Here is a 115,343-nt window from a genome sequence, read left to right on the forward strand (position 1 = left end):
AATCATTGCCAACGGTAAATGCGATAATATCCTTGTCGATTTGATTCAACATCCCGAAAGCACTCTCTGCACCCGCTTTACGCCTTCTGCCGAACCTGTATCCAGTATAAAAAAATGGATTGCTCACAGTGAAGGGTTTGCCAAAGGTGAGTTGCACATCAACCAGTGTGCTACCGAAGTGCTGAATTCAGATAAAGCAATCAGCATCCTGCCCGTCGGTATAACTGCCATTGAAGGAGAATTTGAAAAAGATGACATCGTGCGGATCATTGACTTCGAAGGAAATCCGGTAGGAGTAGGCAAAGCAAACTGCAACTCTGTTCAAGCCAAGGAAGCGATGGGGAAGCACGGGAAGAAACCCGTTGTACACTATGATTATCTATATATAGAATAAACAAGTCAACCCATTAAATAGGAGATTCCCTATTCACATCATTGAATGTGAACAGGGAATCATCTTGTTTAGTGATTTGAGAAATTCTGATACTGAGTTGATGAGAGAAGAATCACTACCCAATTACACTTTTAGTTTCCTAATACGCTTATTTGATCATTCTCTGCAGGCAATTTATAATAAAAGCCTACACTAAAGTTATATAGTGGATATTTCTTTCCATAAATCACTCTTCCTTTTCGGTCTTTCGGCTCATAATCAGGACGAAGTCTTGTCTCAAAACTATCGCGTGGATGAATAAAAGTACCATCTTTCTGTACCTCATCCAAATCTTCATACTTAAAGAAAGCCTTGTACGGATCGCTATCACGCAAATTTCCATGCCCTTGTAATCCATCTTTTCCCTTCGGACGGTCTTCTATAAATGAACGGGTACCGGCATATACCACTATGACATCTCCAACTAAAGGTTGCTCACAGGTTAACACCACATCATCACCATCTATCTCTACCTGTTTAATGATTTGTTTGTTTTCTTGACGATAATCGCGCAAGTATACCTCAAAACCATAATCCTTGATCTTAGGTATCAAATATGTATCAAATACCAATGGACGAACCGGCACATGGTACTTGATACGTATTTGAGTAGGAAGTGTTTCTCTCGCAATTGCCGTAGGTTGCAACGGCTGAAAGGGTTTGCCCTGCACTTGAGATTGATAATACACTTTTCCCAACATCTCGCCAAACCAGCGATATCCATTGCCGTCAAGATGTCCACCTCGGTCAGTCATCGGATAAATGGGCCCCGCACAAATAATATCATCATATTCGTTAGCCGCTTCCAGTTGAGCCATCGAGATTGAAAGTGTATCACGCATATATTGCGCTCCCGTCTGATAAGTGATAAACACCGGCTTATGGGGCTGACTATACTGTTGCTGTATATCTTTTTGCATATTATTCTTTATATTCACAAGCAGTTCCTTATACTCCCGTTTATCAGTCGTATTAGGCACATTAGCGCGTAGTCCCTTTTCCGGATTCGGATCATAGTTGAACTCACCTTGCATCCAGAAAATTGCAGGACAACAGATTTTCGCATCTTCCCGGGCAGCTACCCGGGCTGCCGATTGTAATGATGTTACAAACTCTTTATACGCCGTACGTGTCTCCGACTCCTTGGAGAGTTCTTCTACACTTGCTCCGCTCACTCCTACCGAAGTAGCCAAAATACGGGGCATCTTGGGTTGTTTCAACCGAAGGTGATTGACAGCTCCCAGTAAAGGACATTCGGCTATAGTGCCGGCTCGCCTGCTTTTGAAGTGCTTTTCATGAGCGAAAGCTTCGGAAACGGTTCCCACCAATGGTTCAAACTTAAGTTCTCCGGTATTTCCATAGTTTATCCACACTTGGTTGCCCAGCATGTAATTACCTTTGAAATGTTCCGTTGAAATAACCGGATAGGACTGATGTCCCGTTGACAGGCTCTGTCCATTCATAATAAACTGTATAAATACTTTATCCTTATCCTTCCCGGAAGCAAACAGAGAAGTACAGCAAAATAATATACTGCACAGCTCAATTACAATTATTGCAGTTCTCATTTTTTTAATATATGTGATAAGAATAGATAATCTGTGGATTATCTATTCTTGTCGATCATTCATTTAAATATATCCACACTTTACTTAAAGAATATGCTTGCACGCTGGTCATTGAGTATATACAAGTTTTCTAAATGCTTGTTGATGATGGCTTCACCACCTCCTACTTGTATACGATTACCACCCTCGGCACCAAACCCTCCCAATGCCGCTGAACGTACATCGGCTACATAACCAGGTGAACGTCCTTTTACATACGTATAACCAAAGAAGAGAGGAGTCACATCGGCCAGTCTGGCTTTCGCCTTCCATTCCAATTGAAGTTGTACGAACATTTCACCGGGGCAAACGGCTATTGCAAAGTCATTAATGAGGAATGTAGCGATATGGACATTTACCTTACGGTTTTTGTCTCCACGAGTAGAGAATTGTAACGAGTCTGTACGCATTTTGAAAGAGGTGTTATCACTGGAGGCATGTAATGCGTTGGCCAGTTTAATCACTTCAATGCCAAGCAATTCTCCTGTACGCTGAATGGGTTTGTAATCTGTTTTGATAGGATCATCGGGCCCAGAACGCCGCCGGCTAATCATCAACCCTTCTACATTACCGCCACCACCGGCTACAAAGAGACAGATAGCTTTGTTATCAAACGCTTCTTCAACCTTCTTACAAGCAAATCCAGGATAGTCGGCCGAAATTTCATAACTAAAACAACCTAGGTCTGCATGCATAGCATAACTCATAACAATGGCACGGGCATTGCCTTGCATATCTTCTACTTTGATTACGCCTACTTCGGGGTCAACCGGGCCAAAAGGTATCCGTTCGGGGTTTTCTACATTATAATGTTCATCGCCCACCCACGATTCGCGAGCCTTCCCGTCTTTACGGATAATAAGGCGATTGAAACCCAATTGCGGAAACGTACGCGTACCAGCCGAGATACGTGCAGGGAACATATTACCGATTGCTTCACCCACCACCTTAATGATGCACTCTTCAAAGAATGGAGTGTTGTCAGGTTTCTTTTCACGAGGTCTGGCATCAGCCATGTTAGGATCTTCGTGAGTATGCGAAGCACAGATCAGCAATTGCGTGATACCATATTTTTCTTTGCAGATATTGGCCACTCGGTCGCTATAAAAATTGACCAAATCGACAGATACTTGCGCTACACGCATATCACCTATCTCCATCACAAGAGCACGCGCATACACAGAGTCGTGTAGAGGGATGTTTTGTTTCGGAGTAATGTTTATTTTAGCCGTTCCGGCCATTAGCTGTCCTTCGGCAGCTTTGAGTGTGCCCGATAGGAAAAGACATCCGCAGAGCAGAATGAAAAGGAATGCTTTTTTCATGATTAAAATGTTATTATTCGGTTAATATTTTAATGTCAAAGGCGCATAATCCACTTTATGATTATTTTCAAAGTTCAAAATTAAGAGTACCCTATTAACTGAAGCATTAAAAAAACATTAGCATCCAATTAAAATAGCGTTAATTACAGTCACCCCAAATGGTAACTTTGTTAACCCCACACAGTAACTCCATTTACATACTGAGGTAAAGGTCGTTACATACCGAGGTAAAGAGCGTTACAATAGGAGGTAAAGGTCGTTACATACTGAGGTAAATGCTTTTACATCACAAGGTGAACACACTGTAAATACTATCCATTGATAATCAGCCAACTATCCAATTACGTTCCTGATAAAATATACATTAAAACACAAGCCGTTCATAACAAGATGCTACCAACGGCTTGCAAATATTTCCGATTCCGACATCTCCTCTACCATCTCAACGATGACGAGAAGCCGCTACAGGCTCAGTTGTATATTCCGCTTTCACAGTTTCATGAGGCAAGGCACGTATCTCTGCCGCAGGCCTTGTGTCATCGTTCGAATTATCGGAAAGGGTTACTGCAAAAAGAGCTACTCCCGCATCCTTCGGTAAAATCAGAGTCCTGGCATCCGAAGTTATATCAAGGCAGATTTTATACAAATAAGTATAAATATAGGACTCATTACCAGCCGCCCGACTACTGTGGCGATGGGTTCCGACATAAGCTATCGAAGCATCCTTCATATAACCTTCACTTTCACCCTTCCAACCCCACTGACCTATAAATCCTGAATAAAAAGGTATATTGAAGCTGTAATCTTTTCCATCTACTTGAAACGAAGCCTTGCGGTCACCGTGTGACGAGGTCACCAGCAAGTAACATTTCGTATATCCGTGTTTCTCAGGAAGGGTTATCGTTTGCCCGTCGCAACGGATATAGTTATAGTCGGCAGGATTATTTTCCATTCGGAATGTTATTCCCCCGGCTTCCACCACATCCGGCATCAATTCGGCAGCAAAAGAATTACCTTCTCCGTCAAAATCTCCCGACATGCTGAACTCGTCCACTGTAAGAGCACTCGCATTACATTCAATATCTATAGAATGATTTTCAGGCATCTCAAGACTTGCATTTTCCTTAAGCCGCACGCTGAAAGTGCGTGGTTGGAAAGCTGTTCCGCTAAAAACGACTTTATTATCCTCATATTTTGTCTCACCGACATACTCCTCAATACCATTCACCTCGCATGCACTTTCCACTGTACTTGCGAAAATAATTTCCGCATTTTCAAAATCCTTTCCATAAATTTCGTTCACCCTTACAATGTAACTCTTACCGTCCTCCGCTTTCTTTACAGCCTTTATCGCTACACCGGGCATATTAGTCTTGACGAACGAGAACTTGCGTCCCAATGTTCCTGCATGTTTCGGAGTGGTGAAAGAAAGCAAGGACTGATTGAATGCTTCAGCTTTCCATGCAGTCCCCGCTTCTGTTATATCAGATTTATGTCCATATATGGAATAGCTAAAAGTATGATGGCCAATATCCAAATGTTCTTGATGAGCCATATTGGGATCCTTGCCTACTGCCGGAGTGTTCAAGAGAGTAAGCCTCAACGTATGGTTGTCCGGTTTGTCCCATCCGTATTTGCTGTCGTTCATCACAGAAATACCATAACTACCATCAGCAGACGTTATGTCGGCCCATTGCTGGGCTACCACTTCATATTTGTTATCAGTGTTGTTGTCGCGTTCGATATAGCCTATGCCAAGGTCGTATGTAGCCATTTCATTCGACACATTCATTGGAAACTCGGCTTTAAGAAGGGTATTCCTTTCGTTCCAGTCTATCTCGTTACGAATATCTATCCGGTCATCCTGTCCACCTTCCGTAAGACTTATATATTGTACGAAGCTGGAAGTGCCGTAAGTACGTTTCACTTTGAGCGAAGCACGTACCGGTCCGTTTTCCGCCACGGAAATCTCAACGTTACCATCTACCGGCAGCGGTGTCTGGTCAATCGTTTTCTTGAACAGTTCCCATGCCGGCCATGTGCGCGATTCGCTGGGGGTGAAAAGCGCAAGACGGAAAGCCTTACCAGATTCCACCAACTCACGCCCGTTGCGTTTATCTGTTATCGAAGCAATGTCTCCGTTCTTGTCCAGTACAACTTTATAAATCGAATTCTCCACCACATTGCCTTCGGCTTTCAACCGCTTAGTACCGGACATTTTTCCGTTACGCACATCGCAGACCGAAAAGCTTACCGGATCCATATCTACCGGGAAAAGCACGGTGGCTTTACCGTTCTCCCATAAAAGAAGTTGCCCGGAAACCTTTTTCCCATTGGGGGTACCAACTATGATGTCTTTCGGTCTCGAAGCCATGTCCACTGTGGCTGTAACTATATCGCAACGGCTTTGGGCAACAGGATTGTAAACCACAACCGAAGCACCTCTTGTCCGCGTATCAAGTGCCCTACTTACCGCACCGACCGCACCTGTAGTGATTTCCGCAAATTCCGACTGGGAAATAAGTTCATCATTCCATGAGAAAGTATAAACTGCCGGAATACTTGTACCCGTCAGGTCATCATGGAATTGATGCCACAAAAATCTCTGCCACGATTCACGCAACGACTCTTCGGGGTATGCCGCCCCTCCCAACCATTCAGCCACCACTGAGGCTCTTTCAGCAGCATCAGCCAACTGTTCGTTGCGACGGTTGAAAAGCTTCATGGCTGCTTGAGATGTATAACAGCCCGTCGCATGCACATCCATAAGTAACTCTCCCTTGAAAGCAGGCAGTTCCGGATGCTTCTCAAAAGGATAATAATCATCAAACAACTGTCCCGAACGTGCACTTATCACCTGCACCGGCCCCTCACCCTTCATTCCTGTTTCGACCGATCTTACGGAAGCGATTGTAGGCGAACCTCCACGGTCTCCGGCTCCATAATAATGGTAGACGGTATTATTAAGACCGTTTTTACCTAAATCTATCAGTTTACCATTGTTACTCAACTCTTGTCCATCAAATCTTGAAACGTAGTCTTGGGCATGCGGCACGGCCATTATGCGCGAACCGTCTATACCTTCCCACAACCCGAACATGAACGGCAGTTTGCGATCACCATAAAACGGCAGTTTACGATGCTGGAGCTTCTGCGTGGAAAAGCCAATGATACCGGAATGGGCAGCTATCGTTGGCAAGGTGTACCCGAAACCAAAACAATCGGGAAGAAAAATATCATTTGATTTTTTACCAAATTCCTTCTTGAAAAATTCTTGTCCGTAAAGAAGATTACGAAAGAATGATTCCGGTGAAGGTATATTAGGATCAGTAGAATCCCACGAACTCCCCGAAATATTCCAACGGCCTGCCTTTATATAATTTTTCAGCCGTTCATATTCAACCGGATAATACTCCTTAGTCCATTTGTAACGAACCGCTCCTTCGAAATTGAAAATATAACCGGGATAATGGTCGATTAACCAGAAATTCTGAGTGAGTGTACGGTATAAATAATGGTCAATGGTTGTCTGTACAGTCCACAACCACTGTGTATCAAGATGGGTGTTGGAAACCATGTAGGCCTTATACGTCTTCTGTGCATCAACATGGGTACTTATGCCCAACGCAAACAACAGGAAAAAAATCAGTTTTTTCATCATATTAAATTAATAGTACATGACAGTTTAACTCTCATAAACGAAACCAGCCATAAGCCGAGTGTTAATCGGACTTATGGCAGGAACTAATTAGAGATCTATGTTCTGTTGCTTTTTATCGCATCATTTTAATGGTCAGTGTAACATTTCCACCCACACCTGACGTTAATGATTCAACAAACATCATACCTCGAACAGAGTTATCTTCATTCTTAAACAGGTAAGCCATGCCCTCATTCACTGTAGCCGTACTAAAGGTAGCGTATTCAATCATATTGAGATTGCGCATCAACGCGTCATTCGTCATATTATCAAACACACTCTTAGTGATGGGTTTTCCCTTTACAGCCGGTACACTTACAAAACTGGTAATGTAGCCTGCTTTGTAATCGGGCAAAATATTCTGCAGAATCAAGTCAGACGGAGAAACGAACAGGATCTCTTTTTTACCTATGTTATAGCCGAAACAGAATCCTTGAGGGTTCTTCATTGCTTTCATTTCAGACACTGTATACACTTTTTTGTCCTCAAATGAGAAGAAAAAGCCTAAGTAAGGATTATATTGCGCCCCCAAAGTCACGGTATAGGTATCAATGGGCTTAGCTATAAGATAGTGAAACGGAGTAGACACTGTATTACCTACTTGGTCAGTCACCATAAAAGAAACGTCAAAATCCTCCGTTTTACCTTCAAGCGGCACAGCTAACTTGAATATCCGAGAGATACTATCTCCTAAAATATCAGATGTCATCACAGAATCTCCCATGGTAAAGGACCGGAATTTTTGCTGGGCATATATTCTACCAACAATGGTGTCCACCTTCGCTTCCGGATCATCGGTCAGAGAGAAATCACTCGGATCTATCACATACGTATTTACATCATTATTGAAAAAAATGTATGGAGGCATCGGTGGAAGCGGACCTTCTTCTTCGCATGCAATCAATAACAACGGCAAAAAGAATAGTGCTATAAAATATTTTTTCATATTGCTTACTCTTTAATAATTTACTGTAACTGTATAGACGTTGGTTGTCTCACCATTTGGAGACACAACTGTATATTCAACCGGATTGGTAAAATCTTGCATTGCGCCCGATGCCGGTGTTACTACCGCTCCTTCCGACACAATAATCTCGGGGCGAATAGTCGTTTTATCAATTCCTTCCGGAATGGTAAGTGACACTGTGTGAGCTTCCTGATCGATAGTCGCATCAAAATAAATATTCTGATTCTGATACACTCGGAAGCGGGTCAAATTGGCATTTATGCTGGGTGGAATCACTAATCCGTCTTCGGGTCTTGTGCAACTGCTCATTATGCATACAAGCATAATAAACAGATAGATATATTTTTTCATATTTCTCATTCTATTTATTAATTAGCTGCTGTTGATAACTTAGGCCAGTTCGGATTTTGCTGAAGTGCAGGGTTCATCAATATTTCTGATGTACCAAGCGGGAACAGATAATCCTTCTTCTGGAAGATTAACGGCCTTTTTACATTCACAATATTATAGAAACCTCCGTCTTGCGGTTTAGGAACATCATATCCTTGAATGTATTTACCATTCATCACTTCTTCTGCTATTCTCCAGCGACGGATGTCGAAGAATCGGAAATCTTCAAAAGCCAACTCTACACGACGCTCGTGCCAAATCTTCTGACGCATCTCAGCTTGAGTCAGCCCAGTAGGCAGATCAGGCATACCTACACGGTTGCGAATCCGGTTGACAGCATCATAAACTGCTTGAGAAGGAGTAGCATCAAGCTCATTCTGTGCTTCTGCAAAATTCAACAACAGTTCATTCAAGGCGAAAATACGAGTGAAGTTTCTGCGGCAATTACCACGACCGCCATTGTTTGGATCTGAATCCGAGAACATAGGATCGATGTACTTTTGTAAACAAATTCCAGTGAGAACAGCTTCCGCCCAACCGTGATTATTCGAATCCGAACCGCCAGCCCATGGCTGATAAGTATATTTATCATACTTGGCACCAGGGAATGCGAGGGTAGCCTTGAAACGAGGATCACGATCTTCGCCCTGCTTGGCGTTAGTAAAGTCGTAACCACTTTCCGGATCTGAAGGCATCAATCCGCTGGGATACATCTCAAATTCCATAGCCAACTGATAACTACCGTTCATCCAGTGGAAACCATTTTCCGTACGATTTCTCCACTGTGCATTGATACCTTCCCAGCGACCGTCAATAGTAGGATGAGAAAGCCAAATGATTTCCGGCGTATATTTAAACTGCCTATCAACAAATTTGCGATAATAATATTCCCAAGTACCCGGTTCCAACTCCGGATCGTCAGGTTCAGACTGTGGAGATTCCAAAGAGTAAGTGGGATCATCCATAACCTTTTTACAAGCCTCAACAACCTTTCTCCATCTTGATTTGTCATAATTCATATAACACTGGATATCAGTATACTCGGATGACACAGGAGAATCTGTATTAAATAACGGGCTGGCAGCCTGAAGACGTAAACGGGCTATACAAGCATAACAAGCTGCACTGGTAGCCATACCGACCTTATTAGGAGTGGCCGCAACATTCGAAGGAAGATCCCTGGCTGCCATTTCCAACTCGTTACATACCCATTCTACTGACTCTTCAAACGTGTTACGAGGCTGATTGGTCAGCTCTGTATAGTTGTTAGGATCCACAGAATGGTCTAAGATGATAACTCCTCCAAAACGTCTGATAAGCTCTTCATAGAAGAATGCGCGTAAAAATCTGACTTGCGCTTTCATCAGAACTTTATCCTCTTCTGATCCCTGCGCTCTATCTATGTTTTCCAAGAACAAATTAGCCTTACGAACTCTCGCATAGGTATTTTTCCAGAAACCGATAGTAGGGATGGAACCTTCCTCACCATCGCCACCACCGTCATCCGGCGTCCACATACCAAACTGGACTTTGTCCGTCCACAAGGGGGCGTAACCACCGATTCCATCATCTGCAGCACAGTCATATATCACTCCGCGAGCAGTCACATTATAAGCGTTACCATACATTTCAGAGTAGATATCATTCATCACTTTTTTCGCCTCTATCACTGTTGCAAAGGCTTTATCGATATCCATATCATTACTTGCAGGTTTATCCAGATAATCCTGACATGAACATAAGAGCATTGTAAGCCCTAACAATAAATAATTTTTCTTTTTCATTTCATCACTTTTTTAGAATGACACTTTAACTCCGACATTGACTACTTTCATCAAAGGATAGCTGGCATTTGTATTTTCCGGGTCATATACCGGAACTTTATCCCAAGTCACCAGGTTTATTCCATTGACATAAAGACGAGCATCAGTTCCTCTAATGGCTTTCATCCAACTATCAGGAAGTGTATAACCGATCTCTATATTCTTCAAACGGATGTAGTTACCGTTTTTCAACCAGAAGGTACTGCTTCTGTTTCCATCGTTACCTGTCGATCCTATCGCAGGGATAAGACGAGGCAAGCTCGCGTCACGATTCTCCGGTGTCCAGCGATCTAACCATTCAACAATAGGTGTACTGTTTTCGTTATTGAACGGCATATTGGCACCGGTTCTGAAATCATAGTTCACATTGGCTGCTCCCTGGAACAGACAGCTAAAGTCAAAATTCTTGTACTTGAAGCCCATTTTCACACTGTACATTATTTCAGGAACATTGGTAAATCCTATCGGATGCTGGTCATTATCGTCTATGACACCATCACCGTTGATATCCGCATACTTGATATTACCCGGATAAAGAGGTCCGAACTGAGCGGGACTTCTCAAAATTTCTTCTTCCGACTGGAACAATCCTTCAGCGATAAATCCTCTAGCCTGACCTACGCGGTAGCCTACCTGCTGCAAGTATGGATAAGCTCTCGGAGTTTCCGGTCTTTCGAGTATTTTATTGCGGGCAAAAGAGAACATACCACCTACAAAATAATCAAAGTTTTTGTTTAACCTTTCGTGCCATGTTCCGTCCAGCTCAATACCTTTATTTTCTACCTTTCCTGCATTGGCTGTAATCGCAGGTCCTCCATAGGTGGCCGGAACAATATCTATATTGGTAAGGATATTGGTTCTTTTTTCATAGAACACATCAGTGGTCCACTCGAAGCGATTATTAAACCAACGGGAGTCAAAGCCGAAATTGAACTTATGAGCGGTTTCCCACGTCAAGCCAGGATTTCCGTTACGGACTTCTTTCAATCCACCACCGTTTCCTGTTCCGCCTTTATTGATACCGAATTTAGCATCGCCACCGCCGCCCCAACGACTTTCGTAGAAGAAGCGTTCGCCACCAATATTATCATTACCTACCATACCATAACTGGCTCTCAGTTTCATGTAATCCAACACCTTGTTTGATTTGAACCAATCTTCTTCTGTAAATACCCATCCAACGGAAGCGGAAGGAAAGAAACCGAATCTATTGCCCGGAGCAAAGTTCTCGGAACCATTGTAACCGGCGTTCACCTCGGCCAAATATTTGTCTCTGTAACCATAAGTCACACGCCCTACTATTCCTAAACGGCGATAAGCAACTTCCTGATCGCGTACGGTATTCTCTTGTGCATTCATCAATATCAAACCGGAAACGGCATGCTGTTTATCACTACCAAACGTATTGTTATAGCGGATAGAGGGCTCAATTACGTATCTGGTATTGTAGGAATTAATATTTCCTCCAAATCCTAACGGACTGCCGATTACCATATGAGGATAGGTTTCAACATTAGGACCAAAAGTAAACATATCATCATCTTTTCTGTGATCGTATGTATATAAGTTGTCGAAGTCGAAAGAGAAATCAACATTCACACTCAATCCCTTTACCCATTCCGACAAGTCGGCGGAAGCACCCAATGTAGCAGTAATAGCCGATTCTGCTTCCTTAGAATATCCATGAGATACCAAATGGGCAAGCACATTGTGGTTAGTCGTAGGAGGAGCCCCCCATGTACCATCCGGATTGCGAATAGGCGTCACATTTGGACTGGCTACACGAGCACGTTCAAAGATGGAGTTCACTCCAGACGACGGGCGACGCTTATCGCCAATTACACCTGCCAAGGTCAATTTAGCTGAAATAACATTGTTCAACTGGAAGTCAAGGTTACTTCTGAAGTTATACTTGGTATAGCTTACATTAGTACTATAATTATCATTGTAAGCACCACGGCGGAATATACCTTCTTGTCTCAACACATTAGCAGACACAAAATATTGCATTTTCTCCGATCCACCGGTAATGCTGGCATTGTACTGTTGCATATAAGCATTTTTCTTCAACACTTCATCAAACCAATTAATATCAGGATACAAGAAAGGATTTCCTCCTCCACTTTTATATATGTTCAACTGATCCTGTGAATATTTGGGAGATTGACCATTGTTCACCAAAGCTTCATTTGTCAACACGGCCATATCATACGCACCTACCAGTTCGGGCATTGAAGAGGGCGATTGCAGACCAAAGTCGGCCGAGAAGGAAATGACAGGTTTACCCACTGTACCGCGCCTGGTAGTAACAAGTACCACACCATTCGCACCACGTACACCATATACAGCTGTAGCCGAGGCATCTTTCAAGATACTGATATTCTCAATTTCCGAAGATTCCATCATGGCAAGTCCTTCCTTACCACGATCAATACCATCAATCAAGATGAGCGGGTCTTGTCCAGAACCGAATGTACTGATACCGCGAATATACAAAGTCGCCTGATCCGCCCCTGGCTCACCGGAACGTTGTACAGTAATCAAACCTGGTAATCGCCCGGCTAAGGCATTGGATACATTGGATACAGGACTTTGCTTAAGCTCCTTTACCGAAACTGTTGCGATGGCACCCACCACCGAAGCTTTCTTCTGTTGGCCATATCCTACTACCACCACTTCCTCCAATTGTGTCTCATCCGGAGACAGGGAGATGCGGAAGAAATTATCGCTTGCTTTAACTACCTGCCGATAATCTTGATAACCGATATAAGATACTTTCAATGTATCTCCCGTTCGTACATTATCCAATTTGAATACCCCATCCACATCGGTGATTCCACCATTAACCGTACTGTTAGTTACTCGAACTGTGGCACCAATCAATGGTTGATTGGTTTCATCCAACACCAAACCTTGGATTGATTTGGTCTGCTGCGCATGGGCTACGCCAACTACAAGCAGCAATGCGCTTATGCCCACAAACCGTCCAATTTTTCTTTTTATATTTGTTAGTGCTCTCATAGCTTATTTCTTCTTAAAAATAATTTTCTGACAATTCCAACCACCAGGGGTGATATCCACACGTAATTCATGTTGTCCCTTTGTAAGAGAGAGAGTGACAGGGTCTGCCGGCGCATAGAAATCCCAGTTGCCTGTACCTACTCCACCTACTCCTGTTTTACCCTCTACTTTCTCACCTCCATCTACCGAAAGCCAGAAGGGTTTGTTTGCTTCATTAGAATAGAACATGAATGCGTCATAGTCACCGTCTTCCAGTACATTAATGGTATACGTACACCACACTTCAGGACCATCATTGTTACCAAGCAAACTGGTATAGAGATTACCATCATTGTTACGTCTAATAGCTCCACCATCACCGCGATTCTCATTATTGATAAAGTCTGCAGTAGTCAACTGTAACGTACCAGGTATATTGTTGTAAGTCAGATAGTCATATCTGGAGATTTCTTTGCCACCAGATATGATTCCAACCTGTACAGGCACAAGCCAATAACCGTCTGTTTTAGCATCATCTACCCAAAGACGTTTCCCTTGTTGCATAGGCATCGTCAACGTCTCCATTTCACCCGGTACTGCACTGGCAGTTTTAGCCATTTCAGTGCCCTCATAATAAAGCACATAACCATCAATACCTGTAATAACAGGATCTTTGTGAATTCGGATATATTCAGTAGTTTTATTCGGGATATCATTACTGTTGATAGCTGGATTCAATCCTACAAAGTCTGCTCCATCATCATAACCATCAATAGTCACTACAGGCGCATTAGCTAGTGTTTCTGCTGCTACAGAAATGTTACCGGAATAGTCAATGGCATACACTTTCAATGGTTGAGTGATATCACCCATGATAGAAGCAACAGTAGTTTCTGCATCTACAGTCATGGACGAAGTACCCAACTCAATTCTAAACTCTTTCACGTCATTGTCTTCAGGACTTTTCCATACAGCAAATGCTGTTTCATCTCCCATTTTATAACCGGTCAAATCAATTACCGCACCGGGACTCACATTATCGTGTACCCATGGTTTGGCACTAATCGTAACGCCATAAGCAAGTTGACCATTCTGATTTTCCGTCTTAACCATAAATGTGTACTTCTCATAGTTAGTCAAACCGGTAAAGACAACTTCCGTATCAGTACCTCCTACTACCTGTTCTTGACCAGTGTTCTGGTTAGTCACATGGATTGCTTTCAACGACTCTGATAAGGCTACATTCCATGTCAATTTGATTTGTCCATCAGCTCCCTCGGCAGCCAACTTGTCTACATCACTGGGCGGAATAAATTCAAACTGCCCCGGCACATCTGTCACTGGGAACTTGTATTCCTCACAGGCACAGAGACCAAATACAAGACATACCAGCGGCACAGCTATCCGATAGTGGCGCTGTTGCTTCTGAACACACGGAAAACTCCGAACCCGTTCTTTCTCGCTTTTGTTCTTCTTAAAAAGGTGCTTTTTCATAATACACTTTTCTTTTTTGTAATTTAATTAACAATTATCTTTGTTTTTGATATATTAAAAACGAAAGCAAAACTATAAGCAAACCATTAATAAATCATATAAAAATTACATAAAAACTAATTAATATTGCATTAATTTTAAGCTTTCTAGTAATTTTAGTATGAACTCCTATAGCTAAAAGCAATTGATTTATAAAATTGCTAAGAAACAGCTTACTTAATGCTTATGCTGTTGCCGATATGACAATATCGGATCGTGAAGATTGGGATATTCAATCTATGAAGACATTATATATCAGAAAGCCATTAATAAGCACTCTAAAATCGCCTGTATATACAGCATTCACAACAATGCGCATTATTACAGAAAACAAAAAACGAAATAAGCGAATAAAAGGAAACGAAATACAGCAAATATTTCTGCCATCTTATTCGCTTAGCTTCAATTTAATTAAAAGATTCTAGGGCTTCAAGGAAAGAACTACCAACAGGAAACTTTACAAAATAAAGAAAAGAAATTCGAAGGAGAATAAAATATTCTTCGCATTTAGCCCCGTATTTCTTTTATTGAAGCTATGCCATTCAAATAGAAGAAATACAAGGCTAAAAGATTCTTGATATACTAGTCGTATATTTGGGGGGCTTTTGAAGACTTAACTAAATAGTCCTCAATATTAATATTAAGATATGCCGTTCCATCACTAGGAACAGAATTTGAGGGATGAACATCATCCTTATGAGGATATGCAATAATATCAATCTTTTTCACATTTTTCCCTAATTTGGGGAACAACAGACTGACATAGATGGCTTTTCCATTACAATTTTGAATGATCATGAGTTTACCCAGTTCTCCTCCCCCATCATATCCACGTACTTTATACTTATCTCCTGTTACTCTATCTACAATGGTGTAACCTTTACCATAGTTGAGCCATTGCCAATCCCAGTATATAGGTTGCAGAAAGGTAACTTTTGTATCGTTTTCTCTTATTTCTATCGAATGTAAGGAGGTATTTGTACCAACAGCCCGATTATATGGCCATTCGGCTATTTCCAAACTATCCGTAGGAGCTATATAGGCTACTTTATACAGCTTTTGATTTACACTATCTTTACGGAATAAGATTTCTTCGGATAATACCTTATTCATGCTGTCTCTTATGGCTTCCAATTCATACAAACTCTTAGTTTTCAATGTGAGATTTTGACCAGAAACAATCAATGGAAACATTATAATACAGAGGGTAAGTGTGTAATTTTTCATGATATAATTTATTTTTAAGTACTTCTAAAAGACATTTCATTCTCTCTTTGTTGATTATTGACACCGATCCGAAATACATTAACACTCAATAAAGAATCATATCAAATTTCGATAATAGTATTCAGATTAATGATTTTTCCACCTGAAATACAGAACTATCTATTTTATTGTTTTAATATATTAAGGCAAGAGTAAAGCTAAGACTGAGTCCTTAACAGATCACATAATAACTACATAAAATTCTTATTTATTAACCACAAAGTTCCTTATTTGACATTCCGTGCCCAACGAACGGGGATTTTTGTCGGACGAGATACGCAAGCGCAATGTATGCTCAGTGTCCTTCAACTCTGTCTCTAACATATATACCCACGGAATATACAGGGCTGAACTCCATGCTGTATAAGTATCCAGTTTCTTGAACGGTGCATTATCCACACTATATTCCAGTATACCTGCCGCCGGTCCGCAAACACAAAAAATCCCGATAGCCCTTCCTTTGAAAAGAAGTGTCAACCGATCGCCCGGACGTGTTGCTTCCAGCATGGGAATATGTACAAATCCTTTTCGCTTTTCATATTTATTGTCCGGATTCCAATCGTCTATAATCTTCCATCCACGACCGATACGCGCACGACTGAGAGGGATAAAATGCCCTTTGGTGTAACTGTATGGATCGAGTTGCATGGTAGGAACATCATGCGGCCGGCGTATACTTTCAGCATTTATTTCCCTCTGCATGGCGTCCAGCAAATTACTGATGGCTGCAGTATAAATAGATTGCCCATAAGGATGAGGATGTGCGTATCCAAAATCTTTCCAAGTAAACTGCCCATCCTGCAACCGTTCTGAAATCTCTTGTGCCAAATTGACGGACGACACCCGATAATGATTTGCCACCCGCTCGTGATTTAAAATAGCATCCGGCATCTGCCGTTTAGCAATGATAGGCAGGAAGCCGTCCGTTGCAAAATGAGTCAACACGATATCCGTTTCCGGATTAACTTCCAAAGCATGACGGATTTCTCCCTCCACTCCCCGCACCTGCTCCTCGGGCGTAAAACCGTTTGTCATATCGTTTGCTGATCCATCAATGAACAACAAGTCTATCTTACCTTTCGACAATACGTCGTTGTCCAAACGGAAGGCTCCGGGAGTACTTCCCGTAGAACTGATGCCAGCTTCTACAAACTCAAAAGCCGTAAAAGGGAAACGCTGTTGTAACTGTTGCTCCATCATGTCTTTCCACCCCACCATCTCTGTGATAGATCCACCGATAAAAGCCACCCTTCCCCGACGTTCCCGTTCAAACTTAATGAACGAGTTGTGCAAACTGCCACGAATGGTATAGTGCTGGTATTTCTTATACTCCGGCTGTTGACGCATAATAAAATCGACCACAGGTTGAGGATCTTCAAGACTATGCGGATGGTGATCGCATCCCGGCTTTATTATCAATTCTACATTTCCACCCAATGCCAAGTAACGTTTACGTATCACCATCATATTCTCCTCAATCGGTACACTCCGATCGTTATCTCCACACACACTGATAATAGGCACACCCGCTTTAGCCAATGGCTCCAAATTGTCTATAGGATTGCCGTCGAAGCGGTCAATGGTTTCTTCTGTCAGATTCCATTCTTTCAATAAAGTTTTCCATGCCGCTTTATGGAGTCTCTTCAAGCAAGTAAATACATCACTGAGCGGTGCGTCAAGGTAGAGGCAAGCAACATTATCCGGATTTCGGGAAGCCCAAACAATGGAATAGAGTCCTCCTCGACTAAATCCTTCCATTACTACTTTAGAAGAAAGCCCGTAATTCTCCACCATTTCCTTGTAGAAACGGTTGCCCAATTCAATAGCCCATGGACTGGCATAATCATTTGTAACATCCAAGTAAACCACGTGGAAGCCTCTTTCCAACAGAGCTTTATCAACAGCTGGAAATGCATCGAAGAAAGCCGGACGCCATATCCACGGATTACCGGTAGCTGCTTTTTGGGGTACAACAATAATAGCATCACGCCCTTGGAATTTGAAATCATAACGGTCCCCTTCGTACCATTTGCTTTTAGAAATACAGTTTTCACTTTTCCCCTGAACGGGAATTGAGTAAAAAGATACTGCCAGCCCCAAAAGCAGGCAGAAGAAATAAGAAAAATATTTTATGTTCATAGCAGTCTCATATACAGGTCATTAAACAACTACTTCATTATAACCAACTTTTACTACAAACTAAGTATAATAAAGTATTTAAAACGAAAAATTGTTTTCTAATATATTAGAACCCGATTAAATTTTACTCCGCATTATTAAAACAGATTCTTACAGAAAACCGGATGAGAAGATTATTTCTTCCAGCTTACTGTATGGAAAGAGTGAGGTGGTAGAGTTAATGTAACTTTCTGTCCCCCTATTTCAAGACTCATCGTCTCTTCCGCATCAGTTACATTAGCAACAATAACACTGACAGTGCCATCCTGATTTACAAAAGCCAGCATATTTTTATCTGACGGTGTTTCCAGTCTATAGGCACCCGTACGCACAAAATGCCCTAAATGCTTCATTAGATAGAACTCCGGATTATACGTCACGGTCTGTTTCTTCTTATCAATGGAAACCATCGAATTCTGATTCCAGCCCCAAGGACTGATACCCGGACTAGGAAGAATCATATTCCAATAATGATAAGAATTGATACCATTACTGAAATAATGCTTCATCAGATTCCATGTATATTCGGCATAATCCCATGTATTTGCTCCGTTGCCACATTCTGTTTCAGTTTGCATCAGCCTTAATTCAGGATATTCACGATGAATGGTTGGAATAGCCTTTTTCCCATCCCACTGGAAGCCCACTCCCTTTATGTATTTAGCAGCCTGCTCGTCCTTCAAGGCAACACGCACATAATCCGGATTGGCCGTATTAATGGTTCCAAAATAAATATCTGTTTGGATATTTTCTTTTTCAAAAGTCGGTCCCAGATAATGTCCCAAGAAGAATGTCAAATCTTCCGTACGCCATTTACAACTGGGGAACACCTGATTGGAGCAAGGTTCATTCTGCACATGGATACATTCCAGCGGTAATCCTTCTGCCTCGTAGGCTTTAATGAAGCGTGCAAAATAATCGGCATACGTCTTCAGATACCCTTCTTCCATCCGGAAACCGGTACTAAATTCAGCGATTGTTTCTCCCGGCAAAAGCCCGTTCACATCTGCTTCTCCCGACGGACGAACAGCGGAAGCATAATGATTATTTGTCTTCATCCATACCGGAGGGCACCAGGGAGAAGCCCAAATACGCAGGTCAGGATTTACCTGACGGGCAGCCTTAATATAAGGAATCAGAATATATCGGTCACGGTCAATATTGAAATTCACCAGATTAAAGTCCTCCGCAATATCAGCCGAAGAGTAGAAACTCATAGCAAAGTCATTGGCTCCCATCGGAAGACGACAATAATCAAAACAAGCCCCTTCTTTACCAAATATAGCTTGAAGAACAGCCTCACGATCTCCGGTCGATAATGCATTCAGTGCGTCCCAACCCATTTCATTGAAGCAGCCGCCTATACCTGTAATCAACTGTAAGCGTTGAGTCGGGTCAAGCACTATTTCTTCTCCGATAGTTGTCCGCTCTGATTTTATCTTCTGCTTCACCCACGGAGAAGTCTGAGTGGTAACATACCACTCGACTTTCTGCGCTGAAACGGTTCCTCCTAACAGGAATAGTATAATAATATTTACGAACCTCATAAATTATCTCATTTTCTTTGTTTTACCATTTGAATGGTTCCATCCTCATTGTAGTAGAGTTTATCTACACAAATAGAACGTAACCAATCATGATTGGACAAAGCACTGTTGTGATAGAATGCAAACCACTCACCTTTATACTTTACGATAGAACCATGATTGGTATAGCTATCCGTAGGCTCCATATAGATACCCATAGCTTTCCAGGGGCCGAGCGGATTGTCACTGATGGCATAGCGCATACGATTATCCCCTTTCACACCGTCATTCCAGTTTTCATCATGGTTGTCTGAATAAGAAAGATAATATTTCCCATTATATTTATGAATCCATGTGGCTTCATGGAAATCTTCCAAACCTTCCATATCTTTCATTTCACCATCCAGTTCAACCATATTATCTTTCAGCTTACCACCTTTACAAATTCCTCCGCCTCCGTTATAAATGTACGCCTGACCGTCATCATCCACAAATACACAAGGATCAATCAACGGATCCATCCCTTCTATATAGCCCTGCACGGTAAAGTTAGCAGCCGGTTCCTTACTGGTGGCCACACCAATCTTCCAACTCTTGTCTGTTTTGGTTTCACTGGGGTGCGGAAAGTAAAAATAGTACGTACCATCTTTGTAGGCACAGTCGGGAGCCCACATGAATCCACCCTCTTTGCGTCCCCAAGGGACTTGTGATGAATTCAATATCTCACCATGATCTTTCCAATGTACCATGTCGTCTGTAGAGAACACATGGTAACGGTCCATCAAGTCGCAACCACGCGGAGGATCTATATCATGCGAAGCATATACATACAAACGTCCGTCCGCCCATACATGTGCCGAAGGATCGGCTGTATACATGTGCGTGATAAACGGATTCGGAGCCATACTGTCAATCCCGGTAACTTCCTCTTTCGCCGAGTTACTTTTAGAAGATTGACAGGAGAACATAAATCCCGCCAGGAACAAAGCAAAAATCGGATAAAACTTCTTTTTCATAAGTAATGTGTTTTGATATTAGTAATTAATAGATCTTTCTCTATCAGTAAGTGATTGTAACCTTCTCAACTCTTCCACCTCGCAATGAAATGGCTTCATCATACCATTGCCCAAATTTCAATCTTATTTTCCGGTCTTTTGTAGAACAGAGCTTGACATATATCTTTTTATCGGAAAGGTTCCACGAGAGCTGTTCCACCGTCACTCCGCATCGTGCTTTTATTCCATTGATACAGCCACGTTCAATGCCATCCACCAAAGCAGGCAACAGTTCAATGCCTTCTTCATCCGACCCCACCAGCATCTCTATCAACACACCCGGTACTGCATGGCAGACATCTGTACAAAAAGTTCCGAAATTCGGGTAATGTGCCGTAGACAGGCTATTAAAGTAAAAGTCTTTTTGAGTCAGCGTCAGCAACTTATTTTTTAAAGAAGCATCATCATGCAACCCTGCGGCAATCAAAGCCGCATGCAGGAATCCATGTCCCGCATTCTCATAATTATGACGGTCTCGCATCTGCAAAGCCCTATGAGCTGCTTTATAAAGTTCCGGAGTCCTGCCTTCCGAGAATTCACGATAAGGCCACACCATCATCAAATGGCTGGAATGCCGATGGTTATAACTCTCAGCCAAGCCCGGCCAGCCCCACTCCTTGATGGCCCCATCTTCATTAATCTGGTAAGGAGGCAGTGCATCCAACAGACTTTGCCAACGAGCCTTACCACCATTGACGCCCTGTTCTTCATTCAATAAATTACATACTTTAATTAAGGTAGACAATAAAAAGCGAGCTCCGGAAAGATCAAAAGCGGAGTTGTTCAGCAAAGACACACGCAAGTTTGACGGTTGATTTTCCGGTGAAACAGAACCAGTAATAATGTAATGCCCTTCCCCATCCTTATACTTCAAGAAGTCTTCATAGAAATCTCCCATACTTTTCAGTAAAGGAAACAAGCGGTCCTTCAGAAACTCTTTATCTTCCGTTATCAGGTAGTGCTCCCAAAAAGGATAAAGCAGCCAGGCTTCCTCACCCGTAGCATAATGATATGGATAGAAATCATTGATAGAAGCCATCAATCCAGAAGAAAGCCCGGGGGTATTGCCACAGGCCAGCATACCGCGACAGCCTAGTAGTTTAGTAGCATTGATTTCAAAATCTTTCCGCCAAACCTCATTCAGATGAAAATATCCCTCCATCACTTCGGGCATAGCACCAATATTTCCGCCACTGACCTGCAAGTTCAGGTTTGCATCCAAATGATAATAACCTCCCCATCCCGCATTACAATCACCTGTCCAGATTCCTAATAAATCAGGAGGTGTCAGTTCATTGCCGGAAGACAAGAAATGATATCTTCCTGCATAGAAAATCCTTTCCCACAATGCCAGCACAGGTGAATCCGTTTGTTTCTGTTTTTCCAATAATTCTTCATTAGATAGCAATCGTTCGGCAGGAGATGCGCCCAAGTCCATCTTCACACGGTTGAAGATTGCGGCATGTATAGCCTTATGAGCCTTCACAAGAGATTTATAATCCGGTTTTATCTTATTCAATGCTTCTTTCAGTAAACCTTTATCCCACTCCGCCATACAATCCGTAGCGTACTTTTCGGTACGTGCCAGCAAGAGTACTTTCGAAGCGTTCTGTATATATAAAGTGTCATTACGTAAAAAACTGGAACCGCCCGACTGCTTTACCCGAATCCCCCCTTCATAACCTTCCGCATCCATTGGCGGAGCATAGTTCACACGGATATTCAGATAATCTTTCGCATGCAGGCTATTCACTTTCATTCCTTTCGGGAAATTCATCTCTTCAAGCATTTGCAAACTGACTGCGCAACTCAGGCCACCGGAAGCAGGTGCTTGCAGTTCGAATACCGAAACATTGGCATCGCGGGAAACAAATGACCGACGCTCCCATTCTCCACGGTCGTCACTCCACCGAACTATTATTTCTCCGGTTTCATAATTACAGATGCGACGGTAGTCTTTTATTTCCCCATCCGCATCCATATCAATATTGAGCACAAAGCCGGGATGCCTACCGCCTTCTCCTCCATCATGCCAATGGGAAGTACGTACAGCTAAATCATTAGCTTCCTTAAACTTTCCGATAGCACAATATTTCTTTATTAAATCGAGTGTATCACGAGGTACTTCGGCAAATGTACGTGACTTTACACCAGGGAAGTTGAAGAAACGGTCAGTGAAAACAACCGTTTCATGCAGAGGGTTTCCAAAAACCATGATTCCCATCTTACCATTACCGGCTAGCAAGGCTTCCTGCCACTTACTATAAGTTGCAGGAAAGCGGTTGGAATGAACCTGACGTATAACTGGTTGGGCACATACTCCCAACGATGCTATACAAACCAAAGCGAAGTATAGTATCTTCTTATTCCACATATATTTACTTTCTTATTTCAGAGTTAACAACCTGCTGCGCTTCAAATTATATCCTTCTACAGAAATCGAAGCCTCTCTTTGCGACATATATTCTATTGTGATAGTTCTCTTTTCTCCCGATAATAAATTAAAATAGCCGTCTGAGATATAAGCAGGCAGGATACGTTTGTCCGTATCCGGCTCACGTACATTTAGTTTCAAGGCAATGGCAGGCTTTACACCTGTATTACGTAATTCAATTTGTACCCGATTATTCTTTCTACTGATTAGTTTACAAGCTACCGAGGCTTCCTCCAATGAATTAAAATCCAGAAAGTTTCCTTTGCCATTGTCTTGCCAATAATCATTGACAGAAACTGTCCTTCCATATTTATCAGTCAACAGCAGACGCTCCAGATATACCCCGGTAATGCCAAGAGGCTTATCCTGCACAAAACATTCTGTTGTTCCATTGGCCGCTACATTTACTTTCAATACCCGTCGGAACAAAGATTTACCTTCCAGAGAGTAAGCTTCATAGATAGCTTTGGCTCCTTTCATTTCCTTTAAAGTAGTATTCACTACTATTATTTTCTGGTCATCAAGATTCTTCTGAATATGGACAGGTTCACACGCCTTGCGGCAACCATAGAAAGATCCGAAGGTTTCATAATCCCAAGAATAAATTTGCCAGACCATACTGGGCCATGCCGGATGGCTCATCCAGAGCAACAGGCCACTTGTACTGTTCCACATTTTACTGTTCCATGCTTCCATCATGGCACGATGGCTGTCATAGTTGGCAATCTGTGCTTTTCGGCTAAAGTCTTTCAAGTCCGTCGGCTTTCCGTATTTCCGATCTATGTCTTCCATAAATTCCCTCTGTCCCCCATGCAGATCATGATAATACCAAACATCACTGATAGGCCAGGCATCTTTCACATCCATCATAGCCAGAATAGATTCTTCCGTAGGGATGGAAGTCGAACCTTGCTCCGTATTGAACCCATGTGCCCGGTTACGATAATAATCTACCGGATTCTTATGATAGTTCCATGGACCGCTTGGTCTTAGGTTACAATGTGTAGAGTTCGGACTATAGTAACGGGTACCGTCCTTCTCTGCAATCATCTTTGCAAGCCGTTCTTCAATATAAGCAGGGGCGAATCCTTCATTACGGGGATTCCAAACAGCAATGGAAGGATGATTACGAAAACGCACCACAACATCTTCCGCATTCTGCAGGAATAGGTTGTCATCATTTACCGGCATATTATAACCTTGCGTACTCAGCCAGAAATCATTGAATACCAGCATGCCGTATTCATCACACAATTCATAAAAAACCTCTTCCGTACTCTCACCTGTCCAGTTACGGATCATATTAAAGTTCGCTTCTTTGTGCAAACGGAAGTAAGGTTCGAGATGTTCGCGCGAAACACGCTTCATAGCATCATCCATCCCCCAGTTTCCTCCCTTACAGAAGATACGCTTGCCGTTTACTTTTATCACCATGTAATGCTGCATAGCTTTGTCCGGTGCCGGCACAAGAATATCAGAAGCAACATTCTTTTTCAGACGAGGCATACACATGCCGCCTTCAATATATTTACGGTTTATATTATCAAAAACAGGTTCACCCTGCCCCATTACGGTCGGGCGATATTCCATCCGACGGATAGAATCGTCAGGAAAACAAATTTCCAATTCATAAGAGAGTTCACGGACTCCGAAACGCACTTTCTTGGAATCAGATGGCACTCCCTTTTCCGCTACAGCCACATCCATCGTATAAAGTTCCTGACGGCCATAATTATTTGGCCACCACAGGCGGGGAGATTTCAGCACCAATGCTTCGTAAACATCCGGAATAAAGACTACTACCTTTCGTTCCCCAGGTGCGAGGCTTACCTCCTGAGTTATCTGTTTACCTTCAAGATTCAAGTCAACCGATACTTGCTTGGCTATCGGTTGCAGGTTTTCTACTTCCGTACGTACAGTAACTTCAGCAACTGTAGTATCCGGTAGCGCCAAATGAGTAACCACCTGCGTATCATGCAGACGAATGCCGTTCGTGAAACGTAAATGTACATCCTGCCAGATACCTATATTCCGGTCGCGAATGCCCGGTACCCAGTCCCAACCCTCTGAAGAAATAAAGGTCGGTCCATCCAGACATAATTGTCCGCCATTCATTCCATTGCCGGCAGATGGGGACTGTTCATGAGGAATTCCCGGGTTAGGTGGTGGAAGAATACGAACAACCAATGTATTCTTACCATCCACCAAATGATCCGTTGCATTAAATTCACCCCGGATAAAGGCACCTTTCATTGTACCCAGGCATACGTCATTCAGCCATATCTCGGCTTGATAATTTATACCTTTAAAAACCAACCAAGCTTCTCTACCTTCCGCAGGAACAGGTGAGTTGAATTCCAAACGGTACCACCAGTCCATCCTACAAAGGGTGTCGGGAATTGCCAGATTATTCAGTCCATAATAAGGATCAGGATATACTCCCTGATCCACTAAAGTAGTCAATACTGTACCCGGAACAGTTGCATTATACCAGCCGTTCTTGCCATCCGTCAGTTTCCAGCCCCGGTTCAACAAGAAATCATTCTCGCCCACTTTTTCTACGGCCGTCTCCATCGGTATCTGTGCCTTCGGGGAAGGCATCATGATTTGCACTTTCGATTTCGGCAATGTCCCTTTTGGCTGAGGATGAGTCAATCCCCAATTTGCCACATTCTGAGCTACTAATGAAGTAGTACAACCCAATAAGAGACAAAATATCCATTGAATTTGAGCGCTTCGTTTCATTGCTATTTATTTTTCAGGATGAGGCATCAGATAATTATCCTTTTGCAATACCGGTACAATTTTCTGCAAACGGATATCAGCGGAAGATGCGCCTAACATAATCATATAGTCACCGGAAGGATATACAAACCGACCTTGCTCCTCATCCCAATAACGTAACAAGTCTTTTCGCAATTTGACAGTAACTTTCTTGCTCTCACCGCCCTTCAACGAAACACGCTCAAAGCCTTTTAACTCTTTAACAGGCATTACCTCATTCCGTTCAGGCAGTTTCACATATACCTGTGCCACTTCATCCCCTGCACATTTACCAGTATTCTTCAATTGGAAAGAAACATTTATTTCGTCCTCACCATCTTCCACTTGTAAATTGGAATACTTGAATGAAGTATAGCTCAAGCCATAACCGAAAGGATATAAAACCTCCCCTTTGAAATACTTATAAGTACGTCCCTTAGTGATATCATAATCATCAAATGGAGGAAGTTCATCCAGACTCTTGTAATAAGTCAGCGGCAAACGGCCTCCCGGATTATAATCACCGAACAAAACCTCCGCCACAGCTTTACCTCCGCTCTCACCCGGATACCAAGCATTCACTATAGCCGGAATATGTTCATCCATCCAGTTGATAGTCAGCGAACTGCCTGCAACCAATACAACTATGATATTCGGATTCACCTTGTAAATTTCCTGCAAGAACTCCCTCTGGTCTGCCGGAAGCTGAATATCATATCTATCTTGTCCTTCACGTTCTATCGACTTATTGATGCCTAATACAGCAACTACCGTCTCACACTCACGCACCGCTTTTCCGGCCTCACCATACAAATCCAAACGAGTGACTTTGCCAACCTGAGGAACCCGCCATTGCAGTTTCGCCACAGCATAATCACGATTATCATAGTATTCCGCCTTCAACTGATAATCCTTTCCGGCTTCCAGATAAATAGTAGCTGTATCTGTACGGACTGCATGTCCCTGCCATGCATCAATCAGCATCTTGCCGTCAATACTCAAGCGGCAACCATCATCTGATGTAAAACTGAATGTATATTGTCCGGTGACCGTGGGACGTAATTTTCCTGTCCAGCGAGCTGACAAAGGAGATTTAGGTAAGAAAGGATCAGGTGCCTGGTTAGCAGGCTCAAAGTTAATCCATTCTTCTTTGCGCACCTTCGGAGCACCCTGCAACTTCGTATTATCAAAATATTCGGCTTTCAATCCTTCCGGAAAATTGGCCCCCTGTATAAGCTCCATGCCGTCTACAGCTGATTTCCAAGGAGCATATACCACTTTCACTCCATCGCCTACCCTATCTTTGATACCCTGCAACACCGAGACCGGAGCAATCACCGGCGAACCGCTATAATCTCCAAACTCACAATTACCAGCATTTATGCCCACCACAGCTATCGACTTTACCTTTTTGACATTGAGCGGTAACATCTTTTTCTGATTCTTAAGCAGCACGATACATTCACGTGCCGCATTCAAAGCTACTTCCTGATGCTCTGCCGACCCTATCACATCCGGAGATATCTTCGTATAAGGATTCTTTTCTCCGCTATCGAATAGCCCCAACTGCATACGTGCGCGCAGCACACGATAGGCAGCCGAATCGATGTCAGCATCCGTAACCATATACTGACGGTAGGCACTCAACAAAGGCTCATCATATACATCATCGCCACATTCCAGGTCTAAACCCGCTTTTATGGAGAGAGTAGCCGCAGCCTCTTTAGTCTTCACATACTTATGCGCATTGACCAGTAAGGAAGGACCTCCGCAATCGGAAACCACATAGCCCTTGAATCCCCAGTCATTACGCAACACTTTGGTCAGCAGCCAAGCGTTCAGCGTACAAGGCACATCATTCAACGCATTATAAGCGGACATGATAGATGCAGACTTACCCTCTTTCACGCATGCCTCAAAGGCCGGGAAATAGTATTCGCGAAGTTGCTTCTCTGATATTTGCGGATTACATACAAAACGATTGTGTTCTTCATTATTGGCTGCAAAATGTTTGGGAGTCGATACAATCTTCAAGTAACGACTATCATTGCCTTGCAAACCTTTCACAAAAGCAGTCCCCATGACACCACTCAGATACGGGTCTTCACCGTATGTCTCAGGAGTACGCCCCCAACGCGGGTCGCGCGCCATATTCACTGTAGGCGACCAAAAAGTCAACAAATCGCTGAACTGGTTCTTCTGCTCCCGTCCCTGGTCCAGTTCATTCCAACGGGCACGGGCCTCATCAGAAATAACCGTAGCCACTTGTTCCTGCAACACCGGGTCCCAGGTAGCCGCCAGTCCGATGGCCTGCGGAAACACAGTGAACCGTCCCGGACGAACCACTCCGTGAAGCGCTTCGTTGCCATGATAATATTTAGGAATGTCCAGACGGGAGATGCCCGGTGACGTAGCACGCAGTAAACTAATCTTTTCCTCAACCGACAAACGTGACAATAAGTCCATGATACGTTCGTGGGTGGGAGCATTTTCATTCTTATAAAGCTCCTGAGCCTGTGTCGTTCGGGCGGCACAGGCCATAAGTGTCAACAGTATGGTATATACAATCTTGGTTCTTCTCTTCATAATATTTATAATATTTAGCTGCCCTGGCTTACCAATGGCCTAAGGTTAGCTGTTCCTACTTATCAATAGCCTAAGGATTGAGTTAAGATATCGATTGATATATTTATTTATACCGAGCGGTATATTTATTTATACCGATCCGTATATACATTTATACCGCTCGATATATTTGTTTATACCGGGCGATATAAATAAATATACGCAAGGATATATAAACCTCCGCCTTAGGCTTTCACCTACTCTGTGCACTATAGGTGCCTACTTGCCAGCCGAGGGGGGAACAGAGTCTGCCGCACTACCCCATGCCTTATTGGGTCTGTTGCCCATTACCAATACCAGTCTTCCTCCATCTTTTATATCGTCATGGCTGAACCAGGGCTTATTCCATTCCTTGCCATTCAACGTTGCAGACTGGATATATTTGTTTTCGTCCGATGCACCTTGTGCCTCTACCTCAAACACTTTTCCATTGCTCAGCATCACTTTAGCTTTAGTAAACAGAGGGCTGCCGATGTTATAAGACGGGGAGCCCGGAGTCACCGGATAGAAACCTAAAGAAGAGAATACGACAAATGCCGACATACCGCCACCGTCTTCATCTCCCGGCAATCCCATCAGGTCATTACGGAACCATGTCTTCAACAACTGCCGGATACGCTTTTGTGTCTTCCAGGGCTGACCGGCATAGTTGTAGAGATAAGGGATATGCAAACTCGGTTCATTAGCCATTGAGAATTGACCTACATTGCCCGTGTGATCAGGTATCTGTGCATAGAAAGAATGCTTGCCACGCCCCAGCGGTTCACGGAAAGTCTGGTCCAGATTGGCAATGAACTGTTCGTTACCTCCCATCAAGGCAATCAGGTCAGCTACATTGTGGGGAACATCCCAACGGTACACCCAACCATTGTTTTCGCCATAATATTCGCGGGCACCCATACCTCCGGAGAAACGATAATCAAACGGTTCAATCCATTTGCCGTTTTTATCCTTCGGATGAAAGAAAGCTGTTTCAGCATTATACACATTGCGATAATTATGAGCACACTTCAGATAATGGGCAGCATCATCTTTCTTTCCCAGCATGTCGGCGATTCTCGATAAGCACCATTGATCATAGGAAGTTCCCAGTGTAACGGCAATCGGCTGACGTTTCTCAAACGGATGCACATTCGGATCCGTCTCCTTCTCTCCTGCCTGGAGTGCCGGGATATATCCGTTCTTCTTATAGAAATCGTCTATCCAACCGGCAGCGGCACCCGACCACGGTGCCAATGTCTTTTCCTCTATTCCTTTGCGACAAGCTTCATAGGCTTTCTCCAAATCGAATTGTAATCCCTTAGCAGCCGCATCGGCCACAGTTGCTACGGCATGGTTGGAGTTCATGCGGCGAGAGTCACCTGTGATTTCGGGGAAAGTAGGCATCCACATATCTCCCATCTGTTCCGCCATGCGCAAATAAGAATCAATCACATTCTTTTCTGTTCCTTCGTCAATCAGCAGACGCAAAGGATGGGCAGCACGGTAAGTATCCCAAATCCAATCGTCCGTGTAGAATGGCTCGCCATTATCTTCATGTATCTTTCCGTCGAATGCACTGAAATAACGACCGTCTTCGCTGATGCATACCGGACGTTCGAATACACGATAAAGCGAGGTATAAAGCACTTGCTTATCTGTCTCGCTGCCACCTTCTACCTGAATATCGCTCAATGCTTTATCCCAGGTTTGACGTCCCTTTTCCGCTAAAGCCCGCAGGTTATAGTCAGGCAATTCACGTTGCAGGTTTTTCTTGGCTTGTTCTTCACTTATAAATGAAATCCCATAGCGCAGATTGACCGTTTTCGTTCCATCTGCAAAGTGCATAACAGCACAGGCATTACGACCTTCCGCTTCTTTCTTGTCGACATCTATTTTACCATCAGCCAGAATACCGGTTTCTATAGGTGCAACGTCCGACTCTATATACAGGTAAACCCGCGTATTATTTTCCAATTGCTGGTAACCGCTCACAACCCCGTCACCTGCCTTGATAGCACCGTTACGTGAATTGATCATCATGTACACAGGCTTATCCTGCTGGCTATAATCTATCTGATAGAGAGCAGACTGGTGGGAAGGCGCATACTTCACTTTGATCTCTTCGTCATCAAGAATCACCTCATAGTAATAAGGTTTCAATATCTCATTATCATAACTGTAAGCTATAACCGGACGAAGTTTATCCCCTTGATACGGACTCAGATTGAAAGCAGAGCTGCCACGATGACTGGTCACAATCAAAGGAAGTCCATTCAACATATCCGTTGTGTAATCTGCCCGTTCCGGATAAACACGGAGCATGCTGTTTGGTAAATGGATAGTGGGGAAAGTAGGAACCAGCAAATGGCTGATATTTCCCATGTAGGGATTTACATAGTCAACCGGACCTTTTACATCGGTTACTTGATTTTGTACTCCTCCACAAGCACCTAAAACAGAGACTAAGGCCACTGAGGCTAAGCAATGTGTAAATTTCATAATATAACAGTTTTAATTTGTTTGCATAAAAGGTTATTTAGTTTGTGTTACCACTTGTATGGTACCATCCGGATTATAATAGAGCTTATCTACACAAATAGAACGAAGATTTCCTTTGCCTGAAATAGAGCTATTATGATAGAAAGCAAACCATTCTCCTTTATATTCAGCAATAGAACCATGACTTGTATCGCAACCTGTAGGTTCAAGATAAATGCCCTGATATGTCCACGGTCCTAACGGAGAATTACTGGTTGCATAATTCAAACGATTAGCTCCCTTGCCATTCTCCGCATGGTTATCAGCATAGGACAGGTAGTACACACCGTCTTTCTTATGTATCCAGGCAGCCTCATGAAAATCTTTCAGACCTTCCATTGCACGCAGCGGTTCTGCCAATTCCATCATATTATCCTTCATTTTGGCACCCACACAACGACCTCCACCGCCATAATAGAAATAAGCCTGATCATCATCATCCACAAAGACACAAGGGTCTATCATGGCAAAGCAATCGTCTTCCATTCCTATCATTTCAATATACTTGTCTTGTACAGTAAAGTCTTTGGCAGGATGTTTACTGGTAGCTATACCCACTCTCCAGGTATTGTTCCAGTCATCACCACTCGGGTGCGGAAAGTAAAAATAATAAGTACCATCCCTATATGCACAATCGGGTGCCCACATGAAGCCACCATCTTTACGTCCCCAAGACACCTGCGAAGAGTTCAGTATTTCACCATGATCCGTCCAGTTCACCATATCATCCGTAGAGAATACATGATAGCGGTCCATCAAATCACACCCACGCGGAGGATCAACATCATGAGAAGCATAAACATACAAACGTCCGTCTTCCCATACATGAGCTGAAGGATCGGCTGTGTACATGTGAGTAATAAAAGGATTCGGACCTAAAGCAACCGTTTCAGCTTGCTTCTGGTTATTGCAGCTCATCAATGTCAACGACAAGGCAGTTAAGGTAATCAAATAGTTTTTCATACGCTATTTTATTGTTTTTATAGTTAATACGAGCAAAATTAGAGTTGACTGATTAACAAAGCTCTTAATTTCAACTTAATAATCCGCTGTTTTTTCGATGGTTTAGTTGGTATTCTTAGAATGCCGGATGCTGCATTCATTTACCCACACCATTTTCATTAAACGCACTAATAGAAAAGTAATATTCAGAGTCTCTATTGAAATAACGGGCCTCATATTGGTTTCCATAAACCACCATAGAGTGAGTCAATTTCTCCTTTTGCGTTCCCCAACGCAAAATATATCCTGTTACTTCTTCCTGCGGATTCCATCTAAACCGATAGATACGTTTATCGTTATTATCACGTGAAGCTTGAAATCCTGTAACTCCGGCAGGCACCTTACCACTACCTTGACCAAAGACACGTAAGTCGAATAGAGAAAAACTTCCTTCCATATCTTTAGTGTTGCAGATTCTTAGATATTGCACTTTCGCAGGAACACGCAGAGTATGCAGTTTATGAGGAGCATCCTGCAGATTCTTTTCTTCATCTACCAAACGAGTCCAGTCTTTACCATTTGTAGAACCTTCTATATAATATTGATAAACCACAGGGGCATGGGGCGCATGTACATTGAATTTATGATCTGCAAAGTTCACCTGAACAGCATTCACTTCCATTGTTTTTCCAAGGTCTATTTGCAGCCACTCACCGGCATCGCCTGTTTGAGCAGCCCACCAGGTTTCCACCTGTTCATCATTAGCCAATTCCGGTTCATAGCCTTCAAGATGTGAAGACGAAGATACTTTTTTCTTATATGAAAGCAAGTTCCACCCCATACCGATATCTTCCTTTTCAAAATCGACCTTCCGATCAGGAATACAGAAAGGATAATCGGCAAAAGTTGTCAACGCATACATACCATATTTCTCAGAAACAACTACCGGGAATAAACCTAAACGGCGTTCAAACCAATGACGAACAGAAATAGTCATAGATGCCACATGCCAGTAATTACCATACTTATCTTTGAATGTATGACCATGCCCGGCACCACCGATGAAACCTCCGGGCTTGAAAGAGAATGGATTGTCTTCTACATATTCAAACGGACCTAACGGATTATCACCCACATAATTACCATCACCATAAATACGGTATTGAGTACCGGGAGCTGCATATTGCAAATAATAGCGACCATTATGTTTCAGTACACAGGGTCCCTCGTTCCAACCTTGACGTGGTTCTTCATTGTTCTTTCCAGGTACTTCCCAACCATATTTATCACAATTATGCTGAATCAAGACTTTAGGTTCTCCAATAGCCCGGAAGCCATCTTTAGGATCCACTTCTACTCCCACGATCGGATCAACATCCGAACATCCCCAATAAAGATATACTCTTCCATCATCATCCTTAAAGAAAGCCGGATCATGCTGACGATAAGTCAATTTTGTGTCTACTTCTTCCCAAGTGTCCTGTTCAGGATGAGCGTTTTTATAAATACGGGTGTTCCCACTGGATGCCGTAAAATAAAGAGTATCGCCATAAACAAGGATGGTCGGTGCATAATCTTCCATCGTTGGAATGGTTGTACAAGGGATATACTCCCATTTTGCCAAATCCTCTGAACGCCAATATCCACCTGATTTAGAGGCAAACATATAATAATATCCTTTAAAATATTCCAGTACAGGATCGGCCGCTTCACGTCGTGACTCATCATCAGGTTGAAAACGATAATTCAGATCAATAGGATTAGTCACAATTCTATCATTCTTAACCGGAGCTTGTTCCGAGGCACAACTGACCATCAGTCCCAAAACAAGAACCATACTAACTAACTGAGCTAATTTCTTCATGGTAGTTTTACATTTAGCTTAACAGATTGCCCCATAACAGGACAATCTGTACACAGATACAAGAGGTTGTATCAAAATTATATAGATAACACTTTATATTTGGTAGTAAATACAACTGAATCCATATTCTCCTTATCCACACTGAAAGGTATCAGTTTCTCTTCTCCCGGAGCCAACTCATAATGAACATTATCGCCCATTTTCTTACCTCCGACATACATTTCAACTTTTCCTGTATCCATCAAAGTCCCATTGTTTTTAACTGAGAGCCAGATAGTATTCTGATTCTTTACCAGATTTTCTTCTACTTTGAATAAAGTCAAGCCGAAATCTGCTGCAAATTCATGGGTATATTCAAGCATACCTGACAAACCTTTCTTAGAATCCTTATAACCCACACTATCCTTAATACGGTCATTAGCCACATACTGAGGACTCACACCACCAACTAAGATTTTAAACGTACCTTTCTCCACAACCCGGTCCATATGATCATTGAGCAATGATAATTCATAAGGCGTCAATTCAAAAGAAACCGTTTTTGCCTCACCCGGTTTCAAGTGAATACGGGTAAAGTTTTTCAATTCTGTAATACGTGTCTTCACACTAGCATACATATCCGTTACATATAGCTGTACCACCTCATCACCGGCACGTTGTCCTATATTCTTCACAGTGGCCTGCACTGTAATATTACCATTTTCCTTTTCCTGTACTTTCAGGCCTGAATATTCAAACGAAGTATAGCTCAACCCATATCCGAAATAGTAAAGAGGATAGTATTCCATATCCGAATATTCATAGCGGCGACCGGAAGTTTTAAAGTTGTAATAAAGAGGAAGCTGACCTACGTGTCGTGGGAAAGTCATCGGTAAACGACCGGCAGGGTTGTAATCGCCAAACAACACATCCGCTGTAGCCGGACCACCTTCTTGTCCAGGCAACCAGTTCACAAGGATAGCTTTACATAACTCCGACGCTTTAGACAAATTATAGGGACGCCCCGCCTGAAGAATTAATATGACAGGCTTTCCGGTTGCGCAAACAGCTTCCAATAATTCCTGTTGTTTGCCCGGCAGAATCAGTGTTGCATAATCGTGATTTTCACCGGATGTCTTGTATACATCCGTAGTAGCCTCACTGGTTGAACAATCTCCCAAAACCAATAGCACCACATCTGATTGTGAAGCCGCTTTTACCGCCTTTGCAATATTATCTTCGCCTAAACTTGTAAAATCACAACCTTGTTCATAAATCACTTTCGTCTGCTTTCCTACCGCTTGTTTGATACCTGTCAACACAGATTTCAACTGACCAGGCTGAAGTTTAGGAGTATAATCACCAGGTTGAAGATCATCTGCACCGGGACCTAGCACAGCAATCGTACGCATGTCTTTAGACAAAGGCAAAATATGATCCTTATTCTCTAACAGTACAATAGATTCGCGGGCAGCCTGACGCGCCATTTCTTTATGACTATCCGAATTCCAACCCGGATATATCTTATTCCAGTCCAATGGTTTATTAGGTGCTTTTTCAAACAGTTCATTACGGAACATCATACGCAACATTGTGCGGCACACCTCATCAAGGTTTTCCATATTGATACGTCCATCCTTTGCAGCCCGTATCACTTCCTTATCATTATACGTATCACCACAGTTCGTGGCAATCCCGGCTGCCAAGGCCTGGTTAGCCGCTTCTATCTTATCTTTAGCTGTATAATGTTTGCGGGCAGTCAAATTAGCTATAGCACCGCAGTCACTAACTATGAAACCGCTGAATCCCCATTCCTCACGCAAAATATTATGCAGCAATTCTCTACTTTTCGCTACAGGAACACCCAGAAAATCCGAATATGCCATCATCAAAGATTGGCAATCATAGTTACGAATAACATGACGGAACGGAACCAGATGTACTTCACGCATTTCACGTTCAGACAACCCTATATCATGGGAATCGCGTCCTCCCAACGGAGCGCCATGACCACCAAAATGTTTCGGAGTAGTATATAGTCCCATAGACTGGTACCCTTTAATCCAAGCTCCACCAATCTGTGATACCAAAACCGGATCTTCTCCAAACGTTTCTTCACAACGTCCCCAACGGGCATCTTGGGCTACATCCAATACCGGAGACCATGCCTGCATAGTTCCTGCCGAAAGTGTTTCATCACCAATCGCCATCGCCACTTCTTCCGTCAACTTCTTATTCCAGGTTGCTCCCATTGCCAGAGCTTGGGGAAAGATAGTAGCTCCACTACCATACGAAAAACCATGTACAGCCTCAACTTTCGTAATAGGTGGTACATATAAATGAGGAATACCAGGAATACCCCAGCCCTCACGTATCAGTTCCATTTTATCTTCCGGCGTCATCACAGACAGCAAACTCTCCACACGCTCTTCCACCGGAAGCGTAGGGTCCATATAACGGAGCGAAGTTTTTTCTCCTTTTCGATCTTTCAATTCCTTATCAGCTAAAAGAACAGATACTTCCTTTACCATAAAAGGTTTAACACGATCGCCTCCCTTAAAAGCCAACCTGACATGAGCTCCATATTTAGGTGAAAACTTCAGCCGCATTTCTTTAGCACTACCTTGTACCTGATAATCTACAGGTACTCCCAGATTCATAGGATCATATGTAACGAAGATATTCATCAACTGTTTCAAATCCTCTTTAGAAACACCTTGCATCTGAATTCCAAGTTCACATACATCACCCGGAGTATGGATAGTGAACATCAACCATTGGTCTGTTTTCAAATCCTGCCCACCAACTTCCCACATTGTCTTTTGATCCTTATCAAAAGCTAACGAAGCTTTTTCCACATTAGTTGATGCTGAAACTGACAAAATATCACTTGGCTGCTGAGCCATTAGAAAAGAACAGGATAATATTCCTGCAAATAAGAACAAGTGCCTTTTTAAATTCATATTATTAGCTTTTTATCTATTTGTATTGCAAAGTAAGCCTCACTTGCTTAATAAAATGATAAAACTATAATTAATGAAACATTAAAATCCACTTAATGAATAACTTTTAAAGTAAAAGCAAAGCAAAGCCGGAAGAATTGTATGAATAAGTAGTCGGATTTCACTAAAAAGCACTATTTTTGTACGAGCTAATACTTATATTGATATACAAAATGAAAAAGACACTATTCATTATCTTTCTTCTGTTAATATGTATGCATTCATTCGCTCAGCTTCCTGAGTACGGTTTGCATATCCAATCCTACCCACTTCAGAATTCTGAGTTTACCAGTATGGCATTAGAAGATGGAAAGCCTATAGAAACTAAGGGTGACAAAATAACTCTGAGCTTCAACCTCTGGGTCAGACCTGATAATGTATTCGGAACCGTATTCCGCATCATTACTGAAAACAATAAGAATGTTGACTTGATGTACAGTGTCAGCGAAAACGACAGACGCTTCCCGATTCTGGTCACTGGAGATGCAGTACACCCTATTCAAAAAGAAGTGAGACGCGAGACCTGGACTTCAGCCAGCCTGACCCTCGATGTTAAAGAGGGAAATATTACCGTATTGTATGACAGTACGGAAATTAATGTGAATTACCCCGACCTGAAAGGTTCGCAGAAACTACGCTTTGCTTTCGGCTATTGTCCATATGAAGGTTTCTCCTTAGCCGATGTGGCCTCCGTTAATATAAGAGATATCAGCATCAAGCGTGGATTAAAGGAAATACGCTTGTGGAAGATGGCACGCCATAATAAGGAAATCTGTTATGACGAGATTTCCCACAGTCCGGCTTCCGGCAAAAATACCCGTTGGATCATTGACCAGTATATCACTTGGAAGAAGATTCATTCACAGCAATTCAAATCTTCTCCCTCTGTAGCATTCGATCCTACTGTCGGTACTTTCTATATAGCCAACAACAAACAAAAGTTGTATGTTTTCCATACGGATGAAAGGATAACTGACACTATCCAGATAAAAGGCGGAGAGTTTGTAGCCAACTACCCCAACCAGTTGATATATCTGCCAGAGCAACATCAGTTGTTATCCTACAACCTGAATGAAAACCTATATTCGTTCTTTGATCCAGTTTCACAAAGCTGGAAAGGGACACAGGCAGCCGTACAGGAACACGACTACTGGAATAACACACTCGTTTATAATCCGGCCAATTCTTCACTGATCAGCTTCGGTGGATATGGGCATTATCATTATAACAACAAGCTATTAATTTGCTATCCCTATGAAAACGCCCCGCAACGTCACCTCAATCTGACGAATATTCATCCCAGATACTCTTCCAGTTCTGTCATAGTTGACAGCACACTTTATATCTTCGGAGGACGCGGTTGTCCATCCGGACGGCAGGAATTATCTCCCCGCAACTATTATGATTTATACGCTGTCAACCTGCTAACCCAGCAAGCCAACAAACTATGGGAACTCACTGAAGTTCCGGATGGAGGAAATTTTCAACCCAGTGAAAACATGATTTATGATCCCGAAAAAAAATGTTTCTACTTCTTCAGTACGCAACAAGGTGGCACGTTGATGAAAATCGATACTCAAACACCACATTTCGAACTCATGTCATTGCCTATCGGAGTAAAATTAGAGTCTCAATATATGTATACTAACTTATACTATTCCCCCAAACAAAAAAAGTTATATACAGTGATTCACCAAGCTGAGGTAAGTGGTAAGGCTGATATAGATATCTATGAACTGAACTTCCCTCCGATTCCCGTTTCATCCTTTAAACAACCGGATGTGGTTGCAGGCAATGCCAGTCAAAATAACCAGTCATCTATATGGCTGTACATTATAGCTGGAATACTGGTTATTACCGGAATGGGAGTTTTCTATTATAGAAAGAAAAAGGCCGAAATAAACCGGATCAAAACCGCTACCGAAGACAATAAACAAACAGAAACGAACAGCTTCCAGCCAGAAGCTGCGAATGACTCTCTAACAAATGATATATCTGAGATAAAAATAGAGATGCCCATGCACACAGAGGCTACGACATTTCATAACTATGATTTCTCCAAGGAATGCGTTTGTTTCTTTGGCGGATTCCGTGTCATTGACAAGGAAGGAAATGATATTACATCTTCCTTTACACCTACCCTCAAATCCTTATTGATATTACTGGTTCTTTATACAGGAAGAGACCCCAAAGGTATCATCGGACACAAATTGATCCAGTTATTGTGGTATGACAAAACGGATGAATCTGCCAAGAACAACCGTAATGTATATATGAGTAAACTACGCGGTTTATTGGAAAAAGTGGGTGACATCAAGATATTGAATCAAAATGGCTTCTGGAGCATACAGTTTGAAGAAGGAACTATTTGCGACTATCTGGAAGCACTTCATCTATATAAAGAGAATAATAGCCAGAACTTAGAGAAGCTGCTTGAGTTATTGCTGCGTGGTATAATGTTACCTAATATGGAAATCGATTGGATTGATGCGTTCAAGAATGATTTTTCAAATAGCACCATCGATCTGCTTTGCAGGTTACTGAAACGGGAAGACCTCTCGGAAACATTAAAGCTAAAAATTGCAGATACACTATTCCAACATGACTATATCAATGAGGAAGCTCTCTGTGTAAAATGCCGCATTCTTTGTCAGCAAGGAAAGAAAGGGCTCGCCAAGACTGTCTATGATACTTTCTGCAAAGAATATGCCGCTTCGCTGGGAACAGAATACAAGTTCTCCTTAATGGAAATTATCGACGAACAGAACTGAAACAAATTACAATACCCCTAAAAAAACGTCTGACCTGGATGCTCCCAAGTCAGACGTTTCTTATATTATATATCCGGATTCGACTTTGATTTACTTGCGTACCGGTTGCTTCATCTCCAACGGCATTTCCTTACGCAACATTTTACCGGCCTGGCCTACCAGCCACAAGTAATGATCACTGCCAATGCCTTCCTCAATGGGTACAAATGTACTGGCACCTACGGGAACCTTTTTAGCACATTTAAAGATAGCCGTACCTTCATCTATCTCATCAAACATAGCTACATAAAGCATTTCCGCACCTTCCTTCAGAGCTCCGGACAACTGCTTCCAAAGGAACGAACCTTTGTTACGCGGTATCTGCACACTGTTCTCATGCCCCTTCATATTACGCCAGGAGAATCCCGGAAAAGCCAAAGGTGCATAATCCACTTTATTCTTTTTCGCCCACTCGATGTCACCTTTAATCAGTTTCTGATAACGGGGATACGAGTCTTCATTATATCGTCCTACAAACCAGGGCATCACAACATCACACCGTTTTATCAACTCATGCAGACGAGGATCCGACTCGGTATCCCCACTCAATTCGCGCCAATGCGTAGGCACTCCCAGCATCACACTAAAGCCCTGTGCCTTCAAACCATTGATAATCTTTTCGGCTTCATCCAGACCGTAACGGCGGCGATCATTGAAACCTACTCCCCAGACCGTAACCAGCGGTTTTCCATTATGATACAAATAAGAGGGATTCTTGGCATGATCTTTCAGAGAATGACGTTTAGCCACATCAGAAATATCTTTCAGCAAAATATCCTCATCACCGGGACGCATACCACTTAAATCATACATGACACAAATGGCACGCTCGTATTTATTGGCTGCTTTCATGGCAGAGTTCAAAACAGTATTGAAATGTTTCAAACCACTCTCACCACGGATTTCCCCGACAAAACGCTGCATAAACACACCATCCAATCCATATTCTTTCATCCATCTGAAATGAGTATCTACCGTAGACTCATCGTGTGAGGAGAAAGTATAGGCCGGAGTTCCGTCTGCAAACTTGAACTCCGTCTTATACAGTTTTTCATACTCCGATACTTCCGGCCAGAAGTCAATCGTACAAGAACCGGGGCGAAAGCCATCGTGTCCGGTATAGTGATACCACCCCCGATTGGCGCCATCATCAGGGGCATTAAACCACCCCTGATAACCGGCCATCACCAATCCTTTGTACGAATTGTACTGTTTACCGGCAACCTGCGCCGTAATACCTATCGAAAACAACAAGCATACAATAAACCAATTTAATCTTTTTACCATAACCTATTTCTATTTCTTATTCGTTGTATCGATTGTCAGAATGCTCTGTGCAATGTGTACTTTTCTCCCGGTTGTGTCTGTATATCATACTCATAAATCTTATACAAGAGAGGATATTGCGCCCTTAATCCGGCAGCGACCAGCGGTTCCTTAATATCTCCGCGCTTCATCAACGGATTCGGATTATCGCCCTTCGCTTCCTTAAGACCTACACCTTCCAACGGCACATACGAACGTATACGCAGATTGCCGCCAATACGTGAGGTTACGGTAGCCGTAGTCAATTCACCGCCATCCCAGTCCATGTCCACTTCGAAAGCACCGCGGGCTACCAGACCTTTTACACTACCCTTGTTCCAATCCTGAGGCAAGGCGGGCAATAAATGCAAAGCCTCGTCATGACTTTGAAGCAACATCTCAGCTACCCCGGCTGTGAAACCGAAGTTTCCATCAATCTGGAAAGGCGGATGTGCGTCAAACATATTCGGATAAGTACGTCCGTCAGGATTATCCTTTTCCACCAGCTTCAACATATTCTTGATAATCTTATAAGCATGATCACCGTCGAGCAGACGTGCCCATAGATTGATTTTCCAGCCGATAGACCACCCCGTAGCCATGTCACCCCGATAGAGAAGTGAGCGTTTAGCTGCCTGGAAAAGCTGCGGATGCGCATAAGGGGAAATCTGGTTACTGGGATAAAGTCCGTACAAGTGGGAAACATGGCGATGGTCATTATTCGGATCATCCACATCCGCCAGCCACTCCTGCAACTGGTTATGCTTGCCTATCTGCATAGGCGGCAAACGCTTAATCATACTTTGCAGACTATCCCGATAGGAGGTATTAGCGGGATACAACAGTTGGGTAGCCGACAGTACAGAAGTCAACGCATCCAGCACGATCTGAGTGTCCATCGTACATCCGGCGGTAATCATCGTACCGGTTCCCGGAGGACCCTGTTCGGGAGACATAGAAGGAGCACAGACCATCCAGCCATATTTAGGATGTTCCACCAGGAAATCGAGGAAGAAATCGGCCGCCCCCTTCAAAGCCGGATAAGCAGTTTTCAAGAATGCCTGATCGCCTGTATAAAGATAATGTTGCCACAGATGTTGGCTCAGCCAAGCGCCACCCAACGGCCAGACATACGAAGCACCATCCACAGGTCCGGCCATACGCCACAGATCCGTGTTATGATGTACGGTCCACCCACGGCACTCGTACAAGGTACGTGCTGTGCCTTGTGCCGACTCTGACAATTCTTTCACCATCTGGAACAGTGGTTCATGCATTTCCGGAAGATTTGTCACTTCTGCCGGCCAGTAGTTCATCTCCGTATTGATATTGATGGTGTACTTTCCATCCCACGGAGCCAATAGTTCCTGATTCCAGATACCTTGCAGTCCGGCAGGCTGTCCGCCGGGTTGCGAAGAGGATATAAGCAGGTAACGCCCGAACTGGAACATTAACGCCACCAATCCCAGATCTTTCCTTTCATTGAAATGCTTGATGCGGTAAGATGTTTCTTCCTGGCTGGAGGGACCGATGTTCAGAGAGACACGCCCGAAAAGCTTTTGATAGGCTTCTTCATGAGCAGTAAGCGCCTGGACATAAGGGCGTTTCATGGCTTTTGCCAGAAACTCCGTTGCCCGACGGGTTTCATTGGCACTTACATCTTTATAATTGACGAAGTTGGTTGCAGCCGTCACATAAATCACAGCAGCATCTGCACCTCTCACTTCAATGCAATCATTGGCGACATTGACTTTACCCTTCTCCGCCTTGATCTGCGTGCGGGTTTCAAAACGAATAGCTCCCGGAATACCTTCGTGCGCCGAACCATGTCCGGACAGCAGCAGGCTCTTACCATTCTTCTTTACCTCGTACTCTTTATGCGGAGTACTATATCGGGTTGTAAAATTGACAGCACCGGGTTTATCCGCCTCGATACGGATGATCAAAGCATTATCTACCAAAGAAGTAAATATGGTACGGGTATAATTCACTTCGCCTATCTTATACCGCACGGATGCAACTGCCCGTTCCAAATCTAAATCCCTGCGATAATCGGAGTAATCGGTATGTCCGTCAAATTCCAGCATCAAGCTGCCAATCGTCTGGAAAGGCATGCCATGTTGCCCGGTAAAGAAGTTATCAGCCATTATCTTTTCGGCTTCTTTCTCACGCCCTGCAAAAATAAGTTCCCTGACTTTGGGCAATACACCGAATGCCTTCGGACTATCGTTACGATGAGGACCACCGCCCCAGACAGTCTCCTCATTCAACTGTATCTGTTCGTTAACCACTCCGCCATAAACCATGGCGCCCAAACGTGAGTTACCCAAAGGTAATGCTTCGGTCCATACTTTGGCAGGTTGCTGATACCAGAGTTTTAAGTCATCAGCTTTAGCCATCAAGCAGCAAGCACATACAATGCACAGACCTATCAAACGGTTTTTCATGATTTTTATAAGTTTATGTTTTCCGAATGCAAAGAAAAGCGCGACTCATTAATAATATCAATGAAAAGACATTAATATCAACTTAAAATAGAATTAATAAGGATTAATGTCGAAAATAATTCATTTTTGTAGGGTTATGAATCTTTTCACCACAGAGGACACAGAGAACGCAGAGTTTTTAGACTTCTAATTCAGAGATAATTATAACCTCTGTGCTCTCTGTGTCCTCTGTGGTGAAATAATTCCTTTCTTTTCTGATATGATTCTATTTTAGATACGGATGCTATCAAAACTAACGCCCTCCCTTGATAAGACTTTCCTTTCTTACTATGAATACTTGAAATGAAAGCTTCGTTTCTAAAAATGAAAGCTTCGTTTATAGAAACGAAGATTACATTTATAGAAACAAAGCCTTCGTTCTAAGTCTTTGTTGCAAGGACGATGATTTTAGAAGCTATAGACGATAACTTTGCATTGCGGATAAGTTATGAATCAAACAATAGTCGATATACACTACGTCTTATACCAAAGTCAGAATGGCACACGACTCTTTCTTCTGTTATCATTCTTTTTCAAAGGGATAAAGCAAGCATTCCCGATATAATTGCTACATTTGCAGGGTAATCTATAAAAGAAGTACAAGAAAATGGACTTAAACAAAGTATTTGCCACCGTGCAGGAAGCCAGCCGGGAATTGTTATCACTGAGCGATAAAGAAATCAATCAGATACTATTGGCTGTAGCGGACGCTGCCTTGGCAAAATCGGACTTCATCCTCGCTGAGAACAAGAAAGACCTGGAAAGAATGGATCCGAATGATCCGAAATACGACCGGCTGAAACTGACGGTAGAACGCCTGCAAGGCATCGCGGCCGATACGCGTAATGTAGCGACCCTTCCCTCACCCGTGGGACGCACGCTGAAAGAGCACACACATCCCCTGGGGATGAGGCTCAGAAAAGTAAGTGTCCCGTTTGGTGTCATCGGCATTATATACGAAGCACGCCCCAACGTGAGTTTCGACGTATTCTCCCTCTGCCTGAAAAGCGGAAATGCCTGCATACTGAAAGGCGGTAGTGATGCCGACTCCTCCAACCGGGCCATTATCAGCGTGATACACGAAGTACTGGAACACTTCAACATCAACCCGCACATCGTAGAATTACTGCCCGCCGACCGGGAAGCTACAGCCGAGTTGCTGAATGCACGGGGGTATGTAGACTTACTTATTCCGCGTGGCAGCAGTAGCCTCATCAACTTTGTGCGTCAAAATGCCACCATACCCGTCATTGAAACAGGCGCAGGTATCTGCCATACTTTCTTCGACCGCTACGGTGATGTAGAGAAAGGTGCAGCTATCATCAACAATGCCAAAACGCGCCGCGTCAGCGTATGCAATGCCCTGGACTGTCTGTTGATTGACGGTGACCGCCTCAACGATCTGCCGGCACTTTGCGCACCGTTGCAAAAAAGCAATGTGATAATCTATGCGGATATGTACGCATACAACGCACTGAAGGAAAGCTATCCTGCGGAGCTACTGAAGGAGGCTACGGAGGAAGACTTCGGTACGGAATTTCTGGACTACAAGATGTCCATTAAAACCGTTCAGTCCATTCGTGAAGCCATAGCACATATTCAGAAATACGGTTCCAAACACAGCGAATGTATTGTAACCGAAGATAAGGCCCGTGCCGAGCGGTTCTGTCGTGATGTGGACGCCGCCTGCGTATACGTCAACGTACCGACTTCCTTTACAGACGGAGCGCAGTTCGGTCTGGGTGCCGAAATCGGTATCAGCACGCAGAAGCTGCATGCCCGCGGTCCCATGGCTCTGGAAGAACTGACCACGTACAAGTGGATTGTCGAAGGAGAAGGACAGGTAAGGAAGTGAAATTATAAATCATAAATATATAACATGAAGAAGTTTACTTGTGTGCAGGACATCGGAAACCTGAAAGCTGCACTGGATGAAGCATTTGAGATTAAGAAAGACCGTTTTAAATACGTAGAGTTGGGACGGAACAAGACGTTGATGATGATTTTCTTCAACTCCAGCTTACGTACCCGTCTCAGCACGCAGAAAGCGGCTACGAATCTGGGTATGAATGTTATCGTGCTGGACATCAACCAGGGAGCATGGAAACTGGAGACGGAACGCGGTGTCATCATGGATGGAGACAAACCCGAACATCTACTGGAGGCTATTCCTGTGATGGGTTGCTACTGCGACATCATCGGTGTACGTTCGTTCGCCCGCTTCGAAAACAAAGAGGATGACTATAACGAGGTAATCATAAACCAGTTCATCCAACATTCCGGTCGCCCGGTGTTCTCAATGGAAGCAGCTACCCGCCATCCGTTGCAAAGCTTTGCCGACCTCATCACAATTGAAGAATACAAGAAGACGGCACGCCCTAAAGTGGTAATGAGCTGGGCACCGCATCCGCGCCCATTGCCCCAAGCCGTGCCTAATTCATTTGCCGAATGGATGAACGCCACGGATTATGATTTCGTCATCACCCATCCCGAAGGTTACGAACTTGCTCCGCAATTCGTAGGAAATGCCCGTGTGGAATATGATCAGATGAAAGCGTTCGAAGGCGCCGACTTCGTCTATGCCAAGAACTGGGCGGCTTATGCCGGAGATAATTACGGACAGATCCTGAGCAAAGACCGTGAGTGGACCGTAAGCGACCGCCAGATGGCAGTAACCAACAATGCTTATTTCATGCACTGCCTGCCCGTGCGCCGCAATATGATTGTAACAGATGATGTCATCGAAAGTCCGCAATCTATTGTCATCCCCGAAGCGGCTAATCGTGAAATATCAGCTACGGTAGTATTAAAGAGACTGCTTGAGTCACTCTGAACTGAATAAGGAGTTAGAAGGAGTTAGAGGAGTTCTAACTTCTTTAACTCCCGAGCGAAGCGATAACTTCTTTCTCCTTTAAAAAAGCTCCTCAGCATCAAAAATAAGCAAGCATATTTTGTACTGCTTTCGGTTTGCATTATCTTTGTCCCCAAACAACGCCAAGGATTATGACTATAAAAGAGTTTTTTTCTTTCAAACAGAATAAGTTTTTCTGGATAAACCTGATCGCAATGGTCATTGTGGTTGCCCTTGTACTGTTTGGAGTGCTGAAGGGACTGGATATATACACCCGTCACGGTGAAGCGGTAGTAGTGCCCAACGTGAAAGGTATGGGAGTGGCAGAAGCTGAGAAAATGTTCCGCAACCAAGGACTTACCTGCATTGTTTCCGACTCCAGCTATGTAAAGAACTTACCAGCCGGATGCATCCTCGAACACAATCCTGCCGCCGGGCAGAAAGTGAAGGAAGGACGCACCATCTATCTGACCATAAACACCCTGAGTACCCCTTTGCTAATCGTTCCCGATGTAGCGGACAACAGTTCCATGCGCCAAGCACAGGCACGCCTGCTGGCGGCCGGCTTCAAACTGTCCGAGAACGAACGCATAGCCGGAGAAAAAGACTGGGTATACGGTGTGAAATATAAAGGCCGTACACTGACCAACGGTGAAAAAGTACCTGTAGGTGCCACACTTACACTAATTGTGGGAGACGGTGGAGAACTGCCTCAGGAAGGGGATTCTACAGCAGTAGAAGCTACCACCCCTACCTCCTCTAAAGATTCCGCAGCAGACGAGTCCTGGTTTTAAACTCGATCATACGGGGAATAATAACAATAACACATAGAAAGAACAAGGAATGATAGAAGATTTGCCGGACGACATAGTGACTGAGGATGATCTGGACGACATAGAACCTGTCGGTGATGAAGCCCAACTCTATGAACACTTCCGTGTGGTAGTGGATAGAGGACAGGAAATGATGCGCGTAGACAAATACCTGTTCGACCGCCTGACAAACGCTTCGCGCAACCGCATACAGAAATCAGCGGAAGCCGGTTTCGTAATGGCTAACAACAAACCGGTCAAGAGCAGCTACAAGGTGAAACCGATGGATGTCATCACCATCATGATGGATCGTCCGCGTTATGAAAACGAAGTCATTCCCGAAGATATTCCACTTAATATCGTCTACGAGGATAAATACCTCATGGTAGTGAACAAACCTGCCGGACTGGTGGTACACCCCGGACATGGAAACTACCAGGGGACTTTAGTGAACGCCATCGCCTGGCACATGAAGGATAATCCTGACTACGATGCCAACGACCCGCACGTCGGTCTGGTTCATCGCATCGATAAAGACACTTCCGGGCTGCTCGTCATAGCCAAAACACCGGATGCCAAAACTAACCTCGGTATGCAGTTCTTCAACAAAACCACCAAACGACGCTACCGCGCCCTGGTGTGGGGAACCGTTGAACAGGACGAGGGAACCATCACCGGAAACATTGGCCGGAATCCCAGAGACCGCATGCAGATGACCGTTCTGCCCGATGATCAGGGAAAGCATGCCGTGACCCATTACCGGGTTCTGGAGCGTCTGGGCTATGTCACTCTTGTAGAATGCATTCTTGAAACGGGACGTACCCATCAGATACGTGTTCATATGAAACATATCGGCCATGTACTCTTCAATGATGAGCGCTACGGCGGTCACGAGATTCTGAAAGGTACCCATTTCAGTAAATACAAACAATTTGTAAACAACTGCTTCGATACTTGTCCACGGCAGGCATTACACGCCATGACACTGGGTTTTGTACATCCCGCCACCGGCGAAGAGATGTACTTCACCTCCGAAATGCCCGAAGACATGACCTTGCTGATAGACAAATGGAGAGGCTACATCAGTAACAGAGATTTAGAATGAAACGCACGATTGCTATTGTTGGCGGAGGCGATACCTCCGAATTTCAAGTTTCCCTGCGCAGCGCACAGGGCATCTACTCCTTTATCGATAAGGAAAAGTATACATTATATATTGTGGAGATGCACGGACTCGACTGGCACGTGCAACTGCCCGACGGCGGCAAAGCGCCCATTGACCGGAATGACTTCAGCTTTCAGATGAATGGCAGGAAGGTAACATTCGACTTTGCCTACATTACCATTCACGGCACTCCGGGTGAGGACGGACGCTTGCAAGGCTATTTCGATCTCCTTCACATCCCCTACTCATGTTGTGGTGTACTGGCAGCAGCACTTACGTATGATAAGTTTGCCTGCAACCAATATCTCAAAGTTTTTGGAGTACGCATAGCCGAATCCTTAGTGCTTCGCCAGGGACAATCCATTTCCGATGAAGATGTGATTGAAAAGATAGGTTTGCCCTGTTTCATCAAACCCAGCCTGGGAGGTTCCAGCTTTGGCGTAACGAAAGTTAAGACGAAAGAACAAATACAGCCTGCCATTGTTAAGGCATTCGATGAAGCGCAAGAAGTTCTGATAGAAGCCTACATGGAAGGCACCGAAGTGACCTGCGGTTGTTATAAGACTAAAGAGAAGTCAGTCGTATTCCCTATCACCGAAGTAGTGACCGAAAATGAATTCTTCGACTACGACGCCAAGTACAACGGACAGGTTTCCGAAATCACCCCAGCCCGTATCTCCGATGACCTGACGCACCGGATACAGACACTGACTTCCGCCATTTACGATATCCTGGGCGCTTCAGGTATCATTCGTGTGGACTACATCATCACTGCCGGAGAAAAAGTCAATCTGCTGGAAGTGAACACCACGCCCGGAATGACGGCTACCAGCTTCATACCCCAGCAGGTACGTGCCGCAGGATTAGACATTAAGGATGTAATGACTGATATAATTGAGAACCAGTTTTAGTGACTAACCTACTAATCGCTAATCACTAAACGTTAATCATTATGAATATGGAATTTGATGAAATCCGCCCTTATCATGACGAGGAGCTTCCTCAGATTTACGAGGAACTGATTGCCGATCCGGCTTTCCAGCAGGTGGCGTCTGCTGTTTTCCCGGAAGTTCCCTTTGAGGCACTTGCGCAGAAAATGCGTACATGCAAGACGAAGTTGGAGTTTCAGAAAGCATTCTGTTACACAATCCTGAAAAGATTTGCCAGAGATACGACCCAGGGAGTAACTCTGGACCTTACGGCACAGACGGACAAGACATCCGCTTATACTTATATCTCCAACCACCGCGATATCATTCTCGACTCCGGTTTCCTGTCCGTAGAGTTGATAGACAAAGGTATGGATACGGTAGAAATTGCCATCGGCGATAACCTGCTGATCTATCCCTGGATTAAGAAGTTCGTGCGTGTCAACAAATCATTCATAGTACAACGTGCCCTGACCATGCGCCAAATGCTGGAATCTTCCGGACGCATGTCGCGCTATATGCACCACACCATTAAGGATAAGAACCAGTCCATCTGGATAGCCCAACGTGAAGGGCGTGCCAAAGACTCAAACGACCGTACTCAGGAAAGCGTTCTCAAGATGCTGGCTATGGGTGGTGAAGGTGATATCATCGACCGTCTGATGGAGATGAATATCCTTCCATTGGGCATTTCGTACGAATACGATCCTTGTGATTACCTGAAAGCACAGGAGTTCCAACTGAAACGCGATATACCGGACTACAAGAAGACGCAGGAGGACGACCTGAAGAATATGCAGACCGGCTTGTTCGGACCTAAAGGACGCGTGCACTTCCAGGTAGCATCGTGCATCAATGAAGAGCTGGAAAAGTTGGACCGTTCTCTTTCCAAACCCGAACTGTTCTCACTGATCTCCGCCCTTATAGACCGGAGAATCCATGCAAACTATCGTATGTATCCCGGCAATTACATAGCTCACGATTATTTGTCGGGCACCAAGGCCTTTGCCGGTCATTATACCGCCGAAGAGAAAAAACACTTCACTGACTACATCGACCAGCAACTTGCCCGCATTGAACTGCCCAATAAAGACGTTCCGTTCCTGCGCGAAAAGATGTTGTTGATGTATGCCAATCCACTGACGAATTATTTGGCTACAAGAACTGATAATCCGAAATAGAGTAATATATGAAAGGTAAGCTACAATTTCCGGTTTCTTTATGCTGGTTTCTTCCCGTACTGGTATTCATGCTGGTTTCCTGCGGCGATGACGATGATTATCATTATCCGTCCGTGAAACTGGACTTCCTGACTGCACAGGCCGGCGCCGACGGTAGCCTGCAATCCGTGCTGACGGATGAAGGCGAAACACTTGCAATAGTGGAAGACGCGTCGAAAACGCGTATAGACGCTAATGCCTCTGCCCGCATTGTCAGCAACTATGGCAAGGCGGAAGCTGCCGATGGGACATCCGGAGTGAAATTGTATGCAGTATTGAGTGCCATATCGCCTGTGCCGCAGTCTGCGGATAAATTTAAGGATGGAATCAAGCGTGATCCGGCAGATATACTGAGTATCTGGATGGGGATTGATTACCTGAACATAATGCTGGAAATCAAGTTGCAGAACGGAAAGCACTCGTTCCATTTCATTGAGGACGAAGTCACCACGGATAAAGAAGCGGGAACCCGGACGGTACGTCTGTCTCTCTATCATGATGATGGCGGAGATGTGCAGGCATACACGAAACGTGCATATGCATCCGTTCCGTTACGGCAATATGCAGAGGATGGAATTGATAAAGTTACAATCTATTTCAGCTTAAACACGTATTCCGGCAAAGAAGTAACTTATGAATTTGAATATAATCCCCAGTAAGATGAAAATAAATTCTTTGATTGCAGGCATCTGCCTATTCTTCTCCTCTCTTTTCTCCTGTCAGCAGAAAGGAGATTTCAAGTCTGTATCCGTGGAAGATTTCTCCACGCTGATAGCCAATCCTGAGATACAGCGTCTGGATGTACGCACCGTAGCCGAATACTCGGAATCACACATTCCCCAAAGCATCAACATCAATGTGCTTGATAAGACTTTTGCGGAAATAGCCGACTCCACTCTACAGAAAGATAAACCCGTTGCTTTGTATTGCCGTAGTGGTAAACGCAGTAAAAAGGCCGCCGCTATACTCAGCGAAAAGGGATACGTGGTTTACGACCTCGACAAAGGTTTCGAAGAATGGAAAAAAGCCGGAAAGGAAATAGAGGAATAATAAGAAAAGCCGCAAAGCACTGTTATCAGTCCTTTGCGGCTTTCTTATTCTTTATTACAAAGAGTTTGCTTATGCTTTCACTCCGTTGTATTCGTCAGAAACAGTCAGTTTCTTGCGGCCTTTAGCACGACGTGCAGCTAATACTCTGCGACCGTTAGCGGAAGCCATTCTCTCACGGAAACCGTGTTTGTTTTTTCTCTTTCTGTTAGAGGGTTGAAATGTTCTTTTCATTACTGTATATTGTTTTATGTTATTATTTCACGTAATCGGGCTGCAAAAATAGGGACTTTTTTCAAAATAACCAAGAGTTAAGTCTTTTTCTCTCAAAACTTTTTGCGATTTTTACTGATTTCCATTACTTTTGCACCCGCAAAGCTCAGTGGAGACTATTATATAACATCTAAAATAAAAAATATGAGTATTAATGCCCAAGACATTAAAATCGGAACTTGCATCCGTATGGACAACAAGTTGTATTTTTGTATTGACTTCCTGCATGTAAAGCCGGGAAAAGGTAACACCTTCATGCGTGTAAAACTGAAAGACGTAGTAAATGGCTATGTGTTGGAACGCCGCTTTAATATCGGTGAAAAACTGGAAGATGTACGCGTAGAGCGTCGTCCTTATCAGTTCTTATATAAAGAAGGTGAAGATTATATCTTCATGAACCAAGAAACTTTCGATCAGCACCCCATTGCCCACGACCTGATCAACGGCGTTGACTTCCTGATGGAAGGCGGCACTCTGGAAGTTGTATCGGACGCATCTACCGAAACTGTTCTTTTTGCCGACATGCCTATCAAAGTTCAGCAGAAGGTCACTTATACCGAACCGGGTGTGAAAGGTGACACAGCTACAAACACATTGAAACCTGCCACTGTAGAGTCTGGTGCAACTGTGCGCGTTCCGTTGTTCATCAATGAAGGCGAAATGATTGAAATCGACACTCGTGACGGTTCTTATGTAAGCCGTGTGAAAGCATAAGCCTGTTCTCGTTACCATACATTATATAAGCTGCCTGTCAGGAGAATTAAACACTCCCGACAGGCAGTTTTTTCTATTGTCAGCAAAAGAATACACAATTGGGAAGATTATCGGAAAATAATGATCTATCTTTGTAAGCAATAAGCAATAGAATTGCAACATGAGTAAACTGATAAAGACAGACAACGAATATAAGGAATGGATAGGCGAACTGAAACAGCGTATCCGTCAAAGCCAGATTAAGGCAGCGGTAAAAGTCAATACGGAGTTATTGAAACTATACTGGAATTTGGGAGAGAACATTATTAAAAAACAAGCTGAAACGAAATGGGGAAGCGGGTTTCTCAATCAATTATCAGCAGATCTAACAGAAGCATTCCCAGACATGCAAGGTTTTTCCAAACGAAATCTGGAACTTATAAGAAAGTGGTACTTATTCTACAATGAAGAAAATTCAATTACGAAACAAGTTGTTTCGCAATTTCAGGAAGTCATATTTCAGGTTCCATGGGGACATCATATTAAAATAGTCAGTAAATGCACAAGCCTAAAAGAAGCTCAATTCTATATATACAAAATCATTGAACATGGCTGGAGCCGCAATGTTCTGCTAAATATGATAGAAAGCGGACTCTATCAACGGGAAGGTGCCTCTATTAACAATTTCTCACTACGTTTACCTTCTTCACAAAGTGATCTGGCACATGAACTAACTAAGGATCCGTATCACTTTGACTTCCTCGCTCTAAGAGAAGGATATATAGAACGAGAATTAGAAGAAGCATTAGTCAGCAATATCAGTAAATTCCTGCTAGAATTAGGAAATGGATTTGCTTATATGGGGCATCAAGTTCCAATCATCATAGGAGGGCAAGAATTCCGAATAGATATGTTATTCTACAATGTTCGCTTACGGGCATATGTGGTGATAGAACTCAAAACCGGAGAGTTTGAACCTGAATTTATCGGTAAATTAGGATTTTATGTATCCGCTGTAAACCATGAACTGCGCAAAGATGGTGATAACCCTACTATCGGATTATTAGTGTGTAAAGGCAAAAATGAAATTGTGGCACGCTACACATTAGAAAGTACAATACTGCCCATCGGTATCTCTGAATATGAATTAAGTCAGCTTTACCCAAAAGATTTCAAGAGTACCCTGCCCAGCATTGAAGAAATAGAAAACGAACTAAAAGATTAAGACCTATGAGATACTCCGTCATTATTCCTGTATACAACCGTCCCGACGAAGTAGACGAACTGTTGCAAAGTCTGACCGGACAGAGTTTCAAAGACTTTGAAGTCGTGATTGTGGAAGACGGTTCCTCCATTCCCTGCAAGGAAGTAGTGGACAGATATCAGGATAAACTGGACATACACTATTACAACAAACCGAATTCCGGTCCCGGACAAACCCGTAACTATGGCGCCGAACGAAGCGCAGGGGAATACCTGATCATCCTGGATTCCGACTGCATCCTACCCGCAGGTTATCTCGCCGCCATTGAAAAAGAACTGCAAGCCAGTCCTGCCGATGCTTTCGGCGGACCGGACCGGGCTCACGAGTCTTTTACAGATATACAAAAAGCCATCAACTACTCCATGACCTCTTTCTTCACTACCGGAGGCATCCGGGGAGGAAAAAAGAAAATGGATAAGTTCTATCCGCGCAGCTTCAACATGGGTGTTAAGCGAGACGTATATGCTGCATTGGGCGGTTTCTCAAAGATGCGATTCGGAGAAGACATAGACTTCAGCAGCCGGATATTTAAAGGCGGTTACCGCTGCCTGTTATTCCCCGATGCATGGGTGTATCATAAACGCCGCACGGACTTAAAGAAATTCTTCAAACAAGTGCATAATTCGGGAATTGCGCGCATCAATCTATATAAGAAATATCCGGAATCACTGAAAGTCGTCCACCTCCTGCCCGCAGCATTCACACTGGGAGTAGCGGTACTGATGCTTGGTGCTCCTTTCTGCCTTTACAGTCTGACGCCCATTGCTTTGTATGCACTGCTGGTATGCATAGACTCTTCCATCCAGAACCGAAGCCTGCGCATCGGCATCTATTCCATTGCCGCCTCCTTTATCCAACTCATCGGATATGGCACAGGCTTTTGGAGAGCATGGTGGAATCGCTGCATACTTGGCAAAGACGAGTTTGAGGCTTTCAAAAAAAACTTTTATAAGTGATTAGCGATTAGTGATTAACATGGAGAAACTGACTATCAATCAGTGGGCGGAAGAAGACCGTCCGCGGGAAAAAATGATGCTGAAGGGAGCGGAAGCCTTGAGCGACGCTGAATTGCTTGCCATCCTTATCGGTTCGGGAAACACAGAAGAAAGCGCGGTATCACTTATGCAACGGGTACTTTCCACTTGCGGCAACGACCTCAATCGATTGGGTAAATGGGAAGTGCAGGATTTTTCCCGCTTCAAAGGCTTCGGTCCCGCCAAGAGCATCACCATCATGGCAGCATTGGAACTGGGTAAACGCCGCAAGCTACAGGAACGTCCGGAACGTGCCACCATCCGCTCTTCCAAAGACATCTACGAAATCTTTCACCCGCTTCTTTGCGACCTGGCACACGAAGAATTCTGGGTTTTACTCCTTAACCAGGCTTCCCGCGTCATCGACAAATCCCGCATCAGCCGCGGTGGCATCGACCAGACTACCGCCGACGTACGCAGCATCCTGCGCGAGGCCTTAATACAACGAGCCACGCAAATAGCTTTGATACACAACCATCCTTCCGGCAGCCCACGCCCCAGCACAGATGATCAACGCCTGACGCAACTTGTCCAAAAAGGCGCTCAGACAATGAACATCCGCCTCATCGACCACGTTATTGTAACAGACGGAAAGTATTACAGCTTTAACGATGAAGGAATGATTTAAGTGGCAAGTAGCCCCGGTAGCTTACCGCCATAGCCCAGCAACAACCTGAACATTAAGAGATAAGACAGAAAACATGAAAGGAAGCCATCCGGATCTTCCTTACCTCTCATGCACAAGATGGCATCTCGTACAACACAAGGTAGCATCTTACACAACACAAGATGGCATCTTGTGCATGAGAGGTAAGGAAGATTCAGATGAAAGGTAGTAATGCTTGATATACAAGCCAGTAATGTGCTTGATAAAAGCTCTTAATATTCGAGTTGCAGAGTGCCTGTGACAGGCTTTTTCAAAACCCGTTCCTTTGTAGTTTCAATTTATTTCTTTAGCTTTGCTTCACGAAGACGAGTTGCATCAGCATAATGCAAATAAATTTGCTTCTGCTTCCGGTTTCAACTATCTTTGCCTAACTAAAATGATACGAATATGACCAAGTTTGAAATAGAAGAAAAAATAGTAGCGATGCTCAAAACCGTATTCGACCCGGAAATCCCGGTAAACGTATACGATCTGGGACTTATCTACAAAATAGATGTCTCCGACAGTGGAGAAGTAAATATTGATATGACCTTGACAGCACCCAACTGTCCGGCAGCCGACTTTATCATGGAAGACGTGCGCCAGAAAGTGGAATCAGTTGACGGTGTATCCGCCGCCACCATCAATCTGGTGTTCGAACCGGAATGGGACAAGGACATGATGAGCGAGGAAGCCAAACTGGAACTGGGATTCCTGTAAGCAACCCCATTGCAAGTAATTACTGATTACTTGCATCCCATAATTTGCAACTAGTAATTTGTAATTCAACAGAATAGCACGGTTATGAAGAATGTATATTTCCTTTCGGACGCACACCTCGGCTCACGTGCCATCGAACACGGGCGTACACAAGAGCGACGCCTCGTTAATTTCCTCGACAGTATCAAGCACAAGGCTTCTGCCGTATACTTATTGGGAGACATGTTCGACTTCTGGTATGAATTCAAGACCGTTGTGCCGAAAGGATATACCCGTTTTCTGGGAAAGCTGTCCGAACTGACGGACATAGGAGTGGAAGTGCACTTCTTCACAGGTAACCATGATATTTGGTGCGGTGATTATCTGACCCGCGAGTGCGGCGTCATCATGCACCGCGAACCGCTCACCACGGAAATATACGGCAAAGAGTTCTACCTTGCCCACGGCGATGGTTTGGGCGACCCCGACAAGAAGTTCAAATTTCTGCGCTCCATGTTTCACAGCGAATTCCTGCAAACCCTTTTCTCCGCCATACACCCTCGTTGGAGTATGGAGCTGGGACTGAATTGGGCAAAACATAGCCGTCTGAAACGCGTGGACGGCAAGGAGCCCGACTATATGGGTGAAGACAAAGAATTCTTGGTGCTCTACACCAAGGAATACCTGAAAAGTCACCCGAATATCAATTACTTCATCTACGGACACCGCCACATCGAACTGGACCTGATGTTGAGCGCCACCGCCCGTGTCACCATATTGGGAGACTGGATTAATTATTTCTCCTACGCCGTATTCGACGGTGAGAACCTCTTCCTTGAGAACTTTATTGAAGGAGAAACCAAACTATAATCCATCCCGGAAGCCCCCCTTAAAGCGCCAACCAACCGCCCAATCTGATATGGACCTTTTAAGACTGAAACACCTTTTCGCCGGATGTTTGCTTACCGCAAGCACCCTTCCGGCATGGGGACAATCCGCCCCTACCCTTGCTATCCGCATCGACGACCTTGGAGCTTTTCATTCCGTCAATGAGGCTTGTATTCAAACTTATCAGTCGGGCATCGCCCGCTCGGTAGAAGTGATGCCTGTAGCCGCCTGGTATCCGGAAGCCGTTCGTCTGCTGAAAGAAAATCCGGGATTGGATGCCGGACTGCATTTAGTCATTACCAGCGAATGGGAAAATGTAAAATGGCGCCCCCTGACGCATTGTCCCAGCCTGACGGACGAGAACGGATATTTTTATCCGATGATGGGGGCTAATCCGGCCTATCCGGGACAGTCGGTTATGGAAAACAAATGGGATATAAAAGAGGTGGAGCAAGAATTCCGTGCACAGATAGAAATGGCACTGAAGAACATTCCCCAACTCAGCCACATGACAGGGCACATGCTGTCCACCGGATTCACGAAAGAAGTGAACGAATTGGTGTTGCGACTGGCAGAGGAGTACAACCTCCCTTCCATTGACCGCATGGATTCACCCGAAGATTACCGGTTCACCTATATCGGATATGATGGTCCGAGCCGGACATCGGCTGAAAAAGAAGAGAGCTTCATCCGCTCCCTCAATAAACTGGAAGCCGGTAAACGGTATCTGTTCCTCGACCATCCGGCACTGGATAACGAAGAAATGAGAACCGTCTTTCATATCGGCTACGAACAAGTAGCACTCGACCGGCAAGGAGTGACAGACCTCCTCACCAGCCCGCGCGTAAAGCAAGTCATTGAAGATAAAGGCATCAAACTAATTTCCATCAACCAGTTGACAAAAGGACTTCCACGTAGCACTGCCTCTAAAAAACTGGAGAAAGCTATGGAGAAATATCTGGATGCAGTGCAGAAAGCTAACCAGGACCTGCACAGCATCATGATAGTGCAACATGGCGACGTGCTTGCCGAAAAGTGGATAAGTGAAGGGAAAGAAGATGAGCCGCACATTCTGAACTCTGTCAGTAAGACATTTACCGCCTCGGCTGTAGGACTCCTCATTTCAGAGGGAAGGCTAAATCTGACGGATAAAGTTATCTCTTTCTTCCCGGATAAGCTACCCGCAAACGTCAGTGAAAACCTAAAAGCCATGACTATCCGCGACTTACTGACCATGACTTGCGGACATGATACAGCCCCGAGCGTCAATACCCAGGCTACTGAAACTCCCGCCAAGGATTGGGTGGAGCAGTTCCTCGCTCATCCCGTAGAACATAAGCCGGGCACTTTCTTTGCTTATAACAGTCTCGGAACCTATATGCTTTCCGCCATTGTGCAGAAAGTGACCGGAGAAAAGTTAGTGGATTATTTATATCCACGACTGTTCCGTCCACTGGGCATCGTCAATGTAAAGTGGCAGGAAAGCCCGCAAGGAATCAATTGCGGCGGCTGGGGACTATACCTCAAAACCGAAGACCTTGCCAAGATGGGACAACTCTTCCTGCAAAAAGGGAAGTGGAATGGCCGGCAAGTACTGTCAGAAGAATGGGTTGCCGAAGCTTCCGCTTATCGTGCCGATGGGGCCAACGGACAATATATCCTCGTAATTCCTGAAAAAGACGCCGTTATTGCCATTACAGCACATATCGGAGACATGCAGGCTGAACTGAATCTAATCAGAAAATACCTGCTCCCGGCACTGTAAACAGATGCTTCGTCTATTTAATCTTCTGTAAATGACCACAAGAAAAGGGAAATGTACAAAACCTTTTTCACCGCAACCTTGTAGTATATCCATAAACCATTAAAAATATACAGTTATGGATGATTTGATTTACAGAAACAATGCGATTGCCGAAGAGAATATCGACCCGCATGGTCGTCCGGCAAAGGATGAATTTGAAGAATTCAGCGAGGAGGTTTCCGAACATACGGACCTTGGATACAAGGAACAGAAAGTAAAGTCCGCAAAGGACCGTAAGAAACGTCTCAAAGAAATGGACGAAATAGTCAAGGAAGAAATAAAGTAGCTACGAGATACAAGCTACGAGCTACAAGTGGCTGCGCAATTATACCGCATGGCACTTGTAGCTCGTAGCTGGTAGCTTATTTGTATCCCGCAACTTTTGCTATACGCTTCGGGATTTCCGTATTATCATACTTACCGGCAAATTCCTTAGAACCTGCACCTACTGCATATACCGGCACATACTCTGCTGTGTGGCTGCCACTTGTCCAGCCTATCATGGCAATCTGGCTCATCACTTTTCTTGCGGTAGCAGCCAGCGGTTCAGTTTTCGAATAAAGAGTTTCTTCGAACACAACCTTATTCTTTACGAAGGATTGCTCAAATTCATCACGCAACATCTTCTCCTGTTCCCAAGTCAAAGGCAATTCTTTCCAGAAACCCATCTTTTCTACCAACAGAGCCTTGGCATCTTCCCAAGTTACATCATGACCTTTGGCTTTGCGCAAATCCGTGATAGCAGTAGAAAGTAAATCCTGAGACTGTTTCTGGTTCTTCAGAGCCTTCAAATGTAATTCATACTTGCCTGTACCTAGTCCCAAGCCTCCGGTTTCATGGTCGGCAGTTACTACAATCAGAGTTTCTTTCGGATGTTTTTTATAAAACTCATAAGCCACTTTAATGGCATTGTCCATATCAATCACTTCCTCGAAAACTGTGGCAGGGTCGTTGCTATGGCAAGCCCAGTCGATCTTTCCACCTTCCACCATCAGGAAGAAGCCCTTGTTCTTGCCTTTGGTCAGGAAAGAAACAGCGCTTTCTGTGATTTCAGCGAGGGTCATATCGCCGTCTTTACGGTCAATGGAATAAGGCAGACAAGAAGGATTAGCACCGTCTTTCTGAATAAGAATCATCTTATCAGCCTGGGTGGACTTAACCTTAAAGTCATCAATACCTTTCGCAATAGTATAACCGGCTTCCTCGATGATCGGGAAAATGCTCGGAGCTTCTTTCTTATCAGCGGTAGTAGTAGGCTTCAGAAAACCACCACCTGCATAGAAGTCAAAGTTAGCCTTCGGTAAGTCAAGGGCTATTTCGTAATACATGTTACGGTTAGGCTGATGAGCATAGAAAGCGGCAGGAGTAGCATGGTCCACACTGACACTGGTAGTTACACCGACTTTCTTCCCAGCTTTCTTAGCTTTTTCGGCAACCGTTTGAATCACATTCTTCTGGTCGTCCATACCGATGGCACCATTATACGTCTTCACTCCGGTAGCCAATGCAGTTCCGGCAGCGGAAGAGTCCGTAACCGAATTAGTAGCAGAGAAAGTAGTGGCAACACCTACAGCCGGAAACTGAGTGAACAGCAACGGCGTCACGCCAATGCGTCCTTCCTGTTCAGCCAAGTACATTTCCGTACCGTTCACCTGGTTTACTCCCATTCCATCACCGATGAAATAGAATACATACTTTGCCTGTTGCGCATACGTCGTACCTGTCAACAGGACAAAGAGCAATACATACATGAATCGTTTCATAAGTTGGTATATTTAAAGTAGTTTGAATAAATGTCGCTTTCTCTTAAATGACAAACAAAGATAAGGAATTTACCCCAGTGACCGGAGCAGATATTGTTAAAAAAATAAAGCCGGAAGGCAATCCGCATTGCTTCCGGCATTATTGTTACATCGCGATTGCGATGCTATCTACTTTAAAAGGATTATTTCTTGTTCAGGATAGCCATTGTATCCGAAGCAATCATCAGTTCTTCATCAGTCGGGATTACTACAACTTTCACCTTAGAATCTTCAGCAGAAATCACAGCTTCTTCGCCACGTACCTTGTTCTTCTCCAGATCCAGCTTCACGCCCATGTATTCCAAACCTTCGCATGCACCGGCACGACAAGAAGCCTGGTTTTCGCCTACACCACCGGTAAATACGATGATGTCTACGCCACCCAAAGCAGCAGCATAAGCACCGATATACTTTTTGATACGGTAGAAATACATCTTTTCGGTCAGGTCGGCCATTTTATTGTTACCGGCAGCAACGGCAGCCTCCAATTCGCGCATGTCGCTGGATACACCGAAGATACCCATTACACCGCTCTTCTTATTCAGCAAGTCGGATACACCGGTAGCAGTCAGGTTCTCTTTTTCCATGATGAAAGTCACAGCACCGGCATCAATGTCACCACTACGGGTACCCATCATCAGGCCTTCCAGCGGAGTCAACCCCATGCTTGTATCTATGCTCTTACCATCTTTAACAGCAGTGATAGAACCACCGTTACCAATGTGGCAAGTGATAATCTTCTTTCCTTCCGGACTCACTCCCAGATACTCACACACGCGTTGTGAAACATAACGGTGAGAAGTTCCGTGGAAACCGTAACGACGTACACCATATTTCTTATACAATTCGTAAGGAATAGCATAGAGGTAAGCATAATCCGGCATAGTTTGATGGAACGCTGTATCGAATACACCGATTTGCGGTACATTCGGCAATATGGCAGAGATGGCGTTTACGCCTTTCAGGTTAGCGGGATTGTGAAGCGGAGCCAGGTCGTTGCAAGCCGTGAAAGCATCCAGGACTTCCTGTGTCAGCAGCACAGATTCGCTGAACTTCTCACCACCATGCACCATACGATGACCTACTGCGTTGATTTCATTCAAAGATTTGATAGCGCCATATTCAGGGCTGGTTAATGTATCCAGAATAAATTCCACACCTACGGTATGTTCGGGAATATCTTTCTCCAGAACTTTCTTCTCACCGTTAGGTAAAGTAAACTTCAGAAAAGACCCCTGAAGACCTATTTTTTCGATACCACCCTGTGCGATCACTTCTTTATGATCCATATCAAACAACTTGTATTTGATGGATGAGCTACCGCAGTTCAATACTAAAACTTTCATTATTATATACTCAGATTTAATGGTTATTTTTGATTCTTTGCTGCAATAGCCTGGTTGGCAGTAATTGCAATCATGCGATAAACATCTTCGATGGAGCAACCGCGTGAAAGGTCGTTCACCGGACGGGCAATACCCTGCAAGATGGGACCTACCGCATCTGCATGACCTAAACGCTGTACCAATTTATAGGAAATATTACCAACCTCAAGACTCGGCACAATCAGCACATTCGCATTTCCTGCAATTGCAGAACCCGGAGCTTTGCTGGCACCTACTTCCGGAACCAATGCGGCATCAGCCTGCAATTCACCGTCGAGAGCCAAGTCGGGATCCATCTCATGTGCAATCTTTACAGCCTCAATCACTTTATCCACAACTTCGTGTTTAGCAGAGCCTTTGGTTGAGAAGCTGAGCATTGCCACTTTCGGTTCCATACCTACTACAGACTTAGCCGTGCGAGCTGTACAAACAGCAATCTGCGCCAACTGTTCTGCATCGGGCACCGGAGTCACAGCTACATCACCCATTACCAAAATACCGTTCTTTCCATATTCGGGAGCATGTGTCAACAACAACATCGCACCGGATACACAAGTAATGCCCGGAGTGGTCTTAATGATTTGCAATGCCGGACGAAGTACATCGCCTGTGGTATTGCGTGCACCTGCCAACTGACCGTCAGCATCACCATTCTTAATAATCAGACAACCCAGATAGAGTGGATTAACTACCAACTTACGAGCTTCTTCGATAGTCATGCCTTTTTTCTTGCGAAGTTCACACAGCAATTGCGCATACTCCTCTTTCTTCGGATGATTCTCCGGATCAATGATTGTAGCCTTGCTGATGTTTCCAAGTCCCCATTCCGTTGCACAAGCATTAATTTCATCCGGATTACCCAGAAGAATCAAGTCAGCAACTCCGTCTGTCAAAATTTGATTGGCAGCTTTCAAGGTGCGTTCTTCCGTTCCTTCAGGAAGAACAATACGTTGGCGGTCGGCTTTCGCACGCTCAACGATTTCATTAATTAATCTCTGCATATATATAAATTGTGTATAAAAATCCAGTAGACGTGTTATTCACGCCGCAAAAGTACACAATTTTGCAATATCAACATTGCAATTCGGGGCATTTTTATGCCCCGAACTACAATTATTATAATATTTAACACTAACGGATGATTTCTGGAGCCACTTGTTTGTACTGGTCCATGCAGGCACCGATGGGTGCTCCTATATAGGTGGGATCGCAAATCAGATATTTGCTGCCGTCATCCAGTACCACATAGTCCCCCGGAATGTCCTCGGTAAAGCGGACAGCCGAAGCAATATGGTTAGGATAATCCAGCAAGATAGTGTCCAGACCGAGCAAATCTCTCACTAAAGTAGAGTAAAGCATTGCGCGGTCTTCGCAGTCACAATAGGGATAATAGAATGTTTCGTCCGGGAAGTTTGGCTTTTCAAAACCGAATTGTTCCCCGTCCGTCATGTACTCAAAAGCAGTCTGCACAAAGTTGAGCAGAATATTGGCAGCCTCTTTCTGCGATTTACCTGCAATAGCGGTTTTCAGTTGCGGATAAAGGGAAGCACGCAACTCCTCACTCATCGGTGTTTTGTAGTGAATCACGACATCACACTGCGGGTAATCATAGTAAAAGTCTATCAGATTCTTATTCACCTGTGTCTGTACTTTCACAGCACCTGTAGAAGAAGTCAAGCTCTTTTCATGCTCATTCATGGAAAAAGCGGGAACACCCTCTATATTCAGGCATACCAGGTTCTTAGCATTGGCAAAGTCCTGACGATAGGTATAAATCCCCATCGAGCCTCCCGGTGTAGGTTCAAACACATAGTACTTATTACCGCTTATAGTAAGATAAGGTGTACCGTAAATAGTACCGGCAGGTGCAACCATTAGCTTCAACTGGTCGTCAATCTTGGCAAGGCGTACCTTATACCCGGATTTATTCAGAAGAAACATCTGCAAGAATACAATATTATTCGTATTCCCGGCACCGTATAGTTGTGTTCCAATCTGTTTCGTAAACAACAGATAGGCCCAGTCGCTCAGGTTCTTCTCCTTCTTGATGGTCATACAATCCTTCACCATCTGCTCGTAATCCCTCTTACAAATAGCTTTCCAGGCATCCGCCACATCGGACTCACGGTTACCTTTCAGAGAAAGATCGTCCGCAGCTTCCAGAGCAACTTCAAAAGAAGTACCGTAAAATTCTACAGGAGTGCGATACACCGTGCTCCCCGGTTTTACGGAAGGAACTTCGACCAGCACAGGAGTATAAGGCTTACCCGGCACATATACGCCCGGAGCAGGTTTATCCTCAATGGCAGGCAGGTCAGGACGTTTCACATCCACCGGAACCTTATCACCCATACTGGGCACAGGAGCATCCGGCACCTTCGGAGCAGCAGGTTTAATATTCACCGGCGGCATCGTCGGCTTTGTCTTGTCAAACTCTACCGGTTTGGGTGGTTCGGGACGTTCAGGAGCCGGAATCGCAGCAAATGCTTCATACTTCTGCCACGTTTCCCGCAAGAAGGTTTCAAACTCCGCGTCCGCCTTATTCTTGAAATCTTCAAACTCTTGTTGTTGCTGCTTCGCGAAATCATCGAATTCTTTCTCAATGTCTTGCGCACACAAGTGTGCCGCCGACAAAAAGAAGGCAACTAAAGCAGCAGAAAAACACTTCATCTTATTCATCTGTACAATAGATTTAGAGAAGTTAAAATAAAAACATGTATTACTTGATAAGTATCATGTCATAGAAGGCACAACGCTTGTCATTAGGAATGGAGTATACCCACTTCAACACATTCTGATAAGTCACCTCGTCCGTAAAAGGAATGTTTTCCTTGGTAGCCACCATCATCATGTTGATTTTCTCACTCTCTTTTCCTTGCTTTTCCATGCGGTAGTCCACCGCATTGCTGAAAGGAATACTGTACTCCTTTTCGGCCTGCAACAAGGTGTTGGGCTCGTAAGTATTAGGGTAGAGCAATGCACCGCCGGTGCTGTCAAACCAGAAAAATTTCAGATAAGAGTCTGTGCCGTGCACTTTCAACGTGCAGGTAAACACATCTCCTTCTTTATATAAATTCGCTACGCCCTTCACTTCCAGAGCATACGACTTATCCACTTTTTCTTCTTTCTGCACAACGGCATCGATAGTTACCACTTTATACAGGCTACGGGTATTCGTATCCCACACCTCCTCTACTTTCTTGTTGGTAACATTCACCATTCCCCCAATCGCAAGTACGTTCATCTGTGAATATGCCTCGTGAAACTCCGTGCCGCTCTCCTGGGAAATCTGTCCGAATACGGACCACACATTCTCCATGACACCGGCTTTGCGTAAGGCTTCTTTCTTCGCTTCCATAAAGGCGCGTTCTTCCGCTTCTTTCAGCGTGATTTCCTCACTCACTTGCCAGCGCCCCTGCGCACCCTTCACCTTTACGGGATTCTGGGCGTGCAGCGGAGCAGCTATTGTACATATCACAAGGAATATCCACCCAATCAGGTTGTTCCTATTCATTCACCATCTGTTTTTAAGAAAAATGGAATTAATTAATAGCCCAGTTTATCCAACTGTTTTGCCAGTTCTTCTGACTTGGCAGCCAGTTCTTTACGGATAGCCTGAACAGCAGCCTGGTTAGCAGATTGCATGCTGTAGCCGATGGTAACCATTACTTCCACATTCTTGTTAGGTAAAGTTTTGTATACTTCTACCAAAGGAATCGTACGCCCCAGTGTAGCAGAAATTACACTCTTGCTGGAAGCAACTACGCTTGACAAGCTGGCAGCTTCTTCCTGCCCCATGTCGTCATTAGCAACTTTCGCTTCGATCAATTGAGATACTTTGGTCTGAATCTGGCCTGCCAGGTCTATTTTTGCAGCATTGGTAGCCTGCAAGGCAGCAGCCGACTGATTTCCACCTACCGCTCTGGAAGAAGCGATGTACCAATACGGATTACCTTCAGTATCCAATTCCGCTTGTTTTTCCCAAGCTGTTTCCAATTGCTTGGCCAGAGGCAGTTTTCCTACCGGAGTCTTAAAACCTTCTTTTTCCAGTTTCTTGGCTTCTTTGCGAGCTTCTTTGATAGCTTTCTTCTGCAATTCCTTATCCAATACTTTTTCCTGCTTTTTCAGGTCTTTATAAGCCTTACCAGTAGCTTTTTCCTGTGCATTCACATTTACACAAAACATCATAACAAACGCTACTAAAGCGCTAATAAATAAACTCTTTTTCATGTTCTTCCTGTTTAAAAGATTAATATTTCTCTTGAAACTTTATATACAATCGTTATCGCAAAAATAGGCAAATATTTCTAATAATATCCATATCACGTCTTTTTTTTTCATTGCCCTGAAACAAATGGAAATAAATATCACGGGAAACAGTGACAGCCAAACTACAAAATGCCTAACTTTGCAGCGTTTTCAGTAAACAATTCAGCTTCTGATTAGTTATTAGGAGAGTTTCAGCGAAGTGACAGTTCCTTTAATTCCTTTCAGCCAAAGGAAGTTGAGTTTAATAATAATAAATAGGTAATAGTAGTATGATTCGTCAATGCGCCATCCTTTTCGGATGCCTGGCTTTGGGTGAATTGGTTGTTTTTCTTACGGATATCAAGCTTCCGTCCAGCATCGTAGGTATGCTGTTGCTCACCCTTTTTCTGAAATTGGGTTGGATTAAACTGCAATGGGTGCAGGGATTGTCCGACTTCCTGGTTGCTAATTTGGGATTTTTCTTTGTTCCTCCCGGTGTAGCCCTCATGCTTTATTTTGACATTATCGCTGCCCAGTTCTGGCCGATAGTCATAGCTTCTTTAGTTAGCACCCTGCTGGTTTTAATCGTTACAGGGTGGGTTCATCAATTAGCACGCAAAATCAAATGAGTTACTTAGACAACGAATTCTTCTTGTTAGCCGTCACCTTCGGCGTGTTTTTCTTTTCAAAACTGTTGCAAAAGAAAACCGGTATTTTATTGCTTAATCCCATTTTGCTGACTATCGCCATCCTAATTATCTTTCTGAAAATGGCGCATATCAGTTACGAAACCTACAACAAAGGCGGATATCTCATTGAATTCTGGCTGAAACCGGCAGTAGTAGCCCTTGGAGTACCTCTATATTTACAGTTGGAGGCCATAAAAAAGCAATTGGTCCCTATCCTGCTTTCACAATTGGCGGGTTGCATCATCGGGGTAGTTTCCGTAGTGGTGATTGCCAAACTGATGGGAGCGCCCCAAGAGATAATCTATTCACTGGCACCCAAATCTGTCACTACTCCCATTGCTATGGAAGTGGCAGATACACTAGGTGGAATTCCTGCACTGACAGCTGCCGTGGTGGTTTGCGTCGGTTTGCTGGGTAGTATTGTCGGAATAAAAACCCTGAAACTAACGCGTATTAAGAGCCCTATTGCCCAAGGATTATCCCTGGGAGCTGCCGCCCATGCCGTGGGAACTTCCACCGCTATGGATATCAGCAGCAAATACGGAGCCTACGCCAGTCTCGGACTTACGCTGAATGGCATTTTCACCGCCCTGCTCACACCAACTATTTTGCGATTATTAGGGTTGCTATAACAATTTCTCCTTATCTTTGTTATTCTTTATATTCAAACTAACGAAAACAACGATATGATATCATTTAAAGACATCGAACTTAAAGATAAAGAACTAATTACATCTTATACACAGCATAGTCCCCGACGTAACTGTGATCTTTCATTCTCCAATCTCTGTAGCTGGCGTTTCCTTTACGACACCCAATTTGCAGTACAGGACGGCTTCCTGATACTGAAATTCTGGGCAGGAGAGAAACTGGTATACATGATGCCCGTCGGAAGTGGAGATTTAAAGAAAGTGCTGGAAGACATGATAGGAGATGCCAACCGGGAAGGTGAACGCTTCTGTATGCTCGGAGTATGTGCAGGTATGCGAGCGGATTTGGAAGCCATCATGCCGGATAAATTTCACTTTGAAGCGGACAGGGATTATGCCGATTACCTGTATCTTCGGACCGACCTTGCCACATTAGCCGGTAAGAAATTCCAAGCCAAACGGAACCACCTCAATAAGTTCCGCCGGACCTATACCAATTATGAATATGTTCCTCTCACTTCCAACCGTATACAGGAATGTCTCGATCTGGAAGCCGAATGGTGCAAAGTGAACAACTGCGACCAGCATGAAGGTACGGGTAACGAACGCCGCGCCCTCATCTATGCGCTACATAACTTCGACGCCCTTGGGCTGACAGGAGGTGTTCTGCATGTAGATGGTAAAATTGTAGCTTTCACTTTCGGTATGCCCATCAACCAGGATACTTTCGGCGTGCATGTGGAAAAAGCAGATGCCACGATTGATGGCGCCTACACCATGATAAATTATGAGTTCGCCAACCATATCCCCGAGCAATATACCTATGTTAACCGGGAAGAAGATTTGGGCATCGAAGGACTACGCAAAGCCAAACTATCCTACCAGCCGGTAATTATTCTGGAGAAATATATGGCTTGTCTGAAAGATACCCCTGTAGATCCGGTGAAATGGTAAGATTCTTTAAAGCAGTTAATAGCAAGTAATAAATAGTCAAATAAAAATTGTAAGCATTTGGATAGGAGATAGAAATAATGCGTGAAAAGGTAAAGAAGCTGTGGAAGCTTTGTTTTAGCGATAATGACGAGTTTATAGATATGTACTTTAACCTTCGCTACAACAGTGAAGTGAATGTTGCCATCGAAAGTGGTGATGAAGTCATTGCCGCTTTACAGATGCTTCCCTATCCGATTACTTTTCATGGCAATAGCGTACCAACCGCATATATTTCGGGTGCTTGCACTCACCCCGATTACCGCAGCCGGGGCGTTATGCGAGAATTGTTGTCCCAGGCATTCGGGCGCATGTATCGTAATAATATTGCATTTACCACTCTCATTCCTGCCGAACCTTGGTTATTTGGCTATTACGCACGTGTAGGTTACACAACAGCCTTCCGTTACGGTAAACGCACATTTCATTTACCAACCAGTGAAACGGATACTTCTTCTCTCACTTCATCTGCCAAAACAGGCTGGTGTTTTCAGGCTTACACAGACTATGATGAAGATGTCTACCAATATATGAATCGTAAAATGCAGGAACGCCCTTGCTGTCTGCAACATACAAAAGCTGACTTCCACGTCATACTGGCTGACCTCAACCTAAGTCGCGGATGTATTTTCACTCTTTCGGATGAATTTGGAATCGCCGCTCTTGCCATCGTATATCCCGATGAAGAAGCTTCTAAGCTGTTTATAAATGAATTGTTTGCAGATACTCCCGAAGCAGAACGTTTGCTACTCACCCGCATTTGCCAAGACATGCAAACTGAAAGCCTCGACATCATCATGCCCCCTGTTAAAAATCAATCAACTTTCGATCTGGGCATGATACGTATCATCCAAGCCAAACCTGTACTGCAACTTTATGCAGCCGCACATCCTGAAGAGGAAATGAACATCGACCTCATTGATAACGAACTTTCAGCCAATAACGGTTATTATTATCTGAATAAAGGGAAATGTATGTATAGCCACAGACGACTTCCGGGTGCACACGAGCGACTAACCATCGGGCAATTAACAGAAAAAGTATTTGCTTCGGAACGAGCATATATGAGTTTAATGCTAAACTGACAGGGATTTCCGTTCCCTGTAGTGTACTGAATAAGTTGACACTTCAAAAATCGAAAATAAAGATGAAATATTCGAAAAAGAAGTACAACTATTACAGTGATGATGAACGAATGTCTTATATTCGTGAGTATTTATCAAGTCCCGAGAGCAAATCTCAGTTTTGTAAGCGTAACGGCTTTTGTGCCAAGCTTCTTACTTATTGGCTTAACAAGTATCAAATGGAAGACAAAGCTATGGGTATATCACCTAAACCGGTAAATAGCGATGCTATTGATTCTAGTATTTCTGAGCTCCAGAAAGAACTATCGCTATTGCGTGCTGAGAACCGTAAACTTCATCGGGCTCTTGCTGATGAAAGTTTACGTCATGAGGCGTGCGAAGAACTCATCAATCTTGCTGAATCCACGTATCATATCAAGGTACGAAAAAACTCCGATGCCAAGTAATCGACACCTTGTCACAGAGGCACTCAACCCGACGCAAACATGGTTGTATAAAGTTCCTCTGTGATTACTTCGGCATAACCCGACAAGGTTATTACAAGCATGTGAACCGGCATTTGGAGGTTGATATCCTTACCACAAGCATCGTGTTGTACTGCAAGGAACTGTTGGAACTCATGCCCAAAGCTGGTATGCGCGAGTTATACGCCTGCTGCGTGAGTAAGTTTGGACCAAAGATGGTTATCGGTCGTGATCGTTGTTATGACATTTTTCGCTCCAATGGTTTGTGTCAACGTACAAGTCGCAAGCGTCCTAAAACAACGAATTCGAACCATAATTACTATATCTACCCCGATCTGTTGAATGTTACACCCAAATTTGTCGCTACGCGATTGGGCGCTATGGTAGTGGCGGATATAACCTACGTAAACACCGGTCAGGGCTGGGCTTACCTCTCGTTGCTTACCGATGCGGCAAGTCGTGCCATCGTGGGATATGCACTTTACAAAACTCTTGAGACGGAGGGACCCTTGAAAGCTTTGGAGATGGCAATATCATTCTATGAGAAGTATCACATAGACATGAGCACTCTTATTCATCATTCCGACCGGGGTGTCCAGTATTGCTCAAATAAATATGTAGAGAGGCTTAAAGAGCATCAAATCAACATCAGTATGACGCAGTGTGGTGATCCTTTGCATAATGCATTGGCTGAAAGAATGAACAACACCATTAAAAACGGTTGGCTATTCGACTGTGATGATGAGAGCTTCGAGCAAGTAAGCAAGCGCATTGAAGATGCTGTATATGTATATAATCATGTGCGGCCTCATCAAGGGATAAACATGAGGACACCTATGGAAGTGCTCAGAGAAACGGTAGAATTTACAGCATAATACCCGCTCGTCGGGACGGGTGGTCCCGCCCCTTGCCGCTAGGGCGATCCCCGACCGAAGAGTTTTTGTTTGTTGGCAACATTACATTTTCCTGAAAAAGGCTTGCGTAAATAAAGGAAGATGCATAAATTTGCAAGCACCAACAAAAGACAACTAAAATAGGAATAAGAAAAAACAAAAGTAAACCTGTTTAGATATTAAAGTATATTGAGTAAACTAATCCAGTTATAACAAACGAAGTTGTCAACTAAAACCAGTACACATCACCCATTAAGGGAAACGATCGTTCCCATTAAGAGAAACGGTCGTTCCCATTAAGAGAAACGGCCGTTCCCATCAAGAGAAACGACCGTTCCCACGAAAGGAAACTGACGTACCATCATAGGGAACAAACTTCATATCTGTAGAACCGGTAGCAGCGTATTCGTCCCAGAGCAATGAAAGCCCATAGTATGCAGACAAAAACAGAGTATTCGCACCAATATCAGCCATAAAAGTAAAAAGTTATATTACAGTCTGATAATGAATACATTAATCGACTGTTTTGTAAAGAAACTGAATAAAAACAGTGACGACAAAACACTTGTCAGCACTTACCGTCACTGTTATCAGCACTGATAACATGCTATATATCTGCCTCTTACTTCAAGAGTGACGAAGTGCTGACAAATATATAAAAAAACTCCTATGAGAACTGAACAGAAAAAGATACCACAGGATATTCGCCCAATAAATTGAACATGCGGCTTTTGCCTCAAAACGGAACGGTTATAAACTAATCCCGCCAACCGGTAAAAACAGTAATTTAGTTACTTTTATCTGTAATCTGTATACGACGTTTACGGAATATCTTCGGTAATTTTGCATTGTAAATGAAGCGAATGCAGAATCCCATAAATATTAATTTAATAAAGAAGTAATATGAAAAAGCTATCATCATTTTCGGTAATGTTATTGTTTGCCTTTACAATAACGGCATGCAGCAATTCTTGCAATGGTTTTGAAGAACCGGATACAGAACAACCGAGACAATAGAATCTACCACCATAAAAACAAGATATTATGAATTTGAAAAGAATAATCATTGCCATAACGGTTGTTTTAATCGGTACAGGCAATATAAACGCACAAGATATGAAAACAGAAGTTCCAAAAATTAGTGACTTCCCGGTAGGGGAAGAGAATACTGGCTACGCACAGTATTTCACAGGTAAATCCTGGCTGGCACCTTTGACTACCAGCAAAGAATTAAATGTACCGATGTCCAACGTTACGTTTGAGCCCGGTTGCCGCAATAACTGGCACAGCCACACAGGCGGGCAACTACTGATTGCCGTAGGTGGTGTAGGCTATTATCAGGAACGCGGAAAGGCTGCACGCCGCCTGTTGCCCGGCGATGTAGTAGAAATAGCTCCCAACATAGAACATTGGCACGGTGCCGCACCCGATAGTTGGTTCTCACACCTTGCCATAGCGTGCAATCCGCAAACGAATCAGAATACCTGGCTTGAGGTGGTGAATGATGAAGAATATGCGGAAGCTGTAAAAGACAGAAGCAGTAAGAATGGAAAGGATAAGAATAGAATTGAATTATGCAAAGAGAACTACACCCAACTATTCGGTGGAGAAGCTTTGACCGGAGAAGGTACAGATCCGGAAATGATGGATATACTTCAGAAATATATCTTTGGAGAAGTGTTTCGCACAGGTGATCTGGATATGAAAACCCGTGAGATGATTACTTGCGTATCATTAGCCGCCATGCAGCAACTGCCACAGCTTAAAAGTCATGCCGGAGCTGCACTAAACGTAGGGGTAACTCCTATAGAACTGCGCGAGGCCATCTATCAGTGCGCTCCCATTATCGGTTTCCCTAAAGTATTGAATGCATTGGGCACAATAAACTCCACATTTACGGAAAGAGGTATCAAATTACCTTTGGAAAAACAGGAAACAGTGACAGAAGAAAATCGTTTTGAAAAAGGCCTTGCTATTCAAAAGCCGCTTTACGGAGAGGTTATGAAGGAATTCCTGAAAGATGTTCCGGGCGGCATGGGAACCGACGTAGCACGTTTCCTGACGGAAGTTCATTTCGGAGATTTCCAAACCCGGAGCGGACTGAATCCCCAAACGCGTGAATTATTGACCTTCTGCGTACTGACTGTAATTGGTGCAGAACCCCAACTTCAATCACATCTTCAAGCCAATCTGAAAGTAGGGAACAGTAAGGAAACGCTGACTGCCGCTGTCATACAATGTATGCCTTATATCGGTTTTCCGGCTGCAATAAAGGTACTGGATATTATCAAAGAAGCATAATACTTTCTTCCATCTTTATTGACACAACCGTTTTAGCAAATCTTCATGATCCGGGTAAAGTTTCGATAAACGATCGAACGTACCCAACTCAAAATCATCGAAGGTAAAACCGGGAGCAACGGCACAACTGACCAATGCATATCCGAAATGCGAAGGCAATTCAGCAGCAAACCAACATCCGGGTTCAATGGCAACCTGCTGTTCGCCCGAAAAGTCAGCAGTCATCAAGTGAGTAACTAATCTACCATCGGGATGGATCACATGTAGCATCAGGGGATATCCCGCATGGTAGTACCACACCTCGGGAGAAGTCAGTCTGTGAAAAGCTGATTTATCCTCATTTTCCAACAGGTAATAAATGGAGGTCATGGCTGATTTATCGTTATCAATCAGTTTTTCGGAACGAAATATTTCTTTGTAGTATCCACCTTCAGGATGGCGACTCATATTCAGATGATTTATCCAGTCAATTGCTTTCATACCTATATTATTATTAATCAATCCCGCTCTTCCGTGATAAACATCATAGAAAAGCGGGATTTCTTTTATTTAGAATCTCTTAAAGTCCACTGAAGTCAACTCCTTCAAACACTAATGAAGGAACCAGCCAGCTACGATCCGTACGAGCATCATTACCGATAGCCGCCAACGAGTTCCACAACGTCAGGAAGTTTCCGGTAACATTCATTTCATTGACAGGTTGCGTCAATTTACCGTTCTCTATGAGGAATCCTTCGATGCCGTAAGAGAAGTCACCTGTGTTGCTATTGCTGTTACCACCATTCAAACCGGTAACAAGGATACCATTCGCCACATCAGCAATCAAACCATTAAGATCTTTATCACCCGGAGTAAGTACCAGACGTGACGGACCGCTAATAGTAGGAGCTACACCCATCTTCTTAGCATTATAGGTATCAAAGAAGTAAGTCTTCAACACACCATTCTCAAAGATCGGACGATGTTCCGTTGCCACACCTTCGTTGTCGAAATAACGTGAACCATTGGCACCTATCACGTGCGGATCATCCATTACAGTCAACTTATCCGAGAATACTTTCTGATCCAGTTTATCAATCAGGAAAGAGTTCTTTTGCTGCAAAGAGGAGCCGTAAAGAGCACTCAATACAGGACTCAACATACGTCCCGAATTTATCGGATCAACCACCATTGTATATTTACCAGACTTAGCTTTCTTCTGTCCCAATTTACGCAAGACACGTTCCAGTGCTACTGAACCGATATCCGTTTTAGGCAATTTATCATAGAACAGGGAGCTTCCATACCAATAATCAGACGGACGGGCTTCACCTTCACCCTTAATGGCTACACTGGCAGAAACTGAATACCAGGTTGATTTGGATTCACCTTCAAAACCATTACTCATCAGACGGTAAGAAGCATTCTCACCATCACTGTATGAGGTCTCTACTGAGATGATACGGTCATTCTTACCCATAACTTCTCCAGCGGCAGCACGGGCCAAAGCTACTTTATCATCCGGATTGATACCAAAGATCTTATCATCGAACATCTGCAAATCGGGTTTCCCACCTGTATAATAGCGGGCAGGATCTGCCAATACACGGAATTCATCCGGAGCCAGATAACGGGTAGACTCGATACCATTCTTGATAAATGTTTCAAGTTCTTTCTTATCCAGACGGTTGGTAGAATAATTACCGTAACGTCCGTCTACGTATACGCTGATTCCCATGCCACTCTCAGAAGCCTGTTGCAGACGATCCATCTTAGCATCACGCAATTCAAAAGAAGTGTTTGAATTGGCATACAATACAACTTTGGCTGCCTGGCAACCATTCTTCAAAGCGAAATCCATCGCCCATTGAGCCAGTTTTTTATTATTATCTGTTATCATCAGTTTTCTCCTCCTACAGTTAATTTACTTACTAAAGCCGAAGGCATACCACAGGTCACCGGACAAGACTGTCCGTCCTTACCGCATGTCCACGTACCGTTATCGATCTGATCATTGCTTGCCACCATCGTGATGTCTGCCAATGCTTTGGGTCCATTACCGATAATGTTGATATCTTTGATAGGCTGCGTCAGCTTACCGTCTTCAATCATATAACCGAATTTTACGAAGAACGTAAAGTCACCTGCACCAATCTGCACCTGTCCGTTAGTGAATTGTTGTGCATAAATACCATTCTTTACAGTAGAGATGATATCTTCTTCCTTCATATCTCCGGCTTCCATATACGTGGCACGCATACGAGGAATAGGAACATTACGGAAAGTATCGCGACGTCCGTTTCCGGTAGGAGCCACACCGTAATGTTTAGAACTGATACGGTCGTGCAGATAACTGGTCAATATGCCATCCTTCACGATATAAGTCTTCTGTCCTTCTATACCTTCATCATCGAAGTTTACAGAACCACGATTGAAAGGAATCGTACCGTCATCTACCACACTGATATGTTCATTACATACTTTCTTGTTCAATTGATCAGCAAAGATAGAAACATTCTTACGGTTGAAATCAGCTTCAAACGCATGTCCGATAGCTTCGTGCAACAAGATACCCGAACCGCCGGATGCCATCACCACAGGGAGTTCACCACCTTTAGGCTTAATGGCTTTAAACATGATTGCTGTATTGTCTACAACTTCGCGAGCTATCACTTCGATAATATCATCCGTCATAAACTCAAATCCTTTACGATAGGAACGAGTGGCGTAGTTATTTTCCATACGTCCGTTCTCTTCCATAATACAGAAAGCCATATAGGATACCATCGGACGGTAATCATAGTAAGTCACACCTTCTGAATTACAGAACAATACATGTGTTGTGTTGTCGCTCAAAGAAGCCTGCACCTTACGTACACGATTGTCCAACGCAAAGACTTTATCATTCAGTTTTTGCAGATAAGGCATTTTCTCTTTCAAGCTCACTTCTTCCCAAGGAGTAACTACAGAATAACGATCTCTTTCAATCGTCTTCTCCTTAAATGCGACAGGCTTTCCAGCCTTACCGGAAGAAGCAATACGGGCAGCCGTACGTGCGGCACGCAACATTTCTTCCAACGTCACACCTTCCACATAAGCATAACCGCTTTGGTCACCGGCTAATACACGTACACCCATACCGAAGTCAATATTTGAACTGCAATTGTTCACTTTACCGTCCATCAGGGCTACAGCATTATTAAAAGAGTGTTCAAAATAAAGGTCCGCATAATCCCCACCTTTTTCAAGTGCAGCTGTCAATACCTTCTTCAGGTCTGCCTCCGTTACACCGAAATGCTTCATAGCCGCAGCTACAGCAGATTTGTTATCCGTGCCTCCCAAAGCTCCCCGTACCGTATCAGGTAAGGCAAGCGACGGAGCAGCCAGCGAACCTAATACCGCCAGACTACCCATCCGTAAGAAATTCCGTCTATCCATCTTTTTATTCTTTAAGATTGCTAATAATCAAGTTATATTCTTTATATAAAATATGTTTTCAGTATATAAGACGCAATTTAATATCATTTTGTCACAACTGAAACTAATTTTCTTTCGTCAACAGGCTTTCTAATTCTTCCGCATTCAAGCGCAAATGGAATTGTCCCTTATGAGCTACGGAAATGGAACCGGTCTCTTCGGAAACGATAATAGCCAATGCATCGGATTCCTGAGAGATACCCATCGCCGCACGATGTCGCAGTCCCAGTTCCTTCGGTATGTCCAAATTGTGCGATACCGGCAAAATACATCCCGCTGCCTTAATACGCCCCTTACTGATAATCATTGCACCATCATGCAAAGGGCTGTTCTTGAAAAAGATATTCTCTATCAGACGCTGGTTGATATCAGCATTGATAACTTCGCCCGTGCGCACCACATCGTCCAACGGGAAATTATGCTCAATCACAATCAAAGCTCCTACTTTCTGTTTACCCATGCTGATACATGCCATGACCACCGGCATGATTTCATCATGCTGCATATTCTCCTTCTTATTCCCGGTGAAGAAGCGTACCAATGCACTGGCATGCTGATGTGAACCAAGCGTCAGTAAGAAACGCCGTATCTCATCCTGAAAAAGGATGATAAGTGCTACCACACCCACGCTCACCAACTTGTCAAAGATGGAACCGAGCAACTTCATCTCCAATACCTGCGACACTACCAACCAGATCAATATGAATATCAGGATACCCGTAAACACATTGATGGAACCGGAAGCTTTCATCAGCTTATACGTATAGTAAAGCAGAAATGCAACCAGCAAAACGTCGATAATATCTTTTACTCCAATATCAAAAAACACAATAGTTTAAGATTTATGATTTATAATTTATGAGCCAAGTGACCTTCCTCTGTCACTTATCACTCCATCACCTTATCACCATTCCTTCTCATCGCCTCCACAATCTTCACCGTTTCCACAGCTTCTCGTACATCATGCACCCGGAGAATATCAGCACCCTTCAGCAGACAAATCGTATCGAGTACTGTTGTTCCGTTCAATGCGTCCTGTGGAGTATTCCCCAACAGACGATAAATCATCGACTTACGGGAAACACCTACCAATAAAGGCAACTCAAAAATACGAAACTCTTCGAGATGCGCCAGAAGCTCATAGTTATGTTCCACCGTCTTACCGAAGCCAAAACCGGGATCAAGAATAATATCCTTCATACCCATGTCACGTAATTGCTGCACCTTCTGCGCAAAATACAAGAAGACCTCTTTCAAAAGATTGTCATAGTGCGGATGTTGCTGCATATTCTGCGGGGTTCCCTGCATGTGCATCATGATATAAGGTACATTCAGTTCGGCCACTGTACGAAACATATCCGCATCCATCTCTCCGGCAGCAATATCATTGATGATTGCCACTCCATATTCTTCCACACACATCCGTGCCACATCCGCCCTGAAAGTATCGACAGAAATAACTGCTCCGGGTTGTGTCCTACGCAAGATTTCCAATCCCATACGCAAACGTTCCATTTCTTCATGAGGAGAAACATTCTCCGCATTCGGCCGGGAAGAATATGCACCGATATCTATAATTCCGGCACCTTCATCCAAGATCTGCTGTGCCCGTGCAGTTATCTCAGCCTCAGTCTGCATACGTGAACCGGCATAGAAAGAATCAGGAGTAATATTTAATATTCCCATGACGCAGGGAACGGACAGGTCGAGCAAAGAACCGTTGACGTTAATATATTTAGAGGATAATATTTCCATGGATAATCCTTTTTCGTTTATACTTTGCAAATGTAACCAAAAAAGATTATCGTAAATACATTAAATACAAAAAAACAAGTTAACTTTGCTCAGGATTAACAACCAATAGATAGAAGTAGTAAACTATGGAAGCATGCAGAACGACTGGGCTGGTCTCTCTTTTCCTACTACTTTTCTGGTTGCTTATTCCCGGACATATTCACGGGCAACAGACAAGCGAACAAGAAAAGTATCATGTTGACAGTACATTATTTGTATATTATCAACATTGTAAGGCAGAAATAAAATCTCCTTCTGTCATGCAGATGCTTGATACGTTATTCCTTATGGCCAAAGAAAAAGGAGATTTACGTATGCAGGCAGTCGCCATATCCAGCAAAACAGATCATTTCTATTTTGGTCCGTCCTTTGAAGGCCAAGAGGACAGCCTGATATTGTATACCAACACCATCAAAGACTTTGCCCGGAAAACCAATCAACCTCAATATTATTATTTTGCCTGGGCCAACCGTCTCATAACTTACTATACCAAACAGAAGAAATTAAACCTGGCCCTCTATGAAGCCAACAAGATGCAACAAGAATCGGAAAGTCGGGAAGAAATTGATGGCATGCAGAATTGCTACCAAGCACTGTTGCGCATCTATCAGAGTAAAGAACTCTACAAACAAGCCACTGTATATGCACAAAAACTGATAGATCTCACATTAAAATATAACCTGAATAAATATAATCTGGCAAACAAATATCTTGAATTAGGTAACTGCTACCTCCGTACCAACGAACCAGCAAAGGCCTGGGAGGCTCTTGAAGAAAGTAAATTGTATATTGGGAATGAACTAAACCAAGGAGCTTATCTATGCGGACTACTTCGTTATTATATTCACACCAAAGATATGGTCAAAGCCCGGGAAACACTAAAAGAAACCACACAACTTTTCAGCAAGAATACCGAACTGCGTATTAAGCGTGCTACTAATCTACTAGAAATTGAAACCAATTATTACATAGAAACCGGCGAATACGATAAAGCCCTGGGGGTATTCCAGCAAGCCTTTGAAAAGCTGAGCCAAAATGGATTTATCACCCCTACACTATACCGCAAACGTGGGTCTATCTATACTGCAAAAAAGGACTATCAGAAAGCAATTGAGAGTTATGAAAAAGCTTTTGAACTCAGTGATTCACTGAATAGTGCCCAGGAAGACATAGCTGTAGGAGAGTTCGCAACCATTTTGGGAATGGAACATCTTAATTTAGAAAACAAGGAGTTAATACAGAAAAATCAGGAAATACAATTGGAAAAACGCCGGTATCTCATCATTCTACTATGTATCATAGTAGTGATCGTAGGTGTCATGTTCTTCCGCGAAACCCAACTGAATAAAGTTCTGCGGCGTGCCAAAGATGCAGAACAGAGCGCTAGTCGTATGAAAACGGAATTCATACAGAATATGAGCCATGAGATACGCACTCCACTCAATTCTATAGTAGGTTTTTCGCAAATACTCAGCTGCAAAATTTCTGAAGAAGACGAAGAATCGAAAGAATATACGACTATCATCGAGCAAGGCAGTAATCATTTGCTTCAATTGGTAGACAACGTATTGGAATTATCCAGTCTTGATAGCGGCACACCCATCCCCACCGATACTAAAGTAGAGATAAACGCACTGTGCCGTCAATGGGTGGAAAAGGCTAAAAGCTCACTCAAACCTGGAGTAGAGCTGGTTTACCAACCGGAACAGGACGAGCTCCACCTGTACACTAATCCCGGACGCCTCACTCAAGTGGTATCGCACTTGCTCCACAATTCAGCCCGATTCACCGAAAAAGGCAGCATCACACTCAGTTGGCATATCAATCCTAAGCAACGGTCATTGGTGATTTCCGTAACAGACACCGGAATCGGCATCCCCCAGGACAAGCAGGACTTTGTATTCGAACGTTTTGCCAAAATAGATACATTCTCCACAGGAACCGGACTGGGATTAGCACTTGGGCGCCTCATCATGGAAAAAATGGACGGTAGTCTGGTGCTCGATGATAAATATACCGAAGGATGCAGCTTCGTATTAACTTTACCCATAAAATGACATGAACAAAACACCGTAAAGTCTTTTAGTTTCAAAAAAGATAAATTAACTTTGCAGCAAGCGCATTAAGAATCAATTAATGAACACAAGAAGGACATCCCGGCATATCCTTACCGTTTTGCTCTGCCTCACCACATTATGCAGCCTCCCCATGCGAGCGCAGCAAAGAGACACGCAGAAAGAATACAATGTAGATAGCACATTATATGTTTACTATCTGCATTGCAAAGCAGAAGTGAGCTCTCCTACCGTAATACAAATGTCCGATACTCTTTTCCGCATGGCAGGCGAAAAAGGCGACCAGCGTATGCAAGCAGTAGCCTTGTGTAATAAACTGGACTTCTATTATTATCAAAACAAGCAATTGGACAGCATCACCCATTATGTAAATATAGTAAAAGACTTTGCCAGAAAGACCAATCAGCCTAAATACTACTACTTCGCATGGAGCAAACGGCTCATCAACTACTACATCAAACAGCATCAAAACAACATAGCGCTATACGAAGCAAACAAGATGATGCAGGAAGCGGAACAGGAAAAGTACATGGATGGAATTGCCAATGCCTACAACGTACTAAGCAGCATTTACCAGCTCAAAAGACTGTACAGCCTGGCTATCGATAATAAAAAGAAAGAAATAGAAATCACACTGGAATACGACCTGGACAAATATAACTTATCCACCACCTATTCGATATTGGGAGGGCTTTATAGCCTGACAGGTGAAGCCGATAAAGCTATTGAATACCTCAATAAAAGCGCTACCTGCATTTATAGCAGTACACAGGAATTCTATTATTATGTCCGCCTCGCCCAATATTATCTTTTAATCGAAGATAATGCCCAGGCATGGGAATACCTGAAAAAAGCCAAAGACTTATCCAACTCTAAAAAAGAAGTGCAGAAGAATCTGCAAGAATATGATGGAGTCCTGAAACAATACTATATAGCAACAAAACAATATGAAAAAGCTCTGGAAGTTCAGGACCACATCATCAGCGTATACCACCCTAATGACAAAAGTTTTATTGAGGACGTTCTCAACCGGGCTGCAATATACTATGAAATGGGAGATTTACCCCAAGCAGCCCGATATTATAATGAATACTACACTCTGAATGACTCTGCCCAAATAAGCAACGAAAATATTACGGCAGGAGAGTTTGCCGCCATGCTGGGTGTAGAGCGGCTGAACCTGGAAAAGAGCGAACTGCAGCAACAAATGCAGCAACGCGATTTGGCGAACAAGCAACGTATTATCATTTTCCTGATTGCATTACTAACTCTCGGTTTTATCATCTTTTACCGCGAGCACCTCCTCAATGGGCGGCTACGCATATCACAGAAGCAACTCAGCGAAAAAAACAATGAATTGCTCCGCTCGCAAGAAGAGCTGAAATACGCTAAAGAGCAAGCAGAAGACGGCAGCCGCATGAAGTCGGAATTCATTCAGAACATGAGCCACGAGATACGTACGCCACTAAACTCCATCGTAGGCTTCTCACAAATTCTCAGCAGTTACTTCAGCGATAGCGACGATACAAAAGAGTATGCCCATATTATCGAGCAGAACAGCACCAACCTTCTGCAACTCGTCAATGACGTGCTCGACCTTTCCTATCTGGATGGTGAGCGGGAGATACCTGCACAGACCATTGCAGATATTACAGGCGTCTGCCAAACCTGCATAGACCAGGTGCGCTTCAAACTAAAACCGGATGTGCAACTGATATTCACCCCCGAACGGGAGAACTTTACCATGCAAACAAATCCCGACCGCATTTCGCAGATATTAATGAATCTTCTGCAAAACGCGGCAAAGTTCACGCAAGAAGGCAGCATCACCCTCACCTACCATATCCGCGAAGAGGAGAAAATAATTCTGTTTAGTGTAACCGATACGGGTATCGGCATTCCGGCAGATAAGCAAGAAACTGTATTTGAGCGTTTCACCAAACTGGACTCGTTTGTTCCCGGCACAGGGTTGGGGTTATCCATCAGCCGCATGATTGCCGAAAAGATGGGAGGCACCCTTCTTGTAGACTCAACCTATACAGCCGGCTGCCGCTTTATCCTGACTTTACCGTTGAAGGAATAAAAAACATTTTCACCGTAAGCGTACCACCATTACGGAGAATATCTATCTTTGCAACGTTTTAGACAACAGAATATAACAACGTTTCAAAAAGAAGATAGTTATGGATATCACCACCCTTTACAAGATATATCTGGAATGCACCAGCGTGACAACCGACAGCCGCAACTGTCCTGAAGGTTCTTTATTCATTGCCCTGAAAGGCGATAATTTCAACGGAAATGCCTTTGCCGCCAAAGCATTGGAATCAGGAAGTGCATACGCAGTAGTAGACGAAGCCGAACACGCCCCGACAGGCGATTCACATTATATATTAGTAGACAATTGCCTGCATACGCTGCAACAACTTGCCAATTACCATCGCCGCCAACTGGGCACACGCCTCATCGGTATCACGGGCACCAATGGGAAAACCACCACCAAAGAACTAATGGCTGCCGTCCTGTTGCAGAAATATAATATACTTTATACACTGGGGAACTTGAATAACCACATCGGCGTCCCCCTCACCTTGCTGCGTCTGAAACCGGAACATGAACTCGGCATCATAGAAATGGGTGCCAGCCATCCGGGAGACATCAAAGAATTAGTAAATATAGCCGAACCGGATTATGGCATCATCACCAATGTAGGCAAGGCGCATCTGGAAGGTTTCGGTTCTTTCGAAGGAGTTATCAAGACCAAAGGCGAACTGTACGATTACCTCCGCGAGCGGAAAAACTCTACAGTCTTCATTCATCACGACAACGCATTTCTGAAAGAGATTGCCGGAGGATTAAACCTGATTTCTTACGGAAGCGAAGACGGGCTATACATCAGCGGGCACGTGACCGGCAATTCCCCTTATCTCACTTTTGAATGGAAAGCGGGCAAAGACGGTGAACACCATGAAGTGAAGACGCAACTGATTGGTGAATATAACTTCCCGAATGCGTTGGCTGCTATCACCATCGGTCGTTTCTTTGATGTGGAACCGGGAAAAATAGATATTGCTTTAGCTGAATATGCTCCACAGAATAATCGTTCGCAGTTGAAACAAACCGCAGATAATACGCTGATTATTGATGCATACAACGCCAACCCCACCAGCATGCAGGCTTCCATCAGCAACTTCCGTAATATGGAAGTTGAAAATAAAATGCTGATATTGGGAGATATGAGAGAATTGGGAAAGGATGGTCCGGAAGAACATCAGAAGATTGCAGACTTCCTGACAGAATGTGGTTTCAAGGATGTAATGCTGGTAGGAGACCAATTCGCTGCCGCGAAACATAACTTCCCGACTTATCCGGATGCCCCGGCGGTCATTGAAGTTTTACAGAAAAGCAAACCTCATGGAAAAACAATCCTTATCAAAGGATCGAACGGAATTAAACTGAGTACGGTGATTGATTATTTATAGTCAATCACCATTATTGTTTCTTCGCCATTCGCGGACGTAACACAAAGTATCCTATCAGCGAAGCAATCAGCGCTCCTGTTGTATTGGCTGCAAAGTCCAGCCAATCGCCTCCACGATAAGTAGTGCAGTATTCCTGCAACAATTCCACCATTCCACTAAATAATACCGGACAGACAAATGCTCCTACCCACGCATGCCACAATGGAGAATCTCCTTTTTGGTGCGCCCGCAGGAATTCCAGCCACAGCATACCGGACATCCCTAAATACATACAAATGTGTACGATTTTATCAATATTAGGAATATTGCTCAAATCGGTGGTAGGCGGTTTAAAGAACGACAAATAGATTACCGTCAGTATAATCAGTAATGATACCGGATATTTCTTAATATAGTATAGCATATCTCAATTTATGAACGATTTGTGCGCAAAAGTACAGAACATTTTCTATATTTGCATGTTCTAGTAGAGAATAATAACGAAATGAAAGAAAAATCTACTTTTTTATGACTAAAAATGACAGAGCCAATTTTGGGAGCAAATTAGGTGTCATACTTGCTTCGGCAGGTTCCGCGGTCGGTCTGGGTAACATCTGGCGGTTTCCCTACGAGACAGGTAATCACGGTGGTGCTGCGTTTATTCTCATCTACTTAGCATGTGTACTTATATTGGGAATTCCTATCATGGTATCCGAATTTCTCATCGGACGTCATTCACGCGCCAACACTGCCGGTGCTTATCAAAAACTGGCACCGGGTACGCACTGGCGTTGGGTAGGCCGTATGGGAGTATTGGCAGGTTTTCTGATCTTGAGCTACTATTCCGTAGTGGCCGGCTGGACACTGGAATTCATAGGTGAAGCTGTTACCGATAACTTTGCCGGAAAAACGGCAGCCGATTATATTAATACATTTAATTCATTCTCTTCTAATCCCTGGCGTCCGGTTATTTGGCTGATACTCTTTCTTCTCGCCACCCACTTCATCATCGTAAAAGGGGTGGAAAAAGGCATCGAAAAGTCTGCTAAGATTATGATGCCGATGCTATTTATTCTGTTAATCATACTGGCAGGCTGTTCCATTGCATTACCAGGCTCCGGTGCCGGTCTGGAGTTTCTTCTGAAGCCGGAATGGGATAAGGTAACTACCAACGTATTCCTGAGTGCCATGGGACAGGCCTTCTTCTCCCTGAGTCTGGGAATGGGATGCCTTTGCACCTATGCATCGTATTTCAAAAAAGACACGAATCTGACTAAAACTGCTTTCAGCGTTAGTATTATCGATACATTTGTAGCTATATTGGCAGGACTTATCATCTTTCCTGCTGCATTCTCGGTGGGCATTCAGCCGGATGCCGGTCCGAGTCTTATCTTCATTACACTACCCAATGTATTCCAACAGGCATTTAGCGGAGTACCTTTATTAGCTTATATATTTTCAGTCATGTTTTATATTCTTCTGGCAGTTGCAGCACTGACTTCCACCATCTCTATGCACGAAGTGGTAACGGCTTATCTGCACGAGGAATTCCACCTGAGTCGGAAACGCGCGGCAAGCTTCGTAACGGGCGGTTGTATGTTTTTGGGAACCTTATGTTCTCTTTCATTGGGAGTAGGTAAAGGATATACTCTGTTCGGCTTGAATTTATTCGACATGTTCGACTTTGTCACAGCTAAGATCATGTTGCCGTTAGGTGGTCTGTGCATTTCCATCTTTACCGGCTGGTATCTGAATAAAAAGATTGTCTGGGAAGAAGTCAGCAACAACGGAACACTGAAAGTAACGTTCTACAAATTGCTGATTTTCATATTGAAGTTTATAGCTCCGATAGCAATTTCACTCATCTTTATTAAGGAATTGGGATTCTTGAAATTGTAGGAGATGCAGAATCTATTTAAAGATTTCTTTTACTTTACCCGGGGAGAAAAGCGAGGTATCCTGATGCTCATAGCGACTATCTGTATCGTCTTTCTCGCCGGGTATCTTATATCCGCCTGGCAACGAAGAGATCAAATCTCCCCGAATGACAGGGCTATACAAGCTACCGCCCAACAGGAATATGAAGAATTCATAGCCTCACTGGAAGAAAAAGAGCAATCCGATGAAAAACAATATACGAGTTATAAGCAAAAGAAAGAAGAAAGCATTCCCATCATCCTGGCTTCTTTCAATCCCAATACAGCTGACTCCATAACATTCCGACACTTAGGACTACCAGCATGGATGACAAAGAATATCCTGCACTATCGGGCAAAGGGTGGCAAATTCCGTAAAACGGAAGATTTTAAAAAGATATATGGAATGACAGAAGATCAATACTTTGTTCTGTCACCTTACATACATATTCCACCGGAAGACACAGTACGTCATACACCACAACTGTATATTACAGAAACTGTACCAGTGGAAAATATAAAATATAAAACCGGCACTATTCTTGATCTTAATCGCGCCGACACCACCGAATTAAAAAAGATTCCGGGTATCGGAAGCGGCATTGCCCGCCTGATTGTGGGTTATCGGCAACGCCTTGGCGGATTCTACCAAATAGAACAATTAAAGGATATCAATCTGGATACTCGGCAACTGCAAGCATGGTTCAGTATCGACCCGACGAATGTTCACCGCATTAACCTGAACCGCACCGGTGTAGACAGATTGCGCTCCCACCCTTACATCAACTTCTATCAAGCTAAAGCCATTGTAGAATACCGCAAGAAAAAAGGCTCGCTAACAAGCCTTAAACCTTTCTCCCTTTACGAGGAATTTACAAAAGCTGATCTGGACAGAATCAGCCACTATATCTGCTTTGAATAAATAAAACAAGCAAGCTAATAAAAGAGATATGCGATCTTGGGACGAAATCGGCATTTGACTCAAATCGGTACAGAAAGGAATTATTTCACCACAGAGGACACAGAGAGCACAGAGGTTATAATTATCTCTGAATTAGAAGTCTAAAAACTCTGCGTTCTCTGTGTCCTCTGTGGTGAAAAGATTCATAACCGAAAAGGAATAAGAAAATTCTTCCCTCTGATGCAACTTTAATCTCCTCTTCTTCGTCTAATCAATACAAAACAACCCGAAACAGGACAGGCCATTCTGGAATTAGGAATTAAAATAAAAAAATCACAATGAAAAGATTATTAATAGCCATACTGATGGTCAGTATGGTACAGGAAGTATTTGCTCAAAAAATAGAGATAAAAGGTACTGTACGCAATGCAACAGACAATGAAGCCACAGAATTTGTAAACGTCGTACTGCAAACCACCGACTCCGTCTTTGTAAATGGTGTGTCTACCAACAATCACGGAAGTTTCATTTTCAATAAAGTAGAAGCTGGCAATTACCGATTGGTTCTTTCCAGTGTTGGATACAACACACAATACATCACATTGAACGGAGTAAAACGTAACACAGATCTGGGAGATATTCTTCTGGAAGATGCCTCAGTAGCCCTGGAGGGTGTAACCATCAATGGTTCCAGTCAAATCAGCCGTCCCGACCGGAAACTGGTATTCCCTTCCGAACGCCAGATGAAAGTCTCCACCAATGGAGTCAATCTGTTACAAGAACTGATGCTCCCACGTATCCAAGTCAATCCGATGAATAATGAGATCGGAATATCCGGTGGAGGTGAATTGCAAATACGTATCAACGGAGCCAAGGCAGATATCAATGAGATAAAAGCTCTGCGCCCCGCCGATATCATCCGTATAGAATATCATGACAATCCCGGACTACGTTATGGCAATGCGGAAATCGTACTCGATTACATCGTTCGCCGCCCCGATACGGGAGGAAGCTTCGGCACCGATCTCAGTCAAGGTGTCAATGCAATGTGGGGAAACTACAACGTATTCGGTAAAGTCAATCATAAAAAATCAGAGTTCGGTCTTTCTTACTACATGGGGCCTCGCGATTTCTACGGTATGTATCGGGATAATGAAGAAACATTCCGCTTAGCAGATGGAAATACCATTCAGCGCGTAGAAAAGGGAGAGCCCAGCCATGCCATGTTATTCATGCAAAATCTGAATGTCAGTTACAGTCTTCAGGCATCCAAAAATTCTCTCTTCAGTGCCACCTTCCGCCTGCGTGGAAATAATCAGCCCAATTGGGATTACCAGGGAGTGCTCTATAATGTGAATGATGAGACAGATATGGTAAATATGATAGACCGCACCAAGAACAGCTGGACTCGCCCCTCTTTAGATCTCTACTATCAGCAAAACCTAAAAAATAAGCAGACGTTGGTATTCAATCTGGTAGGAACTTACAACCGGGAGAAGTCGCACCGTATCTATCAGGAAAGCCTACACAACGAAATATTGACTGACATTAACAACAATGTATTGGGTGACAAATACTCCATAATCGGAGAAGCCATTTACGAAAAGCAGTTCTCAAAAGGAAACGCATTGAGTTTTGGCTTACAGCACACCCAGTCCTATTCTAACAACGAATACAGAAACGGACATAATTATGATACCCGGATGAACCAGGGAAACAGTTACATATTCAGTGAATACCGTGGAAAGATTCATAAACTGGATTATAGATTAGGAGTCAGCCTGACACGTTTCTACTACAACCAAAGTGGTAATGACAAACCTTCTGAAAAGTACAATGTGAATCCGAAAGCTACATTACATTATACCTTCTCGGAGAATTCATATCTCCGCTGGAAAGCTGAAGTTTTTAACACCACTCCTTCATTGAGTGACCTAAGCGCCATAGAACAAACGGTAGACTCTTTCCAAATACGTCGTGGCAACCCAAATCTGAAATCGTATATGTGCTATCGCACGGAACTGACTTATGAGTGGAAGAAAGGCATTTTCTACAGTAATCTATGGGGTGCATATGATTACCGTCCCAATGCCATTATGGATGAGAAACGGCAGGAAGGCAATAAAATTGTACAAACATGGGACAATCAGAAAGACTGGCAGAAACTGTCCGGACGACTGATGCTCCGGGTAGGTCCGATATGGGACATGTTGCAACTCTCTTTTACCGGTGGAGTGAATCATTATATGAGTAACGGAAACAATTACTCCCACACTTATACCAACTGGTATTACGAAGGACAGGCTTCTTTCAACTACAAGCGTTTCTCCCTGTTCTGGCAGATTAATACCAACTGGAATAACTTTTGGGGAGAAACCTTGTCGGGAGGAGAAAACATCCAGATATTAGGTCTATATTATAAATATAAAGATCTCCGTTTGGGCGTAGGTGCTTTCAACCCATTCACTGATAATTATAAAGTAGAGAATGAGAATTGGAATCAATTTGCCTCGTACAAGACTAAAAGCTATATTAAGGAAAGCTCACGTATGTTTCTAGTCAGCTTATCCTACAATTTTTCTTTTGGGCGTAAGTTCAAAGCAACACAAAGAAAAGTAAACAATAGCGATAATGAATCAGGAGTAATGAGTACGGGGAAATAAGATCAAACTATTTCCCCGTCAACCATGTGCACCGTACGGTCCGTAATCTGTGCCAGTCCTTCATCGTGAGTGACAATAACAAATGTTTGTCCAAAACGATTGCGAAGATCGAAGAAAAGCTGATGCAATTCTTCCTTATTATGAGTATCCAGGCTACCCGAAGGTTCGTCAGCCAGTATCACAGCCGGATGATTAATAAGAGCACGGGCTACGGCCACACGTTGTTTTTCCCCACCTGAAAGTTCATTGGGCTTATGCCCGGCACGATCAGTCAGTCCCATAAACTCCAACAATTCCAGCGCAGATGCAGTAGCCTCTTTCTGCCCCACACCGGCAATAAATGCAGGTATCATCACGTTTTCCAATGCCGTGAATTCTGGTAAAAGCTGGTGAAACTGAAAGACAAACCCGATATGTTTGTTACGGAAAGCCGACAGTTCCTTCTCCTTCATACGGCTGACCAAAGTACCGTCGATCGTTATCGTTCCGCTATCAGGGGCATCCAAGGTTCCCATAATCTGAAGCAAAGTAGTCTTTCCCGCTCCACTCGGACCAACAATACTAACGATCTCGCTCTTATCTATGTTCAAATCGATTCCCCGCAGAACTTGCAGGCTACCGAAACTCTTGGTTATTCCTTGTAATTGTATCATACTTATTTTAATGAAGAATGAAGAACTAAAAATGAAGAATAACCTTTCAGCACACTTTTACAGCGCAGCCAAATTCTTCATTTTTAATTCTTCATTTTATTTATAATCTCTTCAACACATATTCCGCCAGATAACATCCGAATACCGCCGGCATATAGCTAACAGTTCCACACGTCGATTTCTTATTCATTTCATCCTCAGTCAGCAGTACCGCTTTCGGATCTGCCTGCTCCGTACTGAACACTACCGGCAGTTTACGCTTAATTCCCATTTTTTGGAGTCGTTTTCTGACTGCTTTGCTCAGCCCGCAATGATAAGTATCCCATATATCGGCAAAACGAACCTGAGTTATATCACTCTTTGCACCGGCTCCCATGCTGGAGACTATCTTAATATGTCGCTTCATGGCCTCTGCAATCAAATGACATTTTGGGGACAATGTATCAATAGCATCCACTACAAAATCATAGGAGGCCGCGTCCAGCAGTTCAGGAATATTTTCATCTTTCAGAAATACGGGCAATACAGTCAGTTCAATCTCCGGATTAATGTCCCGGAAGCGTTTCTCCAGAATTTCCGCCTTACTCATCCCCAGCGTAGAATGCAAAGCCGGAAGCTGACGGTTCAAATTCGTTGGTTGCACCGTATCTGCATCCACAATCGTCATACGCCCTACTCCCGCGCGACAAATCATTTCCGCCGCATACGCTCCTACTCCACCCAGGCCTACTACAAGCACATGCGCCTGCCGTAGCCGTTCCATCTTTTCATCACCCAACAAGAGTTGTGTTCTTTGCCGCCAATCTTCCATTCTCACTTTATCCCCCTATCACTTATCACTCTTTCTAAACCATTTATAGAACCATTTACCTACCTTTTCATAATGCTGATCCTCATTATTGCCACGCGGGTTAGAGAATGACAACATATCTTGAGGCTCACCCAATTGATCCGGATACAGCACTATCAAACTATTATTGGCAAAATACTTTCCTAATTGCGCGGGAAGTCTCTCAAATGCAGGATCATAAGAGATAGAACCACGACGAGCACTGATAATCACGAGTAAATGATCATAATTCACCTGCCCGGTCAGCAACAGCAAATCTCCCCAATCGTCCAAACGAGAAAAATCAGTCATGGTGGAGCTAAATCTTTTCTTCACCAGAATTTGCAAAAGCGTAGTTGTTTCTTCGTTAGCGAAGAAATGCACCCGGCACCCCAATGTATTTCCCATACGGCAGAAGTGTTCCACCCATTTCTGGAAACCGGCTTCATATTCCGCTTTGGGCGGAACGGCAATATTAATTCTCCGTAAAGTATTAATCGGCATCAGGAACTTAGCAATCATTACTTCCCGATGCAAGCCTTTCAGCAAATTCTCAGCCAGCATGCCAAAGAAAGAGTCTACAATAGTTACCTTACGGTGCAGACCGATCACTACATCCGTCACTCCATGCTCCTTAGCCGTGTGTATAATACCCGAAGCAATATTCAAGTCATAACGGCTAATCAGCTTTAACGGAACATCCGCTGAAGCCGTTATCATCGCCGCTTTCTCCAGATAACGTTTTCCACGGAGTTCCAGAGTTTCCGATGCATTATTATCATTAATTACGTTCAGTGCCAACAGATTATCCCTCTGCTTCGGGTCACGTATCACCAATGACAGATTTACCAAGTCTTCAATCGTATCCGGATTTGCAACCGGTATCAAAATCTTCTCTAGTTCTGCCGGACGCTTTTCATCCTCCAAATGAGCCTCATCAATAGCTATTTTACGGGCAGCGCGTTCAGTAATAAACGAACTCACCACGCAAGTCACAAGGATAAGCAACACAGTACCGTTCAGCACATCATCATTCAGCAATCTTTCACCATTGGGCAAGATAATATTATATCCGACCAAGACGGCAGCCAGTGTTGCAGCAGCCTGGGCATTACTTAAACCGTACATCAATTCCCGCTCAATGGCTCCCATCTTATAGATTTTCTGTGTCAACCAGCAGGCAATCCATTTACCGGTCAAAGCAACCGCTATCATTACTCCTGCCACCTTCAGAGCATCACCATGACCAAAAATCACATGTATATCAATCATCATTCCCACACCAATCAGGAAGTAAGGAATGAAAAGCGCATTACCTACAAATTCCAAATGATTCATTAACGGGGAAACATGGGGGATCAACCGGTTCAACACCAACCCCGCAAGGAATGCGCCAAGGATACCCTCCATTCCTACAAATTCCATCAACCCTGCCCCCAGGAATACCATGGCAAGCACAAAGATGAACTGCATTACATTATCATCGTACCTACGGAAGAACCAACGACCGATACGGGGGAAAAAATACATGATCAATCCGCCAAGGAAAACGACTTTGACCACCAGCCATACCCAAAACAATCCACCGGATTCTCCCTTAAACATACCACCTACTACGGCCAGCACCAACAGCGTAAGTGTATCAGTCACCGCTGTACCACCTACGGCAATACTGACACTTCGATGTCGGGATACACCATATCGGATAACAATGGGATATGCTACCAGAGTATGTGAAGCATACATACTTGCCAACAGGACTGAAGTGATCAAACTATACTTCAAGAAGGTCATGTTCACCACCAGACCGATCATGATTGGAATAATAAAAGCTAATAATCCCAGCATTACGGCCTTTCCCCGATTCTGCTTGAAATCCGCCATATTCATTTCCAGACCAGCCAGAAACATTATATAGTATAAACCCACTTTACCAAACAGTTCAAAACTACTATCCCGCGCCAGAATATTAAATCCATGCTCACCAATTACCAATCCCGCCAATATCATACCGATGATATGTGGAATACGCAATCTATTCAACAAAATGGGAGCAAACAATATGATAAGCAATACAAGGAGGAATATCCATGTAGGATCAGTAATCGGAAGTTTCAGACTGAAGTCAAATAAGTCCATGGGCTTCAAGTTTTAGGTTTTACGTTGCAAAATAACAAAAAAGTTTTCATTTTATACGTTGTCATACAGCAAATTGTTATAAATTTGCAGCCAATTCTATCGTTTTTAAGCATAGAAGAACATTTTTATAAACTTAATTAAAAAACAAAAGAAAATGAAAGTAGCTATTGTTGGAGCAAGCGGAGCCGTGGGACAGGAGTTCCTGCGTGTGCTCGATGAAAGAAATTTCCCGTTGGATGAGTTAGTGTTGTTCGGTTCTAAACGCAGTGCCGGAACAAAATACACATTCCGCGGTAAACAGATCGAGGTAAAACTCTTGCAACACAACGATGACTTTAAAGGGGTTGATATCGCTTTCACTTCCGCAGGCGCTGGTACCTCTAAAGAGTATGCCGAGACCATCACCAAACATGGTGCCGTGATGATCGATAACTCCAGTGCTTTCCGTATGGATAATGACATACCTTTGGTAGTTCCCGAGGTAAATGCTGCCGACGCAAAAGATCGTCCACGCGGTATCATCGCCAACCCTAACTGTACCACTATACAGATGGTAGTGGCACTGAAAGCCATCGAACAGCTTTCTCACATAAAGACTGTACACGTTTCTACGTATCAGGCTGCCAGCGGTGCAGGTGCTGCCGCTATGGATGAATTGTACACACAGTACCGCCAGGTGTTAGCAGGCGAATCCGTTACTGTTGAAAAGTTTGCATACCAGTTGGCATTCAACCTCATTCCTCAGATTGATGTATTTACTGATAACGGATACACCAAAGAAGAAATGAAGATGTTCCACGAAACCCGCAAGATCATGCATTCTGACATTAAAGTAAGTGCAACTTGCGTACGCGTTCCAGCTCTTCGTTCTCACTCTGAAAGTATTTGGGTAGAAACAGAACGTCCTATTTCAGTGGAAGAAGCTCGTGAAGCCTTTGCCAAAGGCGACGGCTTGGTATTGCAGGATAACCCTGCCGAAAAGGAATATCCAATGCCTTTGTTCCTTGCAGGCAAAGACCCCGTTTATGTAGGTCGTATCCGTAAGGATCTGGCTAATGAAAACGGTCTGACTTTCTGGATTGTGGGTGACCAGATCAAGAAAGGTGCTGCACTGAACGCTGTACAGATTGCAGAATATTTGGTAAAAGAGAATGCTCTCTAAGCGTTACCGATAAAGATATAGCCATTAAAGAAATGGTAATTAATGAAGAAGAGGCTGTCTCGAATGTGAGATAGCCTCTTCTTTCATATTACAATATAAAGAAAAATTCAACTTTCATGGAACAATACACATTCCTTTATAGCTTTTTCGATAAGCTTCTTCGCAGCAGGCCTGCACCCTGGGAAGAAAGATGTATCAAAAACTCCTTTCTTTGAAGTTTTACGCCAATTCCCGGTGATACGGCCTTGATGGAGAATTACAGATTGAAATATACCAAAATTATTATAAGCATACTTCGTATGCGATTCCTTTATACAGTCTAAACGATTTTTGTAACTTACCAGGTATTCATCAAACGGTGGAAGGAGCTGGAAGACATTTCTTTCATCAATATCCACCTCTCCTACAAGCCCGGGCGAAGAAGCATGTATCAGCATTTCACGGTCGTTATACCGCTCTGTTATCATTTCAGTGCCAAGTGAAGCGATGGCATTACGCGCTTCGCCTATACTCAATGCAGACCACCAAACGAAATCTTCCAGTGTGGCCGGACCGTGGCTCCTAAAATACCGCCGTGTAAGTTCTGCAAGGGCCTCCTCATGGGAGAGCTCGATGGCATCCGGAATTCTTTCACAGGTCAGTGCATAGGTATGCTTTCCGTTCTTCTCAATGCCGCTGCACACGGTACCGTCTGCCTCGCCAAAGCTCAGATACATTTTCACGATGGGTTCGTCGAGCGCGATACCCTTCGAGTGTAGTTGTTCAAGAACTTCCAGGCTCGTCAGGTGTTGTCCGCTCAACACTTTTTCTATCTGGGGCTTACTGCGGAGGAAATCTTCTTCAGTCAGACTGAAATGCTTGGCATAAAAACGAAATTTAGACAACAGACCTTTAGTGGATAACCCCGTCATCCATTTGATGTCTCTGCCGGGAATGTAATGCCACGTGGGACGCATCACATGAAGACGCAAAATCCGCCCCGTATCCAGTGCCTCCTGCACAGCCGTCAGCGAGGGGTTTGCAATGCGTAACCCTACAGCCCACTTCGCCGCCCTGATGTCCTGTGCCTGCATGGCACCCATCCATTCAACAACTTCCTCCGGCTTTTCAAACCGTGGTCCTGCAATCCCCTGTGACAACATTCTTAGTTTAAGCATAGTTCAAATGATAAAATTATTATTTCAGTATCGGACAGCTTTTTACAAAGATAGAGAATATTTTGTGATATCCAACAACGTCCTATATCCCAATAAGAAAGAGGTTGAATTCTAAATAAATAGAATACAACCTCCTTTAGTTACGCCATGAACAATCTCACCTTATTTCCAGAACGGATTCTGCTCCATATTCGTATTCAAAGTCAGCTGAGTTGTAGGTATCGGATAGAAATAATGCTTAGCCTCGTAAGTACGCGGTTGGTTAAGAGTGTTAGAACCAATCATATATCCATCACTATTCACATCGACTTCCGGATTCTCCACATTCTTCATGTTAGCTCCAAGATAGATCGTAGGATTCTTGGAAGAATCAAGTAAATCAAGCTTATGCCAACGAATCAAGTCCCAATAACGTGTCCAATTATCGCACATCAACTCGCAACGACGGCAACGACGGATTTCCCATATTAAATTACTAACACCCATATTGTTGGCAGGATCAGCCTCCGGCTGAGTAGTCATACCGGGCAGACCGGCACGTTCCTGCAATTTATTGATGGAATTATCAAGATCAGCTTGTGTCAATGTTCCAAGCTCTGCCTTGGCTTCAGCAAAGTTCAGATAAACAACAGACAGCCAGAAAAGCGGACAGTCCGTATATTGCTTGTTGATGCTGTTACGATCACTTACGCTCAATTCAGTCGTATTATCATATTTAGCTATACCGTAACCGGTAGTAGAAGTAAATCCGGCAACCCCGGCACGGCTATAGGCACTACCTTTGAAACATAATACCGGGTCAACAGTGACCGCCAATCGCTTGTCGCGAACAGCAAGAACAGACTCAAGATTGTACTTCCCATTTGCATCTTTTACCGCGGCATCATTAGTATCCATTGTAGTAGTTGCTTTGGGCTTACCGTCAAGGAACAAATAACTGTCGAAAGCATTTTTAGTCATACCACTAGTACCACTTGTATTTACAGTATAGTCAATGGTAGAATGCATAAAAGTATTCTGTGAATAAGGCTTGTAAAAGATCATTTCAGGATTAGAACTGAGCGACACAGAATTGTAGTTTCCCTGATAGCTCGGATTCAATGAATATCCTTTAGCCATCAATGCCTCACAAGCAGATACACATTCACGCAGATACTTCTCGGCACGAGTGTTGTCAGCAGCCTTGCCGGCATTGTCATTTGCATTGCGATACTTACAGTAGGTACCTTCGTACAATGTGATGTCAGCTTTCATAGCCAAAGCCATGTCAGCACTGAAACGTTGCTTGTTAGTTCCCGTAATTGTAGTCGTAGCATAATTGAGATCTTCAAGGACATTGTCCATTACAATATCGCGATCCGTACGTGGTCCGTAAACCACGTCTTTATCCGCCGGGTCTACAACCGTAGTTATCCACTGTACATCACCATACATGCGCACCAATTGATAATATTCCCATGCCCGGTTTAAGCGTGCCAGACCTTCATAATTAGCTTTAACAGCTTCATCAAGAGAAGATGTTTTCAACCCTTCGATAATATAATTGGCACGACGGATTTCGGTGAAAGGGTCAGACCAATTTGTAGAAGTAGCCACAACACTTGTGTAAGTCCAGACTGTTGACTGATAATCCACTTGGTCATCACTCAGTGTCTTAAAATAGAACCAGCCACCACCACTGCCGTTTCCATAACCCGAATAGTTGTTATAGAACGTATTGCATTGATTATCAAGATTACTTGTATTACTCCAATATGCGGGAGTATTGGTAAAGGCATCCAAAGGTGCTTTGTCGAGAAAGTCATTACAACTTGTCAAGGCCATCAGTGCCATTGTTCCGTATATGAATAGCTTTTTCATCATTCTTATTGTTTAATAGTTATTATAAGGTTACCTGAATACCGAATGAGAAGGTACGGGTGATAGGAGTTGTACGTCCCCAGCCTCCATAAGTAAGGCCATCACCTGTACTGATTTCCGGATCAACGGGAAGGTCACTACCCTTGTAGAGCAAGAAGAGGTTGCTACCGCTAAAGTAGATACGTGCCTTTTCGATGAAAGCTTTGCGGGTCCACTCCTTCGGTAAAGTATAACCAACAGTTACGTTCTTTAAACGAAGATAAGACATATCAGTCAAGTAACGAGATTGCGGATAATAGTTATTGGAACCGTTTGCAATACCTGATACAGTACCTTTAGCTTCATTTCCCGGGTATAAACGAGGATAAGTGTTACCCTGGTTGATATCATAACCGGTAATCGTTTTCCAATCATCACTATAAAATACTCTGTTGAAACTTTTTTGATTATCGTAAATAGCCAAATCGGCCGCACGCATCATCGGAAAGTTCAGAGAAGAAATAGTCCAATCAGAACGTTTTCCTACGCCTTGGAAAAATAAATCCAAGTCGATGCCTTTCCAACTGCCACCCAGATGGAATCCATATTCATAACGAGGGAGTGAATTACCGATAACCTTCAAGTCACCATGATCATCAGCCGTTCCTTTTCCACCGTCAATCTCGCCACTTCCATCCAAATCTTTGAACTTAATATCACCAGGACCATAGTGGAACGGAGCGCGTTCAAGTGCAGACTGACTGGCAATACCTGGCTTGTAGTTCCATGAACCGTCTGCATTCTGACCGGTAAAGTCAGATTCTTCAAAATAACGATCTGTATCAAAGCCCCATATATCACCATAATTCTTGCCCGAATAGTAAGAACTGAGCAACTTAGTATCATTATTCCACTTCGTTACCTTGGTTTTTGAATCACTAAGATTGAAGTTAGCATACACATTAAATTCACCGAATTTATGATGCCAATCGAGGTTTAATTCCCATCCGCGAGTACGTAGTGTACCGGCATTATCATAAGGAGCAGTAGCACCTACACTGTTCGGTAAAACCTGGGCAGGAGCAAGCATATCACGGTTCTCACGTTGATACCAGTCAAATCCTACAGTTAGTTCGTTATTCAGGAAACCTAAGTCCAGACCAATGTCAGTGGTACGGATACGTTCCCAGGTAAGAGACTTCGACACCAGCTTAGGCATATTGTACTGAGTTAATCTATTAGCATTAGCACCATTACCATCTACCCAATAAATATATCCTGTAGACGATGTATTTTCGCGTTGACTGATCAATGCTTCAAACATATAATCTCCGATGGCTTCATTTCCAATTTCACCATAAGATGCACGAAACTTAGCGTTACTGACTATTTTCTTCAACGGTGCAAAATAAGCCTCTTCTGAGAATCGGTATCCGATAGAAGCAGAAGGAAAGAATGCCCATTTATCATTATGTGGGAATCTGGAAGAGCCATCGTAACGTCCGTTCAATTCCAACAGGTAAATACCTTTGTAATCGTAATTAATACGTCCGAAATAGCCGGCTGATGCACGGGAAGTATGTGACCAATTTATTTGTTGCCCATCTTGGCTTGCTAAATTCAATTCGGGATATGCTTCATCATACAATCCTTTGCGGTATCCATACAAATAAGTATAATCCACTTCTTCGGCATTGGCTCCAACCATCACATTCAAATTATGGCTCTTTGCAAAAGTCTTAGCATAGTTGGCATATGCATTCAGAGTCCAAGTATTCTGTTTGGAATTATCCCGCCAAATTGCCGAGTTACTTTTTGTTACAATATATTTAGGGGTAGGCATTCCCGACCAGTCAATACCATAGACTGAGAAATCTTCAGAACCACTGTTCAAGTTCTGGATTGCATAAGTGAAATCGGCATTCAAAGTAAGCCCTTTAATAATTTCAGCTTTCAAGAATGCATTCATACGTGTAAGGTCTGTTATTTCCTTGCGGTCTGATGCTTGCTTACGCATAGCCATAAGACGGGTATCATAACCATCAATGGTACCTGAAGGAATGAAGAAAGAGCCCCAACGCCATAAAGTCTGATACGTACTACTGTAAACATCAGGACGCTGATAAGCTTTACGGGAATAATTGACACGTGCGCCTACTTGTAACCAATCATATAAATTGGTCGTAACATTAACTGAAACATTGTACTTCTTCAACTCATCAGGACGCACTTTCATAATACCTTCTTTCTCATCATAACCAAAAGAAAGATAGTAGTTCGTTTTACCAGAACTTCCCTGAACTGATAAATTATGGCTCTGTGAAGGAGCTGCTTTGCTATAATAAATATCCTGAACATCCCAATCGGCGTAATAATAGGGAGTTCCGTCCACAATACAATAATCCCCCACATTGCTGTCACTCTGATACGGTCTCATTTCACCATACTTCAGTTTTCTTCCTCCATTCTGCTGCGCCCACTTCTCGGCATAAGGTAACAGTTTATCAAAATACATACCGAAGAGTTCCACTTCATATTGGTTAGCATTAGCCTTGGCTTCCAATGCTGCTCGAAGCTGTGTAGGAACATCCGGGAAATTAGGTAAATAAGTCGCCTGATCCCAAGCAAAGTTATTGCTATAATTTATAGTAACCTTTTCCGTCGGTTTAGCACTCTTTGTATTGATCAAAATAACACCAAAGGCAGCACGTGTACCATAAATAGAGGTAGAAGCGGCGTCTTTCAGTACAGAGATACTTTCAATATCCTGCGTATTCAAGAAAGAGATATCATCCATCGGAACTCCATCCACCACAATCAATGGATTACTCTTTTCAGAATTACTTAAGGTACCAACACCACGAATACGCATCGAAGCACTTCCGTTTATATCACCATTTTCGGTTGTGATACTCAAACCAGGAACCGCACCCTGTAATGCCTTGGTTACATCTTGCTGAGGGCGTCCTGCCATAGTCTTATTCAAGTCAACAGTAGTTACTGCACCTGTTAGATTAGCTTTCTTCTGTACACCATAACCTACAACTACAACTTCATCCAGTAATTCCGTATCTTCCTTCAACACGATTTTCATAGTAGGTGTAGCCTTTACTTCCTGAGGCTGATAACCTACGAATGATATTTTTAATATAGCTCCAGTCTTTACACTCAAAGTAAACTTACCATCGATATCAGTTACAATACCATTCGTTGTTCCCTTTTCTACCACACTGGCACCTATAATCGGCTCGCCCGTCGCATCTACGACCAAACCTGTAACATTAATAGATTGTAACTGCTCAGTTACTTCCAAGACATTATCCGAAGCAACCTGAGTAGCCATCACATTACCGCTACTCAAAAACAGTGCGCTCATTGCTACTACTGTGAGGAATTTGCTATGTGCCAATCCTCGTTTTTTGCGATCTTCATTCATAAAAAGATTGATGATTTTGTTATTAATTAAATAGTTCTCTCTAAAAAGTTGGGGTAAGGATAGTCAGTTAGAAATAGCTAAGGCTATTTCTCCTGTCAGATAAGTTTCTGTTTCATAGGCTCTTTCTCCATTTATAGGTTTAACTTATATTGTATCTCTATTACCATAATTATATATCGGCTAAGTTCCAAGAGAACATTGCTGAGTTTTTTATGGTAAAAAGAATATAATAACACCTGTTGGCAGAATTGTTTTTTTTCTTTCGGGTTATGAATTAAATGAAGTATCATCCTATACCCACTATTTAATCTGAAAATACTCTTTCAGTTCTTTCAGGTCTCAGCAAACGCTCTGTTCATCGGCGTTACGGCTGAAATTTCCAGCCTTATGACTGTTTCAGGCATCTTTCAGCCGGAATGCCGATGAACAGAGCGTTTGAAGAGAACTGAAAGCCTGCAAGAAGAAATAGTTCACTGCTTTCTGCTGAAAACAAGTAATGTTGCGGTCTGGAACAAGTAATGTTGTGGATGATTACATTACTTGTTCTCATTCACAACAAGCAATGTAATTTCAGGCAAGTCCGATTTGACCTCTTTCATCCTGTTCTTTTAGCATCTATATATCGGTGACGTTGGATATATAGATACTGCGCATCCGATATATAGATGCGACACGTCCGATATATAGATGCCGCATGTCCGATATACTTATCTTTTATGCCTTGTTTTTGTATTAAATAGGGGATCATTTAATTAAAGCCCATTTAATTAGCTAATGCCAAATTATTCTTTGTGTTTTTCTTATTAGAAATGTTATTTAGCTCTTTATTATTTGTCCATATTCCGATTTGTGGTATATTTGCCAATAAACGGAACCTGTTTTGTGGTATTTTGCCAATAATCAGAACATAAAAGTAGTTATTATGGAATTATATCGTAATATAATCGAAGAATTGAAAACGTGGAAACGCAATCCAGGGAGAAAACCTCTTATTTTAAAAGGGGCTCGTCAAACTGGCAAGACATGGATTCTTGAATATTTTGGACGAACAGAATTCAAATACACCGTCAAATTCAATTTTGATAAGGATCATTCTATCCATGAAATCTTTGAAATGACCAAAGAGCCTTCGCGGATTATCTCGCAATTGTCCTTACTGACCGATTACCCTATCTTACCCAATGAGACATTGCTCATTTTCGATGAAATTCAAGAATGTAATTCTGCCTTAAACTCATTAAAGTACTTTTATGAAGATTCACCCGAATATGTTGTAGTAGCTGCCGGTTCATTATTAGGCGTAGCTTTGACTAAAGGGGAATCATTTCCGGTAGGCAAAGTTGATTTTCTCGATCTATATCCCCTCACATTCAAAGAGTTTCTGAAAACAGCCAATGAGAAACTATATAATTACGTGGAAGAATTGTCCGAGATATCAGCTTTACCTCAATTTATTACAGACCGCCTTAGTGAGTTGTACCAGCAATATTTGGTAATAGGTGGCATGCCTGCCGTCATCAACAGTTTCCTTGAAAACAAAGGCATGGAAAAAGTCAAAAAGGAGCAACAGGCAATACTTAACGCCTATATTTTAGATTTTTCAAAGCATGCTGAAAACAAGGATATTCCCCGTATTATCCATATATGGAATTCTATCCCAAGCCAGTTAGCCAAAGAGAACCGGAAGTTTGTTTATAAAATGGTCAAACCCGGCGCTCGTGCCCGTGATTATGAAGACGCCCTGCTTTGGTTGGAAAGCGCAGGTTTGATTTATCGGGTGTTTTGTACCACCAAGCCCTTTCTTCCTTTAAAAGCTTACGATGATTTGTCGGCATTTAAAGTTTATTTATCTGATATCGGATTATTACGCGAATTGTCCGGTCTTCCGCCGGAGGCTATCTTTTTAGGAAATGAGACTTATACGGAATTTAAAGGTGCTGTTGCCGAAAACTACGTTTTGCAAAGTTTAGCGCCTCAATATGACATCCTTCCACGCTATTGGACTTCTTTAGGAAAAGCGGAAGTCGATTTTATCATTCAATCCGATAGTGACATTATCCCTGTTGAAGTAAAAGCTCAAACCCGTTTGGGAGGTAAAAGCTTATCTGTTTATGATGCAACCTATCATCCGGTATGCAAGTTGCGTTATTCATTAAACAATCTGAAGCAAGACGGGACACTGATTAATATCCCTTTATATTTAGCAGATTGGACAAGAAAGATTATATCTTTCATCTCATAATCATTTGCTCATTATCCCTTAATCCTTATCTTTGCATAATTAAATAGCCATTAAATTAATAGCCATTTAATTAGGTAATATTTAATCGGCAATGTTATAATATAGATTATGAGATTCTACAATCGAGAAGAAGAGATAAGATTAATCCGGCGGACAGAAGAAAAGTCGCTTTCATCTGCCTGCTTTACAGTCATTATGGGCCGTCGACGTGTAGGAAAGACCACCTTGTTGCGTAAAGCTCTTGAAGGGAAACGGTACATTTATTTGTTTGTCTCGCGCACCAATGAAGCTTTGCTATGTGATACCTTTAAAAAAGAAATAACGAATAAATTGTCAGTTCCTATTTATGGCACTCCAACCCGTTTTATTGAACTGTTCGAATTGCTGATGCAACATGCTGCCAGAGAACACTTCACTCTTGTCATTGATGAGTTTCAAGATTTCGAGCGTGTCAATCCATCCATTTTCAGCGATATACAAAACCTTTGGGACAAATATTCCCCTCAGGCTAAAATTAACTTTATAGTCTGTGGCTCTATTTATTCTTTAATGAAGCACATCTTTGAAGACCGTAAAGAGCCATTGTTCGGGCGTTTAACTTCTAAGTTTATATTGAAGCCATTTAAAACTTCCGTGCTTATTGAAATTATGCAGGAGTACAACCCCGCATTTACGCCGGAAGACTTGTTATGCCTATACACATTGACCGGTGGAGTGGCTAAATACGTAAGCTTGCTAATAGATGCCGGTGCTTTCACCAAGGATTCAATGATAGATTTTGTGACGCAATCGGATTCTCCGCTTCTGACAGAAGGTAAGGATATGCTGATTCAAGAATTTGGACGCGACTACAGTACTTATTTTTCTATTTTACAACTGGTTGCCTCTGGGTGTACACGCCAAAGTGAAATAGACAGTATCATTGGAAAGAATAGCGGTCCTTATTTGAAAAACCTCAGCGAAGATTATTCACTCATTCAGAGGCAGCTTCCTCTTTTAGCTAAACCGGGAACCAGAAATCTTCGCTGGTTTATGTCCGATAACTTTCTTAATTTCTGGTTCCGCTTTATTTACCCTCATCAGTCCGCCATCGAACTGGAAAAGTACGGCCAGCTAAACGAATATATCAAAAGCCATTACGTACAATATAGTGGATGGATGTTGGAAAAGTATTTCCGGGAAAGAGTTGCAGAAACTATGAATGTCACTCAAGTGGGTAATTATTGGGATACTAAAGGAGAAAATGAGATTGACCTGATTGCACTGAATGATTTCGAGAAGAGGGGTGTTGTTGCTGAGGTAAAGCGTAATCCGAATAAAATAAGTTATACACTCTTAGCTGAAAAAGTGGCTCGTCTGCCTAAAGAATTTACAAAATACAATTTGAGTCAAAAAGGATTCTCATTGGAAGATATGACGAAGTAATATTATTGAAATTAATAATCGAGTAGGAGAAAACTACTTTTGTTTCTCCTACTCTTTCTCCTATATATTTTTTTACTCAACATTTTGTGGATGAGCATATTTTAATAAGTCACTGATTCCGATAAATCACTTTCTGCATTTTTCTTATTAAGTGCTGTAACAAAATAAGTTCCTCTTTCATTCAACTTAAATGTAGTTTCTTTAGTGATTCCCACTAAACTGGCAATTTGGTTGATTCCATTGTCTTTATATATTGCGTAATAAGCATCCTGCACTCCATTCCATGATATATTACTCCCATTTATTTGGATATTGGTAGGAGTATTGGGCTTTTCTGTCACAGATCTACCTAAATAGGGAAGTAAAACAGGAGTTTTATATACATTCCTGATTACGTTCATAATCCCGACTTTGTTCTCTACCATATATTTAGCGCTGTACAATACACTTCCTTTAACTTTAGATTTTGTATTTGCAAAATCGAATTGTTTTTTCAGATCATCAGATGACTGGAATATACTGCCGTATGCTGGATCTCCGAATTTATAAATGCCATAGCCTACTAAAAAATGATTCTCGTAAATATATTGCGACCACAAATCTAATCTTTGATTAAAACTATTCACATCTGTACCCGTAGCAAAATATAGTTGCGGAATAATGACATCTATCCAACCTTCTTTTGACCACTTTTTTACATCTGCAAATAGAGTATTATAATTACTATCCATATTGGCAGCAGGACTGATTGAAAAGATAACGTCAGGGCGAGTCTCAATAATAGTCTTTTGAATATTCTGTATCACTACATTCACATTGTTTCGTCTGAAATCATCAATGTTATTAAATTGGCTCTTTCCATATTGGTCGTATTCTGCATCATCATTCATCTTTTCTGATGTTTCTAGCGATGGATAAAAATAATCATCCATATGGATACCATCGACATCATACTTAGTAATGATCTCCTTAACGATCTGTGTGATACGAGTCTGCACTTCGGGTAAAGCCGGATTGTAAATCCGAATTTTCTCATAATCCTTAGTCAGCTTTGCCGGTATTTTAGGATCCAACTGAGGGAATGAGGAATTTTTATTTGCTCGGGTAGAAATACGATAAGGATTTAGCCAAGCATGGAATTGGATATTTCGTTTATGGGCTTCTTCAACCAGAAATCCCAAGACATCATAAGATGGTTTTGTCCCGGCAGTTCCTGTAATATACTTACTCCAAGACTCGTATTGCGAATCATAAAATGCATCTGCCATTCCCCGAATCTGGAAGAATATCGCATTCATTTTATTCTCAACCAATAAATCCAGATAATTGATATACTTCTGCTTTTGAGCACCAGCATTGTACTCTTCCATCGGCCAGTCGATACCCCAGGCAGTAGTTACCCACACTCCCCGCAACTCCTTCTTAGGTAAGATTGAAGGCGTATTTTCTTCTGGTGGTGGTATAATATCATCGTCATTCTCTTTACTACAAGATGCGACAAATACGATGAAAATAATCAAGGTTAGATATTTCAAATATTTCATTCTTAAATTCAGAATAATGAAGCCGTCTAATTTTCACTCATTAGACGGCTCCTATGTTAATACTATAATTTATTTGATTAAAAAACGAAGACAATCATTAATCTTCTTCCTCCTGTTTGATAGGGAATTCACAGATTACAAATCCTGAATCTGTACGCGAGCCGAAAATGCAGAGCTTAGCATCTTTTCCATTTTCATCTTTCTCTATACGATAATCAGTTTGTGCAAGAGCAGCTCCGTTGCCGCTTCCACCCAAGATGAATTTATAATCAGGATTATGATTATCTCCTTCATCAAACTTCTGCATTGCTTCAGCTACTGTACTTCCCTTAGTCAGATTGTAAACAACTAAAGAAGGAGTTGCTTTGGATGCACTTCCTTGTCCGGCGCTGCAAACTATCAGGTAACGTTCCTCATTAAAAGTAAATATTCTGGGAGCAACCGCTTCTGTTTCTAAGTTCGATTTGTTCATTGCATATTTGCTTCCAAGAGATTCATCAACCAATGTAACAGGTAATCTTACACCTGCCCATACATACTGGTCTGTATCTTCTATCCTATATACATTGGTAACCATAGTAGCATCGGCACTTGAAGTCAGAACTTTCGGTTCGCTTATTGACTTATGATTGCTTACGGTTAGTCTCAAAAATTTAGTAGACGCATTATCTCCAAAGAAGATAAATCCATTACCATTTTTATCAATGTTGACTGATATATTATCTCCATGTCTGTTACCAGCTCCAGGAATATCCGACACTTTGATATCGGCAATAACTTCTGGTTTAGAAGTTGGTGTATCCCAATAATAAATCTTCAATGGTGATGCTTGAGAACCTGATAGAGATGCAATATATACATGTCCATTTGCCAATGCTCCCATATTATAAGAGAAAGTACCACCTGTTACACCTGTCAGGTCCAACATCATCGGTTTAGTTTCCCCTTTCTTCAGGTCAGACACTTTAAGAAGATGAGGAGCAGTTTTTCTACTGACAATCAATACGTGTTCACCATCATAAGAAGCGCATCTTGTTAACTGGCTTCCATAATCAGGATAAATATTATCTCCGGAGAAGTCATATACAGTAGGTTTTTCAAAATCAGCTCCGAATACTGGAATTCTTTTCCTTACCCTTATAAAATATTCTTTATACCTCTTTTGATTTACTATCCGAAGAACCAAAGTCTTAGAAGCTGTTTCTTCATCCATAGAGAAATCTAATACAGAGTTTTGAAGAGTTGCCCCTTCAGAAAGTTTTGCATCTAAATTCAGAGCAGAGAAATTTGTTGTCATATCCAAACGAGGAAAATTGATAATCTTGTTGTCTTCATCAATGGTCCCTTCTACAACCGTATTGCCATCTGCACCTGCATTGGTTATTTTAATGGAAAGAAGTTCGGTATCATAAGGCGCTATATGGCTTTTCGGATAATCCTCATCACAGGATACCAGACCAAGCCCCAGCAATACAGCAAAAAATCCTATATTTCTTATTAATTTATGCATAATCTCATGTTTTAGTTTAAAATAATTTCCATGATTTCATTGACCCATGTTGTCAATTGATGCCGGTTGGCCAACCTTCAGTTTGAGTCAAAGTATATCCCTTATTCTTATAGTCCGAAATTTGATTCGTACCAATAGGAGAAAGATACGGATTAACATTAGGAACATTCAGGAACGGCAGTCTACCCTGATTCTGTGTAGGATAGAAGAAACCATTCATCTTGGCGGCATTAGTTCCATCGTATGTCGTAAAGCTTCCGTCTTTGGCCATTACTCTGAGTTTTCCTTTATTCTCATCCTTCAACTCGCTTTTTACCTCATCGTTGAAATTAACCCAAGTACCAATCAGTAAATCTTCATTCTTATCGGTATCCATATATTCCAATTTCTTCCAACGTCTCAGGTCAATGATACGTGAGAACTCAAAAGCAAATTCCATTCTTCTTTCCCGTCTGATTTCCCAAAGTAGTGCCGGTACGGTAGGATCTCTATGAGGATCTTGGGGGAGCGCATCCAGCTTCATTTCAGCTGTCATAGTTACTCCTAAAGCTTTGGCTTCTTCTGCCACTGGTCTTTTGCGAATCTGATTGATAGATATATCTATATCAGATTGAGAAACCTCTGTACCCCCCAATGTTGCAAGTTCAGCTTTTGCTTCAATCCAGTTTAACAGGACTTCGGCATAGCGTAGCACCGGATAACCGGTCACGTTTTTCTCACTTTGGAATTCTGCAGCCGGAGAACCCCCGCTTTCAATATAGCTCAGTCCACTCCGTGGAATAAATTTCGTTACATATAAATAGCTACTCTTGGCTCTTGGAGTGGGTTTGGTATAGAAGCTGGCTTCAAAACGAGAATCTCTTGTTTTAATCAGATTGCTGAGAGTGAAATCATCTACATTTTCCAAAGAGGAAGTCTGCCAATCTTTACCATCTGTGCAGATGAATGCCTTAATCAAATCCAGGTTCGGACCAACATCAGTAGGGTCATTCATATTACAAGTCGATGCGATGGAATGCGTAACGTTTTGACCTGCATCATATTTTCGATATAAGATACAATCCTTACTGTTAGTTAAGTCTGTGGAACCGAATAATTTGCGGAAATCTTCAACAATACCATATTTACCACTATTCATAACCATTTCTGCAGCAGCAACAGCTTGGTCGAAGAACTTTTTAGCCCGTTCATTATTCTTGTAATAATATTTCTGCCAGCTTGCCTCAAATAAAGCCCATCTTGAAACCATGGCAGCTACAACATAACGATTAACATACTGACCTCCATCATTTAAACGAACATTCTGTAATGCATACTCAAAATCATTATAAACTGCATCCATAACTTCGTTTCTCGGAGTACGATCTTTGTATAAACCATCCTTATCCGTGTTCTGCACTTCTGTGTCGTAATAAGGAACATCGCCGAAAACATTTGCCAGACGAGCATATTCCAATGCTCTGAAGAAACGTCCGACGCCCGTCCAATGGTTGTATTGTTCGTTTGTCAGTATTTCCGGCATTAGATTAGTGATGCGGTCAATCATTACATTTGCTTTTCTAACCCAAGCAAAGTTCCATGTAGGACCTGTAAATTCACTTTGCCACATCATGTCCAGACTTGTACTTCCTTTAGATGTAGGAACCGTACGACCGAATTGTGTTTGAGTGGACATCCTTACTGCATCGTCATTAAACGTATAATTGGCGTTAGGAGCATAAGTCGTTGTATACTTTAAGCCATACCCCACAAAGAAGTTTGTATAAAAAGCATTAGCATACAGACGTACTCTATCTTCGTTGGTCCAATATGCATCATCCTCAGCCGTTGTCAATGACGGGCGGTCGAGCACATCATTACAGTTCGTAAACAATAAAACGAAACCGGCCAAAATTATAAATATTTTTAATTTCATAATAGTTCTATTTTAGAAGGTTAATTGAACACCACATGACATGCTTTTGAATACCGGTGTACCGGTACCTGTACGCCCTAGGTTATAGTTCGTGGAGAACATAGAATATCCTGATATGGCTTCCGGATCAATAGGTAATCCTCTCAGGTTGTCAAATGTAAAAAAGTTCTCCAATGACATATAGACTCTTGCTTTGCTGATGTATATCTTTGATAAGATATTTGTCGGGACGGTGTATCCCAATGTAATATTCTTGATTCTTAAATAAGACATATCCAGTAAATAACGGGATTGTTTCTGCATGGCAAATCCGGTGTCGCTGCCACCTAAGTCCCATGCTCGGGGATAGAATGCGTTGGTGCGTTCTTCTGTCCAATAATCTGTTGTAAAAGTTTTAGGCAGTGCACCTTCTTTAGCATTATACCCTGGAATTGCTAACTGACCGCTACCCCAGATCTTGCGTTTTCCAATACCCTGAAAGTAGATAGAAAAGTCAAATCCTTTATAATCAGCACCCAATCTGAAACTGTATTCATAACGAGGAGTAGTATTGCCAATAACAGTTTGGTCACCCGGATTGCCATTTGTACTGGTTCCCGGAGTGATGTAACCATCACCGTCAAGATCTACAAATTTGGTATCACCAGGAGAGAATATTAGCTTATTTCCATCTTCATAATGCACCTGATAAACCGGATACTCTGAAGACTGCTTATAGGTGGTACGAGCTGTTCCGTTATAAATGACGATAATCTTTTCAATCTGGCCGTCTGCTCCATATACAAAGTCTTCTTTTTGGAATAACCTGTCGGTTACAAAACCATAAATATCACCATAACGTCTTCCGGTTGAGTAGGTAGTTCCCAAACTACGATCTTCCCACGGAGTTAGATAGTCCGCGCCTTTTGTAATGAAAGTAGAAGCGTCTGATATAGATGCCGTTATATTAATACCCAATCCGTTGGCAAAACGATGGTTGAAGTCAGCTGACAATTCCCAACCTTTAGTTCTCAGGCTACCATAATTGCCACTGGGAGCAGCCGCACCAAGAGTTACCGGTAGACTTTCACCAGGAATAATCATGTTCTTCGTATCACGTTGGAACCAGTCGAAAGTCACTCCGAACTTGTTATTAAAGAATCTGAGATCAATACCAAAGTCCAGTGTCTCGATTTGCTGCCAGCTGATATCGCTGTCGACCAATGAGGGAGTACCGAACATAGGTATTTTATTTCCACTTCCATCCAACCATGATGATTGACCATCTGACAATATGGACTTATACAGAGTGTTTGAAACGGATTGGTCACCAATACTACCCCACGAAGCTCTGAATTTACCGAAACTTAAGATATTATTAATAGGTGCCATAAATTTCTCATTGGTAAATACCCAACCGGCAGAGAAAGAGGGGAACCACTTCCAACGCAGATGCTCGGGGAACTTAGATGAACCATCCCGGCGTATATTAGCTTCAATGAAATATCTGTCTTCAAAAGAATAATTGAGACGACCGAAAAAGCCTAACTGTGCTTCCCAGTTGCGGTTTCCTTCAATAAACTGATCTCCGGATGCCAATGGAAATTGTGGATTTGTCAAGTCAATTAGATTTGTTTTCCACCCTTTATATGAACTCCATTTATTAGTAACCCTGTTCATACCTGCCATAACCTTGAAAGCATGTTGCTTTTCCGGACCCAGCAACAAGTTGTAAGTAGTATAAATATTAAAAGTATTGTTGTCAATAGATTTGCTGTTATTGCCTACCTGGCTGGCACTTGGGCCGGAGCTGTTATAATATTTGTTCACAGGAAAACGATATGCCGGCATGCCGTCGGAATCTACTCTTTCTCCTTGTTCGTTAACATACACCTGACTGCCATTCTCTATCCAAGCAGTGGGAGCATACCACATTTCTCCTGCTTCATATTGCATGACGGATGAATTAGTTTCAGTAGTTTGCCTGTCATACGTATAGTCAAACTTAACATCCCAATTCTTGGTTAAATTCAATGTAAAACCTAAATTAATATTGTAGTATTTATTTTGTAGGTTATCTGTATTTGCAGCTGCCATTTCATACGTGGGTTCCTTCAAAGGATTACCATTTTCAGTCACTCCCATAGGCATTAGCGGACTCCAACGATAAAGATATAACCATGGGTCGGCAGTTGTATTTCCAATTCCCGGATAGCGTTTGTTACGATCTGAATAGATTGAGCTTGCTCTTACAGTAATATACTTATTGATTTCTGAAGTAACACTAACTGAGGCATTGTATCGTTTAAAGTCATCTTTCTTAGCCGTTTTCGACATACCGCTCTGATCCAGATAGCCTAATCCGATATTGTAGCTGGTCTTACCACTCTTGCCATTAACAGACAGGTTATGGGTCATTGTCGGTGTCCAATTTTTAATCATGGCCTTAGCACCGTCATAAAGTCTGTATCCGTATTTATCTTTTCCGTCATAGAACCAGTCGCGGCCATATACTACCGGATCATTCCATTTTACTTTTCCACCGTATAGGTTTTGCCATTCAATAGCCTTTTCTAAACTTTCAGGACTAATACGCCAGAAACCACCGGCCGGCATTGGTTCTCTTCTGTTTGTTTGCGCATCCAGTGTATATTGTAAGGCTTCTATACCGCCAATCTCGATTTTCTTAGCAGGGTCTTGCCAAGAGAAGTTGTTCGAGTAGCTTACTTCAAATTTATCGCTTTGTGCTCCTGATTTTGTGGTTATTAGGATTACGCCAAATGCAGCTTTTGAACCGTAAATAGAAGATGAAGCAGCATCTTTCAAAACAGAAATGGATTGAACATCATTAGGATTCACCATCTGAATACTTGGAATCTCCACATTGTCCAATAAGATGAGTGGGGTATTGTTTCCTGAAATAGAACCAACTTGGCCACGAATTTTAATCAAAGGGTCTGATCCTACTTCACCAGTTGGAATTGTGATATTAACTCCCGCTACCGCACCCTGTAATCCACGACCAATATCGGCGATAGGACGACTGTCTAATGTCTTATTTACATCAACTGTTGCTACCGCTCCTGTCAAGTTAGCTTTCTTTTGCGTACCGTAACCTACCACTACTACTTCTTGCAGTAATTCACTATCCTCTTTCAGAATAATTTTCATAGTCCGGGCAGCTTTCACTTCCTGAGTCTGGTAGCCTATGTACGAAATCTTTAAAATAGCTCCCGGTTTTACAGTCAGCGTAAATTTACCATTAATATCCGTAATACCGCCATTTGTAGTTCCTTTCTCTATAATACTGGCTCCAATAACCGGTTCACCGTTGGCATCTACAACCAAGCCGTTAATCGTTTGAGTTTGTAGTTGCTCTGTCACTTCCAAAGGGCTGTCGGAGGTAACTTGAGTAGCTAATACATTTCCACTGTTTAAAAACAGCGTACTAATAGCTACTGCCATGAGGAGTTTACTATGCGTTAATCCTCGTTTTTTGCGATCTTCATTCATAAAAGATTGATGATTTTGTTGTTAATCAAAATAGTTTTCTCAAAATTTAGGGTAAGGATAGTCAGTTAGGAATAGCTAAGGCTATTTCTTCTGTTAGGTAAGTTTCTGTTCCATAGGCGTTTTTTCTTATTTATAGGTTTGACTTATATAGTATCTCTATTTGTTTTCATTTACCGTTCCAAGAGAACTTGGTAAATACATATTAGAAAGGCCCTTTCTCCATAAATTTGATTTCCTCAGTGCTTATTAGAAGCGTACCCGAGATGGACTTGCTCCGTACCAAAGCCGTACTTTCTTCGGTTAGAAGTACCTCTGAGTGAAGAACGTACGGAGCAACTACGGCTCAGGTACGTCTCGGATATGGTCAGAATGATAAAGAAGTGGTTTGTTCCAATTTATAAAAGTTGACTCCTTATTAGGAATAGACTTTCAGGAATAGAGTGATTTCCCCCTTCAGGGAGTAACTGTAAGGGCAGTTTCGGATAGCTACACCCTTTACTTCGGATGGCTACACCCTTTGGACGTGATGGCTACACCCTTTATAGCAAAAGGTGTAGCCCTACAAAAGAGATGCTTTATCCACAAGAAAACGGGTTACAATTCTTCCATATATATTTGAGGAGATATACAGTAGCTCACCTGTTTTTTACACTTCAACCATGCATTCCTCAGATATTCTTTTTAGTGAGTAATGCAAAGCATGAAAACAAAACGATAAAGTGAAGTTTTGGAAGTTTTTGTCTTGGTATATTAAAAAAAACTATATATTTGTATCCAATTCTAAATCTAACTGCGTATGAAACTGATTGCAGAGAGTGGTTCGACAAGAACTGAATGGGCTTTGGTTGAAGACAATCACCTGATACAACGTGTTTTTACAGAGGGACTTAATCCTTTCTTCCAAACCAGAAGAGAGATCAGCCGGAGTGTGCGTTTAGGTTTACCCGAAACTTTTTTCAAAAGAAAGCTGGAACAAGTATATTATTATGGAGCCGGGTGTACTTCTTATGAGAAAAAGAATGTATTGGGTGCCTCATTAGTAGCACAGTTCAAAACCCCGATCCAAGTAGAGAGTGATTTACTTGCAGCTGCCCGTGGTCTGTTTAAATGTGAAGCAGGAATTGCCTGTATCTTAGGCACCGGATCTAATTCTTGCTTTTACAACGGAAAGATTATTGTAAAAAATGTCAGAGCAGGTGGGTACATATTGGGCGATGAAGGTAGTGGCGCTGTACTAGGCAAGCATTTTCTCTCAGATGTGCTGAAAGGTTTAGCTCCCAAAGAAGTGATGGCTGATTTCTTTGAGAAGTTCCGTATTAGCCCCAATGAAGTAATGGAGTCTGTTTATAATCGCCCGTTTCCTAATCGCTTTCTATCCACTATTTCTTATTTCCTGGCGGATTATACGAGTGATGATTATGTATACGAACTAATAATCACTAATTTGCGCAACTTCTTCACAAGGAATGTATGCCAATATGACTATAAGAGCTATCCAATCCGCTTTGTAGGTTCGTTAGCCTATAGTTATGCCCCGATTCTAAGAGAAGTCGCCGGTGACTTTGGCATTGAATTGGACGTGATTGAAGAAACTCCCATGAATGGACTGATTGACTTCCACTCATTAAATATTGAAGAACCTTAATATATGTATATAAAACATATCGAAGAAGGTGCAAATCTTCTCGAAGAGCAAATTTATAAATATAAAGTTAAATAAATGCAAAGGAATGTTCTTGATATTAAATTATAATATATCTTTGCTAAGAAGAAACGAAGAAATAGCGTTTCATCACCTTTGTTAATAACGAGTTTATCTCTTAAAATAACCGACTAAATAGCAACAGTATTTAGTGTATTTTAATTTTTAGCCGACAATATATTTACCAAGTTCTCTTGGAACTTAGCTAACATGTAATTAAAATAAGAGAGATAAAATATAAGTTAAACCTAAAAATAAAAAAAGAGCCTATGGAACAAGAACTCATCTGACAGCAGAAATAGCCTCAAAGCTATTCTCAATTGCCCATTCTTACTCTTTCAGAGAAGACTATTTTAGTTAACAACAAAATCATCAACTTTTTATGAATGAAGATCGCAAAGGAAAAGGATTCGCAAACTGCAAACTCCTCTCAGTAGTAACTATAAGTGTACTGTTCGTAGATATTGGTAATGTACAGCTGCCCAACAGCCTCTGGTAATTCTTTGAGTATGAAAGAATAACGACTTCAAATTCAAGTCAAGTTACAAATACTCAAAGTAGGCCAATCATATATAATGATATAATTCTGGACTATTAACCATTATTGTTTATTAAATCTATGTTAATGCAAAAACTTTTAATTCTATCAGTAACCGGCCTGATGCTTATG

81 protein-coding genes (2 of these 81 only partly in view) are annotated in these 115,343 nt (G+C 42.9%); 36 read left to right on the forward strand and 45 right to left on the reverse strand.

Annotated features, from left to right (window positions below):
* Positions 1–394, forward strand: partial view of a glutamate 5-kinase gene (gene proB, locus K6V21_RS02675; protein WP_217712435.1) — the final stretch only. It extends 689 nt beyond the left edge of the window; 394 of the gene's 1,083 nt are visible here — the last part of the coding sequence; its start codon lies beyond the left edge, outside the window; its stop codon occupies positions 392–394.
* Between the two features lie 131 nt (positions 395–525).
* Here the strand turns inward: proB and K6V21_RS02680 are convergent, their stop codons facing one another.
* The 19 genes from K6V21_RS02680 to K6V21_RS02770 form a co-directional block, all read right to left on the reverse strand.
* Complete coding sequence (locus K6V21_RS02680) at positions 526–2,001, reverse strand: hypothetical protein (protein ID WP_224320776.1); 1,476 nt, start codon at positions 1,999–2,001, stop codon at positions 526–528.
* An 80-nt stretch (positions 2,002–2,081) separates the two neighbouring features.
* The gene (locus tag K6V21_RS02685; protein WP_224320777.1) at positions 2,082–3,362 is read right to left on the reverse strand and encodes a hypothetical protein; all 1,281 of its coding nucleotides are present in this window, start codon (positions 3,360–3,362) and stop codon (positions 2,082–2,084) included.
* 442 nt (positions 3,363–3,804) lie between these two features.
* Positions 3,805–7,023, reverse strand: a complete 3,219-nt coding sequence (locus K6V21_RS02690; RefSeq protein ID WP_224320778.1) for an alpha-mannosidase — start codon at positions 7,021–7,023, stop codon at positions 3,805–3,807.
* 112 nt (positions 7,024–7,135) lie between these two features.
* Positions 7,136–8,008 carry a hypothetical protein gene (locus K6V21_RS02695; protein WP_224320779.1) on the reverse strand — a complete coding sequence of 291 codons (873 nt, stop codon included), beginning with the start codon at positions 8,006–8,008 and terminating at the stop codon, positions 7,136–7,138.
* Positions 8,009–8,020: 12 nt separating this feature from the next.
* On the reverse strand, positions 8,021–8,380 hold the full coding sequence (locus K6V21_RS02700; protein WP_224320780.1) for a DUF5018 domain-containing protein: 360 nt from the start codon (positions 8,378–8,380) through the stop codon (positions 8,021–8,023).
* A 17-nt stretch (positions 8,381–8,397) separates the two neighbouring features.
* Positions 8,398–10,203, reverse strand: a complete 1,806-nt coding sequence (locus K6V21_RS02705) for a RagB/SusD family nutrient uptake outer membrane protein (RefSeq protein WP_224320781.1) — start codon at positions 10,201–10,203, stop codon at positions 8,398–8,400.
* A gap of 12 nt (positions 10,204–10,215) precedes the next feature.
* Complete coding sequence (locus tag K6V21_RS02710) at positions 10,216–13,263, reverse strand: SusC/RagA family TonB-linked outer membrane protein (RefSeq protein WP_224320782.1); 3,048 nt, start codon at positions 13,261–13,263, stop codon at positions 10,216–10,218.
* 3 nt (positions 13,264–13,266) lie between these two features.
* Entirely contained in the window at positions 13,267–14,736 is a 1,470-nt protein-coding gene (locus K6V21_RS02715; protein WP_224320783.1) for a hypothetical protein, read from the reverse strand.
* A gap of 621 nt (positions 14,737–15,357) precedes the next feature.
* Entirely contained in the window at positions 15,358–16,002 is a 645-nt protein-coding gene (locus K6V21_RS02720; protein ID WP_224320784.1) for a hypothetical protein, read from the reverse strand.
* A 243-nt stretch (positions 16,003–16,245) separates the two neighbouring features.
* On the reverse strand, positions 16,246–18,180 hold the full coding sequence (locus K6V21_RS02725) for a GDSL-type esterase/lipase family protein (protein ID WP_224320785.1): 1,935 nt from the start codon (positions 18,178–18,180) through the stop codon (positions 16,246–16,248).
* 173 nt (positions 18,181–18,353) lie between these two features.
* Entirely contained in the window at positions 18,354–19,766 is a 1,413-nt protein-coding gene (locus K6V21_RS02730; protein ID WP_224320786.1) for a glycoside hydrolase family 30 protein, read from the reverse strand.
* An 8-nt stretch (positions 19,767–19,774) separates the two neighbouring features.
* On the reverse strand, positions 19,775–20,761 hold the full coding sequence (locus tag K6V21_RS02735; protein ID WP_224320787.1) for a family 43 glycosylhydrolase: 987 nt from the start codon (positions 20,759–20,761) through the stop codon (positions 19,775–19,777).
* Between the two features lie 43 nt (positions 20,762–20,804).
* Positions 20,805–23,174: a glycosyl hydrolase family 95 catalytic domain-containing protein gene (locus tag K6V21_RS02740; protein ID WP_224320788.1), complete on the reverse strand. Its 2,370-nt coding sequence runs from the start codon at positions 23,172–23,174 to the stop codon at positions 20,805–20,807.
* Between the two features lie 12 nt (positions 23,175–23,186).
* Positions 23,187–25,979: a glycoside hydrolase family 2 protein gene (locus K6V21_RS02745; RefSeq protein ID WP_224320789.1), complete on the reverse strand. Its 2,793-nt coding sequence runs from the start codon at positions 25,977–25,979 to the stop codon at positions 23,187–23,189.
* A 6-nt stretch (positions 25,980–25,985) separates the two neighbouring features.
* Positions 25,986–28,583, reverse strand: coding sequence for a beta-glucosidase (locus tag K6V21_RS02750; protein WP_224320790.1), 2,598 nt, complete (start codon positions 28,581–28,583; stop codon positions 25,986–25,988).
* A 258-nt stretch (positions 28,584–28,841) separates the two neighbouring features.
* Complete coding sequence (locus tag K6V21_RS02755; protein ID WP_224320791.1) at positions 28,842–31,103, reverse strand: GH92 family glycosyl hydrolase; 2,262 nt, start codon at positions 31,101–31,103, stop codon at positions 28,842–28,844.
* Between the two features lie 33 nt (positions 31,104–31,136).
* Positions 31,137–32,105: a family 43 glycosylhydrolase gene (locus K6V21_RS02760; RefSeq protein WP_217712450.1), complete on the reverse strand. Its 969-nt coding sequence runs from the start codon at positions 32,103–32,105 to the stop codon at positions 31,137–31,139.
* A gap of 136 nt (positions 32,106–32,241) precedes the next feature.
* On the reverse strand, positions 32,242–33,948 hold the full coding sequence (locus K6V21_RS02765) for a family 43 glycosylhydrolase (RefSeq protein ID WP_224320792.1): 1,707 nt from the start codon (positions 33,946–33,948) through the stop codon (positions 32,242–32,244).
* A gap of 77 nt (positions 33,949–34,025) precedes the next feature.
* Positions 34,026–36,890 (reverse strand): glycoside hydrolase family 3 C-terminal domain-containing protein, encoded by a 2,865-nt coding sequence (locus K6V21_RS02770; protein WP_224320793.1) that lies wholly within the window; start codon positions 36,888–36,890, stop codon positions 34,026–34,028.
* A gap of 212 nt (positions 36,891–37,102) precedes the next feature.
* Here K6V21_RS02770 and K6V21_RS02775 point away from each other — a divergent pair, with 212 nt between their 5' ends.
* Positions 37,103–39,700: a hypothetical protein gene (locus tag K6V21_RS02775; RefSeq protein WP_410490259.1), complete on the forward strand. Its 2,598-nt coding sequence runs from the start codon at positions 37,103–37,105 to the stop codon at positions 39,698–39,700.
* A 90-nt stretch (positions 39,701–39,790) separates the two neighbouring features.
* Here the strand turns inward: K6V21_RS02775 and K6V21_RS02780 are convergent, their stop codons facing one another.
* The gene (locus K6V21_RS02780; protein WP_224320795.1) at positions 39,791–41,026 is read right to left on the reverse strand and encodes a glycoside hydrolase family 71/99-like protein; all 1,236 of its coding nucleotides are present in this window, start codon (positions 41,024–41,026) and stop codon (positions 39,791–39,793) included.
* A 35-nt stretch (positions 41,027–41,061) separates the two neighbouring features.
* The gene (locus K6V21_RS02785; RefSeq protein ID WP_224320796.1) at positions 41,062–43,491 is read right to left on the reverse strand and encodes a glycosyl hydrolase family 95 catalytic domain-containing protein; all 2,430 of its coding nucleotides are present in this window, start codon (positions 43,489–43,491) and stop codon (positions 41,062–41,064) included.
* Between the two features lie 646 nt (positions 43,492–44,137).
* Here K6V21_RS02785 and K6V21_RS02790 point away from each other — a divergent pair.
* From K6V21_RS02790 to K6V21_RS02825, 8 genes are all read left to right on the forward strand, one after another.
* Positions 44,138–45,385 carry a glutamate-5-semialdehyde dehydrogenase gene (locus K6V21_RS02790; protein ID WP_224320797.1) on the forward strand — a complete coding sequence of 416 codons (1,248 nt, stop codon included), beginning with the start codon at positions 44,138–44,140 and terminating at the stop codon, positions 45,383–45,385.
* A 24-nt stretch (positions 45,386–45,409) separates the two neighbouring features.
* Positions 45,410–46,363 (forward strand): acetylornithine carbamoyltransferase, encoded by a 954-nt coding sequence (locus K6V21_RS02795; protein WP_044271408.1) that lies wholly within the window; start codon positions 45,410–45,412, stop codon positions 46,361–46,363.
* A gap of 170 nt (positions 46,364–46,533) precedes the next feature.
* Positions 46,534–47,175, forward strand: coding sequence for a PASTA domain-containing protein (locus K6V21_RS02800; RefSeq protein WP_149925661.1), 642 nt, complete (start codon positions 46,534–46,536; stop codon positions 47,173–47,175).
* Between the two features lie 49 nt (positions 47,176–47,224).
* Positions 47,225–48,298 carry an RluA family pseudouridine synthase gene (locus K6V21_RS02805; protein ID WP_007217054.1) on the forward strand — a complete coding sequence of 358 codons (1,074 nt, stop codon included), beginning with the start codon at positions 47,225–47,227 and terminating at the stop codon, positions 48,296–48,298.
* Complete coding sequence (locus K6V21_RS02810; protein WP_224320798.1) at positions 48,295–49,269, forward strand: D-alanine--D-alanine ligase; 975 nt, start codon at positions 48,295–48,297, stop codon at positions 49,267–49,269. The genes K6V21_RS02805 and K6V21_RS02810 overlap by 4 nt, the downstream gene beginning before the upstream one ends.
* 41 nt (positions 49,270–49,310) lie before the next feature.
* Entirely contained in the window at positions 49,311–50,468 is a 1,158-nt protein-coding gene (locus K6V21_RS02815; protein ID WP_224320799.1) for an acyltransferase, read from the forward strand.
* An 8-nt stretch (positions 50,469–50,476) separates the two neighbouring features.
* Complete coding sequence (locus K6V21_RS02820) at positions 50,477–51,166, forward strand: hypothetical protein (protein ID WP_217712460.1); 690 nt, start codon at positions 50,477–50,479, stop codon at positions 51,164–51,166.
* Position 51,167: 1 nt separating this feature from the next.
* A complete protein-coding gene (locus K6V21_RS02825) occupies positions 51,168–51,557 on the forward strand; it encodes a rhodanese-like domain-containing protein (RefSeq protein ID WP_217712461.1) in 390 nt (129 codons plus the stop codon).
* Between the two features lie 69 nt (positions 51,558–51,626).
* Here the strand turns inward: K6V21_RS02825 and rpmH are convergent, their stop codons facing one another.
* The gene (rpmH, locus tag K6V21_RS02830) at positions 51,627–51,788 is read right to left on the reverse strand and encodes a 50S ribosomal protein L34 (protein WP_002558970.1); all 162 of its coding nucleotides are present in this window, start codon (positions 51,786–51,788) and stop codon (positions 51,627–51,629) included.
* A gap of 183 nt (positions 51,789–51,971) precedes the next feature.
* Here rpmH and efp point away from each other — a divergent pair, with 183 nt between their 5' ends.
* From efp to K6V21_RS02870, 8 genes are all read left to right on the forward strand, one after another.
* Positions 51,972–52,541, forward strand: a complete 570-nt coding sequence (gene efp / locus K6V21_RS02835) for an elongation factor P (protein ID WP_217712462.1) — start codon at positions 51,972–51,974, stop codon at positions 52,539–52,541.
* A gap of 160 nt (positions 52,542–52,701) precedes the next feature.
* On the forward strand, positions 52,702–53,745 hold the full coding sequence (locus K6V21_RS02840; protein ID WP_217712463.1) for a YhcG family protein: 1,044 nt from the start codon (positions 52,702–52,704) through the stop codon (positions 53,743–53,745).
* Positions 53,746–53,750: 5 nt separating this feature from the next.
* Complete coding sequence (locus K6V21_RS02845) at positions 53,751–54,740, forward strand: glycosyltransferase (protein WP_224320800.1); 990 nt, start codon at positions 53,751–53,753, stop codon at positions 54,738–54,740.
* A 19-nt stretch (positions 54,741–54,759) separates the two neighbouring features.
* A complete protein-coding gene (gene radC / locus K6V21_RS02850) occupies positions 54,760–55,446 on the forward strand; it encodes a RadC family protein (RefSeq protein WP_224320801.1) in 687 nt (228 codons plus the stop codon).
* A gap of 426 nt (positions 55,447–55,872) precedes the next feature.
* On the forward strand, positions 55,873–56,184 hold the full coding sequence (locus tag K6V21_RS02855) for a metal-sulfur cluster assembly factor (RefSeq protein WP_007210649.1): 312 nt from the start codon (positions 55,873–55,875) through the stop codon (positions 56,182–56,184).
* Between the two features lie 84 nt (positions 56,185–56,268).
* Entirely contained in the window at positions 56,269–57,033 is a 765-nt protein-coding gene (locus K6V21_RS02860; RefSeq protein ID WP_007217047.1) for a UDP-2,3-diacylglucosamine diphosphatase, read from the forward strand.
* 49 nt (positions 57,034–57,082) lie between these two features.
* A complete protein-coding gene (locus K6V21_RS02865; RefSeq protein ID WP_224320802.1) occupies positions 57,083–58,816 on the forward strand; it encodes a ChbG/HpnK family deacetylase in 1,734 nt (577 codons plus the stop codon).
* 115 nt (positions 58,817–58,931) lie between these two features.
* Positions 58,932–59,141, forward strand: a complete 210-nt coding sequence (locus K6V21_RS02870) for a hypothetical protein (RefSeq protein ID WP_007217045.1) — start codon at positions 58,932–58,934, stop codon at positions 59,139–59,141.
* Between the two features lie 76 nt (positions 59,142–59,217).
* On the opposite strand, the gene K6V21_RS02875 is transcribed toward K6V21_RS02870, so the two are convergent.
* From K6V21_RS02875 to K6V21_RS02900, 6 genes are all read right to left on the reverse strand, one after another.
* Complete coding sequence (locus tag K6V21_RS02875) at positions 59,218–60,618, reverse strand: alkaline phosphatase (RefSeq protein WP_224320803.1); 1,401 nt, start codon at positions 60,616–60,618, stop codon at positions 59,218–59,220.
* 182 nt (positions 60,619–60,800) lie between these two features.
* Positions 60,801–62,003, reverse strand: coding sequence for an acetate kinase (locus K6V21_RS02880; protein WP_217712469.1), 1,203 nt, complete (start codon positions 62,001–62,003; stop codon positions 60,801–60,803).
* Between the two features lie 23 nt (positions 62,004–62,026).
* Positions 62,027–63,043 (reverse strand): phosphate acetyltransferase, encoded by a 1,017-nt coding sequence (gene pta / locus K6V21_RS02885; RefSeq protein ID WP_044271451.1) that lies wholly within the window; start codon positions 63,041–63,043, stop codon positions 62,027–62,029.
* A gap of 130 nt (positions 63,044–63,173) precedes the next feature.
* Positions 63,174–64,721 (reverse strand): hypothetical protein, encoded by a 1,548-nt coding sequence (locus K6V21_RS02890; protein ID WP_224320804.1) that lies wholly within the window; start codon positions 64,719–64,721, stop codon positions 63,174–63,176.
* A gap of 40 nt (positions 64,722–64,761) precedes the next feature.
* Positions 64,762–65,556, reverse strand: a complete 795-nt coding sequence (locus K6V21_RS02895) for a hypothetical protein (RefSeq protein ID WP_044271453.1) — start codon at positions 65,554–65,556, stop codon at positions 64,762–64,764.
* 32 nt (positions 65,557–65,588) lie between these two features.
* Positions 65,589–66,272 carry a hypothetical protein gene (locus tag K6V21_RS02900; protein ID WP_007210660.1) on the reverse strand — a complete coding sequence of 228 codons (684 nt, stop codon included), beginning with the start codon at positions 66,270–66,272 and terminating at the stop codon, positions 65,589–65,591.
* Between the two features lie 308 nt (positions 66,273–66,580).
* Here K6V21_RS02900 and K6V21_RS02905 point away from each other — a divergent pair, with 308 nt between their 5' ends.
* The 6 genes from K6V21_RS02905 to K6V21_RS02930 all read left to right on the forward strand — a co-directional run bounded on the left by K6V21_RS02905 (position 66,581) and on the right by K6V21_RS02930 (position 71,043).
* Positions 66,581–66,919: a CidA/LrgA family protein gene (locus K6V21_RS02905; RefSeq protein WP_007210661.1), complete on the forward strand. Its 339-nt coding sequence runs from the start codon at positions 66,581–66,583 to the stop codon at positions 66,917–66,919.
* A complete protein-coding gene (locus K6V21_RS02910; protein ID WP_007217037.1) occupies positions 66,916–67,611 on the forward strand; it encodes an LrgB family protein in 696 nt (231 codons plus the stop codon). Before K6V21_RS02905 ends, K6V21_RS02910 begins: the two co-directional genes overlap by 4 nt.
* A 54-nt stretch (positions 67,612–67,665) precedes the next feature.
* Positions 67,666–68,583, forward strand: coding sequence for a DUF2156 domain-containing protein (locus K6V21_RS02915; protein WP_224320805.1), 918 nt, complete (start codon positions 67,666–67,668; stop codon positions 68,581–68,583).
* A 77-nt stretch (positions 68,584–68,660) separates the two neighbouring features.
* On the forward strand, positions 68,661–69,704 hold the full coding sequence (gene eis, locus K6V21_RS02920) for an enhanced intracellular survival protein Eis (protein WP_224320806.1): 1,044 nt from the start codon (positions 68,661–68,663) through the stop codon (positions 69,702–69,704).
* Between the two features lie 62 nt (positions 69,705–69,766).
* On the forward strand, positions 69,767–70,150 hold the full coding sequence (locus K6V21_RS02925; RefSeq protein WP_224320807.1) for a transposase: 384 nt from the start codon (positions 69,767–69,769) through the stop codon (positions 70,148–70,150).
* Positions 70,151–70,158: 8 nt separating this feature from the next.
* Entirely contained in the window at positions 70,159–71,043 is an 885-nt protein-coding gene (locus K6V21_RS02930; RefSeq protein ID WP_254888453.1) for an IS3 family transposase, read from the forward strand.
* 336 nt (positions 71,044–71,379) lie between these two features.
* Here the strand turns inward: K6V21_RS02930 and K6V21_RS02935 are convergent, their stop codons facing one another.
* Complete coding sequence (locus K6V21_RS02935; protein ID WP_007217034.1) at positions 71,380–71,535, reverse strand: hypothetical protein; 156 nt, start codon at positions 71,533–71,535, stop codon at positions 71,380–71,382.
* A 570-nt stretch (positions 71,536–72,105) separates the two neighbouring features.
* Between K6V21_RS02935 and K6V21_RS02940 the strand changes: the two genes are divergently transcribed.
* Entirely contained in the window at positions 72,106–73,362 is a 1,257-nt protein-coding gene (locus tag K6V21_RS02940; protein ID WP_224320808.1) for a cupin domain-containing carboxymuconolactone decarboxylase family protein, read from the forward strand.
* Positions 73,363–73,377: 15 nt separating this feature from the next.
* Here the strand turns inward: K6V21_RS02940 and K6V21_RS02945 are convergent, their stop codons facing one another.
* From K6V21_RS02945 to folP, 5 genes are all read right to left on the reverse strand, one after another.
* On the reverse strand, positions 73,378–73,842 hold the full coding sequence (locus tag K6V21_RS02945) for a cupin domain-containing protein (RefSeq protein ID WP_007217031.1): 465 nt from the start codon (positions 73,840–73,842) through the stop codon (positions 73,378–73,380).
* Positions 73,843–73,921: 79 nt separating this feature from the next.
* Positions 73,922–75,241 carry a TldD/PmbA family protein gene (locus K6V21_RS02950; RefSeq protein ID WP_224320809.1) on the reverse strand — a complete coding sequence of 440 codons (1,320 nt, stop codon included), beginning with the start codon at positions 75,239–75,241 and terminating at the stop codon, positions 73,922–73,924.
* On the reverse strand, positions 75,241–76,779 hold the full coding sequence (locus tag K6V21_RS02955; protein ID WP_007217029.1) for a TldD/PmbA family protein: 1,539 nt from the start codon (positions 76,777–76,779) through the stop codon (positions 75,241–75,243). The genes K6V21_RS02950 and K6V21_RS02955 overlap by 1 nt, the downstream gene beginning before the upstream one ends.
* Before the next feature lie 103 nt (positions 76,780–76,882).
* Positions 76,883–77,647, reverse strand: coding sequence for a diadenylate cyclase CdaA (cdaA, locus tag K6V21_RS02960; protein WP_007217028.1), 765 nt, complete (start codon positions 77,645–77,647; stop codon positions 76,883–76,885).
* Positions 77,648–77,706: 59 nt separating this feature from the next.
* On the reverse strand, positions 77,707–78,573 hold the full coding sequence (gene folP, locus K6V21_RS02965; RefSeq protein ID WP_217712474.1) for a dihydropteroate synthase: 867 nt from the start codon (positions 78,571–78,573) through the stop codon (positions 77,707–77,709).
* 125 nt (positions 78,574–78,698) lie between these two features.
* Here folP and K6V21_RS02970 point away from each other — a divergent pair, with 125 nt between their 5' ends.
* The 3 genes from K6V21_RS02970 to K6V21_RS02980 all read left to right on the forward strand — a co-directional run bounded on the left by K6V21_RS02970 (position 78,699) and on the right by K6V21_RS02980 (position 84,169).
* Positions 78,699–80,669: a sensor histidine kinase gene (locus K6V21_RS02970; protein WP_224320810.1), complete on the forward strand. Its 1,971-nt coding sequence runs from the start codon at positions 78,699–78,701 to the stop codon at positions 80,667–80,669.
* 79 nt (positions 80,670–80,748) lie between these two features.
* On the forward strand, positions 80,749–82,770 hold the full coding sequence (locus K6V21_RS02975; RefSeq protein ID WP_217712476.1) for a sensor histidine kinase: 2,022 nt from the start codon (positions 80,749–80,751) through the stop codon (positions 82,768–82,770).
* A gap of 100 nt (positions 82,771–82,870) precedes the next feature.
* Positions 82,871–84,169, forward strand: a complete 1,299-nt coding sequence (locus tag K6V21_RS02980; protein WP_217712477.1) for a UDP-N-acetylmuramoyl-tripeptide--D-alanyl-D-alanine ligase — start codon at positions 82,871–82,873, stop codon at positions 84,167–84,169.
* 10 nt (positions 84,170–84,179) lie between these two features.
* Here the strand turns inward: K6V21_RS02980 and K6V21_RS02985 are convergent, their stop codons facing one another.
* A complete protein-coding gene (locus K6V21_RS02985; RefSeq protein ID WP_217712478.1) occupies positions 84,180–84,572 on the reverse strand; it encodes a VanZ family protein in 393 nt (130 codons plus the stop codon).
* A gap of 104 nt (positions 84,573–84,676) precedes the next feature.
* On the opposite strand from K6V21_RS02985, the gene K6V21_RS02990 reads away from it, so the two are divergent.
* The 3 genes from K6V21_RS02990 to K6V21_RS03000 all read left to right on the forward strand — a co-directional run bounded on the left by K6V21_RS02990 (position 84,677) and on the right by K6V21_RS03000 (position 89,628).
* The gene (locus K6V21_RS02990) at positions 84,677–86,047 is read left to right on the forward strand and encodes a sodium-dependent transporter (RefSeq protein WP_007217022.1); all 1,371 of its coding nucleotides are present in this window, start codon (positions 84,677–84,679) and stop codon (positions 86,045–86,047) included.
* A gap of 3 nt (positions 86,048–86,050) precedes the next feature.
* Complete coding sequence (locus K6V21_RS02995) at positions 86,051–86,986, forward strand: helix-hairpin-helix domain-containing protein (RefSeq protein WP_224320811.1); 936 nt, start codon at positions 86,051–86,053, stop codon at positions 86,984–86,986.
* A 317-nt stretch (positions 86,987–87,303) separates the two neighbouring features.
* Positions 87,304–89,628 carry a TonB-dependent receptor gene (locus K6V21_RS03000; protein ID WP_224320812.1) on the forward strand — a complete coding sequence of 775 codons (2,325 nt, stop codon included), beginning with the start codon at positions 87,304–87,306 and terminating at the stop codon, positions 89,626–89,628.
* 2 nt (positions 89,629–89,630) lie between these two features.
* Here K6V21_RS03000 and K6V21_RS03005 read toward each other — a convergent pair whose 3' ends face one another.
* From K6V21_RS03005 to K6V21_RS03015, 3 genes are all read right to left on the reverse strand, one after another.
* The gene (locus K6V21_RS03005) at positions 89,631–90,281 is read right to left on the reverse strand and encodes an ABC transporter ATP-binding protein (protein ID WP_224320813.1); all 651 of its coding nucleotides are present in this window, start codon (positions 90,279–90,281) and stop codon (positions 89,631–89,633) included.
* Positions 90,282–90,381: 100 nt separating this feature from the next.
* Positions 90,382–91,092, reverse strand: a complete 711-nt coding sequence (locus tag K6V21_RS03010; protein ID WP_007217018.1) for a ThiF family adenylyltransferase — start codon at positions 91,090–91,092, stop codon at positions 90,382–90,384.
* 18 nt (positions 91,093–91,110) lie between these two features.
* Positions 91,111–93,249 carry a cation:proton antiporter gene (locus tag K6V21_RS03015; RefSeq protein ID WP_007217017.1) on the reverse strand — a complete coding sequence of 713 codons (2,139 nt, stop codon included), beginning with the start codon at positions 93,247–93,249 and terminating at the stop codon, positions 91,111–91,113.
* A 154-nt stretch (positions 93,250–93,403) separates the two neighbouring features.
* Here K6V21_RS03015 and K6V21_RS03020 point away from each other — a divergent pair, with 154 nt between their 5' ends.
* Positions 93,404–94,411, forward strand: coding sequence for an aspartate-semialdehyde dehydrogenase (locus tag K6V21_RS03020; RefSeq protein ID WP_007217016.1), 1,008 nt, complete (start codon positions 93,404–93,406; stop codon positions 94,409–94,411).
* A gap of 107 nt (positions 94,412–94,518) precedes the next feature.
* On the opposite strand, the gene K6V21_RS03025 is transcribed toward K6V21_RS03020, so the two are convergent.
* From K6V21_RS03025 to K6V21_RS03035, 3 genes are all read right to left on the reverse strand, one after another.
* Positions 94,519–95,568, reverse strand: coding sequence for a winged helix DNA-binding domain-containing protein (locus tag K6V21_RS03025; RefSeq protein ID WP_224320814.1), 1,050 nt, complete (start codon positions 95,566–95,568; stop codon positions 94,519–94,521).
* A 162-nt stretch (positions 95,569–95,730) separates the two neighbouring features.
* Positions 95,731–97,428: a RagB/SusD family nutrient uptake outer membrane protein gene (locus K6V21_RS03030; RefSeq protein WP_007217014.1), complete on the reverse strand. Its 1,698-nt coding sequence runs from the start codon at positions 97,426–97,428 to the stop codon at positions 95,731–95,733.
* A 22-nt stretch (positions 97,429–97,450) separates the two neighbouring features.
* Positions 97,451–100,843 carry a SusC/RagA family TonB-linked outer membrane protein gene (locus K6V21_RS03035; RefSeq protein ID WP_224320815.1) on the reverse strand — a complete coding sequence of 1,131 codons (3,393 nt, stop codon included), beginning with the start codon at positions 100,841–100,843 and terminating at the stop codon, positions 97,451–97,453.
* A 922-nt stretch (positions 100,844–101,765) separates the two neighbouring features.
* Between K6V21_RS03035 and K6V21_RS03040 the strand changes: the two genes are divergently transcribed.
* The gene (locus K6V21_RS03040; protein WP_044269321.1) at positions 101,766–103,085 is read left to right on the forward strand and encodes an ATP-binding protein; all 1,320 of its coding nucleotides are present in this window, start codon (positions 101,766–101,768) and stop codon (positions 103,083–103,085) included.
* Positions 103,086–103,193: 108 nt separating this feature from the next.
* On the forward strand, positions 103,194–104,510 hold the full coding sequence (locus tag K6V21_RS03045; RefSeq protein ID WP_007217007.1) for an ATP-binding protein: 1,317 nt from the start codon (positions 103,194–103,196) through the stop codon (positions 104,508–104,510).
* A 101-nt stretch (positions 104,511–104,611) separates the two neighbouring features.
* On the opposite strand, the gene K6V21_RS03050 is transcribed toward K6V21_RS03045, so the two are convergent.
* The 4 genes from K6V21_RS03050 to K6V21_RS03065 form a co-directional block, all read right to left on the reverse strand.
* Positions 104,612–106,054, reverse strand: a complete 1,443-nt coding sequence (locus K6V21_RS03050; protein ID WP_224320816.1) for a glycoside hydrolase family 10 protein — start codon at positions 106,052–106,054, stop codon at positions 104,612–104,614.
* A 97-nt stretch (positions 106,055–106,151) separates the two neighbouring features.
* Positions 106,152–107,564: a DUF4623 domain-containing protein gene (locus tag K6V21_RS03055; RefSeq protein WP_224320817.1), complete on the reverse strand. Its 1,413-nt coding sequence runs from the start codon at positions 107,562–107,564 to the stop codon at positions 106,152–106,154.
* A gap of 52 nt (positions 107,565–107,616) precedes the next feature.
* On the reverse strand, positions 107,617–109,479 hold the full coding sequence (locus K6V21_RS03060) for a RagB/SusD family nutrient uptake outer membrane protein (RefSeq protein ID WP_217712497.1): 1,863 nt from the start codon (positions 109,477–109,479) through the stop codon (positions 107,617–107,619).
* Between the two features lie 12 nt (positions 109,480–109,491).
* A complete protein-coding gene (locus K6V21_RS03065; protein WP_007217011.1) occupies positions 109,492–112,971 on the reverse strand; it encodes a SusC/RagA family TonB-linked outer membrane protein in 3,480 nt (1,159 codons plus the stop codon).
* A gap of 796 nt (positions 112,972–113,767) precedes the next feature.
* Here K6V21_RS03065 and K6V21_RS03070 point away from each other — a divergent pair.
* Positions 113,768–114,616, forward strand: a complete 849-nt coding sequence (locus tag K6V21_RS03070; protein WP_007217012.1) for a hypothetical protein — start codon at positions 113,768–113,770, stop codon at positions 114,614–114,616.
* A gap of 682 nt (positions 114,617–115,298) precedes the next feature.
* A protein-coding gene (locus K6V21_RS03075; RefSeq protein WP_224320818.1) for a SusC/RagA family TonB-linked outer membrane protein crosses the window boundary here: on the forward strand, positions 115,299–115,343 show its 5' portion. 3,105 nt of this gene lie beyond the right edge of the window; the window shows 45 of its 3,150 coding nt (coding positions 1–45); the start codon lies at positions 115,299–115,301; its stop codon lies beyond the right edge, outside the window.

The organism is Bacteroides cellulosilyticus (assembly GCF_020091405.1).
Taxonomy (GTDB): Bacteria; Bacteroidota; Bacteroidia; order Bacteroidales; family Bacteroidaceae; genus Bacteroides.

Excerpts from the sequence above, each read along its gene's own strand:
- K6V21_RS02680 (WP_224320776.1), bottom strand. The coding sequence starts at position 2,001 with ATGAGAACTGCAATAATTGTAATTGAGCTGTGCAGTATATTATTTTGC.
- K6V21_RS02685 (WP_224320777.1), bottom strand. The coding sequence starts at position 3,362 with ATGAAAAAAGCATTCCTTTTCATTCTGCTCTGCGGATGTCTTTTCCTA.
- K6V21_RS02690 (WP_224320778.1), bottom strand. The coding sequence starts at position 7,023 with ATGATGAAAAAACTGATTTTTTTCCTGTTGTTTGCGTTGGGCATAAGT.
- K6V21_RS02695 (WP_224320779.1), bottom strand. The coding sequence starts at position 8,008 with ATGAAAAAATATTTTATAGCACTATTCTTTTTGCCGTTGTTATTGATT.
- K6V21_RS02700 (WP_224320780.1), bottom strand. The coding sequence starts at position 8,380 with ATGAAAAAATATATCTATCTGTTTATTATGCTTGTATGCATAATGAGC.
- K6V21_RS02705 (WP_224320781.1), bottom strand. The coding sequence starts at position 10,203 with ATGAAAAAGAAAAATTATTTATTGTTAGGGCTTACAATGCTCTTATGT.
- K6V21_RS02710 (WP_224320782.1), bottom strand. The coding sequence starts at position 13,263 with ATGAGAGCACTAACAAATATAAAAAGAAAAATTGGACGGTTTGTGGGC.
- K6V21_RS02715 (WP_224320783.1), bottom strand. The coding sequence starts at position 14,736 with ATGAAAAAGCACCTTTTTAAGAAGAACAAAAGCGAGAAAGAACGGGTT.
- K6V21_RS02720 (WP_224320784.1), bottom strand. The coding sequence starts at position 16,002 with ATGAAAAATTACACACTTACCCTCTGTATTATAATGTTTCCATTGATT.
- K6V21_RS02725 (WP_224320785.1), bottom strand. The coding sequence starts at position 18,180 with ATGAACATAAAATATTTTTCTTATTTCTTCTGCCTGCTTTTGGGGCTG.
- K6V21_RS02730 (WP_224320786.1), bottom strand. The coding sequence starts at position 19,766 with ATGAGGTTCGTAAATATTATTATACTATTCCTGTTAGGAGGAACCGTT.
- K6V21_RS02735 (WP_224320787.1), bottom strand. The coding sequence starts at position 20,761 with ATGAAAAAGAAGTTTTATCCGATTTTTGCTTTGTTCCTGGCGGGATTT.
- K6V21_RS02740 (WP_224320788.1), bottom strand. The coding sequence starts at position 23,174 with ATGTGGAATAAGAAGATACTATACTTCGCTTTGGTTTGTATAGCATCG.
- K6V21_RS02745 (WP_224320789.1), bottom strand. The coding sequence starts at position 25,979 with ATGAAACGAAGCGCTCAAATTCAATGGATATTTTGTCTCTTATTGGGT.
- K6V21_RS02750 (WP_224320790.1), bottom strand. The coding sequence starts at position 28,583 with ATGAAGAGAAGAACCAAGATTGTATATACCATACTGTTGACACTTATG.
- K6V21_RS02755 (WP_224320791.1), bottom strand. The coding sequence starts at position 31,103 with ATGAAATTTACACATTGCTTAGCCTCAGTGGCCTTAGTCTCTGTTTTA.
- K6V21_RS02760 (WP_217712450.1), bottom strand. The coding sequence starts at position 32,105 with ATGAAAAACTATTTGATTACCTTAACTGCCTTGTCGTTGACATTGATG.
- K6V21_RS02765 (WP_224320792.1), bottom strand. The coding sequence starts at position 33,948 with ATGAAGAAATTAGCTCAGTTAGTTAGTATGGTTCTTGTTTTGGGACTG.
- K6V21_RS02770 (WP_224320793.1), bottom strand. The coding sequence starts at position 36,890 with ATGAATTTAAAAAGGCACTTGTTCTTATTTGCAGGAATATTATCCTGT.
- K6V21_RS02775 (WP_410490259.1), top strand. The coding sequence starts at position 37,103 with ATGAAAAAGACACTATTCATTATCTTTCTTCTGTTAATATGTATGCAT.
- K6V21_RS02780 (WP_224320795.1), bottom strand. The coding sequence starts at position 41,026 with ATGGTAAAAAGATTAAATTGGTTTATTGTATGCTTGTTGTTTTCGATA.
- K6V21_RS02785 (WP_224320796.1), bottom strand. The coding sequence starts at position 43,491 with ATGAAAAACCGTTTGATAGGTCTGTGCATTGTATGTGCTTGCTGCTTG.
- K6V21_RS02790 (WP_224320797.1), top strand. The coding sequence starts at position 44,138 with ATGGACTTAAACAAAGTATTTGCCACCGTGCAGGAAGCCAGCCGGGAA.
- K6V21_RS02795 (WP_044271408.1), top strand. The coding sequence starts at position 45,410 with ATGAAGAAGTTTACTTGTGTGCAGGACATCGGAAACCTGAAAGCTGCA.
- K6V21_RS02800 (WP_149925661.1), top strand. The coding sequence starts at position 46,534 with ATGACTATAAAAGAGTTTTTTTCTTTCAAACAGAATAAGTTTTTCTGG.
- K6V21_RS02805 (WP_007217054.1), top strand. The coding sequence starts at position 47,225 with ATGATAGAAGATTTGCCGGACGACATAGTGACTGAGGATGATCTGGAC.
- K6V21_RS02810 (WP_224320798.1), top strand. The coding sequence starts at position 48,295 with ATGAAACGCACGATTGCTATTGTTGGCGGAGGCGATACCTCCGAATTT.
- K6V21_RS02815 (WP_224320799.1), top strand. The coding sequence starts at position 49,311 with ATGAATATGGAATTTGATGAAATCCGCCCTTATCATGACGAGGAGCTT.
- K6V21_RS02820 (WP_217712460.1), top strand. The coding sequence starts at position 50,477 with ATGAAAGGTAAGCTACAATTTCCGGTTTCTTTATGCTGGTTTCTTCCC.
- K6V21_RS02825 (WP_217712461.1), top strand. The coding sequence starts at position 51,168 with ATGAAAATAAATTCTTTGATTGCAGGCATCTGCCTATTCTTCTCCTCT.
- rpmH (WP_002558970.1), bottom strand. The coding sequence starts at position 51,788 with ATGAAAAGAACATTTCAACCCTCTAACAGAAAGAGAAAAAACAAACAC.
- efp (WP_217712462.1), top strand. The coding sequence starts at position 51,972 with ATGAGTATTAATGCCCAAGACATTAAAATCGGAACTTGCATCCGTATG.
- K6V21_RS02840 (WP_217712463.1), top strand. The coding sequence starts at position 52,702 with ATGAGTAAACTGATAAAGACAGACAACGAATATAAGGAATGGATAGGC.
- K6V21_RS02845 (WP_224320800.1), top strand. The coding sequence starts at position 53,751 with ATGAGATACTCCGTCATTATTCCTGTATACAACCGTCCCGACGAAGTA.
- radC (WP_224320801.1), top strand. The coding sequence starts at position 54,760 with ATGGAGAAACTGACTATCAATCAGTGGGCGGAAGAAGACCGTCCGCGG.
- K6V21_RS02855 (WP_007210649.1), top strand. The coding sequence starts at position 55,873 with ATGACCAAGTTTGAAATAGAAGAAAAAATAGTAGCGATGCTCAAAACC.
- K6V21_RS02860 (WP_007217047.1), top strand. The coding sequence starts at position 56,269 with ATGAAGAATGTATATTTCCTTTCGGACGCACACCTCGGCTCACGTGCC.
- K6V21_RS02865 (WP_224320802.1), top strand. The coding sequence starts at position 57,083 with ATGGACCTTTTAAGACTGAAACACCTTTTCGCCGGATGTTTGCTTACC.
- K6V21_RS02870 (WP_007217045.1), top strand. The coding sequence starts at position 58,932 with ATGGATGATTTGATTTACAGAAACAATGCGATTGCCGAAGAGAATATC.
- K6V21_RS02875 (WP_224320803.1), bottom strand. The coding sequence starts at position 60,618 with ATGAAACGATTCATGTATGTATTGCTCTTTGTCCTGTTGACAGGTACG.
- K6V21_RS02880 (WP_217712469.1), bottom strand. The coding sequence starts at position 62,003 with ATGAAAGTTTTAGTATTGAACTGCGGTAGCTCATCCATCAAATACAAG.
- pta (WP_044271451.1), bottom strand. The coding sequence starts at position 63,043 with ATGCAGAGATTAATTAATGAAATCGTTGAGCGTGCGAAAGCCGACCGC.
- K6V21_RS02890 (WP_224320804.1), bottom strand. The coding sequence starts at position 64,721 with ATGAATAAGATGAAGTGTTTTTCTGCTGCTTTAGTTGCCTTCTTTTTG.
- K6V21_RS02895 (WP_044271453.1), bottom strand. The coding sequence starts at position 65,556 with ATGAATAGGAACAACCTGATTGGGTGGATATTCCTTGTGATATGTACA.
- K6V21_RS02900 (WP_007210660.1), bottom strand. The coding sequence starts at position 66,272 with ATGAAAAAGAGTTTATTTATTAGCGCTTTAGTAGCGTTTGTTATGATG.
- K6V21_RS02905 (WP_007210661.1), top strand. The coding sequence starts at position 66,581 with ATGATTCGTCAATGCGCCATCCTTTTCGGATGCCTGGCTTTGGGTGAA.
- K6V21_RS02910 (WP_007217037.1), top strand. The coding sequence starts at position 66,916 with ATGAGTTACTTAGACAACGAATTCTTCTTGTTAGCCGTCACCTTCGGC.
- K6V21_RS02915 (WP_224320805.1), top strand. The coding sequence starts at position 67,666 with ATGATATCATTTAAAGACATCGAACTTAAAGATAAAGAACTAATTACA.
- eis (WP_224320806.1), top strand. The coding sequence starts at position 68,661 with ATGCGTGAAAAGGTAAAGAAGCTGTGGAAGCTTTGTTTTAGCGATAAT.
- K6V21_RS02925 (WP_224320807.1), top strand. The coding sequence starts at position 69,767 with ATGAAATATTCGAAAAAGAAGTACAACTATTACAGTGATGATGAACGA.
- K6V21_RS02935 (WP_007217034.1), bottom strand. The coding sequence starts at position 71,535 with ATGGCTGATATTGGTGCGAATACTCTGTTTTTGTCTGCATACTATGGG.
- K6V21_RS02940 (WP_224320808.1), top strand. The coding sequence starts at position 72,106 with ATGAATTTGAAAAGAATAATCATTGCCATAACGGTTGTTTTAATCGGT.
- K6V21_RS02945 (WP_007217031.1), bottom strand. The coding sequence starts at position 73,842 with ATGAAAGCAATTGACTGGATAAATCATCTGAATATGAGTCGCCATCCT.
- K6V21_RS02950 (WP_224320809.1), bottom strand. The coding sequence starts at position 75,241 with ATGATAACAGATAATAATAAAAAACTGGCTCAATGGGCGATGGATTTC.
- K6V21_RS02955 (WP_007217029.1), bottom strand. The coding sequence starts at position 76,779 with ATGGATAGACGGAATTTCTTACGGATGGGTAGTCTGGCGGTATTAGGT.
- folP (WP_217712474.1), bottom strand. The coding sequence starts at position 78,573 with ATGGAAATATTATCCTCTAAATATATTAACGTCAACGGTTCTTTGCTC.
- K6V21_RS02970 (WP_224320810.1), top strand. The coding sequence starts at position 78,699 with ATGGAAGCATGCAGAACGACTGGGCTGGTCTCTCTTTTCCTACTACTT.
- K6V21_RS02975 (WP_217712476.1), top strand. The coding sequence starts at position 80,749 with ATGAACACAAGAAGGACATCCCGGCATATCCTTACCGTTTTGCTCTGC.
- K6V21_RS02980 (WP_217712477.1), top strand. The coding sequence starts at position 82,871 with ATGGATATCACCACCCTTTACAAGATATATCTGGAATGCACCAGCGTG.
- K6V21_RS02985 (WP_217712478.1), bottom strand. The coding sequence starts at position 84,572 with ATGCTATACTATATTAAGAAATATCCGGTATCATTACTGATTATACTG.
- K6V21_RS02990 (WP_007217022.1), top strand. The coding sequence starts at position 84,677 with ATGACTAAAAATGACAGAGCCAATTTTGGGAGCAAATTAGGTGTCATA.
- K6V21_RS02995 (WP_224320811.1), top strand. The coding sequence starts at position 86,051 with ATGCAGAATCTATTTAAAGATTTCTTTTACTTTACCCGGGGAGAAAAG.
- K6V21_RS03000 (WP_224320812.1), top strand. The coding sequence starts at position 87,304 with ATGAAAAGATTATTAATAGCCATACTGATGGTCAGTATGGTACAGGAA.
- K6V21_RS03005 (WP_224320813.1), bottom strand. The coding sequence starts at position 90,281 with ATGATACAATTACAAGGAATAACCAAGAGTTTCGGTAGCCTGCAAGTT.
- K6V21_RS03010 (WP_007217018.1), bottom strand. The coding sequence starts at position 91,092 with ATGGAAGATTGGCGGCAAAGAACACAACTCTTGTTGGGTGATGAAAAG.
- K6V21_RS03015 (WP_007217017.1), bottom strand. The coding sequence starts at position 93,249 with ATGGACTTATTTGACTTCAGTCTGAAACTTCCGATTACTGATCCTACA.
- K6V21_RS03020 (WP_007217016.1), top strand. The coding sequence starts at position 93,404 with ATGAAAGTAGCTATTGTTGGAGCAAGCGGAGCCGTGGGACAGGAGTTC.
- K6V21_RS03025 (WP_224320814.1), bottom strand. The coding sequence starts at position 95,568 with ATGCTTAAACTAAGAATGTTGTCACAGGGGATTGCAGGACCACGGTTT.
- K6V21_RS03030 (WP_007217014.1), bottom strand. The coding sequence starts at position 97,428 with ATGAAAAAGCTATTCATATACGGAACAATGGCACTGATGGCCTTGACA.
- K6V21_RS03035 (WP_224320815.1), bottom strand. The coding sequence starts at position 100,843 with ATGAATGAAGATCGCAAAAAACGAGGATTGGCACATAGCAAATTCCTC.
- K6V21_RS03040 (WP_044269321.1), top strand. The coding sequence starts at position 101,766 with ATGGAATTATATCGTAATATAATCGAAGAATTGAAAACGTGGAAACGC.
- K6V21_RS03045 (WP_007217007.1), top strand. The coding sequence starts at position 103,194 with ATGAGATTCTACAATCGAGAAGAAGAGATAAGATTAATCCGGCGGACA.
- K6V21_RS03050 (WP_224320816.1), bottom strand. The coding sequence starts at position 106,054 with ATGAAATATTTGAAATATCTAACCTTGATTATTTTCATCGTATTTGTC.
- K6V21_RS03055 (WP_224320817.1), bottom strand. The coding sequence starts at position 107,564 with ATGCATAAATTAATAAGAAATATAGGATTTTTTGCTGTATTGCTGGGG.
- K6V21_RS03060 (WP_217712497.1), bottom strand. The coding sequence starts at position 109,479 with ATGAAATTAAAAATATTTATAATTTTGGCCGGTTTCGTTTTATTGTTT.
- K6V21_RS03065 (WP_007217011.1), bottom strand. The coding sequence starts at position 112,971 with ATGAATGAAGATCGCAAAAAACGAGGATTAACGCATAGTAAACTCCTC.
- K6V21_RS03070 (WP_007217012.1), top strand. The coding sequence starts at position 113,768 with ATGAAACTGATTGCAGAGAGTGGTTCGACAAGAACTGAATGGGCTTTG.